Below are 111,534 nucleotides of genomic sequence, written 5' to 3'. Positions count from 1 at the left end.
GGTTCTGTGCACCTTTACTCTTTACGTTGCGATCAACCACTTCTTCGGCGGGTCCTTTTGAATCTGAGTGGGCGAAAGTGGCGGTACTTCCCGTCACCCTCCTCGCTGAGGTGAATTCATTGCGAAGGGCAGGCGGGAAGCGTGATAAGAAACTCAGCCCCCGGCCCACCACAGGCCTCGATTGATAGCTCACCGCCCATTCTTCGGATCGCCTGGCGGGAAATAGTGAGCCCGAGGCCGATACCCTGCTGCGCTCTTGTGTCAGATGTGTCTTGCTGCCAGAAAGGCTGAAATATCTTCTCCTGAAGATTACCGGGAATGCCGGGGCCTGAATCTTTTACACGGATGCTTAATTGGCTTGTATCCCTCGCGATTATAACCCGAACCTCAGTATCCTCAGGAGAAAATTTAGCAGCATTTGAGAGCAGGTGCCTAAGCGCTTTATCCAACAGAACCGGATCGCATTTCCAGGAGATCTCGCTTTCCTGTAGGATCATGCGGGCTGAACTTTTATGCTGATCCATGACGGGTTGGCTCTTCAGCAGCGCCTCTCCTAAAATTTCGATAATATTTGTTTCAGTCAGGTTGAGGGATAAAGCTCCGCCTGACACTTGTTCGAAGTCGAGTAGATCTTCCAACGCCGTGCGCAACCGGTCACCGCCGCGTTTGGCAATTTTTACAAGCTGCTGCACTTTTTCTATTGGACCATTGGGACAAACGACGTCGAGCATATCCAGCGCCCCTACGACTGCCGTCACGGGCGTGCGTAATTCATGAGCAATGATGGACATGAACTCGTTCCTGAGGAAATCCAACTTCCGAGCCTCAGTTATGTCTAAGACCTGAGTTATGTAGTGCAAAGGTTGGCCATAATCGCTCCGCACAAGAACCACGCAGAGATGCCCCCAAACGATCTCTCCATCGGGGCGCACATACCTTTTATCGAGTTCGAAAGCGTCAATTTCACCACTTAAAAGTTTTTGGACTTTCAAAAGGCAACTATCCAGATCGTCCTCATGCGTTATGGACTGGAAATCTGTGCTTCTCAGTTCTTCTTCTGAATAGCCAAGGAAGGCAGTCATTGCTGCATTTGTCGCCAGCCACTGACCCTCCAATGAAACCAAGGCTGTTCCGATGGGGGCATTGTTCATCAGAGACCTAAATTGTTCTTCGCTACCTTGCAGCGCTATCTCGGCGCGTTTTCGGTCTGTAATGTCTCGTTGCGTGCCGACCAAGTTGAGAGCATTCCCCTGAGCATCCCACTCAGTTGCTTCGGCATCTGTACGCATCCAGAGCCAGTCCAGCCCATCACGTGAACGTAGCCGATATTCTACTGCCACCCGGGGAGCTTGGCCATTTACGTAATCAGCCAATGCACGTTCGATAAGCACTTCGTCGTCAGGGTGGATTCTCTTTCGCCATTCTGTTTGAAAGTCGACGCCGTCGGACAGGTCGACATCCATAAGATCACGCCAAGTTGCTGAGACATTCGAGGTGTCTGCAACCAGATCGAGTTCAAACACGGCTATCCGAGCAGCTGCCAACGCCGTTTCCATAGTTTCGATCGCTATGGCATGCGGTACGCTATTTACCGGAGCATCTCGACCTTTAAGCTGGTCGGTCGGACAACTTGCAGGAGAGGCGCTGTGCGTATGTTTTTTCATAGGTACACCTTCCTCGGACAAGTGCATTTTTTAGCGATGCGAGCCATTGCTACTTAACCATCCTCCTAGCGTGGAGGAAAGAATCCGACGGATACTCAATGTTGTTAAATATTTGTCGGGAAAATGGCTTTAGTGAGGAAGGGGGGCAGGTCAATTGAAAATGACATAGAACGCTTATCTAGCAATGATATGTAAATCTCAGCGCATAGGAATATCTCTGTTATGATCGTTAGTGATGCATGCGGCGTTCTCGTCGTAGAAGCTGATCCATTTTTGCGCCTCGCGGCCATGGGCCTTGTGGAGGATGCGGGCCTCTCGGGATACGCTGCTGCACATTCGGCCAACGCGTTCACAGTTCTCACTTCGAATAATGACATAGGCATCATGTTCACAAATATTGAGATGCCTGGCTCACTAAACGGTTTAGAACTGTCAAAGATTGTGCGCCGCAGATGGCCGCACATTGCGATCATTGTCGCATCCGGAGCCTCAAATGTGGCGGCAAACAGTCTTCCTACCGGCACGACATTTATTGCTAAACCCTATCAGCCCGAGACTGTTATAGCTTTTTTGAAAGAGGCCGCTTCATCTGATCGTTGGGATGCTGCGCACCGCGTGATCTAGCTCGCACCCGGAGAGCAGGCATGCACTCCACTTTATATGACCATCTGGAACTTGGCTGGCTCCGCTCCAGCCGCTCAAACGCACAGCGATTCTGGCGAGAATAAATTTGAAGTGGTTGCAGTTTGCATCGCGGGTGCCCAATTAACTTAGGAATGAAGGAGGCTTAACCGATGCAATGTCCGATCGATGGAACCCAGCTGGTGATGACAGATCGCTCCGGTGTAGAAATTGACTACTGCCCTCAATGTCGTGGGGTTTGGTTAGACCGAGGCGAGCTAGACAAGATCATTGAACGCTCGGGCCCCGAACCTGCACCCCGTGAGGTCGCCTCCTTGCGCAACTCCGGACAAGATCACGGTCATGGCAGGCCCTATAAAAAGAAGCGGCGCGAAGGCTTCTTGAGCGAGCTTTTTGATTTTTAGAGGCCTTATAGGCTTAGGTGGTACTTCTTGAAAAATTCTGCGTTTCGGACGAGCCGCCTCGGCGTGCTTCTGGCTGTCGCTTCGCTCTTTGGCACGTCCGCGATCGGGCAGGAACCGGAGCAAGAGAAACAATTGCGTATGCTCGGAAGATGTCCCGGCTGTGCCTTCGAGCAGCTGGACCTTACGGGTCGGAAACTGACCGGAATAGACCTGACCGAAGCTGAGCTTCGAGACGTGGACTTCTCTGAAGCAGGCCTCAATCTTTCGCTGTTTGATTATGCAACCTTGGAGAATGTCTCCTTTGACTCTGCCGATCTGACGGGCGCCAGCTTCACCGGCGCCAAGCTCATCAACGTGTCGTTCGAAAACACGGTTCTGAAGGCCGCTGTTTTTGAAGATGCCGTTTTGGTCGACACTGATCTTGATGCTGGGATCTACTGCAACACGCAGGTGCCAGATGAGACGATGGTCAGCACAGAATGCGATTGAGCGGCCATCTAATCGGTCTGGCTTGAGCTACATCTTCATGCGACCCCGGCCGGGGATATTCAGGAAGGCTAGCTGATCGCGCCGCTTTGGAATAAGTATCCAATGTAGACAGCGTAGCCCGCTATGAACAGGAAGCCTGCTACTCGACCAATGCGCTTGGCTGCAAACAAAATCACCGCTAGGCCGCATGACAGAAGCAGCATGAACACCATGTCAAACCCTTGAAACCGGTCGCTGACTTCGATGGGGACAATCGCGGATGTGATCCCGAGGATCGCCAAAACGTTGAAAATATTACTCCCGATCACATTGCCTATGACTACGTCAGACTGTTTTTTAAGGGCCGCAGAGATAGATGTGGCAAGTTCAGGCAGGGAGGTGCCGATGGCTACGAGGGACAGGCCAATCACAGCATCGGAAACCCCAAAGGCTTTGGCGATTGATCCTGCACCTGTCACTAGAAGGTTTGCGCCCGCCACGAGTGCTATGATGCCACCTACAACAAAGACGGCGGCTACGCTCGTTCTGGAAACGCCAGAGCCTTCGAAGTTTTCGGCCTCATGCTCAAACATCTTGGAGTCACGGCTGCGTTTTTCCATCCAAAACGTCGCACCGAGGTAGACAGCTAAAACCGCCAGCAACAGAGCGCCCTCGAGCCGGTCCAAAAACGCTCCTTTGAGCAGACCAAACAGCGCGAAAGCGACCAAGGCCGCTACCAGAGCTTCCCGTACAGCAGACCTATCCCAACCGGCGATCGGCATGATTAGGGCACCTGCGCCGATAATAAGAAGAATATTGGCGATATTGCTCCCGACCACATTGCCCAGAGCAATCTCAGGGGCTCCGCTGAATGCGGCCTTCAAGGAGACCAGCAACTCCGGTGCTGAGGTGCCAAACCCCACGATGGTCAGTCCGATGACCATTTTGGAGAGCCCAGCCCGTTCGGCAATTGACACGCTACCGCGTACAAGCCCTTCACCACCCGCGAAGAGCAGAATGAGGCCAGCTGCGATGTAGATCAGATCAACGCCCATGCGGTCTCAGCTCGTAAGAATATTGCATTGGCTCTTGGTTCCCTCAGGTTCATACCCAAATAGAGTTCCATCCAGTTCTCTACAAGAGTGGAACAGGGCGGATTCCAAAGGGACCTGCCAACCAATGCGCCGGGCAGATTGGCCCCAAGTTAAAGGCAGGCCAATGACGACCATCCGAGAGACATTTTTCTTAACGCCTCCCCATCGGGGCTTAGGAGAATTGTGACAATCAACTCCAGTTTTCCACTGTCGAAAAGGCAAAGAACCGTTAAAAGTCGTTCTCTATCGTTCAATTTGCTTTGCGTGCTTCGGAGTGAGCGCCAGCGCAACGCGATACCCCTTGGTCATCTCTTAGAACGGTTGGGGGAGCGGTCATTCGGTTGGGCCATTCTGCTCTCATCCCTAATTAATCTGTTGCCGCTGCCTCCCGGCGCCACGCTTGTAACGGCCATCCCCCTGGTGTTCTTTAGTGTTCAACTGGTGCTAGGGCGTTCTTATATTTGGCTGCCGCCTTGGATTGCCAAACGGTCATTGTCCTGTTCCGCTCTGAGAAATACTGTGCTGCGTCTACGGCCGATTTCCCGACGCGTTGAGCGCCTGACTCGACCGCGCCTGCAAGGCGTATTCCAACCCAAAACTGAGCGACTAATCGGATTGCTTCTTTTGGGAATCGCCGTGGCACTGTTTGTGCCTTTACCGCTCAGCGGGTGGTTTCCTGCTATTTCGCTTTTCGTCGCAGGTATTGGCTTCGTTGAACGCGACGGACTGGTTGTCCTTGCAGGTATCGGCATGGGGCTGGCTTCGATAGTCCTGACGGTTCTCGTCGCGTTGTCAGTTGCAGCCGGAGCGGATGCCATAATGCATTGAGGGTGCCCTACGTAATTTAAACCAAATACCTATTACGTTGGATACAGCCCCTTGGAACGACAGGCCACCGGGCGGGGTAAAGGGGAACCTAATAGGGTTATTGTCCTTCTTGGGCCCCGTTAGGCCTAACCGAAGACGGTAGGATGCGCGGGATAACGGCTAGGATGATCAGCACGATCACCGTCGCTAGGACCGCAGTTGCCTCGAGACCGAGCCCCGCAACGATACCAATCCCAGCGGTAGCCCAAATGTTTGCAGCGGTCGTCAGACCTTGGACCTTTTGTTCTGCTGCGCGAATAATGATCGCTCCTGCGCCCAAAAAGCCAATGCCCTGAATAATACCTTGCAGAACCCGGGACATGTCTGGTGTGGGCATGCCACTTTGTAATGGTCCAATCACGAAGAGCGCCGCACCTACAGCCACCAGCATATGGGTGCGCACCCCGGCGCTTCGCGCCTTGAGTTCTCGTTCATAGCCAAGCAATCCTCCCAGAAACGCGGCCAACACCAAGCGAAGTGTTATACTGGTCATGGTCGACAAGTCCGGAATATCGGAAAATTCGTTGATGATGGTTGCCCAGACTTCTTGCCACACGGGTTTAATCCTTATTCAGCGCAACCTCGGCCGAGGTGCAACAACACCAGGGCGTCCCAGAACACCCTGCGCAGTAATCGCTAGGGTAACAGCCTTACAAGCGCCACTCAGTATTCAAAGAAAGTTTGGGAACATGAGCGGGCACTCCGATCCTGAAAAGCTCTATGATCACCTAAAAGCTCAGCGCAGACCGTTAACGAGATTGCTTTTTAGAGATACTTGTTGTGGCCCGTCTGTAGCTGTCCTGTAGGCCTAATGAGGTCATTCTGTAGGCGCCTTGTAGACGTGACGCTGAAGGAGGACTTCTCTCCCGAGGCCTTATGCCGATCGGTATAAAGGGGGTGGGCGAAATGCTGGTAGCTGCGCATCAGGGAAAAACCATTCTGAAATGCGCAGCTAACCATCAGTCTCGCTCCCCGGATGTCAGGTACTTTTCGGTCCCGAAATAGTTGAAATTCTAGGCTTCCACCGGTCAGATACGCATAGCATCGGGCGCGGTGCCGCTCTCGACCTGACTACGGAACCAATTCGGCTGTCGGCCCTTACCCGTCCAGGTCTGTTTCTTATCGTCTGGATTGGCATAAATTGGTTTTGAGGGCTTCGAAGTTTTCTTAATCTTGGCCCGCTTTTTCGCAGGAGCTGAGGGTTGCGTTTCAGAAATTTCCCTAAGGAAAATCCAAATTCTGCGGCCGCTTTAGTAGCAGCTTTTCTTGCCTCTCTCTGATCCCGGGTTCGAGCAGCGTCCAATGCCTTTTTCACATCAGACAAAAGCCTTTCGAGTTCTTTACGGGACATTGCTTTCAGGTCACTTTTGGTAAACATATCAACCTCTATTTCAGATATGCCCCCATATACGTATCACTACACACCAACGTCGACCCTCTAAGGACGTGGAGGCTCAGTATTTTCTTTTCCCCGCAAAGCAGATTAGAAAGGATGGGCACCAAGGGCCGCCCTATATTTACTACTGCCCTCATACTCCTTCATGCCGCTTGTTAGTTCCTGGAAGAGCGCTATAAACATCGTCGGCAATATGACCATTGTCAGCGTCGAACTTCAGTTTGAGCTCGGAATCAAACCCCACGGTCGACTAGGTTCAAAAGTCAAATTGCCCGGGTTGCAGAACCAAAGGCTATCCGAGGATGAAGTACCAGGCACTTAAAGCCAATCCAGTGGCAATGACGAACCAACGGATCAGGCGCTGCGACACCAGCCGTCCGACAACCACGCTCCCCCAGCCTCCCAGAATGCTTGCCGTTGCGACAATCGCAACCGCCCGATTGTGAGCGATACCTGAACCGCGACTCCTGTCGAGCTCAGGGTAGGGGTGTCATCGCATTTCCTCCAATATCTTTTCGCGAAAGACCTCGGCTGGCGTTTTCCATCCCAGGCACTTGCGCGGCGTGTTGTTGAGGCGATCACAGATCACCTTCATATCGTGATCTGTGCATTGCCGGATGTCGCGTTTGCGGGGCAGCCACCTTCGAAGGCGTCGGTTTGTGTTCTCGACTGTGCCTTTCTGCCAGGGGCTGGAGGGGTCGCAAAACATGGGGTAATCGCTCTGTCACTCCGCGTTTCGTCATGGCAGCGAAATGTTTTTTCTTCGGTATGATCCAGAGCGTGATCCGAAAGGGTCTTGTTCGAAGCAACAGATGGAGATTGAGCATGGGCCAGTACATAGGGCTTGACGTTTCGTTGAAGGATACCGCGATCTCAATCCGAGAAGACGGCAAAAGAGTATGGCGCGGGAAATGTCCCTCAGACCCGGGTATTATTGCGCAGACGGTTCGGAAGCATGCGGACGACCCCGTGAACGTCGTTTTCGAAGCTGGCCCACTCGCCACTTGGTTCTATCATGCTTTAACGGGGGAAGGACTTCGGGCGATCTGCATTGAGGCACGGCATGCCCAGAAAATTTTGGGTGAGACGTTGAACAAGACCGATGCAAACGATGCTGAGGGATTGGCCAAACTTGCCGAAACCGGCTTCTATAAGGCTGTTAGGGTCAAGTCGTTCGAAGCGATGCTGATCCGGTCATTGGTTGCAGCCCGCACGCAACTCCTGGCCATCACGACACAATTGACCAATCAGATCCGTGGTTTGATGAAGACTTTCGGTCTTGTCGTGCCCAAGAGCAAAGGCCGGGTGTTCGTAGAAAAGGTTAACGGTCTGCTGGACGGACATGTCGAGTTGAAAGGGATCATCTATCCGCTGCTCGAAGCCTGGCAAGCTGTCAGGGAGCAGGCGTCTACACTCAGCCGCCAGCTCTTGTTGGCGGCGCGACAGTGCCGAAGCACGCGTTTGCTTATGACGATACCAGGCATCGGGGCGATCACAGCAGTTTCCTATGTGGCCGCTATCGAAGACCCGAAGAACTTTCCGAAGTCCCGATCTGTCGGCGCATGGCTTGGCCTCACCACACGCCGATACCAATCGGGAGAGATGGATTTTAACGGTCACATCTCCCGAAGGGGGATCAACGATTGCGTGGGCTGCTCTACGAGGCTGCGACCTCGTTGCTTACGAGGACTCGAGCCGAAACGGTCAGTGATCTAAAAACCTGGGGGCTTCAATTGCGCGAACGCCTTGGCTTTAAGCGGGCGGCGGTCGCCGTTGCTCGCAAACTCGCCGTCATCATGCATTCCATGCTGAAGACCGGTCAAACCTTTATTCCAACGCGCGAGGAACTCGCCTAAGGTACTGTCCCTCGCACACCGAGCTCAGCGCATCATAACTTGATGCGAGGAGGCGTCCCTGTCGTGGACGGAGGTCAGGCCAATCCGAAAGACGTGGCAGCAGCTGTTACAGACTGCGTGCAAAACAAAGGAAGGCTTCACCTGCGGAACCCAGAATGCGGCAGCCAAGTGTTGACCGCGAAGACAACCATGCCCCGGACACACGCATGACCTCAATCACGTGAACGTGCTGAGAAGGAACTGAGCAAGAACCGGAGATCGAAATGCTCTGAAGGCATTTCGATAGGCCGTGCTTTTGCATCAAGACTTGACTGCGGCCTTGCGATTAGACAACCACGTCTGGGTTCCGATCTCGGCTTGGAGGTGCGGCCAACTGACAAACTCGGTTCCGCGGTCAAAAGTAATGGATCGACGGGCGACGAGGGGGAGGTCTTTGAGAGACTTCATGATCTTTCCCATGACCGGTTTGGTGCGCTTATTCGGGTTCTTCAGGATCACGGTGAAGCGGCTGACGCGCTCAACCAATGAGGTAACGTTGGACTGGCCAAGCTTTTGTTTGAACAGCATCAAATCAGCTTCCCAATGGCCAAACTGACGGCGATGAGCGACATCATCGGGTCGGAACAGAATACTGACATCGCGGTGGAATTTGGGTTCTCTGCGCCTTCTGGTGCGACGTGGTCTGCGGGCGACACGATGGGTCGGTAGATACCACCACAGGTCTTCGCGCTGACCTTCCTTGGAATAGATGTAGCGATAGATGGTTTCCTGACAGACCCTGAGGGGAGCGCGCTCGTGGATCATACGGTTACTGATCTGCTCTGGTGTCCAGCCGTTCTTTATACGCTCGATCACGCGCTTTCGAAGCTCAGGATGTTTGATCAGTTTGCGCTCTCGAGCACGACGTTCCGCTTGCATCAGGTTCGCAGCGGCACCGTAATAGCCATCGCATCCAGGCATGTTTTCATCCGAGAAATTGTTGCGCTTTAGCTCGCGGAATATCGTTGATCTGCAGCGCTTCAGAACGCGCGCCATCTCATCGACAGGGACCTTTGCGTGTTGATTGTCACCGAGAACTGACCCGGCAACTGCAGAAATTGTCATTGAGAATTGACCCATGTGTAACCTTGCCCCTGCTTGAATCAGCTGGGAGCTATTGGAGTGTTAGACATGGGATTTCTGAGGATTATTCGGAAATGGGCTCTGCGAGACAAGATGCCCATCCGCGAGATTGCGCGCCGGACAGGGGTGTCTCGCAACACGATCAAGAAGTATCTGCGGACAGGGATAGTTGAGCCCGAGTTCCAAATTTTGGACCGACCGAGCAAGTTAGACCCTTATGCTGAGAAGCTGACAGGCTGGTTGCTGTCTGAGCAGCGTAAATCACGCAAGGAACGGCGAACGGCCAAACAGATGCATGCAGATCTGGTTCAGCTCGGCTTTGATGGTTCATATGAGCGTGTCGCGGCCTTCGTGCGGAACTGGAAGGGCGAACGCCAGCGTGCTCAACATACGACTGACCGGGGTGTTTTCGTGCCCTTGGTCTTTCAGCCGGGCGAGGCGTTCCAATTCGATTGGAGCGAGGACTGGGCCTATGTCGGCGGCGAGCGCCTCAAGCTTCAGGTCGCTCATATCAAGCTGTCGCACAGCCGCGCATTTCTGGTGCGGGCCTATCTACTGCAAACGCATGAGATGCTGTTTGATGCCCACTGGCATGGCTTTCGGGTGTTTGAGGGTGTTCCGGGGCGTGGCGTCTATGACAACATGAAGACAGCCGTTGACCGGATTGGTGTCGGCAAGAAGCGCGATGTAAACGCACGGTTCCTTGCGATGACCAGCCATTATGTCTTTGACCCTGAGTTCTGCAATCCTGCGGCAGGGTGGGAGAAAGGTCAGGTTGAGAAGAATGTGCGCGACGCCCGCCATCGGCTTTGGCAACTCATGCCCGCCTTTCCGGACCTCAATGCGCTGAATGAATGGCTGGAGGAGCGCTGCAAGCTTCTCTGGGCCGAGACACCGCATGGCAGATTGCCTGGCAATATTGCGGATATCTGGGACGCCGAGAAGGCCGCGCTGATGCCACTGCCCACAATGTTTGACGGCTTTGTCGAGCAGAGCAAGCGGGTATCCCCCACTTGTCTGATAGCATTCGACCGTAATCGCTACTCAGTGCCTGCCAGCTTTGCGAACCGCCCTGTCAGTCTCCGCATCTATCCTGAACGGCTGGTCATCGTCGCCGAAGGCCATGTGGTCTGCACGCATGAGCGCATTATTGAACGCTCACACCGTCAGCCAGGGCGCGTTATTTATGACTGGCACCATTATCTGGCGGTGGTTCAACGCAAACCCGGCGCGCTGCGCAACGGGGCGCCCTTCGTTGAGATGCCAGAAGGGTTCCGGAAGCTGCAGGATCATATGTTGCGTAGGCCAGGTGGTGACCGCGAGATGATCGACGTCCTATCCTTGGTCCTCCACCATGACGAACAGGCCGTGCTTTGCGCAGTAGAAATGGCGCTGGAGGCGGGCGTACCAACAAAAACCCATGTCTTGAACCTACTTCACAGGCTGGTGGATGGCGCACCGATAGACCAGCCCGATGTGACCCCGCCTGCGGCCCTTTCTTTGAATAAGGAGCCCGAGGCCAATGTCGCACGATATGACGGGCTACGCACCACGGGAGGAACACGTCATGCGTCATGATCCCGCCGGTGCTGCCATCGTCATCATGATGCGTAGCCTGAAGATGCCAGGCATGGCTCAGGCCGTGCAGGACCTGCATGAGCAGGGATCGCCTGCTTTCGATGCAGCGATCCCCATGTTGTCGCAGCTGCTTAAAGCCGAGATTGCTGAACGTGAGGTGCGTTCCATTGCCTACCACATGAAGGCAGCACGCTTTCCGGCATACAAAGACATCTCTGGCTTCGACTTTGGCGCCAGCGAAGTCCGTGAAGCTTTGGTCCGCCAACTTCACCGATGCGAGTTCATGGACGCGGCTGAGAATGTAGTGCTGATCGGAGGCCCTGGAACGGGAAAATCGCATGTCGCTACCGCCCTCGGCATTCAAGCAATCGAGCATCATCGCAAGCGTGTGCGCTTCTTCTCCACGGTCGAGTTGGTCAATGCGTTGGAGCAGGAAAAGGCCCAAGGCAAGGCAGGAAAGATCGCCGAGGTGCTGGTGAAAGCCGATTTAGTGGTCTTGGATGAGCTGGGATACCTGCCGTTCAGCGCTACGGGTGGCGCGTTGCTGTTCCACCTTCTAAGCAAACTCTACGAGCGCACCAGCGTCGTCATCACAACCAACCTGAGCTTTAGCGAATGGGCCAGCGTGTTCGGTGATGCAAAGATGACCACCGCGCTCCTCGACCGCCTCACACATCGTTGCCACATTCTCGAGACCGGCAATGACAGCTACCGGTTCAAGGCCAGCTCCGCGACAGCCAAACAGAAACGAAAGGAAAAAGCGGCATTGACGCCATCATAACGCAAAGAACATAACAACTGGGTGGGTCAAGTCTCGGTGAAAATGCCGGGTCAGTTCTCGGTGACAATCAACACGCAGCTTTCACACAGTCATATCCTCGGCATAGTCGGCCCACAGGCTAAACGCGGCAGCCCGGGAGTGGCGGTAGGTGGGCCAACTAATCCAATAGTATGATCAATTGAGGCGCGTCGAGCCAACACGTCCATTAAGGAGTTCAGGCGCTTAGTCACTCCCTCTTGGCGTGACGTCACCCCAGCCTCCGAGTTAGGATGGAGGCGGACATCCCGTGGGCCACGGCCGATCCGAAGATCGCGAGGCTGACAGGTTCAACCCTGCCTGCCGTAGCCCCGTTCCACAGGCTTTCTATACTCGCTGATCATCTCCAACGACATGGATATGGGCTTCCAGTCCACAGGCGAGATAGCAGAGGTCCACTCGATGTGGCGGAGGAAGGGCACCACGGCGCAATAGCTGGGTGCCAAACCCCACATGCTCAGGCTTGGTCACCGGGGGACCGCCGTGCTCCTTCCAGTGCAGCTCCAGCGTCCCCTCAACGGTGCTCTGCCAGCTTACATCGATACCGCCAGCCGGGACCGAAAGCGCGCCATGCTTGACGGCATTGGTGGCGAGTTCATGGAGCGCCATGGCAAGGCCGGAAATCGCCTTGTTCGGAACGAGCACCTGTGAGCCCTCGACCCTGATTTTACAGGCCTCATCCTTGAACGGGGCCAGCACGTGGTCGACAAGCTCCGAAACCGCGAGCGCACGGGCTTCTTTTCCGAACATCAAATCGGTGGCGGCCGACATCGCGCGCAGACGCGCCATAAAGCTTTCGTAGTGCGCGTCCCGGGCCCAGGTTCGACCGGCGATCGCTCCCATCAATGCTGCCAGGTTCTTCAGCCGGTGGCGAAGTTCATCGGCGACAGTTGCGATGCGTTCTTCCTGTCGTGCCTGTTCGGTAATGTCGAACACCACCCCGATTGCACGTTCCCGCCCGGTATGATCGACCGGCGCCAGCGCGGCCCTGAGCAGAAACACTCGTTCCGATCCATCAGGAAACAGATGACGCACCTGTGTCTGAAGCTTGTTTTCACCACTTGCCCGCGCCTCTGCTCCAGCCTTTGCGAGGCGCTCGCCCTCGCCCGGAGCATAGCGCGCCCGGAAATCATCAGCAGCGGGCTTGGCATCGTCCGGGAAACCGTAGAGCCGGTTCAACTCTACCGAGGACGTGACGATATCGCTCTCGAGATCGATCTCCCAGACAGCCATCTGGGCGGCATCGAGTGCAATGCGCAGCCGTGCCTCGCTTTCAGTCAGGGCGCGCCGCATTTCCTCCCGCTCGGTGATATCCTCGATCGAGCCGCTGTAATGAACGGCCTGGATCTTGCCCTCGACCTCAGCAAACCGCGCTACCCCATGAGCTCTCACCCACCGAAGTTCACCGGTGTCAGGGCGCGTGATCCGATAGACATAGCTCTCCTGTAAGCGGTTCTCCGGATCGAGGGCGTGCTCCAGCGCGGCAAGCATATCGGCAGCATCATCGGGATGGGTTAGCGAGCGCACTGTGGCGAAAGTTGCTGGCTCATCTTGCGAAAGACCCTGAATCTCTCGCGCAAGAGAAGAAAAATAGATCTCGTCCGACCGAAGATCCCAGTCCCAGACACCAACTCCTGCGGCAAGGCAGGCAAGTTGATAGGGATCGCTGTCGCGGGGTTCCGACCTCTCTTCGTTTTGCATGTGTGGCATATCCTTATTTCCCGCCACCGGCCACTTTGAACAGGAAGCCAAGAATGGGCAAGCGAAACGCTTTGGTGACAACACTGACGTCTGCCTAAAAGCCGCAGCCTATTCATCTTATGCCAAAAGACGGCGTCATCCCGTCTAATTTGCTGGGCAGGCTTCAAGTTTTCGAATCGCGCACCTCTTGAGACTGAGGTTATGGCGGAGTTTCGGCAGCGGTCATTGCCATCGGAGCGTCAGGGGCTGAAGGGATCGATGATCTTCGATCCCTGCTTGCAGAATGGCAGGAGATCAATGCCATCGTAATGATCGTCCTGCACCGGCCTTGGGAGAAAGACACTCATCTGCGCCAAATCTTGCAACGTGCGGCGCGAGCGCCTTTCCTGTAGGGCTTTTCGCGTTTGCTGCGGTGCAGGAAAGATCTTGACCAATTTCCGGAGATTTTGGGCGGTTGCGGCGAGCAGGAATTCGTCATTTGCACCGCATGGGCCACGTAATCAGAGCCTTCCGAGGCCGAGGGTGCGCTTGAGATGCGTGAAGAGCATCTCGACCTTCTTCCGGAGCTACCTTCTAGGCAGCCACGGAATGTCCTATTGCGCAGCCAGACAAGTCGAGATGTTTGTTCCGCCCTCATAGCCCGGCCTCTCGGTGCGCTCAATGGCTGATGGTCTGCGTCGGGAAATGGTGCCGGACCTTCTGACCGATTTTATCGGAATTGGTTGCAGGGGCGTCTAAAATCTGTTTCTTACTGTTTCAGTCAAGTTACTCCAAACTGGAACAGGACCCTGATATGACCTTCTGCAAAACATCGACTGCCGCCGCCGCGCTGATGTCGCTGGCACTACCCGCGCTGGCCGATGGCGAGTTGAACCTCTACTCCGCCCGTCACTATGACACCGATGAGCGCCTTTACTCCGACTTTACCGAAGCAACTGGCATCACCATTAACCGCATCGAAGGCAAGGCCGACGAACTGCTGGCCCGTATGGAAGCCGAGGGTGCCAACTCCCCCGCCGACTTGCTGCTGACCGTCGACACCAGCCGCCTCAAGCGCGCCAAAGACATGGGCCTGCTGCAAGCGGTGGAGAGCGACACGCTTGAAGAGCGCATTCCCGGCAATCTGCAAGACGACGACAACCAGTGGTTCGGCCTGTCGCAGCGCGCGCGGATCATCTTCTTTAACAAAGAGACGCTGGACACCCCACCCGCGACTTACATGGACCTCGCCGATCCTGCCTACAAAGGTCAGGTCTGCATCCGGTCCTCGACCAACACCTACAACCAGACTCTGTTGGCTGCCATCGTGACGCACGAGGGTGAAGAAGCCGCGACCGAATGGGCACAGGGCGTGGTCGACAACATGGCGCGCGCACCGCAGGGCGGTGACACCGACCAGCTGCGCGGCATCGTCTCGGGTGAATGCGACATCGCGGTATCCAACAGCTACTATTTCGCCCGCGCGATCCGCACCGATGTGGACGGCGTGAGTGCCGATATCGACAAGATCGGCCTGATCTGGCCGGACCAAGAAGGCAACGGCGCGCATATGAACCTCTCCGGCGGCGGCGTGGCCAAGAACGCGCCGAACCGTGAGAATGCTGTGAAGTTCCTTGAGTATCTCGCCTCTGATCAGGCGCAGGTCTATTTCTCGGCCGGTAACGATGAGTTCCCGACGGTGGAAGGCGTTGAACTGGCTGATAGCGTAAAGCAGTTGGGTGAGTTCAAAGCCGACGAGGTGAACCTGTCGGACGTGGCCGAGAACATCGGCACCGCGCAGAAAATCTTTGACACGGTTGGCTGGGAATAAGACTTCACATCAAGTAACGCAGAAGGCGGGCTTTCGAGCCCGCCTTTTATTTTAGCTTCGATCATCGCCGATCCCGGTACCGTAAAGGGCGCGACCCGAGCCGCTCGGCCATCTAGCTGACCGTCGCTAGGATGAAAAACCTGCGCTACATAGTTCCGCTTGAACTCGTCCTAAACCGATTGTGCGGCTGAATCCGCGCTTCTACTCGGTTCCCAAATTGCCAAGTAAGTATCTACAAAATCTAAGGACACCTCATTCATCGTCAATTCGATCCACCAGATCCCGGAACTATTGTCACGTTAACTCGCCGACATTTCAAGGTGGCATGCCGAACGTTGATCAAGGGGCTGAATAACCGCGCAGAGAACAGCCATTTGCCTTTCCGAAAGCGAGAGCTTGCAAACTCGGCGAGTTAACGTGACAACACACTTCGGCCGCCCGTCAGAGGCGCCCCACGACGCCAACCATCCGTAAAAGTACCAAAGATCGGAGCGGATATCGGCCAATCAAATGCCTTCAGCAATGGCTTCGCCACTGACGGTACCTTATCGGCTGCCCTTGCTCTTCTGAAATCTATTAGATACGTACATCTTACGCAGGGGAGTCCCAACTGAGGGACTGAGAGGCGACTGACAGCAAGGCTGTAGTGTCGCGACCCTTTGAACCTGACCCAGTTGATACTGGCGTAGGAAGCATTGGTCGCCCCTCCCGAACTGGGTGCGTGGCCAGACAGGGGCATGCGCCCGTTTCCAAGCCAAAAATCGTCTGTGTCTTTTTGAGTTATCAACTTGAGGAGCACGCCATGAATATTCCGAATCCTAAAGTCACAACAGGTGAATTGCCTGCATCGCGCAAAATCTATGTGAAAGGCAGTCTATATCCCGAAATTCGTGTGCCCCTGCGCGAGATTTCGGTTCACCCGACCGCAGGTGAACCGCCGCTGCCAGTCTATGACAGTTCTGGTCCATATACCGATTCAAACCATCTGACCGACATCAGACATGGCTTGCCCGTTTTGCGCCGAAACTGGATCATCAGACGCGGCGACGTCGAATCCTATCAGGGGCGGAACACGCAGGACGCTGATAATGGCTTTGTGCAGGGTGATCGCTTGACACCTGAATTTCCGGTGCAACAGCAACCCTATCGTGCAAAAGAGGGCAAGGCGGTAACGCAACTGGCCTATGCCCGGGCAGGTATTGTCACGCCCGAAATGGAGTTTGTGGCCATTCGCGAAAACCAGTTGCGTGAAGCGGTATCTGCGCCGCGCGATGGCAATGACTTTGGCGCAAACATTCCAGACTATGTAACGCCCGAGTTTGTGCGAGGTGAAATCGCCGCCGGCCGGGCGATTATTCCCGCCAATATCAACCACCCAGAGATTGAACCGATGATTATCGGTCGCAATTTTCTAGTGAAGATCAATGCCAATATGGGCACGTCTGCCGTCACATCTTCGATGGAAGAAGAAGTGGACAAGCTTGTCTGGGCAATCCGCTGGGGGCCGATACGGTCATGGACCTTTCGACCGGTCGCAACATCCATAACACGCGCGAATGGATTATCCGGAACAGCCCTGTGCCCATTGGGACCGTGCCAATTTATCAAGCGCTGGAAAAGGTTAACGGAATTGCCGAGGATCTCACATGGGAGGTCTTCCGCGACACATTGATTGAACAGGCCGAACAGGGGGTGGATTACTTCACCATTCATGCGGGCGTGCGTTTGCATATGGTGCCAATGACGGTGAACCGAGTGACGGGGATTGTGTCGCGCGGGGGGCTATCATGGCAAAATGGTGCCTGCATCACCACAAGGAAAGCTTTCTGTACGAGAATTTCGACGAGATTTGCGATATCTGCCGCGCCTATGATGTATCGTTCAGTCTTGGCGATGGCCTGCGCCCGGGGTCGGTTGCAGACGCCAATGACGAAGCGCAATTTGCTGAGCTCGAAACATTGGGCGAGTTGACGAAGGTCGCTTGGGCCAAGGATTGTCAGGTGATGATTGAAGGGCCGGGCCACGTGGCCATGCACAAGATCAAGGAAAACATGGACAAGCAGCTTGAGTGCTGCCACGAGGCGCCGTTCTACACACTTGGACCACTAACGACCGATATTGCGCCGGGGTATGATCATATCACCTCTGGTATCGGCGCTGCGATGATTGGTTGGTTCGGATGTGCAATGCTGTGTTACGTGACCCCAAAAGAGCATCTTGGCCTGCCAGACCGTGACGATGTCAAAATTGGCGTTGTCACCTACAAAATCGCCGCTCACGCTGCCGATTTGGCCAAAGGGCTGCCCGGTGCACAACGGCGCGACGATGCCTTGTCCCGCGCCCGGTTTGAGTTCCGTTGGGAGGATCAATTCAACCTTTCGCTGGACCCGGAAACCGCGCGTGACTTTCATGATCAAACGCTGCCGAAAGAGGCGCATAAGGTGGCACATTTCTGTTCGATGTGCGGGCCGAAATTCTGCTCCATGCGGATCAGCCATGACATCCGGGCCGAAGCGCACAAAGATGGGATGGAGGCAATGGCTCAAAAGTTCCGCAACGGCGGCAACCTATACATGCCGGTTGATGTGTCTGACGAGTGATAATAACCGCGGGGCAGTCTTGCCGGGCTGGTCTCTGCCATTGAGCTGGCGCGACATGGAGCAGACGTGCGGTTTTTGAGCTCGGCGACAATCGGGGGTCGCGCAGCCTTGCGCGCTTTGCGGGCGGTATGTTGGCGCCTTGGTGCGAAAGCGCAGCGGTTGAACAGCAGGTTATCAAGCTTGGGACAAGGGCGGCGGATTCACGGTCACAGATTACGCTTGTCACGCGGCGCGGAACTCGTGTGCTCGCCCCGCCGCGCGATCGGGGAAAACTTACACGAATTGCCAGGGTGTTGTCACGTTAACGGGCCCGAGGTTACTGGTCCATTGATCTGGGCGTAGGCCGTTTCGATGCAGAGATTGGGGCTTTATGGCGATCGAGTAGCGCTTTCGTCATCTTGGCGTCTCCGAAGACCGATGGCCACTCAGCGAAGTCGAGGTTCGTCACGATGATGGACGTGCGCTCGTAAAGACGACTGACGAGGTAGTACAGCAGCTGGCCGCCGGTCTGTGCGAAGAGGATATAGCCGAATCAGTCGAGGACCAGGAAGCCGAGGCGGCACAAGCGAACCGCAGCTTCCCACGCTCACCGGGAGGCGCGAGGTAAGGCGAAGTGACGCCTTCAGATCATGCTTTTGCTTGGGTTTAGGAGTTTTCGGGTAGGAGATCGAACTCAATCCAAAAGGTTGAGCCCTTTCCTTCAACCGACTTGAACTCGATCTTTCCGCCCAGCAAATCAATCAACTGCTTTGTGATGCTCAAACCCAGGCCGCTGCTCTGAGTGGTGCCCGTGGTGCCCGGATTGACCTGGTGAAAGGGGGTAAAGATCGCATTTTGTCGGTCTATCGGTATTCCTATGCCATGGTCGGTGACCTCTATCCGCACCTTCTGGTCAATTTTTTTCAGGTTTATTTCCACGACATCGCCTGAAGACGTAAACTTTGTAGCGTTTGAAATCAGATTGGCCAGAATCTGACTGACGCGGGCGCTGTCCGTCAGAGCTTTCATCTCCTCGTCCGGTGTGTTCACGCGATAGCTGACGTTGTGTTTGTCACCGTAAGCTTGGCACCCTTCGACAGCTGAAGACACGACTGTATTGAGATCGACAGGTTTGCGTTCCACTTTCACTTTACCCTCTGTCAAAGCCTGCGCGTCCAAAATGTCATTGACCAGCGCCAAGAGCCGATCTCCATTGCGAGATGCGACATCAAGTAGCTTGAGCGCGGCTTCATCCTTCATCGTATCTGCAACTCGGCTTTTCAATAAAGCCAGGCCACCGATGATGGAGGTCAGAGGCGTCCTTAGCTCGTGACTGACGATGCTCATGAAATTCATTTTCATGCGGGCAGCGGATGAAGCTTCCTCAGCAAGATGGCGCATCTCTTGTTCAGCATGCTCGGCGGTTCTTAACTCCAGCATGAGTAAAAGAATGAAGATCCCCAGAAGCCCCAGAATGGTGGCGCTGAGATAGGCCACGGTATGAGACAGAGTGAGGAGAGCCGCCCTAAACTCCGCCATGGCTTCGGATTTTTCTTGCGCGACGGTTAGTAAAAATTCCCGGATAGAGAGATCAAAGCCTTCCAGTGCAAGGAGAATACTTTCCGCTCTTTCGCTGCGTTCTTCGCCAGTAAGACGATCGGTGTTGAGATCTTTGATCGCAGGCTCCAGACGCTTGAAGGTTGCCTCAAGCTCCGGCACCACGTCGGCATTGATTTGGAAGGTTGCGATAAGCTTCGGAAGCTCTCCCTTCTGAAGGATATTAATCCGGCTCCAGGCGATGTCAAATCGCATGGCCACATCGACCGCTGACTTATACCCGAGAGCATACTCGCCGAGGGCATTCTCGAGTCGTAGCAATTCAAACTGCAATTGCGAGGCAACCCACAGAGGGTCACTCTGCTCAGCAGTTTGAATATTCTGGACTCCGTCGTCCAGCTTGGAAAGCACGATAATCCCAAAAATCACTGCGCCGATAAACAATAGCAGGAGCAGGCCGCGGATAAATTTCCTGTAAGGAATTAGTCGACGGAGATGCTCTTGAGCTGCCATACCAACCTATCATTGTAGATCTCGTCATGAAGTTCCGGATTGCCGTCCATCGGGTAGATAACCCAAATCGGTCCCTTGTCACGAACTGACATTGTCTCACCGTTCAATAAGACCGCCAGAATGACGTCATACTCAAACGCGTCCGCAGCTGGCACTTTCGATGAGAAATCGTTGAGCGCGACCATTTTCAGGGTCGCACCTCGCGCAACATCCATCCCTTCAAGAACTGATCGCAGGGCCGGTCCTTGAAAGGTGGTCGCTTCGTCAACGTAGTCATTTTTCGTCACAACGGTCGTCTGCGGCATCGCGAGGATTTCTTCGAGCGTGAAGCTCTCCGTTCTATCCGGCGTCGTAACAGTTAGGATGTCCTGCGCGTAGCCCAAGGTTGGAGCTGCAAGTAGCAAGGCAAGCAGGCCGGTGAGGAAAGTTCTTTTAATTCGCATCATTCAAGCCCTGATTGTGTTGCGCGGTAGAGCCTTTCCTAATGTGATTTCATGTCAATATTTTGTCGACCCGATCAAAATATCTGAACCTCGATCATCAGTGAGGATGGTCAATTTGCGTTGGTCGATTTAGCGCCCCATTCTGGGCCATAAAATTCCATTATCCTCAGCGGATTAGCGCCCATGATATCGCGTCATTTTAGCAGATTTTCGCATCTTTTTCGGGGTTCCGTGGACCTTCTGCGCGACAAACGTAACTAAAGGATCATCGGACACAAATCGGAGAAAATATCATGGTTAAATCGCTTAAAACTTTCGTTCTAACGACCACATTGACTGCCCTAACTGCTGTTCCCCTTGCGACGGGCTTCGTCTTGTCGAGTAGCGATGTGGCTCATGCTCAGGGAAATGGTGGCGGCAACGGTGGCGGAAATGGTGGCGGCAACGGCGGCGGTGAAGGTTCTCCCGGGGCTGAGGGAACAACTGGCAATCCTGGCAATGATCAGGACGTTGGCCGCGCAGGCGAGGCACCTGACGGTGATGAAGATGGATGGGGCGAAGGGGGCCGCGGAAAATCTGACGCAGTCATCGACGATCAGACTGTAGAAGAACCTGAAGAAGACGAAATCGTCGAAGAGCCGGACGAAGAGGAGTCGCTGGACGAGCCCGAAGACCGCTGATCCCATCCTGAATTTTCGGTTGCCTTTTCGAAGCGATGTGGGTCCTATCGGTGGACCTACAGCCGTCATCGCCTCGAAAGAGGGCTGACGACTGTCCCTCCATTAGGCCCGGGCTTTGCCTGGGCCTTTATTGCACTTGAAGCGTGATTCATTCTTTGAGGTCGTCCCGGACCCGTTCACCCGCAGCGCCCCAAAAAAAACGCCCTCAAGGGCGGAGCCTAAGAGCGCAAAGTTTCTGAACTTGAGCAGCAAAAGTGTTGCACGGTATTGCGAATTGCGCAACCTGTACTCCCGCGATACGAGAACATCAGAGCAAAGTCTTTTTCATTCAATGGTTTGGCAACGGCGGACACCGCCGTCGGTTATGCCGTTTTGCTCCCCTTTCGGCATACGAGACCTCGACCCTCAGGAACAAAGTGCAAGACCAGCTTTGCCAATCTACGCAGGAGTCCGAAAAGGCACCGTGATTGCTGGCTTGCTGGAAAAATTGCTTGCAAAACAATATGCTACTCGACGACCCCATCAGCTAAATTGCTGGGCATCACGCTTCGTTAATCTGGTTCCGGCGCTGCCAAATTGAGCGCGGTCGCGGCTTTACGAACGGTGAAAACAAGGCGATCCCGGCTCCGGTCGAAGGACTGATCCCTTGAGAACATAAGGCTGATGCCCCGGTTTGCGTCGGGCATCTCCAGCGGTCGGACGGCGACTTCTTCACGATGCACTGCCTGGCGGCGCGCGAACAAATCGGGCAGGACTGCGACCCCGGCGCCGGTTGCAGCCATGAGCAGGATGGAATCGAGGCTCGTGCCCTCGTAGTCATCGGAAACAATACCGCCACTCGCCCCTGCCAGTCCATAGACGATGCGCGCCAGCCGGTGCCCGGTGTCCAGAGTCAAAAGACGCTGGCCAGTTAGGTCCGCAGATCCAACCCGGTCCTGCGCGGCGATCGGGTGATCCGGTGCCACGGCTACCCATAGCGCTTCGTCAAACAGCGGGTGCTGCCAGGTATTGGGATGATCTTCTGGTGTAGAAATGATGGCGTCAAAACGGCCATTTCGAATCCCTTCGTCAAGACTCAGGGTATTCTCCTCACGGACGATGACCCGGAGATCAGGTTGATCGCTGTGCAACGAGCGCATCACTTGCGGTAGAAGATAGGGGCCAATCGAGGGCAGGACGCCCAGCCGCAATCGTCCGCCGAAAGGCAGCGCCGACGTCATGACGCCGCGCAGGGCCTCTACCTCCGCCAGGATGCGCCGTGCGCGGTGGACGCACTCCAGCCCCTTGGCCGTGGCTTGCGCCCCGTCTCGGCCACGTTTGAAAAGGCGAACACCAAAGTCTGCTTCTACCGCCGCGATCTGGTTCAATAGACTCGGCTGACTGACGTTCAACATCTCGGCGGCCAAGCTGAAGTTGCCCAGCTGATGCACCGCAACGACATATTCTAACTGGCGTAGAGATGGTCGCATCTATAGCCTCAAGCTATTCGGGAACAGGTCAGAAAATATTTAATCTATGCTCTTCGACGCGGCAATGGCGGGGGACATAACTGGAGTTCTCCCGATGACCACCGTCTTCGACACCCTTGCAGGCAACCTAATGGTGCCTACCATTCTCTTTTTGTGCTTGGCCTACTGGCTGCCTTCGTGCGGAGCGATCTATCGATCCCAGAAGGCGCGGCGAAGTTCATGTCGCTTTACCTGCTGCTGGCGATCGGCTTCAAGGGTGGGCACAGCCTCGCCGAACACGGGGTGAGCAGCGAGCTGCTGCTCGCGATAGTAGCAGGGATGGCGCTTTCCTTCCTCATCCCGTTCTTAGCCTTTATGCTGCTGCGGGTGATGACCCGGCTCGACGCCACTAATGCCGCAGCGGTGGCGGGCCATTACGGATCAATCTCCATCGTCACTTTCGTGGCGGCGACGAGCCTGCTTGAGCTATCTGGTGTCGCCTTCGACGGCTACATGGTGGCCGTCGCCGCCAGTATGGAGTTTCCAGCGATCCTCTCGGCGCTGTGGATTGCAGCGCGCCATTCGGGGGCCCGAGATGCCGCCCCTGTCCCGGCGCGGGAATTGTTCGCCAATGGCTCAGTCTTACTGCTGACCGGAGCCTTCGTGATCGGCGCCGTCACGCAGGACAAGGGGATGGAAATGATCGCCCCCTTCGTCGTGACGCCCTTCCTCGGCATCCTGTGCCTCTTTTTGCTGGACATGGGGATCACGGCTGGGCGGAGCCTTACGACCAATCGGCACATGTTGAATGCGGGCCTCTTCTCCTTCGGGCTGGTGATGCCGCTGTCCGGCGCGATGCTCGGCTGGGCTCTTGGCGCTATGATCGGCTTGCAAACCGGGAGCCAGTTCCTGTTGATGGTGTTGGCCGCCTCTGCCTCCTATATCGCTGTGCCGGCAGCGATGCGCATCGCCCTGCCTAAGGCAGAGGCCGGGATTTATCTTACGCTGTCGCTGGGGGTCACCTTCCCATTTAATATCACGGTGGGCTTGCCGCTCTTTCTGTGGCTGGCAAATCTCGGCGCATAAAGTTTGCGAGACAATGGGAGTTGGTGTTGTCACCTTAACGGGCCTGAGGTTGCTGGTTCATTGATCTGGGCGTAGGCGGTGTCGGTGCAGACAGTGGAAATCAACTACAAGCGCCACCGGTTCCCGGCTCAGATCATCCCACATGTTTTCTGGCTCTACGTCCGGTTCAACTTGAGCCTGCGCTAGGTCGAGGAGCTGATGCTGGCACGTGGCGTAGGCGTTTCGTATGAAACGATCCGACGCTAGACCGTCAAGTTCGCCCCCTGATCGCCCACGTTCTACGGCGACGGCAGCCGCGCCCTGGCGACGTATGGCATCTGGACGAGGTCGTCGTGAAGATCGCGGGCCGGTCATACTGGCTGTGGCGCGCGGTTGATCAACACGGCGTCGTTCTTGAGGAAATCCTTCAATCGAGACGAGACAAGTGCGCCGCAAAGCGGCTTTTGGTCAAGCCGATAAAACGCTGGGACTTCGTGCCCAAAAAGATCATTACGGACAAATTGCGATCCTACGACACCGCCAAGCGCGAGGTCGCGCTTGGCCTTGAGCATTGGTCACACAAGGTGCTGAATAACCGCGCAGAAAAAAGCCATTTGCCTTTCCGAAAACGAGAGCGAGTAATGCAGGGCTTCCGGTTACCGGGCGGACTGCAGCGCTTCGTTTCTATGCAGTCCGCAACCCGCAGCTGCATATCTGTCCCAGCCCCCGTCGGACCGCTCTCACCATCAGTTCGAAGCATTCGAGGCGTGGAAATCCGCGGCAAATACCCCTTGATGAATATCCGGCATGCCAACTTGCAAATTCGGCGAGTTAACGTGACAACTCCGTGCAAGGGATTGGGGAACAGACCCTGCCCACGGCGCCGTAGTGTTGGTGATCTCTGAAAAATCACTTACCCGCTGTGGCGTTTGGGCAAGATGGGCCCGCCCCCAAAATAAGCGTTATGGGCGAGTGCAGTTCACTTATGCCTCCCGAGTAGTGTTGCCGACGCGTTCTTCTTGGACAAAAGCAAATATACGAATTATCTATAGTATATGAGTTCAGGTGTTGAAGAGACGCATTCGGCGAGGATCGCCCGGATACTAACGGAACGTATTGTGTTGGGTGAAATCCCTCCCGGCACTCGGCTTCGGCAGGACCACATAGCCGCAGAATTCGGCGCAAGCCATGTTCCAGTGCGCGAAGCTTTCCGGCAATTGCAGACGCAAGGCTTAGCTGAAGCCCTCCCTCGGAGGGGGTTCCGTGTCACGAAGTTCGACTTGGCAGAGCTGCGGGAAGTGGCTGAAATGCGCGCGAGCCTGGAATCCCTTGCCCTCCGTCACGCCGCCCCCAACATTACTAGCAAAACTCTGGAGGAAGCAGAGCATGCTATTCGCCATGGCGAGACCGCCGAAAACGTCCATGACTGGGAAAAAGCAAACCGGCAGTTCCACCGCGTGATCCTTTCGCCGTGCCAAATGCCACGCCTTTTGCGCACGATTGATGACCTTCACATGGCGAGCGCCCGCTTCCTCTTCGCCGCTTGGCGTCGGGAGTGGGAAACGCGCACGGATCACGATCACTTGCGTATCCTTGAGGCGCTGCGAAAGGGGCAGACTGACTTCGCATGCGCAACTCTCAGTCAGCACGTTGGCAGGATTGGGAAGCGGATAGTGTCGAGAAAAATACTTCTGACAAAGTAAGATACAGCTTTTTCGGATAATTATCTATAATCTCAATTGAACGTATGATCATTTCTGTTCTCTATCGTGGAATACCCACTTATCCACCTCGGAGGACACCTCATGTCGTTACTTGCGCTTCAACGTACACATCTTCACCCGGCCTGGCGCCTGCCTGCTCTCGCGCTTCTTGGCGCAACCGCCATCACCATCTCCGCGAAAGTCCAGATCCCCTTTTGGCCTGTGCCAATGACGTTGCATACATTCGCCATTTTTCTTTTGTCAGCCTTACTGGGTCCCCGACTTGGAGTCGCAGCGATGCTGACCTATCTCGGCGCGGGCGCGATGGGCCTACCCGTCTTCTCTGGATCACCGGAGCGAGGAATTGGTTTAGCCTATCTGGCAGGTCCCACAGGAGGTTATCTTTTGGGCTATCTTGTTGCCTCCGGTCTTGTGGGCTGGCTCGCGACGGGGAGCGGGTGGCTTGGCCGCGTGACCGTGATGTTGGCCGCACTTGGGGTGGTCTACGCGGCAGGGCTTGCATGGTTGGCATTTTATGTTCCCAGTTCAATGTTGCTGGCAGCAGGTCTGACACCCTTCCTGTTGGGTGATCTGTTGAAGGTTGCGCTTGCCGCTACCGCAGTCACCGGCGCGAACCACTTGAAAGGGGCTCTGAAATGATCAGAACTGATTGGACCCTGGACGAAGCGAAGGCCCTCTATGAACTTTCGTTCTCGGAATTGACCTACCGGGCGCAGGAAATCCATCGCGAATATTTTGATCCAACCGCGATCGAAACCGCGAGCCTTCTTAGCATTAAGACAGGTGGGTGCCCTGAAGACTGTGGCTATTGCTCACAGTCTGCTCATCACAATACGGGAGTTAAGGCGACCAAGCTTATGGCTCCTGAAGAGGTGCTCGCCGCTGCGGCCCGCGCCAAAGCTGCTGGTGCGCAACGTTTCTGCATGGGCGCTGCTTGGAGAAACCCAAGAGATCGCGACATGGACAAGCTGTGCGAAATGGTCCGGGGGTTTCCGCATTGGGATTGGAGACCTGCATGACACTCGGCATGCTGACATCTGAGCAAGTCGCGCGTTTCAGCGAGGTCGGCCTCAATTTCTACAACCACAACATAGACACATCGCCCGAATACTATCCCGAGATCGCTGCCACCCGCTCGATGGAGGACCGGCTCAACACCGTCGAACGCGTCCGCCAAGGCGGTATCAATGTTTGCAGCGGCGGAATTTTGGGGATGGGTGAAGCGGAAGATGATCGCATTTCCATGCTGGTCACCTTGGCAACGCTGCCGACGCACCCAGGAAGTGTTCCAATCAACCTCTGGAACGAGATCCAAGGAGTTCCGATCCAGAGCCGGGCAGAGAAGGTCGACCCCTTCGATCTGGTCCGAATGATTGCCCTGGCCCGCATCATGATGCCTAAATCTGTGGTTCGTCTATCTGCTGGCCGGACAACCATGAGCGACGAGTTACAGGCCTTGTGCTTTCTGGTGGGAGCGAACTCCATCTTCGTCGGCGATCAACTTTTAACTACCGGCAACCCGTCACCGGGCAGCGATGCTGAATTGCTCAAGAGGCTTGGGATGCATATTGCCAAAGCAGCACCGTCCGAAACCCCGGCTGACAAGAAGCCGCGTAGAGACCCCGAACTTATGATAACAGGGCAAGGCGGAATAGGCAGCTGACAGGTTTGCACTAAGACCGCCAAAGATCACCAATGGGGGTTTGCTTTGGGCGGCAGGGAGGGCAAAACTCAGACGTCTCTGTTACCGACGGAATCGACCGTTTGTTGAACGGTTCACTAGACCAGAAATTGGCGCATATGCAGCGAAAGTTCACTTTGTCGTGATTCTGTGAGAAACTAACGTTTGCGAGCACAGAAATGGCTGCCCAAAATGCGGCGCGAGCGCCTTTCCTGTCGGGCTTTTCGCGTTTGCTGTGGTGCGGGAAAGATCTTGACCAATTTCCGGAGATTTTGGGCGGTTGGGACAAGCAGGAATTCGTCATTTGCACCGCATAGGCCACGTAATCAGAGCCTTCCGGGGCCGAGGATGCGTTTGATGCGTGAAGAGCATCTCAAGCTTCTTCCGGAGCTTCATGGAGATATCGTATTGCTTGGTCTTAGCGATGCCTCGGGCGACCTGGCGGGCGTCTTTTGTTCTTCGCGGGTGATCGATCTGGCGTCTGCGTTCGGGCAGCATTTCGTCCTTGCGGGGCAGGCCTGGCAGGTCAGTTTTAGGGCACGGTATTTGGCTCTACCCTGTCCGGTCGGCCCTCAGTTCGGATCGGAATAGTTCCGCCGGAACTGCTTCAGTTCTTAGCCCTCGGGGCAGATGTATTGATCGTTCTCTGCGTCCCACTCGAAGTCAGCCCGGCTCCAGATGCCGTCGCTGCCGCCAGATTTGTCGAAGACGGGGATGTGCGGGTCAATCTTGCGTTCAACCAGCCAACCCAGCCGGCCCAATGCCATAGGCTGTGTCCACTGCCCGGCAGTGCATCGCGTAGCGATGTCACGAGAGGGGGCGATCAGGCGTTCGGGATGCAGGTCGAACTTTTCTTTGACCCGCTACAACATGGTCTTTGTCGACCCGACCTCGGCTTGCCGGGTGGAGCGGGAGGATTCCACATCCAAGATGACACCATCATCTGTGTCGATTGAATCAGCCCAATGCCTCTTAATCAACCACGAGTTCTTCAACAAAATAGGTCCAAACTAGGCCTTCATTAAGCACGATACGCTGCCCTGCGGATTTCGGGAAAAAGGCATCTGCGAATAAATTGTCGTTCTTTAACCTAAAAGGCGGACCAGATATTTGCCTCGGCTATCGTTTGCGAATTCAGGACGCTTCTACTTCAAACGATATACCGATCCCAACTACCATAGTGCTCCGCACTGCGTTTCCCACGTGGCAAGCTCAGCGCTACCAAAGCGATACCAGAGAGCACACCGATCATGCTGCCCGCAACAGTGCCGCCGCTCAAAACCCATGGCGCCACGATCAGCCATAAACCAAAACCAATGTTCAGGAATCGTAGCGGGCGCGCCACTTCGGCCCAGGCGATAACAGCAGTCGTCAGGACCAATGCGCCAACCAAGTGATCACTGCCCGCAAGCGGCATGGCGTTGCCGAAGATCGCACGCGACAGCATCAAAAACAGGCCGATGGCCGCACTCCCCCTAAGGTCCAAGGGACAGTGACCCCCGCGCACTTTGCCGGGCGATCTCGCGCGGGGGTGTATCGAAACCCATCGTGCCGCCTTTGCTCGATCCCGGCAACGCGTCACCTCGAAAAAACGCGCGCCAGAAAGGGCGCCCGCGTCGGGTGTTCCAGACCATGAACTGCATCATTGCGACGATCTCATCCAAAGAGAACGGGATCATGATCAGCATCGCGGCCGCGGCGAGTAGACAGATTGTGCAATAGGTTCCGATTGCGATGGGCTGGATGATAATGAAATAGATGCTGATCACCCCTAGCGGGCCTACCACAATGCCAAAAAGCGCGACCATCCATGGCATCGTGCGCCAGCGCATACGGCTACCCATAACCCCCATGAGGATCTCGAACATATAGCTCATCGCACCCAAGCCGCCGTCGGCGATGGGCCAGGCCTTGGAGACATCAGAGGTGACGATATATTCGCTGCCGTTGAGGTTAGATGGAGAGGAAAAGAACGGCTCCCGAATTCCATCGACATGCCCCAGTTGGTAGGCCGAGAGAATGCGCGACAGCAGGAAACCAACCACCCCGAGCGCAATAATTGGCAGGCGCTGGACGTAAGTTGAAGGGCAATATGTCCACCCCGGCGGGATGTCTCCATCGTCCATCATGCCCTCGCGCGCCATGCCGGGCATCATCGGGATCAGGATCGTCAGGGCGATCACCAGCGCGCCGATCAGAGTGTCATTGGCATAGACCGCAGGGTCAGGCGTCCAGAACACCAAGGGCGCGGCAAGCAGCCAGACTCCAAGCGCCGCGTTTGCCCATTGCGCCCAACCGTTGCCGGGCTTCATCGAGAAAAAGGCCAGCGCGGTGATGGCCAGACCGGTAAAGACATTGTTCCACGCCGTCAGCCAACTGCGCATTGAAGCCGCCCAGAGACCGCGATCTTCCGTAACGCGCTGCACGGCGGCACTGAACTCGGTCTGGTCAAATGTGCCGAACACCGAGGGCGCGGTGGCGAGCCAGAGGCCAAGTGTCGCAACCAGCCAATGCACCCAGAGCATCTGAAAATGCATCGTGCGCATGTGGTTGTCATGCTCGCGCGCAGCGCTTTGCTGTTCGGCGACACTCTCGTCTTTCTCTTCGGCGGCGGCCTTTTCTGTCGCCTGTTCCACCTTGGCCGCAGAAACCCGTGCGGCGTTCAAGCCGTTGTCCTTATACCAGTGATACGGATCGTCTTTCAGCTTTTGCAGCATGAGGGGCATGTCGTGACGCAGGCTGTGCTTCGGGGTCCAACCCAAATGCTCCTTAGCCTGTGACAGATCAAGCTCGTAGTGATCGCTTGAAATATCCACCATCCACGCGCGGATAAAGGCGTCCTCGCCAAAAATGCGGTTCTCGGCCCATGCCCCCAGTTTCGCGGCGGCAGGCGGGACATTCCATGTCACCCAATCTTCGCCATGCAACTCGCGCCCGATCAACCGCTGCAACTCGCCAAAGGGGATCGGGTCAGCTTCGCCTAATAGCACTGGGAAAACATCCGGCAGGGTCTGGCGGCGGTCGACGATGCGTTCAAGGGCATCGAGCAGATCGTCGAGATGTAAAAACGCCTGACCCCGGGACAGATCACCGGGGTAGACCTTTCCACTCAGCCGTTTTTCGTAAATGCGGGATATTTGATGGGCCAGGAAGGTCGAATGTCCGTCATCATCGTAGATACCGGCGGGTCGTATAAGGACAAGTTTCTCGTCGCCATTCTCCTCCCGCAACATCGACTCTGTGCGAATTTTCGAGGCGCGGTAGGGCAGCTTAGGGTCAAAGGGCGCGTCTTCGTCTATAGGGTCGCCGGGCGCGGTGGGTGCGTGTGCCAGCATCGTCGAGGTGAAAATGAATTGCTCCAACTCGAAGTCTTGGAGGCCTTTCAGCAGCCGTTTGCTTCCTTCCAACGTCACCGCGTCATAGGCGGGGTCATCCTCTCCACTCAGATCGAAGAACGCCGCAAGATGGACGCAGGCCGCGATACGGTCTCCGTAGGCCAACCGCAGTCGCGCCAAGGCTTTATCAACGCTGCCCGGGTCAGTTATGTCGAAACAAATGCATTCAGCCTGATGGGGCGGATGCGGGGGCGAACTGCGGTCTAACCCGACAACGCGGTAATTTTCGTGCAATCTCTTAACGACCGCCGCGCCGAGATAGCCGCTTGATCCGGTCACGACGACGACTGGCTTATCCGACGTTTCCATAGCTCGCCTCTCGCCTTACCTGCGCAGATATTTAACCAATGCCGCGATCACCAAAACCAAAAGCACGATAACCAGAAGCCAGCCGACCCCCATGCCAAACATCATGCCACCGCCCATCATATCACCGTCCATCATCGCTTTTCTCCTTACTGCACACCTCAGAAACGAGGCTATACAGTCTCAACCAACCTCCTCCGCTGGAAGGTTCCGACTTAGCTTCACCCGATTGCGCCCAGGATTGGGAAGGTTTCCAATAGCCACCAAGAAAAAGCGCTAAGCTGACCCGTCATCATCCCGATTCCCATGAGGACCATGACCGCGCCCGCCACTTGATGCAGACGCCGTCCGACCGCACCAAGCGTCCGCAAGCGCGCTGCAACCTGATCGGTAAAAGCGGCCACGATCAGAAACGGCACGCCAAGACCTGCCGAATAGACCCCCAACAGCCAGACGCCTTCTGATATTGTGGCGCTTGCTGCACTGGCCGTCAGGATCGCGCCAAGGATCGGTCCGATACAGGGGGTCCAACCAAAGCCGAAGGCAAGGCCCAGTACGTAGGCCGCCACCGGCTGCCCGCCGGGAAGGTCGAGGTTGAACCGCAGGTCACGCTCCATTGTTTGAATGCGCGCGGCCCCCAGCATGAACAACCCAAAGAGGATCACAACCCCGCCCCCGATCAGGTTCAACTCCAACCGCCAGCGCAAGAGCGCCTGCCCCAATGCTGTGGCCGACGCACCGAGCGCCATAAAGATCGTTGAGAAGCCCAGCACGAAGCAGAAGCTTAGCCAGACCGCTTGGCTCTGACCGCGCTCCGCGCCCGTGGCACCAGTGCGCCCGGCGATATAGGAGACGTAGCCCGGCACCAGTGGCAAGACACAGGGTGAGACAAAGGAGATCGTCCCGGCCAGGAAGGCGGCAATCACCCCGAGAGAGGAGACATCAAGCACCCGGCGCCCCCTTCCCCTTTGATAAGCGCCTGAGCGCACCGAAGTAAGCTGCGAAAGGCACGATGAGCCATTGCAGCATCGGCGTTAGGCCCGCGTCGATGAACGGGATGACTGGCATGATCTCGCGGTAGGCCCAAGCCTCGCGGACCTCAATATTTAGCCATTCGCTAAAGACCGTGTAGCCAAATCCGATCGCAAGCATCGCGCCAAAAACGGGATAGACCCGCGCCTGCGGCCATGTGCCTGTGCCAAAGAGAAACAGTGCGAGCAGAAGGCTGCTCATGGCGATCAGTAGATCGCCTCCGGTGCAATGGACCACGGCAAAGACGATCTCGCCCCATGTGCCCTCAACCCAAATCGTGTAGAGCGGAATATGGGCAACCTCCCAAAGAAGGTGCCCCAACAGCGTGAACAACGCAAAGCGGCGCAGGGCGGGGAGCCAATGCGGCGTGTCCAAACTTTGGCTTGTCATTGAAACCATCCCGTTATGCGTTGCCAAAAACCGGGTTCGGCATGGGGCCGCAGATGCGTCAGCCCGTTGATGTAAAGCACGAGGTTCGTCGGCTTAAAGTCTGCGCCGTGAAATATGCCAACCTGCGCGCCCTCACGGTTGAGCAAATGCACCATCGGGGCTTCTTCGTTCCGGACACTTACAGAGGCGAAGGCATTCACCGTGCCCCCAAGGCGGTCGGCGTCGAACAACTGGGCAGACGTCCAGTTCTGCTCTGCCGGGGGAGCAGAGGCCGTATCGCGCAGGGTAACAAAGACGACCATCTCGCGCATCGCGCTGGCATTAAGCGCGGAGAGCGTCTTAGCAAGTTGTTCCTGCTGCGCATCACAGGGGCTGCCGCAAGTATCAGGGGCAAAACTAAGCACCGTGATCTTGCCCCTCATCGCGCCCAGAGACCCCGTGGCCCCATCTGGCTCCGCCCATTCCACCTCCGGCACCTCTCGCGCCGCAATGGGTTCAAACGCGGCTTCCTTACCCACCATCGCTTGGTTCAGATTCTCCCCGGGGTGGTTCGCAAAAGCGGGCGTAACAGTCAGCAGGATCACGGCACATATGCGCGCGGCCTGCGACACGAGGCGGGGTCGCGATGGGAATTTCAGTGTCATTGGTTTCTCTTCTCTTTCGCGATCCGCATAGAAATTTGTTCAGCCATTTCTTCGGCCGGCTGCGCGCTTTCGAGAAAGACAGCATCGAACCGACCGTCAGGGGCCATCAGGTAAATGTGACCCGCGTGAGCCATGGCGTAGCCGTCAGCCGCGTCCTCGTCCGAGAGTTTCTCATGGTAGACCTTGAAGGCATCCGCAGTCGCAGCCACCTGCGCTTTGTTCCCCGTCAGCCCGATCAACTGGGGATGGAAGTTCGCAACATAGTCTTTGAGAACCTCGGGTGTGTCGCGTTCTGGGTCCAAAGTCACAAACAGCGGGGCGACCTGATCTGCGTCAGGTCCAAGCAAGTCGAGCACGCTGCCCATATAGGCCAACGTGGTTGGGCAGATGTCGGGGCAATGGGTGAAGCCGAAGAATACAAGCTGCCAGCGACCTTTGTAATCGTCCTGCGTGACAGTCTGGCCGTCGTGGTTAATTAACGTGAACTCGGAACGAATATCCGCATCGCCGCGATAGACGGCCTGATGCGAGGGGATATGGCCGGGGCGCATAACCGCGAAACCTGCAACGACAACGGCAGCGGCAATTGCTGTGGCCCATAGGATTATGCGAAGCCGACGATGGGTCGTGGTGATCTTGGTCATAGTATGTCTTTCACTGGTGGTTCGCCCGCCCCCTGGACGAGCGAACCAAGGGCGTCAGCCTTTTTGATCTTCGGTATGGGGCGTTTCCATGTGCTCTTTCATGGACTGCATCATCTCGTTGCAGGTCTCCATCATCGGCCCCATCTCGGCCATCATCTTCATCATGGGCATCATCCCTTCCATGCCTTCCATGCCCTTCATGTCAGCCATGTCGCCTTGCATGTGCTGGCCATCGGCCATCGGCATATCCCCGGCCTCGGGTTTAGCCTCCTGCGCCCGAGCGATAGTGGCGACAAGCAGCAAACCGGTCAGAGCTGCGGTGGTAAGTTTCACTGTATAGGTCATGTTAGTTCCTTTCGATTGAGGTTTAGTCTGTCGAGGTGTCCGATCTTGCCACCGGATCGTTTTTGGCGCAGCTTGAGCTGCCGCGCATGCACAGCCCCAAAGCGCACATGGCGGCACAAGGGGCGAGGCTGAGGAGCAAGGGCGCAGCCCCTACGGCGGTCAGCCATTCCCAATTCAGCGCGGCGCCCCCGCCAATGGCGGCAAAGCCCGTCAGCATGAGGGTTTGGCGCCGCGCGGGCATAGGGATCGCGAATGAGGGCCGGTTTGCTTTTGAGAGTTGGGTCACTGTCGGGTTCATCCTTCTGTGATGACGCGTTGGATTTGGGAAATGGCCGCCGGGCTGTCCCACGCGGCGGGGCCGACCTTGCGGGCAACCTCGCGGCCTTGGGGGTTAACCAGCAGCGTCGTGGGCAGGCCGACAACGCCAAAGGCCATCATCCCCCGCAACTGGTCTGCCAGATAAAGGTCGAGATGCGTGATGCCGATCTCTGCATAGAAGGCGCGCACAGCGTCGAACCCGCCCTTGTCGATTGAGAGCGCGAGAACGTGAAACTCCGCCCCGCCCAACCGCGCTTGCAACCTGTCGAGGGTCGGCATCTCATGGCGGCAGGGCGCGCACCATGTCGCCCAGATGTTGAGCAAAAGCGTCCGGCCACGAAAGTCCGCCAAAGTCAGGCTCCGTCCTGCTCCATCCGTGATGGACGGCGACAGCATTGGCAGAGGCTTTGGATGCTCCGCCATCAGGGTCCGCGCCGCGGCAGGCGTGGCTCCAAGCGCCAGTGCCCCGCCCAGGAAACCGCGCCGCTTCACGCCCCCTGCTCCTGTTGCAGACGACGCACCAGTGGAAGAATGTCGTTCTCCAGAGACTGACGGTCAAATGGACCGACATGTTTGTAAGCGATGCGCCCTTCGGCATCGATAACAAAGGTTTCCGGCACGCCATAGACGCCCCAGTCGATCGAGGTCCGGCCAGAGTTGTCGGCGCCGATCCGGTCATAGGGGTCGCCAAGCTCAGCGAGGAATCTTCGGGCGGCAGCGGGCTTGTCCTTGAGGTTGATACCGTGGATCGGCACGCTTTTAGTTTGGGCCAGTTCCACCAGCAGCGGCATCTCAACCCGGCATGGCACGCACCAAGAAGCCCAGACGTTTACCAGTGAAACTTCGCCACGCAGATCAGCCGCAGACAAGCCGTTCTCGCGTCCGTCGATGGGGGGCAGATCGAACTCCGGGATGTCCCGGTCGATCATTGTGCTGGGAAGGCTGTCTTCATTGTTGAAAAGCCCCCACAGGAAGGCCGCTGCGATTGCCGCGAAGACCGTCACAGGAAGTGCGGCGATCAACACTGACCATCGCGGCTTGCGGACATTTCGCTCTATACGGCTCATGATCCCTCCTCGCTCCTGGAGGTAATCTCGGCTTGATAGTCCCGTTCCCGCTCGGGCCAAGTGTTCTTGATATAGCCGAGGATCGCCGCGATCTCGGCATCACTTAAAATGCCGTCAAACACCGGCATGTCGCTTTCATAACCGGGCACGACCGAGGCCAGCCCGTTCTTGGTAGTGTCGAAAAGCTGCTGATCGGCATGGTGCCACGTATGGCCCGTTTCATCATGCGGCGGCGCGGGCATGCGGCCATTGTCAAGCCGCCTGCGCCAGTCCGGTTGGCCCTCGAGGTCTGCACCGTGGCAGGAGGCGCAGTTCTCCGCATAGAGTTGAGCACCCTTATCTATCATCTCCGCATCCACAGGCATGCCAAGCACGGCGAGCACCGGGGGCTGTCCTCCTTTCCCCCGGCCCAGACAGCGACTGCCGCCGCCCCTGCAATGCCGATAGTGGCGCTCATAACCATCCGGTTCATGCGGGCCGCCGCAGGTATTTGATCAATGCCAGCACACCCAGCACCAGCACCGCCAGCATCAAGAGGAACAACAAACCACAGCCAATCATCATTGCGACGGACATCGGCCCGTTCATCATTTCCATCATTTCAACCTCATTCATTCGAATAGACGGCCACGCCGTCCTTGCCGAAAGCATAGGTCTTGAGCGTGCCGCTCTTACCTGCCATGCCGGGCGCGTTCTGGGGCATACCGGGCAGCGTGATGCCGGTGATCTCGGGGCGCTCGGATGTCAGGCGCTGGATAATCTCAACAGGCACCAGACCGCTGACGTAGTAGCCATCGACCTCTGCAAGGTGGCACCCCAGCCCCTGCTCCGGCACGCCGACCTCAACCGAGCGTTTGTCAAAATCCCGGTCGTCAATGCGGATGACGTGATAGCCGTTCTCTTCGGCATAATCGGCATAGGCATCGCAGCAGCCACAGGACGGGTCGCGCCAGATGGTCATTTGGCGATCTGCCGGGACGGTGCTGGCTACGGTGTCGGCGGGTGCCGTTTTGTCGCTTTCAGCCATACCAAAGGTGGCGAAACCGATGATTCCGGCGGCGGTCAGGGCAGCGGCCGCGCCGAGGGTGTATCTACTGTTCATGTCTGGTCTCCTTGAGGGATGTTGAGGGGATCAAAGGTCAGGCCACCATCGCGGCTGACCGAAAGGGTGCCGTCGCGAAGGGTGGCAAGATGCTGAGGGTCGGCAGGATCGACAGCCAGTGCGTCGATCTTTCCCGCCGCTGCGCGCGTCCAATTCACACCCGCGTCGGGCGAGGCCCAAAGGCCAGTCGCCAAGCCAGCGTAGAGCCGTTCAGGCGCTTTGGGGGAGAGTGCCAGATGAGTGATCGGCTGGCCCTCGGGCAGAGGTTTGGCAGGCGGCGGCGTTTTGCCCGCAGCCAGCGCATCCATCGCGTCGCCCGCGGTCACATCCTGCCAGCGGCAAAAGCAATCCGGCACGCGGGTCAGCCCGGCGTCGGTCCCGGCATAGAGCCAGATGCCGCCCATGCCAGTCGGATTGCCCACCGAGACGAGCGTTAACACCTCACGTTCGGCCCCATCGAGATAGGGCCGGTCCATGACGAATTCCCAGCTTTCGCCCGCGTCTTGGCTGCGCCAAAGCCCGTCGCCCGCAAGGGCGGCATAGAGCATATCTGGCTCAAGCGCGGCCTGGGTGAGCGCGGTGACGCGGGTTGCAGGCAAGCCCGTGCTGGCGTCTGCCCATGTGCGCCCCCCATCCCGGCTGCGCATAAGGCCGACAGGATCAACTGCCGCGAACAAAGTGCCCGGAGTCTCTGGATGGCTGGTGATCGCGGTGATTAATCGCTCCAACGACACATGCTGGATGTCGCTTGGGGCGGACACGCGCCAAAGCTTGCGCTTTGAAGCCACAACAAGTGCATCGCCGTCATAATGAAGGGCGCGGACCGCCGCCCCCGTTGTCGTTGCGAGGGAGACATGAGGTAGGATCAGCGCAGAACCAACTGCCGCAAGCCCGCCGGACAGCACACGCCTGCGCGATATATCGCGCGGTGGATAAATAGACATAAAGGTTGTTCCCGAAAGTGACGGATAAGGTCGAACGCGCCGTTGCCAAAAGGCATCAAGCGTCGCGAGACTGGGCCGTCACCCTTCGGTGCGGCCGGTCAACTTAGGGAGGTGGTTCGCGGCGGGTTCGGGTCGGACCCGAGGTTGACCCCAGCGAGGCCAAGATCACCCGGCACAGGCGCGAAGAAACGCTGCACGCTCTCGGGTTGCGACTGAAGCATCTGCGAGTTCAGCAAGAGGGGTGCCGTGCAATCAATGTCACACACCACCTCACCCTGATCTTCTTGCAAACAAGCTGTACAGGTATCGTCCTCTTCCATCGTCGCGGATGAAATGACACCTGACATATGCAAGGACATGTTCGCCGCCGCCAAATCATGCGCCAATACGCCCGTCAAAAGAACGAGCGAGAGGCAGAATGTGGCAAGGCGAAGCAGGATGCGCATAGCTGAGATATAGGAACCCGATGCGGTGCTGTCGATCCCCTCACCAGAAAGTGAGGTGAGCGATCCGTCGCAGGCCCGCAGATCGGCAAGACACAGCGCATCGCGTTGAGCCTCAGCAGTCGTGCGACGCCCCATCGCTGTGCTCAGCGTCGTTGCCAGCGCGCGCCGGGCCGCCCTCATGCCCAAACAACGCGGCATCCTGATGGGCATTCGCAGAGGTTTCAAACTCAAGGCTTGAATGGGTGATGCCAAAGTCATCTGCGAGCATTTTCTTGACAGCCTGCTTCACAGCATCAAGGTCCGTCCAATCTTGCCCCTCCAACACGACATGGCAATCAAGCGCCACCTCATGCTCTTGCATCTGCCAAAGATGAACATGGTGCACGTCCCTGACGCCGTCGACCTTGGCCATTGCCTCCACCACAGCGCCCGCATCCATGTCAGGCGGGCTGCCCAACATCAGCATACGGATCGGGCCGCCGATTTCAGTAAGTGCCAGATAGAGGATATAAAGCGCGATACCGATGGTGATCGCCGGATCAACCCAACGCAGATCGTAAAGGATGATGAGCGTGCCGCCGATAATCACCGCGACCGAGGCCAGCGCGTCTGACAGGTTATGCAAGAACAATGCTCTGATATTCACGCTGCCCTTCTGCATCGAATAGGTCAGCAGCGCCGTCAGCGTATCGACCACAAGAGCGACGGCGCCCAGAATGACTACAGTCCAACCCGCCACCTGAGGCGGATCAATCATGCGCATTCCGCCCTCGTAGATCAGATAAACCCCGACAAGAATAAGCGTGGTGTAGTTGATCAAGGCGGCAACGATTTCAATCCGGCCATAGCCAAAGGTCATCCGCGCATCTGCCGGGCGCCGTGCGACCTTGCGGGCGACAAAGGCAATGACCAATGAGGCCATGTCCGAAAAGTTGTGCAGCGCGTCGGCGATAAGGGCGAGCGACCCTGCAAAGACACCGCCCACGATCTGCGCCACCGTGAGAAGCGCATTCGCCCAGATGGCCAGTGATACTCTGCGGTCCCCGCTTTCGGGGTCAATATGGGCGTGATCATGTGCCATGTGTGCTTCCTACCGGTTTGAGGCCCAATCCGCTGCGTTTTAGGCTGCCTCGTAGCTTGTGAAGACCTCGCTGCTGCCATCATGGGCAATCAGATAGACGTCATATGCATCGCGTTCGTTCTCCGGTCCCATCCCCGGCGAGCCATAGGGCATCCCCGGCACGGCGAGACCGATGGCATCTGGGCGCTCGGCCAGCAGTTTACGGATGTCGGCGGGTGGGACGTGACCTTCGATCATATAGCCCTCGATCTTTCCAGTGTGGCAGGAGGCCATACTTTGCGGGATGCCGTTGTCCTGCTTGTATTTGATCAAGAGCGTTCCCAAGCTGCGTTCCGTCCTCACGGCAAAACCCTCGTTCTCCAGAATCTCGATCCACGCCGAACAGCAGCCGCAGTTGGGATCTTTCATCACGTGGATGGCGGGTTTTTCTTCGGCCCATGCCGCGAATGGTGCGGCGGCGGCAAAGCTGGCGGAACAGGCCAGCAGGCTGCGTCGTGTGAGGGTCATAGAAAGTCCTTCCAAAGGTTCAACCTGTCGTTTCATTTGTTCCATGGGTTGTAGGGCGGCGGCGGGGTTCGGCCAACCGCTCAGCGGTGGTTGGCCGGAAAAACAGCAGCCGCAGGGCGTTGAGCGTCACCAAAACAGTCGCGCCAGTATCCGCCAAGATCGCGATCCAGAGGCCGGTGATCCCAAATATTGTGGTGACAAGGAACACGGCCTTCAGCCCAAGGGCGATAGCGATGTTCTGCCGGATATTGCCCATCGCTGCGCGGGCAAGGCGGATCTGGCCGGGCACGTCTGTCACCCGATCACGCAGGATGGCGGCATCGGCGGTCTCGAGCGCTACATCGGTGCCGGACCCCATTGCAACGCCCACATGGGCCGCAGCCAATGCCGGGGCGTCGTTGATGCCGTCGCCGATCATCATGACCCTCGCCTCTGCCGTGAGGTTTTGAATGGCCGCGACCTTATCCTCTGGCATCAGCTCGGCCCGGTGGTCGATGCCAAGCCCTCTGCGATGGCCGAAGCTGTGCGCCGATTGTCCCCGGTGAGCATTACCGATGAAATGCCCAAGGCGCTCAACTGCGCCACAGCCTCTGCCGCATCGGCGCGGGGTTCATCGCGCAGGGCGATTAGTCCTTGGGCCACGTCGTCGCGCAGCACGATCACCACGGTTTTACCCTGCGTTTCGAGTGTTTCGACTTGGGCGCGCAAAGTCTCTGAGAGCGCCCCGCGCTCAGCGGCCAAACGGGGGAGCCGACGCAGATGGTTGCTCCTGCGATCACCGCCTGAGCGCCTTTGCCAGCCAAGGCGCGGGACTGTGTCGCGGCGGCAGGATCGATCCCGCCTGTTTTAGCCGCGCCGCAAATGGCTTGCCCAAGCGGGTGGCTCGAGCCGTTCTCAACCCCTGCGGCAAGGGCCAGAAGGTCAGCTTCATTTCCCATTAGCACCTGCACATCGGTCACCCGCGGCTTGCCGTGGGTCAGCGTTCCGGTTTTGTCAAAGGCCACATGGGTAACCCGCGCCGCCGCTTCGATCACCGCGCCGCCCTTCATCAGCAACCCATTGCGCGCCCCGGCGGACAGTGCTGAGGTGATTGACGCAGGCACCGAAATCACCAGCGCGCAGGGGCAGCCGATCAGCAGCAAAGCCAGCGCCCGATAGATCCATTCGTCCCAACCGCCGCCGAAGGCGAGCGGCGGCACCACGGCAACCAGAGCGGCCATGCCGACCACGGCAGGCATGTAGACGCGGCTGAACCGATCAATGAAACGCTCGGTCGGCGCACGGACGCTTTCGGCCTCTTCCACCAGCCGCACAATGCGGGCGATGGTGTTGTCCGCGGCGGCCTTGGTGACGCGCACGCGCAGCAGCGCTTCTGTGTTGATCGACCCGGCAAAGACATCCGCGCCCGGTTCTTTAAGGCGCGGCACGCTCTCCCCGGTAACGGGGCTTTCGTCGACGCCCGAAGTGCCGCTGACCACCTCGCCGTCACAGGGCACCCGGTCCCCAGGGCGCACCTGCACAATCTGGCCGACGCTGAGTGCCTCTGCCGCCACCTCCCGCGTCTTGTTGCTCACCTCAAGCCGCGCCGTTTTCGGCACCAGCTTGGTCAGCGCACGGATGCTGTTGCGTGCCTTCCCAGCAGAGACACCCTCCAGCAATTCGCCGACGGCAAAAAGAAAGACCACCAACGCGGCTTCTTCCGGCTCTCCGATCACGAGCGCACCGCTGGCGGCGATGGTCATCAGCATTTCGATGGTAAAGGGCATGCCCACCTGCGCCATGGCAAAGGCCCGGCGGGCGACGGGGATTAACCCGATCAACGTGGCGATGACAAAGGCCCAGTGCGAAACCTCAGCCGGCAGGACAAGCCGCGATGCCCATGCCGCTGCGAGCAAGGCACCGCTGCCGAGGACCAAGCGGCCTTTCATAGTTTGATACCAAGCGGGGTCTGGTGTCTCTTCGGGCGCAGAGTCCTGAGGCACGGCCCCTGCCCCACCGATCACCGCATCGTCCGGCAGGATGAAACCGCCCTTGGGCCTCTCTGCCTTTGACCCCTTCGGAGAGATGCCAAAACCGATGCCCCGCACGGCTTTCTCGATACGCTCGGGCGAAGTCTCTCCCTCATCCAGCGTTAGGCGCAGCCGTTCGGACATCAGCGCGACATCAACATCCGCGACCCCCGGCAAGCGCTCCACCGCGCCACGCACCTTGGCCGCGCAGGCGCCGCAGTCCATCCCCGTGACGCGCCATTCCCGTTGTGCGGTGTTTCCGTCCGCCATCTCTGTTTCCAATCCAATTCACAGTCAGGAGCAGAGATACAACCTACAGCAACTGTAGCTTCAAGCGCTTTTCGAAGATTTTTTTAGCCCAGCCAAACGTCAAGAAATAGCATAAGCACCAGCCCAATCGCCAAACCGAGCGTCGCCTTGTTCTGATGCCCGCTGCGATGGGTTTCGGGAATGATCTCATGGCTGATGACGTAAAGCATCGCCCCAGCGGCAAAGGCCAGCCCCCAAGGCAACAACGGCTCAGACAGTGCGATGATCCCGGCGCCGAGCAGACCGCCGATTGGTTCAACCATCCCGGTGAGGGCCGCAATGCCCCATGCGCGGCCTTTGGAGTAACCTTCGCCTAAGAGCGCCACCGCAACTGCGAGCCCTTCGGGTGCATTTTGCAACCCGATACCGAGCGCCAGTGCCATGCCGCCCGACAGCCCATCCGCGCCGAAGCCCACACCAACGGCCAGACCTTCGGGGAAATTGTGGATCGTGATCGCAATGATGAAAAGCCACACCCGTCGAAGCGATGCCGCCGCTGGCCCCTCTCGGCCCGTCTTGAAGTGTTCATGCGGCAGAAGCTCGTTCATGAGGGCCACGGCCCCCATGCCAAGCAAGATCGCCACACAAACGATCGCGGCAGGCGTGGCCTCGTTGTCATACCGCAGACCTGCTGCATCCAGTGCCGGGATGATGAGCGAATAGAAAGACGCCGCCAGCATCACCCCCGCGGCAAACCCCAACGACAGGTCGCGCGTTGCCCGCGACGGGGTGCGCCCAAAGAGCACCGGCACGGCCCCCACGGCGGTCATAGCCCCCGCAGCCAGACTGCCGAGAAATCCGAGCATCAATGGTGACATCGTCTCCAAGGGGGAATCCTTCCTCAACATCTGCTATGTGCAGCCGTCGACGACATAGTCCGCCGGGCCATTCGGCCAAGCCTATGGGAAGGATCGTGCTCCGTCCACTTGCGCCAAACCACCGAGCAACCTACAGAGACTATAGGTTATAGGAGGCTCAGACATGCTCGCCATCGGCACACTCGCAAAACGCACCGGCACCAAGGTGCAGACGATCCGGTATTACGAGCAGATCGGCCTTATGCATGAACCCGGCCGAACCGAAGGCGGCCAACGGCGGTATGGCGATGCCGAATTGGACCGCCTCTCCTTCATCCGCCATTCCCGCCAGCTCGGCTTCTCGCTGGAGGCGATCCGAGAGTTGCTGGACCTTTCTGATACGCCCGACCGGTCCTGTGCGCAGGTCGATGCCATCGCCCAAAAACAACTTCGCCAAGTCGAGGCACGCCTTGTGCGGCTCGAAGCCCTCCGCGTTGAGTTGCAACGCATGATCGGTGCCTGCAATGCGGATCGGGTGGCCGACTGTCGCATCCTTGAGGTGCTGCGCGACCATGAGGAATGCCTTGCCGATCACGGGGCCACCGCCTGATGCCCGCCGCCTTGCTCTATCCGCTTGCGGCATTGGCTGAGATCGTCGGGTGTTTTGCGGTCTGGGCGTGGTGGCGCGGCGCATCGCCGCTGTGGCTGGTGCCGGGGCTGCTGAGCTTGGCGTTGTTTGCGGGGTTACTGGCTTTGGTCGAAGCCGGGTTCGCCGGGCGCGCTTTTGCGGCCTATGGTGGCATCTATATCGCGGCATCGCTGGTGTGGATGTGGGCTGTAGAAGGGCAGCGGCCTGATCTTTGGGATGCTGCCGGGGCGGGCCTCTGCATTCTTGGCGCAGCGTTGATTATTCTTGCGCCCCGCGCCGGATAGGCTGCCGACCCTTCTGAAAGGACCGGCAGCCACGCGGTTTAGCTGGCGTCTTTGAATTCGTCGTATTCGCCGCGCACCTGAACGGTCACCGTCACTTCGGTCTTGTCACGGTTGCGCCAGAACCAGCCGTGTTCACCTGCGAAACCGGCGGTGATTTCGCCCTCTTCACCGGTCGAGCCGCGGCCTTTGTAATAGGTTTCGGATTGGCCCGACCCATGACCGTGCAGATCAAAGTTCACACGCCCTCCGTCGACCAACATAGCGTATTGCGCGGTTTGGCCTTCTTCCATCAGCAACTTCCACTCGGCAGACTCGCCCGGTGCCAGCGTGAACGTGATTTCATCGCGCCATTCTTGCACGGGTTTAGACGGCACCTCTTCGGCATGGGCGGCCCCGACGAAGACGCTGAAGATGTCGTTCATCAGGCTGGATTGCTCTTGGGTCACAAGCGCGCCCTGCTCTTCCAGCGCTTTGATGCGGTCCGCTTCGGCCTCTGCGGCAAGCTGGCTTTTGATCTCGCCCATTTCAGCGAGCCCAAGCACGCCGCCGATCCCGGTGGGGTCGATGTCGTATTCGGCGGGCAGCACCACGGTCACGAGGATCGCGACAGCGCTGGCCGCTGCAATGGCGGTGGAGCGGATGAGCTGCGCGGAGGTGGGCAATTGGTTGAGGCTTGGTTTTTCTGCGTTGAACATGTGGTTCTCCTATTTGCTTACGCGGCTACGAAATAGCCGGTGATTTGAAGGCCCATGAGGATGAACCCCATAGCCATCATGATGACGTTTGCGGTGTAGGCTTGGCGGAAGAAGTTGGGTGATTTCCGCCAAAAGCCCATGACGATAAGGATGACGGCAAGCGCCATCAGCTGGCCCATCTCAACGCCCACATTGAACGCCAGAAGGTTGGCCAAAAGGCCGTCCGAGGCGATCTCGTAGTCGAGAAGCTTGGTGGCCAGACCGGTGCCGTGGAAGAAGCCAAAGATCAGCGTTGCAACCTTGGTATTGGGCTGCACGCCGAACCAGCGTTGATAAGCGCCAAGGTTGTCGAGCGCCTTATAGACAACCGACAGGCCAATAATGGCATCAACGATATAGGCGTTGATGCCCCAGCCGAACCAAACACCCGCCAGCATCGTGGTCGAATGCCCCACAGCAAAAATGCTGACATAGATGCCGACGTCTTTCATCTTGTAGAGGAAGAAGACGACGCCGAACAAAAACAGAATGTGGTCGTAGCCCGTCACCATGTGTTTGGCACCGAGATACATGAAGGGAATAATGTTCACCCCCAGATTTCCTGAATATAGCCCGCATCCCCGGGCGTGACATTATGCGCCAAGGCATAGCTTGCGCTCTGAATGAGCAAGGTGGTTGTGACAAGGGACAGGATCGCGATCCGGCGTGTGCCAAAATCGGTCCAGCCCCGTGGGACTGTGTTCATGGATTGAACTCCGCGTATGTGATTTGTGAGGAATGGGAGCGCCAGTGGCGCGGCCAGTCACACGCGCGGCGGTCGTTCGATCAGGTAGACCCTTGAGGTATTTGCAGAAGCGGCACTGAGCCGCCAAGCGGCCCTGTAGACATCGACGGGTTGCGCGGCCAAGGCGCGGCCAAACACGACGGCTTGGCTATGATCATGGTCCGCACTGTCGTGACTGTGCCCATGCATGGCCCAAACAAGGTCTTCTTCTAACCCGTGAGAGTGCCCGTGATCCGCGATCATCTGTTCATGTTCCTGAAGAACATCCAACACCGCAGGAACATGGGAAGAGGTCGGCACTACGGACCAGACAAGCACGGCCACACAGAGAAGCATCGCAAAAGCGGCTTGCCCAGTTGTCCGTAGAAAAGTCATCTGTCCTGTCTGCCCTCTCGTCAATTACGCGGCGCTCTTCGCCGTCTTGCTCTATCCCCCGAGGGGGATACGGTCTTAGTATGTCAGATACCTATATTCATGCAAGTCATCCCGCCCTCATCGCCCGGCTGAAACGTGCCGATGGGCATCTACGTGCGGTGATTGCGATGTTGGAGGCAGGCAAGCCTTGCGTCGACGTGGCGCAGCAGCTTCAGGCCGTTGAGAAGGCTGTGACCAACGCCAAACGCGTGTTGATCCATGACCACATTGATCATTGCCTTGAGGTCGATGGCTCTGAGAGTGATCGCGCCGAACTCAAAGCGATCACCCGTTACCTCTGAGGGCGCTATGCTGGCTGTTCTATCGGATCGCACCTACCGACATCTTTTCCTTGCTCAAGTTGTCGCGCTTCTCGGCACTGGCTTGGCAACGATGGCGCTTGGCCTATTGGCCTATGATCTGGCCGGGGAGCGGGCGGCTATGGTGTTGGGCACCGTCTTCACGATCAAGATGGTGGCCTATGTCGCCATCGCGCCCATTGCCGGCGCCTTTGCCGAGCGGCTGCCGCGCCGCGCTCTTTTGGTCACGTTGGACTTGGTGCGGGCTGCGGTGGCCTTTGCCCTCCCTTTCGTAACCGAGATCTGGCAGATCTATGTCCTGATCTTCTTCCTGCAATCAGCCTCAGCCGCCTTTACGCCGACCTTTCAGGCAACCATACCTGACGTGCTGCCGGATGAGGCGCGCTATACCAGAGCACTGTCCCTGTCCCGCTTAGCCTATGATCTGGAGAATATTATCTCGCCCGCGCTGGCCGCTGTGTTGCTGACGGTGATGAGCTATAACACCCTGTTTCTTGGGACGGTCGTAGGGTTTGGGGCCTCGGCACTACTGGTGCTGACAGTCGTCTTGCCCAGCCCCAAAGCGACAGTCCCGCGCGGAATTTATGATCGCACCACGCGGGGGTTGCGGATCTACCTCGCAACACCGCGGTTGCGCGGGCTGCTGGGGCTGAACCTCGCGGTGTCGTCGGCGGGCGCAATGGTTCTTGTGAACTCGGTCGTGCTGGTGCGGGGGCAACTGGGGCTTGATGATGCGGCACTGGCTTGGTCGATGTTTTCCTTCGGGGCTGGCAGCATGAGCGCGGCGCTGGTTCTGCCCATAGTGCTGGACAGATTTCCCGACAGACCCGTCATGCTGACAGGGGCTTGGCTGATGGTCGCGGCTCTGTTTGGGATCGCAGCAGGCATTATAGGTTTCGGCTTATCTTGGCCCCTCCTGCTGACGATTTGGCTGCTCATCGGCCTGGGCAATTCCGCGGTTCTGACCCCATCGGGCCGTCTCTTGCGCCGATCGGCCCAGCCAGAAGACCGGCCTGCTGTATTTGCAGCGCAATTTGCGCTATCCCACGCCTGCTGGCTGCTCACTTATCCTTTGGCAGGTTGGACCATGACCGCATTCGGTACGGTTCCAGCGCTGATACTGCTGGGTAGTTTGGCCGCACTCGGGATTGTAGCGGCTCTGCGCTTTTGGCCCGCTGACGTGTCGGATAACGCGGGTGTCTCTCGCACGCAGTTCTGAATATGACGGGCCGCAGTGGGGGGCGTCGCCGCATGGTCCTCACACATCAGGGGTCTTTGCGGCGGCAGGATGTAGGCGCGGCTGCGTTTCCGCGCCCAGTTGATTACGGATGAACTCTGATCATTCGACAGGCTCTTTCGTCGTGGCCTTCGGGTCGAGTGCGCCGCCCGATGCTGGGCCGCGAACCGGCTGGATCAGCATGCGATCAAGCCAGAGGTCCCGGCGCGTGCGAAACTGCTCGATCCCGATCTCCATCCCCTCATGCCCCTTGGCGGGCTGGGCGACATAGGTCCCCAAAAGATGGTCCCACCACGGCAGGTTAAAGCCGTAATTCGAGTTGGTCTCACGTGGGTCAACGGAGTGGTGAACACGGTGCATGTCAGGGGTCACCACGAAGAGGCGCAGTATCCGATCCACCGGGCGCGGCAGTTTGATATCGGCGTGGTTGAACATTGCGGTCGCGTTCAAAACCACCTCAAACAGCAGCACTGCCACGGCGGGCGGGCCGAGGGCGGCGACCACCGCGAGCTTGATGCCCATCGAGATGAGGATTTCAACCGGGTGGAACCGCAACCCCGTTGTCGCGTCGAAGTCGAGATCGGCGTGATGCATGCGGTGCAGCCGCCAGAGGCCGGGGACCGCGTGGAACATCACGTGTTGTAGGTAGATCGCCAGATCAAGCAGCAGCATTGAGGCGGTAATTGCCACCCAGACGGGCGAGTCAAAGTTATTAAAGAACCCCCAGCCCCGTTCCTCGGCCATGACGGCAAGGCCAACCGCTATGATCGGAAATGAAAGCCGCAAGATGATTGTATCGAGCGCCACCAGAGCGAGGTTGTTCGTCCAACGGATTACCCGCGGCACTTCCCGCCGACGACGCGGCGCCGCGACTTCCCAAAGGGCCATAACCGTAAGCACGCCCAGAAAAGCAGCAAGGCGGATTGTGGGTTCGGCAGAGAGAACGGTTTCAAACATGAAAAGAAGCTTTCCGGATTGTCTGGCGCACCAAATCTGCTATCATTCAACAGACTGATTGAATAAAGGTATCTTCAGGAGGTCTGCAATGTCAATGAGTCCGAAGGCCGCGCTGCTTGAAGAATACACACTGATCGCACGCGCTCTCGCTGCACCGGCGCGCCTATCGATCCTTGAGCAACTCGCACAGGGCGAGCGCGGCGTGGAGGCACTTGCAGCGAAAACCGGCCTGGCCTTTGCCAATTGTTCTCAGCACCTCCAGCATCTGCGCAGGGCTGGGCTCGCCACGAGTCGCCGTGAAGGAAAGGCCGTGATCTACCAGTTATCCGACAATAAGACGCTGGAATTGATGGACCTTCTTCGCATCATCGCAGAGCGGAATCTAGCTCAGGTTGAGCGCATCCTTCGCGGCCTCACTGGCGAAGATGACGCCCCCGAACCGATCAACCGCGCAGAACTGGCAGTCCGCCTCGCGCAGGGGGCGGTCACAGTGCTCGATGTAAGACCTTCGGACGAATACGCCGCCGGCCACATTCCGGGGGCGCGCAATGTGACTTTGGCGGAGTTAGATGGAATTCTTCCTTCACTGGCGCCAGATGCCGAGATCGTCGCCTATTGCCGCGGGCCTTACTGCGTCTACGCCCACCAAGCCGTTGCGACCCTACGCGGGTATGGTTTCAAAGCGCGGCGGCTCGAAGGCGGCCTGCCAGAATGGCGCGAAGATGGGCGCCCGGTTGTTGTAGCTGAGAGCTGAGCTTACGTTGGAAACTGGTCAAGTTGCGTTGGTCTGTCAGCCCACGATTAAGCCATTGTGATAAGGGGCCAGCCTCAAGGCCCAAGGCGACAATACCGCCGTCTAAGGTTTGAAGCCACACAAGCAGTGGCTCCGGTTCGCTGGCAACCTCAGCTTTTAGGACGATATTTCCATGCTCGCTGACTACGCAGATCGCGGTCTTCGCAAGCGAAATATCCAACCCGATAAACTTGTTAATTTACCATTCTGAAGTATGGAGCTCGATACGCATTCTCCATGCCAGAGTTCCGGCAAAACCCCATATCCATGTTGCTTGTTCCGTCAATTTGGCCGTAGGAAATGAACGATGCCCCCTTAACTCCATCTGCATTAGCAGAAAATGTAATGTCCCCCATCGCCAAGACTTGTCCATTGTAGACGCTCAGGGAGGAGGCGACCTTGAAACCTCCGAGGGTCATCAGCGGGTAATCCCCCTAAAATTAGCGGTGTTCAAAAGTAGAATTTTCTCGGCAAGATATCTGAGGAGATTTACGATGAAGAACGGACGATACAGCGACGCGCAGATCATGGCAGTGTTGAGGCGGCATTGCCAACTTGTTTGCGGAGCGGTGCTTGGTTAGGCATTGGGTATGAACTTATCATCGTCCATGCCGCGCCTGAAAGGCTATCGTTTTCCTCGCGAGATCGTCGCATATTCTGTCTGGGTCTACTATCGCTTCGCGCTCAGCACGGCAGATGTCGAGGACCTTTTGGCTGAACGGGGGTTACGGTCAGCCGTGAAACGATACGAAAATGGGTGAGCCGCTTTGGCTGCCACTTCGCCGACTGCATCAAGCGCGATAGACCAAGCGCGGCCGACAAATGGCATCTGGATGAGGTCGTCATCCCTATCAATGGAAGAAAGTACTGGCTTTGGCGGGCGGTTGATGCGAACGGTGACGTGCTTGATATTCTTGTTCAGCCTCAGCGAAACGCCAAGGCTGCGAGGCGTTTCCTGGCAAGGCTGATCGACCGGTTCGGTGAACCTCGCGTCGTGATCACGGACAAACTGCGCAGCTATTTCAAGCCAATCCGTGACCTTGCGCCGGGCGCGGATCATCGTGCGCACAAGGGCTTGAACAACCGGATCGAAGGATCGCATCGGCCGACCCGAAAGCAAGAGAAACTCATGGGACGGTTCAAAACACCCAGACAGGCCCAGAGATTTCTGGCGGCTCATGACCAGATCAACACAATCTTTCGTCCCCGCCGCTATCGTCTCACCGCTACTTCGTACCGTCACGCCCGATCTGATGCTTTAAACCTCTGGAATACCTATGCAGCGGAAATGAACGCTTGAAAACCAAGCGGCTCGCTCTTCTCAATCATCCGAAAACAAGTTGGCAATGCCGTTCATACCCAATGCCTAACCAAGCACCGCTCCGCAAACAAGTTGGCAATGCCGCTGGAGCCCCTGTCCCGACCCAATCCCCGGGGACGCGAAGAGCGTCGATGCGGTGGAGACGTTGATCGTCCCGCGCGCCGTCGATATTGGCGAAATGGAGGTGCGCCGCGCGCTGCCTTCGGACAAGCGTCAGATGGTCGGCCCGTTCATCTTCTTCGACCAAATGGGGCCGGCGGAATTCCTAACCGATCAGGGCATCGACGTGCGACCGCATCCGCATATCAGTCTCGCTACGCTAACCTATCTCTTCGAGGGGCAGATCCATCACCGCGACAGCCTCGGGACAGATCTGGCGATCGAGCCCGGTGCGGTGAACTGGATGAAGGCGGGCAGTTCTCATACCAAATTCGGCTATGGCCGGGTTTCCGGCGCCATCTCGCCAGCCGTTTCAAGTTCCCGGAACCAAGTCTTTCGCTCGCAGTTTCAGCTTTACCCTGCCCGTAACCCCATGGGCAGAATGAAGGAGGAACCACTATGTCAATGAATATGAAAACTCTGATGTCTGCACTGATGGCGACGACACTTTCCACAGCCACTTTCGCTCAATCCGCCAGCACCGATGGAAACGCTGGTGTTGGGGCTGACGTTAGTGCAGGAGCCAGTGTAGGTGCAGATGCGTCGACCAATGCGTCTGATAACAGCAACGCCGCCGCCGCTGACAAAGGCAATTCCAAAGCTGCGAAGGGGAACTATGGACAGCTGATCTCCGGCCTCCAGACTTCCGAAGTATCTGCGGATGTTGTGTCCGGCCTTGACGCGGAAGCTGACGCGACAATTACACTGCTATCTGAGCTGAAAGGTGAAGCTGCCGAGAACGCAAGCGCTTTGGACAATGCCCTGAGCAAGCAGGAAGAAGGCATTGCTGACCTGCGCACGGAAATCGAAGCGAATGCAGAGTTGATGTCCGCGCTGGAAGCCGAAGGGTATTCGGTTGATCAAGTAGTCGCCGTGAACTCTGCCAACTCCGGTGAGATCACCTTGGTTGTAGACGACAGCCAGTGATATAGGCTTGTCACGAGTGACACAGGCTGCTTGCGCCACGCTGTATAATGCAGCGTGGCGTTTTAGTTTATTCTTCAGTCACCGCAGCCCCGGCACCGATCAAATAAGGCGCAAGGCTGCTTTTCTTCGGCCCTGACAGCCGAATGCTCGCTGGCGTCCGCAGCAACTCCTTGAACGGCATTGCCAACTTGTTTGGTGTCTCGTGGCTGTCTAAATGTTTTCGATGAGCACGCCATCCACCATGCCCCGCCTGAAAGGTTACCGCTTCCCACGCGAGATCGTCGCCTATGCGGTCTGGGTCTACCATCGCTTCGCCCTCAGCACGGCTGACGTAGAGGACTTGCTCGCCGAACGAGGTGTGACGGTCAGCCGGGAGACCGTCCGGAAAGGGTGAACCGCTTTGGTTGCCATTTCGCAAACTGTATCAAACGCGACAGGCCTCCGGCGGCTGACAAATGGCATCTGGACGAAGTCGTCCATCCCTATAAACGGCCGCAAATACTGGCTCTGGCGGGTAGTGGACGCGAACGGGATGTGCTGGATATTCTCGTGCAACCTCAGCGCAACGCCAAGGCAGCGCGACGTTTCCTAAAGCGACTCATCGCCCGGTTCGGCGAGCCCCGGGTGGTCGTGACGGACAAGTTGCGCAGCTATTTCAAGCCTATCCGCGAGCTTGCACCAAACGCGGATCATCGCGCACACAAGGGTTTGAACAACCGGATTGAAGGCTCGCCGGGCCGATGCTTTCGACCTCTGGAATACCTATGCAGCGGAAATGGCCCCTTGAGAACCCGGCGGCCAACTTTGCAACGCGACCGTTACGACAACCATGCACATCAAAAAATAAAGTGCGTAGAAAAAGATAACTCGAAAGAAGTTAAAAATTGATGCCACTAACGAAACCCTCTTACGGATTACATTAGTTTGCGAGGTTTTCGATGCAATCACTATCGCTAAAGTAAAAGTGCAAATCTCTATAATTTTTCAATGACTACGCTCTTGGCCCACGTCGCGACGAGAGCAGACCAAGGCAGGGCTTATGAGACATCATATGGCAACCTAGGCATTGATGTCGCTCCAAAGGGCGCTCACCGGGAGAGCAAAGTTCCTATCGCCAAAGGTGAGTTTTTCTTTACCCAAGTAAAGCACGATCCCAGTACATATCCTGCTGCCTCCAGGCCCGTCTTTTGAGAACCATTTGAGATGTTTGAAGTCATCACCGCTGACCGATGCAGAGGCCTTGACCTCGACACAGACCAGGTGGCTGCCGCCGTCGATCAGGATGTCAATCTCCCGCTGGTCCGCACTGCGCCAGTGATAGAGCCGATAGTCAGCATCCTGCATTGGGACGGCTCTCAGCAGTTCGTTCAAAACAAAGCTCTCCAGCAGACCCCCGAGAGCTTGCGGATTGTTGTCGATGGTAAAGGTATCTTCAGTGAAGCGACGCAAGGCGCAAGCGATGCCTAAATCTGCGAAGTGATATTTTGGGTTCTTGATTTCCCGCTTGCCCTCACCCGATGTCCAGGCACCCAGTTTGGTGAGCATCGATAATCGTATCAGGATGTCCAGATATTGCTCGACCGTAACGCGTTGGAGCTTGGTCAGTTTGGCAAGTTCGGACGCGTTGATTTCTTGAGCCGACCGTGTCGCCATTTGGTCTATCAGGATACGCAGCGCATCTGGTTTTCGGACCGGCGTGATATCTGCCACATCGCGCTCAACGACCGCGTCGATATAGTCCCTATACTGCCGCTGACGGGATCTGATTGGCAACGTTCTGGTTTCGGGAAACCCACCTTCCAGAATGAAATCAATGTAATCACTTCGGGTGATTGGCTCTGGATCGGCCACTTGTCCCAGCTTCGGGTCTTTTTGCATCGCCCAATCCATTAGGCGGCTGACAGGTGCTCTTTTGATTTCCGCAACTGACAAGGGCCAGAGCTTGAGTGTGCGCATCCTGCCTGCGAGAGAGTCCGCGACATCAGTGGTCGTAAATACATTGGAGGATCCGGTAAGTACAAATTGCCCTTTGCGCCGATTGGTATCGACCACCCTCTTAATTGCCAGAGCCAGCTTTTTAGACCGCTGAGCCTCATCGATGATAAGCGGTGCGTGGTCCAGGTCTTCCATTAGACTGGTGAGCTGCCCTTCTGGGTCAGCTTCAATGGCGGCTAAGACTGCAGCGTCATCCAAAGTGATAAAACGGCCATTGCCAAACAGGTCTCTTACAAGTGTCGTCTTACCAACCTGCCTCGGGCCGATGAGGTTAACTACACGCGCTGATGCGATCGCGTCTTCAAGCTCTGGAATGAGGTGTCTTGGCAGATAGTCTTCTGTATCACTCATGGACCGGCGCTTCCCTTTCGAGCTTTGCAGAACGCCCCTCGTATGAGGGGTCTGGTTCCTTACCACTGGTTGCTTATTAGAGAACCCACCATTTGTCTATTAGAACATCCACCATTTGCTCATTAGAAGCCCCACCATTTGCACACTCATAGGCTTCTGTGTGTCAACTTGCCAAGCCAGCATCCTCTAGCTCGCCGCGGTCGGGCAAATCACGGAGGCTTTCCATCCCAAACGCCATCAAGAACTTCTGCGTCGTCACATAGCTATAGGGTGCCCCCGCCTTCGGACTACGCGGACCCGTGGCGATCAACTCCTGCGCCCTTAATCTTCCAATCAGATCCCGGCTGATGTCTTTGCCAAAAATATCCTTCAACCCATCCCGCGTCAGCGGCTGGTGATAGGCAATCGATGCGAGCACAGCGACTTCAAATTCGTCCAAATCCAGGTGCTGGTCGCCCACATCGGCCGCCGCGCGAATGGCATCAGCAAATCGCGTCCGCGTTCGCATCAACCAGCCGTCTGCTACGGCGACCAACTCATAGGGGCGATCGTTTAAATCGGTCTGAATATCCTCAATCAACAGGTCAACCGAGGCCCCCTGCCCCACAACGCGCGCCAAATCCCCGCGCGGCACGGGCGAAGCGCTCGCAAAAATCACCGCTTCAATCCGGCCCATCCATTCACGCCAGCGCAATTCCGGGGGCAGGTTGTCTAATTCAGTGTCTAACACTGAGGTTTCCTTGGCCATGCTTATACCCCGTACAATCGGAACGTGGAGCGCCCGGTCAACTCCCGCACGACGCCCAGTTCCACCAAACGGTCACACAGACGGCGCGCTGCGCGATCCGTCATCGGCATCAATGTGCCCTGGATCATCGGGCTTAACATGCCTGACGGTGACACCGCATCGTGGCTCAGGAACAAAGCCAACGCAGCGTCTGATCCTTTGGCCCGCAGTTTTGGCGCAACGGACCGCAACTTGGCAACGCGCAGGTCTAGGTCCGCCGCCAAACGGATGGCAGTGTCGCAAGCAGCAACCATCGCACGATGTACAAAAAGCCTAGGTTCACCCGCCCCAGTCGCAACTGCGCGGATATCCCTGCGCACCATATGCGCCCCCAATAATGGCACAGGCCGATCCCAACCGACCGCACGGGCCAAAGCAACATCCGCCAACATCAATGCTCCCGCTTCTTCTCGTGGGAACCGGGGCAACAGCTCTGCTAAGATGTCGCTTGCTTGTCCCACCGGTGTTCCTGATGAAGTTCCAAGAATGGACACAGCCTCATGGGCCAGCGCTGTTGGTAGCGCATTCTCCACCCGCCCCTTCCATCCACTGACACCCAAGTTGATCCGCGCCAGCTTACGCCACCCCATAAACATCTCGCCCGCAGGTCCCAGCCGATCTCCAGCCCGCGCTAAACACACCGCGTCACGGATATCGGACCCGGATTCATTGCGACCCTCGAGCTTTAGGCAAGCCACAGCAGAATCCAGAGCCATTCGATCCCGCAACAAGGCACAGGGCAATGTGCCGTTTGGGTCGCGTAACACCGCATCTAGCGTAGCCAGCGCCGCACCAGATAAAAAAGCAACAGTTTCAGGGTCTTCATCTCTTTGCAGAGTGATCCAACGGGGCAGAAGCTGTAGGCTCATGGTATCGCTCATAATAAGTTTAGCGGCCGGGTTCATCCTGACAGACTAAACCTACGCGGCGCTTACTTCCAGTTAATAGCGCGTTAACCGCCGCATCTTATCGGTCAAAGTTATGTCCAATAAGTTTACATTATCGGACATTCTGGAATACCCTCCCAGCCATGGTAGTGTCGTTTTAGTTTCATGGGTGGATTCAACCGAAATCGCCTCTCTCGTCGAGGAAATTTCCATTTAACCGGCGGACGGGTCTCTTGCTTAATCTGTGGACGCGTTCCGCTCCTGCGTCAATCGTGCGCTTTCCTTTACCATTCGGTAGGTCCCGCCCATCCGTGAGCCACGGCAATTGGGCCGCACGCCGGAACAGGACGAGGGCGGCCTCCGGCAGGACCGCGCCGGGGCACCAAATCTGTTCCAAAGAGATCATGCAAGATCACCAGCGTCAAAGCCCGCCAGCTCACTGGTAGGTGCTGAAGAGGCGCAGACCGACCGAAGGCCGCGCGGGCCTCGTAGGGACAATTCCACCCCGGTTCATCGTACCAGAGCGCGAGGACGGGCCGGGCCGCACCGTCGCGATCAAGTGGCGCCCAGAGAGTGCGAATTGCATACTCGAGACGATCAAAACGGCCTGGGTTAACTCTGACGATCCGGCTGATCTGGCTTTGGAGATCGAGGACGCCTCCGGCGAAATCCGCCTTCGAAGGGTCCTCTGCTGTCTTCCCTCCCCCGCCAGTCAAAACGGCATCGCACTTGCGACAGAAGGGGCGCAGCGGTCCAGGAGCATGGTCCGGTGCGTCGGGCAAATCACCAGCTCTGCCAATCGCCAATGCGTCCGGCTTTAAACATCGCCCTCACAAAGGACTGAACAATCGGGCCGAGAACAGCCATCTGCCGTTTCGAAAACGAGAGCGGTGCATGCAAGGGTTTCGCTCTCCGGGCGGGTTGCAACGATTTGTGACTTGCCAGTCTGCCGCCAGAAACCGCTTCTCAATACTCGCCCGTCGCCGTTCCGCAAACGCAACACGCTATCACAGAATGGAGGCCTTCGACGCTTGGAAGGAGGCCGCGAACATCTGACGCTCCAAGACCGGCCATCTCTTCGCGGCTGGCGAGTTAAGTTGACAACACCCCAACTGCCGATGTCGCGTTTCACCTGGCTGGCCAATTACCTTGACCTAACAGCGGCGAGCCTGCCGTTGTGGCAGGTCAACGACCTGCCCGCCGGGGCGCAGTTTGTGATGCAGCGCGATCAAGATGCGCGGCTCTTGGCGTTTCTTACCGCGGCTGAAGGGATCAAACCGCGACTGTCGGAAAGAGCGATGGCATAAACGGCGCCGCCCTCAAGTTAGCGCCGTCTTAAGGACCAAATGACCGGGGGCGACCTCATCGTATTCCGACGGACCGGGCTCGTGCCCTACCGGGAACACGGGCGAAGGAATTGGCTTGAACGTCAACTCTTCGCCCAGGCTTCGGCGGGTCGGATCTGCGATAGGCACGGCGCTGAGCAGCGTGCGGGTGTAGTCATGCTGGGGCGCTTCAAACACCTGTGCGCGGCTGCCAATCTCGACCAGCCTGCCGCGGTACATCACCCCAACCCGGTGCGAGACCCGCTCGACCACCGCCATGTCGTGGCTGATGAACAGAAACGAAATGCCCATCTCGGCCTGAAGCTCCATCATCAGGTTCAGCACCTGCGCCTGCACAGACACGTCCAGCGCACTCACCGCCTCATCCGCGACGATCAGTTTGGGCCGCACCGCCAAGGCGCGAGCGATGGCCACGCGTTGGCGCTGCCCGCCTGAAAGCTCGTGTGGAAAGCGCGACATGTAGCTGCGCGGAAGATGCACCCGGTCGAACAATCCCGCGACGCGGTCCTCGATTTCGCTACCCTTGGCCAGATCGAAGTTCCGCAGCGGTTCGGACACCTGATCGCGCAGACGCATATAGGGGTTGAGCGAGGCGAAGGGGTCCTGAAACACCATCTGCATGTCGCGCCAAGCACGGCGCAGGTTGCGGTCGCTCAACACGCCCACGTCTTCGCCATCAAGCAGCACCTTGCCCGATGTCGGCTCAGACAGCCGTAGAATGGACCGACCGCAGCTTGATTTGCCGCAGCCGGATTCGCCGACCAGCGCGAGTGTCTCGCCCTTGCCGATGGTAAAGCTCACATCCTCGACCGCATGCACATTCGCCACCACCCGTCGCAGGATACTGCTTTTGATCGGGTAGCGCGTGGTCAGGTTCGAGACCTCCAGCAAAGGCGCGCGGGTTTCCGGAACGACCGGCGCAATGGTCCGCCCCTCGTCCCCGATCAGCCGCATAGGTTCGGGCGCTGTCTTGCCGCGCATTTCGCCAAGCCGGGGCACCGCGGCGAGCAGCGCCTTGGTGTAGTCCTGCTTGGGATTGGCAAAAATTTCCTCAACCGGCCCTTCTTCGACCAGCTGACCACGACACATGACCACCACCCGGTCCGCCACCTGTGCGACCACGGCCATGTCATGGGTGATGAACAGCACCGCCATGCCAGTCTCGGCCTTCAGCCGATTGATGAGCGAAAGGATTTCGGCCTGAATGGTCACATCAAGAGCTGTGGTCGGCTCATCCGCGACCAACAGGCGCGGTTTGCAAGCCATCGCCATGGCAATCACCACCCGTTGCCGCATGCCGCCTGACAGCTCGTGCGGATATTGCTTTAGTCGACGCTCGGCCTCCGGAATGCGGACCTGTTGCAACAGCTCCAGCGCACGGGCGCGGGCGTCTTCTGCTGACATCCCCATGTGCATACGCAAGCCGTCGGTCATTTGACGCTCGATGGTAAAGACCGGGTTGAGCGAGGTCATCGGTTCTTGAAAGATCATGCCGATTTCATTGCCCCGGATACGGCGCATGGTGGCGTTGTCGGCCTCGGCCACATCCAGGAGCCCGGCGTTGCTGGCAAACTCCAGCTTACCGCCCGTAATCTTGCCGCCGCCAAACTCAACCAGCCGCATCAGCGAAAGCGAGGTGACCGATTTGCCCGAGCCGCTTTCGCCGACCACGCAGACAGTTTCGCCCGACGCGATGGAAAAGCTGACATCTTCGACCCCGACGATGGGGCCGTCTTCGCCCTGAAACTCGACCCTCAGATTGTCGATCGATACCAATGGTCTGTCATGCAGGGTCATCCCGCGCCTCCCTTTGATCTGGGGTCCAGCGCATCGCGCAAGGCGTCACCGAACATGTTAAGCCCCAGCACGGTCAGCGCCACGGCGGCACCGGGCACCAGCGCCGTCCAAGGCGCGCGGTCGAGGTAGTCGCGTGATGCTTGGATCATCAGCCCCCAGGAGGCATCGGGCGGCTGGGTGCCAAGCCCCAGAAAGCTCAGCCCCGCTTCGGCAAGGATCGCAAAGGCGAGGCTGATGGTCGATTGCACGATCACGGCCGGCATGATGTTGGGCAGGATATGCCGCACGATCAGCCGCAGGTCCGAATTGCCCGCCGTTCGGGCGGCTTCGACATAGGGCATCTGCGCCACGCGCAGCGCCTCCCCGGATAATCCGCGCCAGAAAGGGAGCAAAGGCGATGCCGATGGCGATGATGGTGTTTTGCAAGTTTGGCCCCAACACCGCGCTGATGGTCAGCGCCAGCAGCAATGCCGGGAAAGCCAGCAACGTATCGACCAGTCGCATTAGCACATTGTCGGTGGTCCCGCCCGCATAGCCCGAGATTAGGCCAAGCGGCATGCCGATCAGAATCGACATCAGCACGGCGGCACTCGCAATCAGGATCGAGGTCTGCGCCCCCAGCAATACCCGATAAAGCAAGTCGCGCCCTAATTGATCGGTGCCGAGCGGATGCGCCCATGTCGGCGGCGAAAGCCGGGCGCGCATGTCCATCTTTGTGGCGAGCGTGTCGGGAATGAGCATCGGCGCGATGATCGCAATCAAAAGCACGGTCACGACCAGCGCGATACCCAAGATTCCCTTGGAGGTTCGGAAAGAAGCAGGCAATTTCATGACAGGCGAACCCTCGGGTCAACGACGACGTAGAGGATGTCGACAAGCAGATTGGCGAGCATGACCACGGCGGCGATCACAAAGACGCTCGCTTGGATCAACGGCATGTCCCGGTTCAAAAGCGCCTGATAGGTCAGCCATCCCATGCCGGTATAGTTGAACAGGCTTTCGACCACGATGATCGAGCCAAACAGATAGCCCACCTGCAACCCGGCCACCGTCATCACCGGGCCGACCGCGTTGGTCAGACCATAGCGCCAGACCACGGTGTTTTCGCTCAGACCCTTGGCGCGGGCCACGCGGATGAACTCTTGGTTCAGGATGCCGGTCATGGTGGCGCGGGTCATCCGGGTCAAATGCGCCATCAGCCCCAAGCCGAGCGCCAGCGAGGGCAGCAACGCATGTTTCAGCGCCATCGCGAAATCCGTACCTGGGTCGACAAAGCCCGAAGACGGCAACCACTGCAGCCCCCGTGCGAAAAGCAAGATCATCATAATGCCCCAAAAGAAGTCCGGCAGACTGACCCCCAAAAGCGCGGCAGAACTGGCCGTGGTGTCCTGCCACCGATTGGGATGCACCGCCGCCCAAACCCCGAGCGGGATCGCACAGCTCAGCGCGATCGACATCGACATCACCACGATCAACCCGCTGGCCTTCATCTTTTGTAACAACAAAGGCGCGATCGGCTCCTTGAACACCAGCGAGGCGCCCCAGTCGCCGGTGACCATACCGCCGATCCAACGCCCGTATTGCACCACCAAAGGCTCGTTCAGCCCGAGCGACTCGCGCAGCCCGGCGAGAGCTTCGGGGTTGGACTGCGTCCCCATGATCATCATCGCGACATCACCCGGTAGGATGTTCGTCACGGTAAAAGTGATCGCTGAGATCAGAAACAGCGTCAGAAGCATCGATAGGATGCGGTTGAGGATATAGCCCACGGCCTGCCTGCCCTTTTAGATTGCGCAGGCCCGGAGGCGCTGCGTGTTTTTGCCGTTTGTGCCGGGGCGGTCGCGCGGTCGCGCCGCCCCGGCACTTCGGATCAGTTTTGCAGCCAGACCTTGTGGAAGTTCAGGTTCGACCCGTTGGGATGCACAATGGTATCCAGCCCCTGCACGGCGGGCTGCGCACCGATGGTGCCATTGCGGAACCACAAGAGCACGTCCAGCGTCTCGTCATGGACGATCTTCTGCACCTCTTTATAGACCTCTGCCCGCGCTTGGGGATCGGTGGTGACCCGAGCTTTGGCCGTCAGTTCGTCCACCTTGGGGTGCGAAATCTTCCGGTAGTTGAAGGCCCCTTCGGTGTTCCACATCGAGTAATACAGGAAATCCGGCTCCCACAGGGTGAAGAAGTTCATCATGGAAATCTGGAAATCCTTGTCGACCCAAACCTGGCTCAACCAATCCGACCATGTGAGCTGCTCGATGGTGGCGTCAACGCCGGCCATGCGGAACCATTCTAGCATGATCTGCGCCGCCTCGATGTGGTAGGGGTAGTTTGTCGTCGCCTTGAACACGACCGACAATTCGCCCGGCCCATAGCCCGCTTCCGCCAGCAAGGCCTTTGCCTTTTCGATGTCTTGCGGACGCTGCTTCAGATCGTGGTTGTAGGAGGCCGAAGTGGGATAACTTGGCGAAGCGGTCACCTTGCCCTGACCCCATAGCGCGCCTTCCAGCAGCGCTTCCTTGTCGATCATGTAGTCAAAGGCTTCGCGCACTTTCGGGTCTTTGAAAGGCTCGAAGTCGTGGTTGAAGTTCACGAAGTCCCAGTTCAGCGGGAACCACGACACGACCTGAAGCCCCTCCTCGGCCTCGATCTCGGTGATGCGGTCGGCGGGGATGTCGTTGATCATATGCAACTCGCCGGTGCGCAACCCGGTGAGGCGCACGGTAGGCTCGGTGATCTCGCGCGCGATGACCTTGTCGAGGTAGGCTGGCCCGTCCCAGTAGTCGTCAAACCGCTCCAGTTCCACTTCGTTGCCGAACTCGCGGCGCACGAACTTGAAGGGACCACAGCCAATAGGCGTGTTGCCCTGCTCATCGCCGCTGCCGGCTGGCATGACAACGCCCGCGCCGTTTTCGGCGAGGCGGAAGATGAAGGGCGCGTTGACCTTGTCGAGCGTGACGACCACGGTCGTGTCATCCGGTGTCTCGATGCCAGTGACATTGTTGAACACTTCAAAGTTGACCGCCCCTGTGGCCGGATCCTTGCAGCGCTCAAAGGAATACTTCACGTCTTCCGAGGTCATCTTCTTGCCGTTGTGGAACATCACGTCATCACGCAGCTTGAACGTATAGACGGTGCCGTCGTCGCTGATCTCGTAACTCTCCGCGAGGTTCGGGATCACGTTTAGGTCCTTGTCCACGGTCACGATGGAGTCGTGCACATTTTGCAGAACACGCCCGGTCGACGCGGTGCCGGTCTGGTGCATATCGAGGTTCTGTGTGGTTTCGGAATGGCCCCAAATTAGGGTGCCGCCCTTGACCGGCTCAGCCTGCGCCAGCGCCGGCAGCGCGACAGAGGACAGCAGCGTGCCGCCAAGCAGGGCGGAGGTGGATTTCAAAAATTGCCTTCTTTTCATGGTGGTCTCCTTGTTGGTCGCGGGCACATGGGCCCGCTGTTTATCCGCCCCGTTCGGGGTCGTTGTATTTGGGTTATTTCGGTAGGTTTGGTCGTTCCGCAGCGACGCCCAGTTTTGCCTCAAGCGCTTGCCCGAGGTTCAGGATCGTGCCCTCTTCATACAGCCGACCCCAAAGCGAAATGCCTTGCGGCACGCGGTGGGTTTCACCTCTGTCGTCGGCGTCGCCGGTGGTTAGCTTGCCTGCGCCAAGCGACGCAGGGCTGCGCGTGCCCAACTGTTCGAAGCCCGCGCGCAGGTGCAGGCAGGGATGCCCGGTGAAGTTTGACGCCACCAGCATCGGCCCAGTCATGAAGGGGCCGATCAGGGCATCAACCTCGTCAAACAGCCCATCCAGAGCCTGCATCACGAGATAGCGCAGCCGATCAAGCTGAACGTGATCCACAGCCGAAAGGAAACGCGCCTTGCGGAAAGTGTTGGGCCATGCGCCCTCGTCCTGCCATGTCAGCGTGTCGTCGGCGTCGGTCAGGGTGAGCGGCTCAAAGGCGGCAGCGGCTTCGGCATAGAGAATGTTCATCAGCGCGCCGTAAGGCAGGTCGGGCAGCGAGACTTCGACAACGTCGATCCCAAGCTCACGTGCCGCCGCCAGCGCGGCGTGATCAACCTCGGTGGCGCCCTCAGCGAAGGCCTCGGGCAGATAGCCTAGCTTCAGCCCCTCGATCCCCTTTCCGGCGTCGAAGGCCAGCGGCGCCTGCACGGTGCAACGGTCCCCCGCATCGGCTCCGTTCAAAGCGTCCAACACCAGTGCTGTATCCTCCACGCCGCGGCAGATCGGGCCGACCTTGTCGAGCGACCAACACAGCGCCATCCCACCTGCCCGGCTGACCCGGCCAAAGGTGGGCCGCAGCCCGGTGGTGCCGCAGCGCTGACTGGGCGAGGTGATCGAGCCGAGAGTCTCGGTCCCGATGGAGAAGGCGCAGAGCCCTGCCCCCGTAGCCGAAGCCGACCCGGCGCTGGAGCCGGACGACCCTTCTTCGAGGTTGAACGGATTGCGGGTGCGCCCGCCATACCAGATGTCGTTGTAGGCCAATGCGCCTAGCGTCGTCTTGCCCAGAATCACCGCCCCGGCATCGCGCAGCAGCGTGACGATGCGGGCATCGGCCTCGGGCACCCGATGTTGGTAAGGTTCGGCCCCCAACCGGTCACGATGTCCTTGGTGTCGAAGAGGTCTTTCAGCCCGTATGGAATGCCATGCAGCGGGCCAAGGTTCTTGCCCTCTGCCGTCAGGGCGTCCATCTTGTCTGCCTCGGCCAATGCCAAATCGCGGGTCACCGTGGCGTAGCAGTAAAGATGCGGGTTCAGACGCTCGATCCGGTCAAGATAGATTTCCGTCAGCCGCCGACTGCTCAGCACGCCCGAACGTATCCAGACCCCCAATTCAGGCAAACAGGCAAAGGCGATGTCTTCGTCGTTGTCCGGCAAAGGCCGCTGGGGCTCGCTGGCTTGCACACCGTCGGCGGTGGGCATTTCGAAGCCCGGCAGGCGCGGGTCGAAACGCGAGGCCATGGGCACCGAATTGGGCAGCTCCACTGTACGCCGCGCCTCGGCCGAAGCAATCTGCCCCTCAAGGTTCCCAATCATCTGCGTGCGTTCCTTGGCCGTATAGGCGATCCCCATCAGGCGTTCTGCGGCTTCGATGTCTTTTTCGGTGATCGGTCGGGAGTTCATGGGTTTGCCTCGGATAATTCAAATGGAATTCGGAATGCTGCGTCCGCAAGATCGGTGCAGCGGATTGACAGGTGACGCGGTGACGTAGGTTGCTATACCCCCAAGCTGGACAGCGGATTAACCATTCATTAACAATATCGATATTAAGAGGCGGTCGAAATTTATGTCAACAGCCCCGGACATTTCACTTCATAGTCTGACCGCAGACCTGCCGCGCGTGGGTGGCCGGAAATCCGAACTGGTTTATACCGCTTTGAAACGGGCGATTTTGTTCCGGCAGCTGGTCCCCGACCAGCAACTGTTGGAACAAGAACTGGCCGCTGTCTTCGGATGTAGCCAAGGCACGATCCGCGAAGCCCTCTTGCGCCTCGCCGATGACGGGCTGGTCCGACGATTGGGCTATCGCGGCACCCGGGTGACTGAGACCAGCCTCGAAGAAGCCGTTGAAATGGTGCGCGTTCGGCTCACCATCGAACGTGGCGTGGCCCGCAAGATCGCGGTCGCCGAGATGGGCCCCCATCGGGAACGGATGGACGCGCTTTTGGCCCGGATGGCGCAGGCCCATGCCCAAGACGACCTGTTTCTTGGTGCGGAACTTGACCGTGAATTCCACTGCGCGCTGGCATCGGCCGCTGAAATGGACCTGCTCCGCCCAGTCTTGCTGCGCTGCACGCTTCATATCCATCGTTTCACCCTCAGCAGCATCGAAGTACCCCGCCAATATTATCAAGAAGCCGGTGTCGATGCGGAACATCAAGCCCTGTTCGAGGCACTGACCTGCGGCGATCCCGACCGGGCTGAACGCGTGATTTCCGAGCATATCGCCCACGTCCTCGAACGCTGGGCGCCTTCGGTCTATGATGCGATCGGTCCATCTCTCTTTGCCTCCCTGCGCTAAGACTACCGGCTCTCAGCCGCCGCCGATGAAGTCCCGCCGCGTGCCTTAAGCACGAGCAGCAACATCACCAGCAATGTCACGAGGATCAACAGCGTCATCAGCGCATAAAGTGTCGGGCTCAGCCCCACCTGTTTATACTGCGCCCATAGATAGGTCTGCAGCGTATTGTGACGCCCCTGCACAATGGATGTACGGATCGTCTCATTGAACGAAAGGATCAGAGCAAAGGCCGCGGCGCCCCCAATCCGGGTCGGATGTGCGGCAATTCGATGTTCCAGAACGCCTGAAAACGGTTCGATCCCAACAGGTAAGCGGCCTCAAGATAGGCGCCCTCAAAACTCGACATCACGGTCATGATGATCAACGTGGCAAAGGGCAGCGCCCAAAGCACCTGAACGGCAATCATGGTCAGCAGCGAAGGATCAATGTCTAATGTCTTGAAAAAGATCGCCGTGGCCACCCCCATGCTGACCCCCGGCACGAAGAGCGGCAGCAGCACCAGCGACAAGAGCAGCCGCGGCTTGCCCCATTCGCGGATCGCCTGCGCCACCGCCAGCGCCAGAAGCGGCGTGATCACCGCCACCGCCACCCCGATGATCAGGGTGTTGACCACCCCGCCCATCAACCTTGGGTCGTCCAGAATGGCGGTGTAGTTGGCGAACAGCCCGTTCGCCTCGGTATCTCGGAACGAATGAATCAGTGGCGGCAACAGCGGCGCGTAAAGAAACAGCAGCACTGCCCCTAAAAACAGCCACATTAAGACAAGCGCGCCACGCGACCGTTGTGTATTGCTTCTGTCCATCAGCCGCGCCCCATGATTTTACCCAAGAACAGCCTCAGGTCGAAGAAGTAGAACCACGCGGCCAAAAGCAGCAGCATCACGAGGATCGAAAATGTCGACATGGCGGCGGCCAGTGGATAGTTCACCACGTCCAGCGAGCTCATGATCGAATTGCCCAAAAGCTGGTATCCGGTCCCGCCCAGAATGGTAGAGACGGCAAATTCGCCAAAGGCACCGACGAACCCAAAGATCGCGGCGGCAAAGACACCGGGCAGCGACAGCGGCAAGGTGACCCGCAGAAAGGTGCGGAACCGGCCCTCGCCCAGCATCCAACTGGCCTCTTCGTGGCGCTTTTCACCCCCGCTGAGCGAAAGCCAGATCGGAAAGATCATGAAAGGCATATAGGCGGTGACGAGCCCGAGATAGACCGCGAAGGTGCTGAACAGCAGCCAGTCCATCGGCGCGTCGATCACCCCGGCCTGCATCAGCAAAGAGTTCACCACCCCGCTGCGGCTAAGGATATCTGACCACGAAAAGGTGCGGATGACGAAGTTCACCAGAAACGGCACCGAGAACAAAAACAATACCGTTCCGGTCAGCGATGCCCGCACTTTGCGGGTGATGATATAGGCCAGCGGATAGGCCAGCAGCAGCATCACCGCCGTCGCCGTCGTCGCCACCCAAAGACTGCGCAGGAACACATCGAAACGGACCCCGCCCAGAAAGGTTACATAGGACTTCAACGTCAGGTCCGGCACCATCGTCAGCCCGGTCTTGGACCAGAAGCTGACGATGATCATGATCACGATGGGGCCAAGGATCATCAGCGCCACGAGGGCGAGCGGAATGCCAAGGGCGAGTTTCCACAGCGTCTGGCTGTGTCGCGCAATATTCATGGTCGCGTCCTTTCGCAAAGCTCTGACATATCCCTGCCCCACCGACGCATTACGACGCCTTGAACCGCTGCCATTCTTCCTCATAGAGGTCGACATTGGTCGGCCAGCGGTTCTGCCAGGTGCCGCCAGTGGCGAAACGGTCCTGCACCCCACTGTCGATCGCGGCGATCTTCTCGGCCTCTTCGGTGGTGAAGGCATCGCTGTTGTCGCGGGCAAACTGCGGTGCGGTCGGGTTGGTCATATAGCCGCGCAGCCCGGTGATCTTGGCGCCGTACCATGGCCCCAGCATGAAGTTCAGCAAGGCATAGGCCGCCTCGGTCTGCTCGGCGCTGCGCTCGGGGTTGTTGACGATATAAGCCGCCATCGCCCACATCAGATAGCCTTCGCGTGGGGCAGCATAGCGGACATTGGCACCCTGCGAATTGGCCACGAAAACCATCGGCTCCCAGCAATCCATGACGTGCACCTCTTTGCTGACCAACAAGTTCACCGCCTGCTCAAAGCTCGACCAGATAACTCGGAACTGCCCCTCTTTCTTCTTCTCGATGAGGAAATCGATCACCGTCTTCAACTCGCCCTCGGACATGTCCGACGGGTCTTCGATCTCCGCAAGCCCATTGGCCTTGAGGTAGAGCGCGGTTTTCTGACCGGCTGTCGTATAGTTGTCCTCGATCGACACATAGCCGCGGAACTTGGGATCAAACAGCGCGCCGTAGCTGTCCAACTCCCCGGTTTCGTCGGGCAGATAGGCAAATGAATCCGCCTGAAGGACCGTTGGCACGCCGTAAAGCTCACCTTCGTAGCCAACGAAGTCAAAGCCGGGTGTGCCCTTAGCAAGATACTTGTCGATATAGGTATTGGTCTCGAGGTTAGGCAGCTTTGAGCGGTCGATCTTCTGGATCAGGTCCGCTTCCGCCAAGGGCTTTTGCATGCCGCCCACGATGTTGATGATGTCGAAGGTCTGCATGCCGCCCCCGGCAAGCAGCTGGTTAATGATCGCCGCTGGTGCGTTGCCAATCGAGACCATGTTGACGCTATGGCCCGTGGCATCGCTGAACCGGCTCCAGTCGCCCCCGGATCGCCCACACCGATATCCGCAATGGTGATCTCATGCCCCGCTTGGGCGAAGGCCGGCAGGCCCGTTACAGAAAGTGCACCGAGCGCAGCACCGCTGCGCAAGAAAGCGCGACGGTCAAATCCGCCGAAAGTCGTGGTCTTATGTGTCATGTCATTCTCCCAGAAAATGTTGTGCTTCAGGTCTCGCTCGATCCCTAGTCGCTGTCTGCCTCAAGAACGATCAGGTCATCCGCCGCAATATGAATAGCGCGCTCATCGCCTACCCGATGATCACTCTGCGCGGCATGGATCGCCGTGAGGGACTGCCCGTTAGGCAGTTGCAGTTCGATATTGCTGTAAGACCCCGGAACGAAACGCCGGTAACTTCTGCGCGTAGCGTCAACCCGTCACCTGCCGGTGCCCCCGCCGTCTCAGCAACGGGCCGGACCTGAATGGCCTCGCCCCGCACCGCCACCATGCCGCTGTCCGTGCGCCTCCCCGGCGATCAATCATCAGGCTTTCCCCGGCGAGGGTCATGCGCACCTCTTCACCCTGCGCGTCCAGATCGGCCGAAAGCAGATTACAGCCCCTGAAAAAGCGGGCGACGAAAGGCGTGCGCGGGCGGTGGAAGATCTGTTCCGGCCGGTCGCATTGGACATAGCGCCCCTCGTTTAGCACTGCGACACGGTCGCTCATGGTCAGCGCTTCTTCTTGGTCGTGGGTGACATAAATGAATGTCGTGCCCGTGCGCTGCTGGATGCTGCGCAACTCGTCCTGCATCTCGCGGCGGATCTTTTCATCGAGGGCGGAGAGAGGTTCGTCCAGCAACAGAATTGCCGGGCGCGGCGCCAAAGCCCGCGCGATGGCTACGCGCTGCTGCTCGCCGCCCGAAAGCTGGTTCACGTTACGGCTCTCGTAGCCCTCCAGCCCCACCAGCGTCAAAAGTTCAGAAATTCGGCTGGCCGTCTCTTCACGACTTAGGTTTTCGCGGCGCAGCCCGTAGCCCACGTTTCCGGCGACGTCGAGATGCGGAAAGATCGCATACTGCTGGAACACCATGCCCAGATGCCGATCCCAAGGCGGCACCGACGTCATGTCGCGCCCGTCGATCACAATGCTGCCGCTGTCGGGGTATTCCAGCCCCGCGATCATCCGCAGCACAGTCGACTTACCCGAACCGCTGGGCCCCAGCATGGTAAAGAATTCGCCGCGTTCGACCGTCATCGAGAAGTCCCGCGCCGGCGTCGCTCTGCCAAAGCGTTTGTGAAGATGCTCGAGCTTTAGGATCGGGTCAGTCACCGTTCGGCTCCTCCAGCAAGGTTTTCACGGCGACCCCCCTGCCCGCGCCATCATCTCAAGCGCCATCGAAGGCCGCATCTCCTTCTCCGCATCTTCAGCCGCCACCATTTCGGGCGTCATCGGCAGATGCATAAAGCCACAGTTCATTTGCGCGACACCCGTCTCAACAAGATGGAGGGTCGTATAAAGCATCTGGTTGCACAGGTGATTGCCGGCAGAATAGGAAATTGCCGCCGGAATCCCTTGGTCGCGACAAGCCGTGACAATGCGCCCGTTTGGCACCGTTGCATCATAGGCTGCAGGGCCGCCAGACACAGTCGCCTCATGTGCCAGCGTCAACCCGTCATTGTCGGGCACATCGAAGGACCGCCAATTGGTCCCCAAAGCCTCCAGCCGAATCCCGCAGGCCCCTGGCGCAATGCCAAAGCCCAGCCAGTGATCCGGCGCGTATTTCCCGATTGCATCCGTCAGAAAAGACATAAGTCCCTGCGTGCGTACCGGCACTTCAAGATGAACAACGCGGTGATGACCCCAATCCAGTCCCGCCACGCGTTTGGCCGTTTCAGAGGCAGGATTGTTGTCTGCCTTCGCCCAGGCGCCATAGCCGGCGACAATCACAGTCTTCTGTTCGTTCACACCGCGCTCCCCCTGTTGGTTGGTTAAGGAATGCTATGCGAACAAAAGCCATACCAACAAATCGTATTTACACATGAAGCTATGTGTGAATGTTATGGAGCCATGATTTACCGGGCAGTTTTGAGGCCTTAGGGGGACCGACATCATGCAATTTCGTCAGATCGAGGCGTTTCGTTTCGTCATGATCACCGGTACCATCACCGGCGCCGCCGAGATCATGGCTGTCTCGCAGCCCGCCGTCAGCCGCCTGATCGGAGACTTGGAAGCGGCCTTGGGCTTCCGCCTGTTCGATCGCGTCCGGGGCCGCTTGCTCCCGACCGAGGCCGCAGGCCGCTTCTTTCAGGGGGTCGAAAAGTTTCATGTCGGTCTCGATCAGCTTGACCGGATCGCCGAACAGATCAGGACCGACAAACCCGCCGACCTCAAGGTCTGCGCCACCCCTGCCCTATCCACCCATTTCTTTCCGCCCGCCGTTCGCCAGTTTCAAACGCTCTACCCGTCAGTCGATCTGGTCATCGACAGTTTTTCCTCTTCCGAAATCGTAAACCGATTGCGCAGCCATCTGACCCATCTCGCGGTGACACTGGCCTTCCCCGAAACGCCGGGCGTCGTACAAGAGCCACTGGTCACTACCTCTCATGTCTGCGCTGTCCATGAGAGCCACCCATTGGCGAAAAAGGAGGTCGTCACGCCTCAGGATTTCCGTGGGGAACGGGTGCTGAGGATTCTGCCCAGTGGGCTAACCAACTGGAACCTTGTCGCTAAAGCGCTGACGGATGCGGGGGTGGATTACGCCCAAAGCATCGGCATCCAGACGTCGCACACGGGCTACAGTCTGATTGCTGAAAACCTAGCGATTGGTCTGATCGAACCTTTCGCGGCAAGTGCGTGGCGGAACAATGGGGTGGTGGTGCGGCCCTTCCACCCGGAAGTCACTTTCGACTACGTGATTGCCTATTCAGTGATCCAACAGCGCACCGAGCCGTTAAAGGCTTTCGCCAAGATTATCCGCGACATCGCATCGGCCTGAACCTATGGCTGGCCTAAAAGCGGCCGCTGCCCGACGGTGGTTCCCCGCGGTGGCGGGGAACCGCCTCTTCAATCTTTCGCGTCGAGGGCGGCTAAGAAAGCCTCAATGCCTTGCTGAAGCCGCGCCTTTGGTATGGCCGAGAAGTCGCGCTCCAACCGCAACTCGACCTTCTTCCCATCCAAAGCGGTCACCCGGGCCTCACCCTCCGGCCGGCCCATTCTGAGCGAGGTTTTCGAAACCGATTTCCCTCCCTTTGATCCTGTCTTTTTTTCCACGGACAGCGCATTTCGGAGCACCCCCAACTCGGCATCCTTGTCTCGGTCAGGAAGCCCGTCCAGTTGTTCTACAATACGTCGGGCAGCGTCGGGCCGTCCCTCAACCAGCTTATAGAGGTCCAGCCCCAAAGCACGGGGGATTGCTTCGGGATAGCGCACAGCCCCTTCAAGTGCCGCCAATACCCATGCGGGTGTTGTCACGTTAACTCGCCGACTTTTCAAGTTGGCATGCCGATCGTTGATCAAGGGGCAATTGCCGCGGATTTCCACGCCTCGAAAGCTTCGAGCCGATGGTAGCGGATGGTGTGAGCGGACCGACGGCGGGCTGGGACAGAGAAATGATTGCGGGTTGCGGACTGCATAGAGACGAACCGCTGCAGTCCGCCCGGTGATCGGAAGCCCTGCATTACTCGCTCTCGTTTTCGGAAAGGCAAATGGCTGTTCTCAGCACGGTTATTGAGCCCCTTATGTGACCAATGATCAAGGCCGGGAGTCACCTCACGTTTGGCGGCACCATAGGAGCGCAGTTTGTCCGTAATGATCCTTTTGGGCACGAAGCCCCACCGTTTTATCAGCTTGAGCAAAAGCCGCTTTGCGACGCGCTTGTCTCGTCTCGATTGAAGGATTTCCTCAAGAACGACGCCGTGTTGATCAACCGCGCGCCACAGCTAGTATGACCGGCCCGCGATCTTCACAACGACTTCGTCCAGATGCCAGACATCGCCAGGGCGCGGCTGCCGTCGCCGTAGAACGTGGGCGATCAGGGGGCCGAACTTGACGGTCCAGCGTCGGATCGTTTCATACGAAACGTCCACGCCACGTTCCAGCATCAGCTCCTCGACCTCGCGCAGGCTCAAGTTGAATCGGACGTAGAGCCAGACAACATGAGCAATGATCTGGGGCGGAAACCGGTGGCGCTTGTAGTTGATTTTCAATGTCTGCATCGATGCCGCCTACGCCCAGATCCAATGAACCAGCAACCTCACGCCCGTTAACGTGACAACACCCAACACCGGTCACGTGATCGATAAAGCCGTTCAGACGGATACCCGTAAAATCTTCACGCCAACAGCGGCAAACTTCTTGATCGTGTCGGCGGGCCATACCACGTCAATCTCTGACGCGATCTGCTGGACCTGCCCGAGGATCACCCAACCGCTACTACCTTCACCAAGCTGAAAAATAGTGAAAAGACGGAAAAGATGGAGGCGCTGTTTAGCGATTCCGAAATGCGCAAGGCGCACAGCATCACCGAAGCTCAAGCCAAGCGCATCGACACGTGGTTTCCCGAAGGCATGGTGTAAACAAGAGGCGGGGCGCTGACAGGCGTCCTGCCCTACCCAATCCTTGTGGTGAGGATCAACTGGCTTCGCTGCAGCGGAGCCATTTTTGCTATTGAAGGACATCCGATCCAAGATTCCGCAGGATCCAATCTTGCGAGATTGACCTGAAAAGACGGGGACCAGCCCCCTGCCCGTTCAAGCCCGGCGCTATTCGCGCGGAATCGCTATCGCGAAATACCATTCCGATGTGGAACAATTGCGGCATTGGTCTTTTGACCGATTCAGGTGGGCCACCAAACCCGATCGCCAGACAAGCCAATGATGCCCTTCCGATGAGTTTACAGTTGTAAACTTTGACCGTATTAGCAGATAGTTCCTAGTGTCTCATCTTGCGCATTACGACGTGTTAGACACTAAATATAAGAAAATCGTTGACTTAGAGAGGTGAATCACACCTTTTATCCCCAAGTGGCGCGAAAAGAGCCACATTGAGCAAATTGGGGCAACCAGATGATTCCCGCGACACTGAGTATAACAGACCGACCATCAGAGTTAGCAACGGATATTTCCGAGCGGCTAAACCGTGCCATCCGCGAACATTTACTCTCTGCATTCGCGCCCGACAACACAAAATCACTGCGCCCCTTCTCGGCCCCAGAGGCCGCAGAATTGCTCGGCGTGTCCGGCCAGTTCATGCGTAAAGTCCACGGCGAAGGCACGGTCCCGGAGCCAAAAGACGTTCGCGCTGGCCGCCGCTACTACAGTGCCCATGAACTGTGGGAAGCCCGCCAAATCCTTGAGATTGCGTCTCGAACAAAGGGCAGATACGTCCCTGGACGCAAAGAAGGCGAGCGATTGCAAGTCTGGCAGTTGATGAACTTCAAAGGCGGCAGCAGCAAAAGTACATCGACAATTCACCTGGCCCACTATTTCGCACTTCATGGCTACAGGGTGCTTGTTGTTGACCTGGACCCACAAGGGTCGCTAACCTCAATGTGCGGCATCAACCCAGAGATTGAGTTTGATGGCCTCACCGTTTATGACGCCATCCGATACGATGATCCGGTGCCGTTTTCTGAAGTCATCATGCCCACATATTTTCCGGGACTGTCGCTTGCTCCGGCACGCCTGCTACTGTCCGAATTCGAGACTGAATCAGCGGTAAACTCAAATCCTGACCAGCCCTTCTTCCTGCGCATTCGCAATGCATTGGCCCAGGTTGAAGACCAGTATGACATTGTCTTGATGGACAGCCCCCACAGCTGGGCTTCCTGACGATCTCCGGCATGGCCGCAGCGACATCCCTTATCGTTCCTCTCACGCCCTCAATGCTCGATGTGTCATCCACTGCGCAATTTCTCGAGCTTGCCGGTGCCTATATGGGCGTCATTGAGGATGCAGGAGCCGCGCTCCAATATGATCACTTCAAATTCCTCATCACACGCGACGAGCCAACAGACATGCCGTCACAACAATTGACCTCGTTCATGCGCGCTCTCTTTATGGATCGCGTCATGGCGGCCACGGCGCTCAAGAGCACCGCAATCAGTGATGCCACGATGCTCAAACAATCAATCTACGAAGTTGTCCGCTCTGAGATGACACGGGCGACCTATGACCGGGCCAAACAATCGATGGATGCTGTTGGCAGCGAAGTTGAAGCAATGATTCACCAAGCATGGGGGCGTAGCTGATGGCACGTAAATCACTTCAGGATTTAAGCGGAATTGCCAAAACAATTGCCAATTCCAGCCCGCAACCCAAAGATCGAACCACAAAGACCACAGCACCCGCCTTGGGCGCATTGCAAGGGTCGCTGTCAGCCATTCGCGAATTGGATCCGTCACTCATCGTCGATTGGGGCCCCAAGGACCGCCTAGACGGGTTTACAGCTGTAAACTCCGAAGATGATGGCGACGGCTATGAAACCCTCAAATCCAGCATCAAGGACGGCGGCCAACAAGTTCCAATCTTGGTGCGAAGGGCAGGGACCGAGGGCCTATTTGAAATCATCTACGGGCGCCGAAGATTGCGCGCCTGCCGAGACCTTGGGCTGAAAGTCCGCGCCAACGTTCAAGATCTCGATGACGCCACAGCCCTTCTCGCCAAAGGCCTTGAGAATGCCGCACGTCGCAACCTGTCGTTTTATGAAAAGGCTCGGTTTGCAGCCGTCATTCAAGCGGCAGGTCACAACACCAAAACTGTTCGGCAGGTTCTGAGCCTGTCCGCGTCAGGGCTTTCTCACCTGACCAAGGTTACGGACAATATCCCGGACCATGTCGGCGATCAAATTGGAGCCGCTCCAAAGTCGGGCCGCCCAAAGTGGACCGCCTTGGCCGAAGCCTTCGCATCCAAGAAGGTCAATGCATCATCATCCTTCGCAATCCTGTCAAAGTTGAGTGATGAGCTGTCGTCAGATGACCGCCTTGAGCAGCTTATGAGAGAGATTACGCGTCGTGGAGCGCGTCCAAGCGAGGGCAGGGAGGCAACACCGGTCCCAGGCGTCACCATCAAATCGGGACGCGCAACAATCGGGATGTCTATCAAAAGGGCAGGGGAGAACGCAGCTTTTGCTGAGTGGCTCGACCGTGAGCTCGAGGACATCATCAAGAAATCCTACCAGGAGTTTACAGCTGTAAACCCTGCGGATGACACCAGAGGTTAGAGCAACAAAGGAGGACGTAAGCAAAGAGAAACCCCCGAAACCGAAGCTTCGAGGGCTGTAACGCATTTCTACGCTTCTCAGATTAGACACCTGAAACGTAGCAGTCACCGAATCGCTAAGCAATAAAAAACGCCCTTGGGTGAACGGGAAATCTTTGCCTGCAGGCCAATTATGAGAACAATTCAAGGAATGGCTCCTGCTGGAGCACGCTCGTCGCGCAAAGCGACGGGGCAGGGAGGTATTGCCAAAAACAAATGGCAACTCCTCAAAACAATCGAAGACATCCGGGAACCCCTCGGCTTGAAAGGCACGTCCATCTCTCTTCTGAGAGCGATGATCTCGTTCCTACGTGTAGATCAGGTTGATGCCACGCGCGACGAGGGGCATATTTGCTTTGCGTCAAATGCCTCCCTCGCAAAACGCGCTCATGTCAGCATCCAGACCGTTGAGCGCCACATTGCGAAACTGGTGTCCTTGGGCCTGCTGACGCGGCGATCGAGCGGTAATGGCAAACGGTGGGCACGCCGAGATCGCCAAGGCAGCATTGTCCTTGCAACAGGCCTGTCACTCTTGCCACTCGCAGAGCGTTATCCTGAGTTCATGCGCATGGCGCAAGACCACCAGGATCAGCAAAACGAGCTGGGACGGCTCAGAGACATGTGCTCGGCAGCCCTGAGCAACCTCAAAGCACATCTCATGCCCGCCAATTGGGGCGAGAGCCTCCTATCAAAGGCACGCAACCTTTTGAGACGCCAACCAGATAAGCAAGCTTTGAGCGATCTTCTTTCTGAAATCACTGCGGAAATCTCGAAAATAACCTGTGCAGAAACAGATAAATTGAAGACCACTGACCCCGAAATTGAGGGGCATAAAGAGACTTCCAAGACTCAGTATGTTAAAGAAGAAACTTCTTTTCAGATTGAAGTAGGCCAAGAAGAGATGGAGCGGGCCTATCCAAGGCTCTGCGCAGAACTCAGATTTGCTAAGAACCAGGAGCAGTGCCATCGCTTATTGGACGATATAGCCGGATATCTCAACCTCGGGAACATTTGGTTTTCAATCAAGGACTTTGGTCCAGCGCTTAGTTTTATGATCTTAGGGTACCTCTTGGAGCGCACTGAGACGATCAGTAATCACCGCGGCTATGCCTTCAAGATAGCGCAGGATATTTCGAACAAGAGCCTCGATTGGCGTACACTGCTGAAGAAACCAAGGTTAAGTTAGGGCCTCTCTGAAAACACACGAATGTCGGCGTTGTAAGCACTGAAAATAGCGAACAGTTAAAGCGCGCACTCAATACCATTCTGAAGCCCATATGCATGACATCGTCAGAAAGACTGGAATTACTCGTTTATTTTCTGAGCAGTAAAGATTGACCTTTTGGTGAATATAAGGAAATTGGAGTTAACCTTACTGGACAGTAAATATGAGCGAACTAGTGCAGATGTTCAAGCAGACGTTGCGCGGATCGGTGATCCGGCGCGGTCGGGGCTCGATCAGACTTGACCGCATCTCGCTACGGGGTGGGCTGACGAGTCGATCTGCGGAGTGCATTTGGGCCAGCGGCCATCGCCGCGCGAACAGGCCGGATACACGGCAGCCCTGCAGGAACATTTCGGGTCAGTGACGCGTTTCGGTATCGGGCCACCTTGTTAGATCAACGAAACAGGAAGAGCATTCCGATGCAGGGAACACGCCAGACCACACTTGCCGCGCTGCTTGTAACCATGGCTGCGCCCGTCGCGGCGGCGCCAGGCCATGGCGAGACAGAGGTGACCTTCACGCGTGGCAATCGCAACACCGATTTCGCGCCGGCCTACGACGCCCAGTTCCGCGCCAAATTGGTCGAAGGCAGCGCCGAGACCTCGACCGAACTTCTGGCCGGCGGGCTGGTCCACCCCTGGGGCATCGACCAGCTGCCCGACGGCTCCTTCCTGGTGACAGAGCGGCCCGGCCGCCTGCGCCACGTCACCGCCAACGGCACCGTGCACGCTCCCATCGAAGGCGTGCCCGAGGTCTACAATGAGGCGCCCGAAACCGGCTGGGCCACGCAGGCCGGGCTGCTGGACGTGAAGGCCGGGCCGGAATTTGCCACTGATCGCATGGTCTACTTCACCTATTCCAAGCCCATGGGCGACGGCATGTCCGCCACAGCGGCAGCGCGCGGCCGGCTGTCCGATGACATGACCCAATTGACAGAAGTCGAAGACATCTGGGTCCAATCGCCGCCCTCAGACGCAGCGATGCATTACGGCTCGCGTCTGGTCTTCCGTGGCGACGGCACTGTGTTCATCACCACGGGGGAGCGCTTCACCGAGAAGTATCGCGAATACGCACAGGATCTCGCTCGGACCTACGGCAAGGTAATCCGCGTGAACCTCGACGGCTCGATCCCCGAGGATAATCCTTTCGTTGGCCGCGAGGGCGACGACGCGATCTGGTCGCTGGGCCACCGCAACATGCAGGGCGCCGATCTGGCCCCCGATGGCAGCCTTTTCGTGCTCGAGCACGGGCCTGCCGGGGGCGACGTGCTGGATGACGGCTCAATCGTGTTCCTGACGGATTTCGAGAACGGCTCGGTCATGCACGTCACGGCGAAGGACTGAGCTTTTTGAGAGGAAACTAAAGGTGGCGCAGTTTCTGCGGCGCTGCCACTCCTCTGCCACGCGAGGCTCGGGCTCCTATAGCGTCGACTGGTGTGCGTCTATCGCGTCCTCCAGGTGGTTAGGCGCAGGACATTGAATGTTACCCTCAGTTTCGCCCCTGTATCCCGGCGCCGCGGAGAACGGCAGAAAGGCCCGGCGCGCGCACCGCAGGCGTTGATCATGCTGGGCGCGCATCAATGTCTGCTTCGGGAAACTTGCGGAGCAGCACGTGGGTGTAGCGCGAACAGCAGGTTCGGGCCGTCCTTGACTGCGGCGAGACGACCGCACAGGGGTCAGGAATCGATATCTGCTGCGCGGGGGCATCGGCGGCGGCGATGCGCAGGAGGACCGGAATATGCGCGTCCGCTGCACGTCGCCGTCGGCACGACGACCCGTCGGCTACCAGCACAACCGGCGGAACCAGTTTCGCTGCCGAGCGTTCCTTGAGCATGGAATTGAATTGCGAACGTCACGGTGCCGGACCACCATTGCTCCTGGTTCACGGGCTGGGTGGAAGCGTCCGGTCCTGGGACGGCATCCTGCCGATGCTTGCTCGCGGACGCGAGGTCATATTGGTCGATCTGCCTGGGCACGGGGGTCTCCGGCGCTTCTGGGGCGCCAGACGATCGCCGCCCATGCGGACGCGCTCGAATACTTCATCGACCGGAACGGGCTCGCCGACGTCGATACCGTCGGCAGTTCTGTCGGCGCGCGGCTGGTGCTGGAACTGGCACGGCGCGGCATCGGTGGCCACACGGTCGCTTATGATCCGGGCGGTTTCTGGCGCGGCTGGGAGACGGCGTGGTTCCGCTCCACGCTTGCCGCCTCGGTCCGGCTGGTGCGCCTCCTGCGGCGGCGCATTCCGGCGCTCTCGCACAGCCGCGTCGCGCGGGCCGTTCTGCTCGCGCAACTGTCGGCGAGGCCCGGTGCCCTCGATCCCCTGCTGGTCCGGAACGAGCTGACGGCCATAGCCGAGACGGACGTGTTCGACGCGATGCTGCGCGAACTGGCACGTGGTCCGTTGCAGGAGGGGACCGCCACACCTCCGGGCCGCGTGACGATTGGCTGGGGCCGTCAGGACCGTCTTCTGCTGCCACGTCAGGCGGAGCGCGCACAAGCGGCCTTCCCCACCGCGCGGTTGCACTGGTTCGAGCGGTGTGGCCACTTCCCGCAATGGGACCGCCCGAAGGAGGCCGCAGAGGTCATTTTGAAGACGATCGCGAGATGAGGCGCGGATAACGGACGTGACCTCTCACACGCGGTCCAGCTCCTCGAGAAACTGCATGATGAGACGGAGATAACTCGAGCGGATGCTTCCTTTGTCCGCTCTGCCGACCTTCACCTTCGAAAATGATGCGCGAGGGATGAATGGCCGATATCGTGAAGCTGCATCGCAGCGTTCGACCATCAAGCCAATGGCAGGGTCTGGGCCGGCTGCGTCACGTGTAATAACTTTATAGATAGGAATTTAACACTTTCCGTATGCGGCCACAGTAGCGTCGCGCTAAACCATATGACCAATAGGGTTAACTTGACCTCGGCGTTCCGCATTTCGGCAAGGAGCTGAGCGGACAGACGGGCTTTCGCTGCAAGTGCGCCAATGACTGGTCTCCGCTTTTGACATGCCACACCCAGCATGACCGACACGGGAGTCTGAAAGACCGGGAGAGAAGACGCCAAAGGCTGTCTTTTGTGCGGCGTTGAGAGAAGCGGGGGAGAACGACCGGAACGTTTTTTCACGACCGTAACCGGTGCGCCGCTTATAGCGATCTCTCGATGATCATCGTCCTCCAATGAAAAAGGGCAAGGCTAACGCCCCGCCCTTTTTTCGGCTCAAACGAAAGACTGGCGGCTGACGTCAGCCGCTTAGCTCACTTCTCAATAATGCTCTCATCTGGGTTTGAAAGATTCTCGCTTGTAGGCTCGAAGATGAACCCTTGTGTGTATTCTGGCGTCTCGCCGTTCATGACCTGCTGGATCGTCTCGCCATAGTATTGGCGCGCCTCCTCGACGGTCTTGTTGCCTTGGATGATGTCGTGGGCCAGATTGATGGCGAGGAAGTTCGCGCCTTCCTTGTCGCATCGAGCCGAAATCATCGCCTCTGTCTTGTTGACGACAACGCTGCCATCATAGCGGGCAAGGTCGTCGAACATGTCGTCCGGGACATCCATTTCAATCCACTGCTGCATTACGTCGGGATGCTCGACAGGAAAGTTGTGCGTCGTCGCCTCATCGTAAATTACTGTCTTCTTCCAAGGACCGGTATCATACCAGACCAGCTCGTGGTCGGTAACATGCGCGGGCTCCCCATAGGTTTCCATCATATACTGCGCAGCTTCCTGCGAAGCTTCCGGCCAAGAGCTCAAATCCATATGGGCTTCTGCAAGGGCCGGGCCAGCCAATCCGGTGCAGATTGCAGCCATAGTAACGAGTTTTGTGGTGCGTTTCATGTCATCCTCCTCCAATGCGAAAGCGCTTGTTTAAAGCGTCCGACGCAAAACCTGAATCGGAATAGATTCCCTTGAGGGCTGATCTGTGATTCATCCTGTTTGGGAGGATGGATCATGTCAGCACCTTTGCCGGATGCGCTTCGAGCGCGATTTCAGAGATTGATTGAAGAAGGGTTGAGCGGGCGGGCGGCGGCGTTGCGCCTGAAGCTTTCACCTGCCACTGGGGCGCGTTGGAGCCTTGCGATCCGACGAAGGGGACACGCATGCGCTTCCCCGCAAGGTCGGCCTCGGGGCAAGGGCAAGCTTGATCCTCATCGCTCGTTTCTCATCGAACTGATCAATCAGGACGGCGACATGACCATGCCCGAACTGGCCGGTGCGCTGGCGGATGCGACCGGTGTTCAGGCGCACCCGGATGCGATTGGACGGTTCCTGCGCAAGCTCGGCTTCACGTACAAAAAAGTCGTTGGTCGCAACCGAGCGGCGGCGCGCACGGGTAAGGAAACAACGCGAGGACTGGATCAAGCATCGCCTGCCAGCCGTCGCGGCCCGACCGGATCGCGTTGTCTTTATTGACGAAACCTCCGTCAAAACCAACCTGACCCGCCAGCGAGGCTGGTCTCGGCGGGGCGAGCGGCTGGTGATGGACGCGCCCTTTGGATCATGGGGCACGCAGACCTTCATCGCGGGTCTGGGCGCAGGGACGCTGATCGCCCCGTGGGTCATCAAAGGTGCGATGGATGGCGAAGCCTTTGCCGCTTACGTCGAGCAGGTACTGATCCCGGAACTGGAGCCAGGCACCGTCGTCATCCTGGACAACCTCGCTACGCACAAGAACGCCACCGCCGCCAAAGCCATGCGCGAAGCCGGATGCTGGTTCCTGTTCCTGCCGCCTTACAGCCCCGACCTGAACCCGATCGAGATGGCCTTCTCGAAACTCAAGGCACATCTGCGCAGGATCGGCGCGCGAACCTTCACCGACATGTTCAAGGCTCTCTCGGAAATCTGCGATCTCTATTCCCAGGACGAATGCTGGAACTACTTCAAGGCTGCCGGATATGTTTCAGGTTAAAGGTCGGGCGCTTTAAAAAAATGGAGGCCGCGTTCCGGCCTCTCACCACCACAACAAAGCGCGAGAGCCAATGTTCCCGGACAGACGTCCTTGTATGGTTGAGATAATGTTATCCGCCCATCCAGAGGCTGTGCCCGGGGTGATGCAGTTTCGCTCGAGACTTGTGGGCTTTGACCCGGGGGCGGTTACAGCATCAGTCCCGCTTTCGATGACCTGAGGAGGCGGCACTCATCAGATAGCGGCAACGGCTGTCCACAGAGTGCAAGTATCGTCATTCCGGAATGACGTCGCGCAGCGAGGCCGGTATGTCGCGCGCGCCGTGCAGCACGCGCCAGAGATCCACGAAGTCGTCTTCCTCGCTGTAGAATGCCAAGTAGCCGAAGCCCTTCACTGGCCACACCCTCAGACCGGGCCGACCGAGATCCCAGCCGAACCGAGGTGATCCGGATGCTGGGTGCGTCGAGATGTGCAGGCAGGCCGCCTCGAAGGCATCGATGAAGCGCATGGCCGTTTCGTAACCCGCCTCGCGGGCGAGGTAGTCGACTGCTGCTTCGATATCGTGACTGGCGGCCAGTCGTGGGACGACGGGCTTAGCATGATCCGTCAAGCTGTCTCGCCGGCCGCCAGAGATGCCCTGGCCCTGAGAGCCTTGAAAGTCTTCTCAGTGATGGGCTCGCCTTGCGCGCTTACGCGCCCCTCATCGAGCAGAGCTCGCAGCGCCTGCCGGTCCAGATCCCGGCGGATTAGATCACGCACATACTCACTGGATGTGCCGTAGCCGCGCGCTACCGTCTGAGCGTCCACTGCGGAGCGCATGTCATCGGGCAATGAGATGTTCATAGTAGCCATCCCCATAAGATGAGCACTATTGCAATTTTTGTCAATGCGAGTCAGGCTTTGATCGCCAATGTCCCAAGCGAGGGGTCGCGCTGATTTCTGATGACCACCAACACGATTTGCTGACATTCGCCTCATAAGCATTGTTCAGGTCAGCATTGAGGCCAGCATAGGTGATTGACCATGTAGGCACTGTATTCACGTCGTCCTGACTGGGATTGATCCCCAGAGCGACGAGCTCGCAGTAAATGTAGGAGGCGGCAATTTCAGCGGTCTCGTCAGCGATGCAAGGGTCGTCAATCGGGCTATTGGCCAAAAGGTCCCACGCATGATCAAATAGAGCCCACCAGCGGCGCAGTGTCCCGACCTCCACCAGTGAACGACCAGCGACGAACTGAGCTGTGGCGCGCCGGATCACTGCCGCATGTTCGGTGAACCCGTGCCGGTGCGGGGCGGAGATCGTCTCTTGGGTGGCCTTTACCAGGCCTCCGGCGTCCGCTGCGTGGAAGATGGTGGTGTCGGTGTCGGAAATCTTCGTCAAAATGCTTGGCTCCTATGGTGATAGGAACAAGGTGGTCATGTTCGACAGATTCAAAAATAGAATCTCTCCGAGCCGACTGCCGGTGGCGAAGATGACACGGCTCCGAGCCCCGATCATGATCGGGAAGAATAGCCAACGCACATGGATGGATTCCTCTGGATCTTCCCAGTTTAACACCCCCGAAGGCGTCGAAAAGATCCGGATAATTCTGTATTAAGCTTAACGCACAACATATAGATTTGGACCCTATAGATAGTCTATATATGGACATATACGCCCAAGTTTAACAGCTCGGGAGAACCAGAAGCTCAGCGGCATGCTGAATCCGAGCTTCCAGAACAGGATTTGTGTGGGCATCCCCTATTGCCCGCGTGCTGTGATGCACAATCCGTTAGATGAAGAAGATGGATGATCTGCCTCTAAGCGGCCCTTTGGCGACCGCATAGTGAGCTAATTAAATCCGGTTCCTATAGGAACCAAATGAAATCAATAACTTAAGTTTTTCGCCAAGGCTCGGTTTGGGCTTTGTGTCTTGAACACGGGGCAGGCGTCGCCAGCTACGACGGCGGATGAGAAATCCGGTTCCTGTAGGAACCAAATGAAAACAGATACTTAGAAAATGGAAGATTGGAAAATTAGATGATCAGGTCCTCCAGAAGCTGTCCTCACTTCTCATGCTACGGCTTTGGAGGTCATTGTGAACGAGATACGCCGGAGGCGGCCTTTAAGAGTGCCATCAGCCTCGCGCCTAAAATGAGAGCCAACCCGCCTCCGACGATATCGAGCATGTGCGGCAGTGTCCGGCGGAAGCTGGCCGGTCGGTTAGGAACGTTTCTTGACGCCGGGGGTTTGCCAATATGGTTGTTGAGCATCGAACTATCGCAATCGGCGGTTCCACTGGTGCGGTGAAGGACCTCAAGCGCATGTTGATTGTCACTGAGAACTGACCCGGTATTTTCACCGAGATTTGACCCACCCTCAGTTATGCGTCGTGGTTTATGACGCGGTCAATGCTTTGGCCTCCTTTCGTGTTCTCTTTGCAGCCTCAGCGCTGGCCTTGAAGCGGTAGCTGTCGTTTCCGGTTTCGAGAATGTGGCAGCGGTGGGTCAGCCTATCGAGGAGCGCGGTTGTCATCTTTGCATCCCCGAAGACCTGCGCCCATTCTGAGAAGCTGAGGTTTGTGGTGATGATGACGCTGGTGCGCTCGTAGAGCTTGCTGAGTAGATGGAAGAGCAGCGCCCCGCCAGATGAACTGAACGGCAGGTAGCCGAGTTCGTCCAAGATGACCAAGTCGACCTTCGTCAGCATCTCAGCCAGTTTCCCTGCCTTTCCAAGCGCCTTCTCCTGCTCCAGCGCGTTGACCAATTCGACGGTCGAGAAGAAGCGCACCTTACGCCGGTGATGTTCGATGGCTTGGACGCCGATTGCTGTGGCTGTGTGGCTCTTGCCCGTTCCGGGACCGCCGATCAAAACGACATTCTCGGCCGCTTCGATAAACTCGCATCGGTGTAGCTGCCGCACTGTCGCTTCGTTGATCTCACTCGATGCAAAGTCGAAGCCCGTCAGATCCTTGTATGCGGGGAAGCGGGCGACCTTCGTGTGGTAGGCGATGGACCGTACCTCGCGTTCGGCGATCTCGGCCTTGAGCAGCTGTGACAGCATTGGTGTGGCAGCTTCGAACGCTGGCGCGCCCTGGGCGACCAAGTCTTCAATCGCATTTGCCATGCCATAGAGCTTAAGACTGCGCAGCATGATGACGATAGAGGCTCCTGCTGGGTCATGACGCATGGCGCTTCTCCTCAGTCTGTCGCAACCCGTCATAGCGACCGACGTTGGCCTCTGGCGTTGTCTGCAATGCCAGTGCGTCCGGCGCATCGACCTCGGGGTGATCTGTCGGTCTGCGATCAATCAATCGGTGCAGCAAGTTCAGGATATGCGTTTTAGTTGGCACACCCGCTTCCAGCGCCAGCTCCACTGCGCACAGAATGTCTTCCTCATTGTGCTGAAGAACCAATGACAGGACATCAACCATCTCTCGGTCTCCACCCTCCTTGCGCAGCATGTGATCCTGTAGCTGGCGGAAGGCATCCGGCATCTCTGTAAACGGCGCGCCATTGCGAAGGGCCCCGGGTTTACGTTGTATAACAGCGAGATAGTGGTGCCAGTCATAGATGACCTGGCCCGGCTTGCGGTGAGACCGCTCGATGATCCGCGCATGCTCGCAAACCGTTTGCCCTTCAGCGACCACGACCAGCCGTTCGGGATAGACATGCAAACTAACACGTCGGTTCGCAAAGCTGGCGGGAACGCTGTAGCGATTGCGTTCGAACGTGATCAGGCATGTGGGTGACACACGCTTACTGTGTTCGATAAAGCCATCGAATGCCGGCGGCAGTGCCATCAGCGTGGGCTTCTCGGCCTCCCACACGTCTGCGATGGACCCCGGCAAAGCCTTGTGCAGTGTCTCTGTCCAAAGGGCCATACAGCGCTCTTCAAACCATTGGTTCAACTCGTCCAGATCGGCAAAGACCGGCATGACCTGCCACATGCGGTTGCGCGCATCCTGCACGTTCTTCTCAACCTGGCCTTTCTCCCAACCGGCTGCCGGATTACAGAACTCGGGCTCAAACACGTAGTGGCTGGCCATGGCTTTGAAGCGTGCATTGACATCCCGCTGCTTGCCTTTGCCCACACGATCAACGGCGGTCTTCATATTGTCATAGATCCCGCGACCAGGCACACCGCCGAACACGCGGAATGCATGCCAGTGGGCGTCAAACAGCATCTCATGCGTTTGCAGCGGGTAGGCCCGCACCAAGAAAGCCCGGCTGTGTGACAGTTTGATATGCGCGACCTGAAGTTTGACGCGCTCACCGCCAATGTTGGCCCAGTCCTCGCTCCAGTCGAATTGGAAGGCTTCGCCGGGCGCGAACACCAAAGGCACGTAGGTGCCGCGCCCCGTCGTCTGTTCCGCTCGATGCCGATCTTCACGCCATGCCCGGGCGAAAGCTGCTACGCGTTCATAGGAGCCATCATATCCCAGCTTCACCAGATCAGCATGCATTTGCTTCACTGTCCGCCGCTCTTTGCGTGACTTCCGCGTCTGGATTAAAAGCCAGGCTGACAGCCGATCCGCATAGGGATCCAGCTTGCTTGGACGCTTGGGCGTCTTGAACTGCGGTTCCACCGCACCTTCACGCAGATACTTCTTTACCGTGTTCCGAGACAAACCCGTCCGCCGGGCAATCTCCCTGATTGGCATTTTGTCACGCAATGCCCAGCGTCGAATGACACTCAAAAATCCCATGTCGATCACTCCAAATCCCCCCAACCAAAACCGTCGGGGAAGTGTGTTCACATGGGTCAATTCTCAGTGACAATTTATGGGGCTACCGGGTCAGTTCTCAGTGACAATCAACAGATAGCATCCCCGGTGCCAGCCAGAGCGCGCTCTTGTCCAGCCGGAACCAAGCCCAGAAAGCAAAGCATCCAGCAATTTCGGCTAACGCTGCGGCGAAGTAGATGAGAACTGGCTTCATTCGGCCTGACATAAGCTCCGGGCATGATCGGGTCTATCAACATTCTGCAGAGCTTTCGCCGATGGTTCGATGCAATTGTCTTCATCGTAAAGTGGCCATTGGATTAATGGATGCCAACGGCAGCAAAGTTCCGGAAAGCAGACATTCGCGAACAGGCTGCCAGCGCCGAGCACTCTGCAATTGTGCCATATCAATTCAGCGTTTCTTGAATGGCCTATACTATCAGCGGGTCCTCAACCGATGGTGAACACAGTGATGCGAAACCTTACTTCGACGCCGAAGATTACTCAGCGAAAAAACACCACTCAACAGCTGACCGATAAATCGCTCCAAAGCGGGCAGCCACTTAGCTAAGGTTGGACCAAGTTGAGATCACACCTTGACTTGCTCATCAACCAACCAATTTCTTCTGCACAGCGAATGGGCTCAGACCGAGCCAAGCTTGCATATTGTCGATTAGAACCGAAGGGCCTACCAAGACTAATGCATTTCGTTCGACCGCGTTCTGAACAGTGCGCAGACCCATCCAAATCTCAGTCATCGTGCGCAGATCAACCGTTGCATAAAGATCGACATCCAGACCTGGATCGACATGGCATAAATCTACGGCTCGGTTTCTCTCAACGATAAGCCACCACTTGCGCTGCGATTGAGGCAAATCGGAATAGACGAACTCGATGACCGTCCGTTCCGGGGGAACCGGATCGGTATTCAAGTTGCGTCGCATATCCCACATCAGCAATTCTACATCGAGATTGTCCAAGGATGGCTCGGTCTCAACCCACCTCTGACCCCACATGCCGATGGCCTCCACGACAGGCTGGATGTCCCGTCCAGCGTCTGTCAGCCGATAGGCGAATGTATCGGGCGAGGCTGAGATACGCTCACGCGCCACAACGCCCGCCTCTTCCAGCTCACGCAGGCGCTTGGATAAGAGAGCCGGAGACATCCGCGGTAGGCCCCGGCGCAATTCGTTGAACCTGGTCGAACCGGCGATCAATTCCCGCAGCAGCACCATTGTCCATCGAGTGCAGAGAACCTCTGCTGCCATCGCAACCGGACAAAATTGCTTGTAACTTGCATTTGTCATCGTGACCTCCTTTCCTTCGCGTGCTTTCAAGCTCCGACGGCTCAGCGCCCACGACTGGTTCAAATACTATACCACAAAGGTTCAGTTCCTGAACTGGATTAAGTTCGGGCTTCGGCGCAGGCTCTTCCCACCCCCGGATCAGCCGAATGGATTGAGCAGGCCGGTGGAGCCAAGGAGATCAGTCATGCCACTCGTCGACATCCAGCTTATAGAGGGCGTGTTTAGCCCCATCCAGAAACAAAGAATGATCAAAGACGTTACCGAAGCGATTGTCGCCATCGAAGGCGAGACCATGCGTGGCGTCACATGGGTGAGAGTAAATGAATTCGCCAGCGGCGAATGGGCGATCGGAGGAAAGCCACTGACAACCGCTGACGTGAAAGCAGTGCAATCGGAACCTGCCTAATCAGCGACTTTGCAGTCACTCCGCGAAAGGAGACGAACATGTCCATGTCACTGGCCCAAGAACTCAATACAGTCACGCTCTTCGAGAGGCTTGGAGGGGCCGCGGGAGTTCGGCGGATCGTCGATGGTGCCATCGCAGCGCATATGTGCAACCCGATCATTAGGGAACGCTTCATACCCTACGAGGACCGCCCCGAATATGTCGAAGAAGTTAAGAAGCACACCTGTGATTTCTTCGCGGCAGGAAGCGGAGGTCCTGACAACTACCGGGGGCGCAGTATGGCCGAAGCACATCGTGGGATGAACATTAGTGCTGCTGAATATGAGGCAGCATCAAACGATATCATGAACACGATGACTGCTCTGAAATACGATGGGACATCCCGCTCAATGGTGCATGACGTCCTCCGCACTTTGGAGAGTGTCATCCTGCACAAATGAACGACAAAGAAAGGACCGACCATGGATAATGCAATCGAGATCAGACGTTTTGAGAACCCCGATGAGGCTTTGGATATGAAGGAAGCTGGCGGGATCAACATTGTTAAAATGAGCCACGGGACGACAGGCATGCGCGCTGTGTTTGAGCCTGGATGGACCTGGGAGAAAAATGAAAAACCGCTTCTTGGGTCCCCGGATACCTGCCCGATGCACCACGTTGGCTATTGCCTGTCTGGCAAACTGATTGTGCGCATGGTCCAGACAGAAAAGGTAACTGCGATCACGCCAGGTGACTTCTTCGAAATCCCTCCAGGCCACGATGCTTACGTTGAGGGTTCGGAAAAGGTCGAACTGATCCTTTTCGGGGCACCATCGTGATGCACATGGCTGACTGAAGGCAGCACTCATAGGTCTCTTGATTGACCCGTTTTACCTCTGCTTTTTTCGAGCGCACTTAGACTTTAATCTTTTCAATATCCTTCAGCACCGCATGCACGGCAAGGCCTGTCTCAGTCAGCCCATAGGTCACCTTGGGCGGAATGGTATTCTCTTGTTCGCGCCAAACCAGCCCATCGGCTTCCAACTCCCGCAGGCGGGTGGTCAGCACCTTGGGAGAGATGCCGGTGATCTGGCGTCGCAACACACCGAAGCGGCAGGCCCGCTGATCGCCTAACACGTAGATTACATGGGTTTTCCATTGTCCCCAGAGCTTGCGCAGCAGCGTGTCCGCCGCGCAGGGGATATCAACTGCGTCCCGGTCCCCGGGGCCGGGTGCCTTTTTCTGGGTGGTTTCCATTTGGTAACGACTTTCACTTGGTAACTATCGCCTTACATAAGCTCCCAACCGACCGACACAATACGCCGGAAGCGCTTCGCGCCGCTGGCATCGAAAGGAGAGCACCATGTCCCAAGGCACTTCCCGAGCCATCCCCGGCCTGCACCACGTCACCGCTATCTCCGGCCCGCCGCAGGACAACCTCGACTTCTGGGTGCGCACGCTCGGGCAGCGGCTGGTCAAACGCACCGTGAACTTCGACGATCCCGGCACCTATCACCTCTACTACGGGGATAAGGACGCGGCGCCCGGGTCGATCATGACCTTCTTTCCATTCGTAGATGCAGCCCCGGGCCGCGCGGGGCCCGGCATGACGTCGGCGGTGGCCTATGCGATCCCCGACTTGGACCGGCGCATGGGGGAACTGGCGGAGGCCACCATCGACTTCGAAGGACCTTTCGAGCGCTTCGGCGAACGCGCCATCGCGCTGCGTGACCCCGACGGGCTGCGGGTCGAGGTGATCGAAGGCGGCGCGCGGGACGAGGGGTTTCACAGCGTGACCCTCTGGCTTGAGGAGGTCGCGGCCACCGCCGCGGTGCTTGAGGCAATGGGCTACGTGCGCGAGGCCGAGGAGGCCACCGCCACGGGCGGCACCGGCGAGACGGAAACCCGCATCCGCTATCGCTCGACCGACCCCGAGCGCGGCTCGGTCGTTGACCTGATGACCTCGGATGCCCGCGCCATCGGGCGCTCCGGCGCCGGCACCATCCACCACGTTGCGTTTCGGGCGCGGAACCAAGAGGAGCAGCTGGCATGGCGCGCGCGGCTCTCGGCCGCGGGCCAGCAGATCACCCCGGTCATCGACCGGCAGTATTTCGACGCGATCTACTTCCGCACGCCCGGCGGTGTGCTCTTCGAGATCGCCACCGATCCACCGGGATTTGCGGTGGACGAAGATCCGGCCCATCTGGGCGAGGCGCTGAAACTTCCCGAGAAATACGAGGCCCACCGCGCCCGTATCGAGCAGCTGCTGCCGCAGATCCGGGTGCCGTCGTGAGTGGTCTCGGGGCCGCGACCCCCGGCACCGGTCCTCATGCGGGGCAAAGGCTGGTCACGGCGGGTGCCCCGCTGGAGCGCGCGCGGCTGGCTCTGGTGATGATCCACGGCCGCGGCGGCGCGCCGGAGGATATGGCCGGTCTGGCCGACCACCTCGTGCTGCCCGATCTCGCCGTGATCGCCCCGCAGGCGGCCGAGCAGTCCTGGTGGCCGGAGAGTTTTCTGGCGCCACTGGAGACCAATGAACCGGGCCTCGGCAGCGGGCTGAGCGTCATCTCCTCGCTGCTCGATGACCTGTCTGAGCAGGGTTTCGATCCAACACGCGTGGCGCTGATTGGCTTTTCGCAGGGGGCATGCCTGGCGCTGGAAGCGGCAGCGCGGCTGGCGCGTCCGTTCCGTGCGGTGGCCGCGCTCTCCGGCGGGCTGGTCGGCACGGGCGAGGCGGGCGGCGCCCCGCGGGCCGACCTCTACGACCGTCCGGCCAAGACCTTCGACTATGTGGGCCGGCTGGCCGATGTGCCGGTGCTGCTCGGTTGTCACGAGCGCGATCCGCATATTCCGCTGGCGCGGGTGCAGAAGAGCGCCGATGTGATGCAGAACATGGGGGCCAAGGTCGAAACGCTGATCCTGCCCGGCGCCGGACATGGTATCGTCGCCGAAGAGGCCGCCTGGCTGCGCAGGCAGCTGAACACCGAAGGGTAAGGAGTGCGTCCATGGACACCAAGATCGAGATCACCCGCGAAGAGGGCGACAGCAAGGGCCGCTACCTGGCGGTAGTCGAGGGCCACGAGGCCGAGATGACCTACTCCCGCCTCGGCGCCAGCGCGATCATCATCGACCATACCGGCGTGCCGGAAGCCTTGCGGGGCCGCGGTGTCGGCGAGGCGCTGGTGCGCCGCGGGGTGGAGGACGCCCGCGCCGAGGGCCGCAAGATCGTGCCGCTTTGCCCCTTCGCCAAGGCACAGATCGACTGTCACCCCGAATGGCAGGACGTCCTGCAACGAAAAAGCTGAAAGGAGACACGTCATGAGCTGGAGCCCCTGTCCCGACCCAATCCCCGGGGACGCGAAGAGCGTCGATGCGGTGGAGACGTTGATCGTCCCGCGCGCCGTCGATATTGGCGAAATGGAAGTCCGCCGCGCGCTGCCTTCGGACAAGCGCCAGATGGTCGGCCCGTTCATCTTCTTCGACCAGATGGGGCCGGCGGAATTCCTGACCGATCAGGGCATCGACGTGCGCCCGCATCCGCATATCAACCTCGCCACGCTGACCTATCTCTTCGAGGGACAGATCCAACACCGCGACAGCCTCGGCACCGATCTGGCGATCGAACCCGGCGCGGTAAACTGGATGAAGGCGGGCAGGGGAATCGTCCATTCCGAGCGCACCGCGCCCGAGCGCCGCAAGACCGGCCAGCGCTTGTTCGGCCTGCAAACATGGATGGCGCTGCCCGAGGCGGAGGAGGAAAGCGACCCCGCCTTCCTGCACTACGGCAAGACCGACCTGCCCACGGTTGAGGCCGAGGGGCTGACCGCCCGGCTGATCGCCGGATCAGCCTTCGGCGTCGCCTCACCGCTCAAGACGGCCTCGGACACGCTTTACGTCGACGTGACCCTTGCGCCGGGGGCGAAGGCACCGATCGTGGCGAATACCGAGGAACGCGCCCTCTATACCATCCACGGCGGGATCGACGTGGATGGGGATACCTTCGCGCCGGGACAGCTACTGGTCCTCCGCCCCGGGGACGAGGTCACCGTAACGGGCGTCGATGACGGCACCGGCGCCCATGCGCGCTTCATGCTCTTCGGCGGCGCGCCGATGGAGGGGCCGCGCTACATCTGGTGGAATTTCGTCTCTTCGCGCCGCGAGCGCATTGAGGAAGCGCGCGAGGAATGGCGGCAGGGTAAGTTCTCGACGGTGCCAGGGGACGAGGCAGATTTCATCCCGGCGCCGGAGGGCAGGCCCAAGATCAAACGGGCGCAGGGCGGCGTCTTCTACCCCTGAAATCGCCTTTTGAACCGGCAACAGGCGTTCACGAGTAAGGACTTCAATACCTATCATGACCGATCTTTCCAACCAGCCGCTGGAGCAGCTCAGCCTCAACGAGGCTGTCCGACCGAAAGCGCCGTCGGTGCCGGAGGCGACGGATAGGCACCGTGCTCAGGGGCGGCAACTGGCGGCCATCCATCGGCACTATCTGATGGAGATGGCCCAAATCGGAGCGGTTCTGGCGCGGATCGAAGCGCGGGACAGCCCGCCCAACGACCTCAAGCGGATCGTGCTTTCGCTCGATATGGCAGAGAATTTCCGCGCCTTCGGTTCGCTTTGCGGGCGCGAATGCCAAATTCTGAAGTTCCACCACGACATTGAGAGCGTGGACATGTTCCCTCGGATCGAAGCGGCGGCTGGAGGCAAGTTCCGTGAGGTCGTCGCCAAATTGAAGGCGGAGCACGCCGTCGTGCATGAGCTGATCCTCCGCCTCGACCGCGCGGCGGACGTTTTGACGGAAGATCCGAGCGATGCGAATTTCCTTCATGCCGCCACCGCCTTCAGAAAGTTGGAGGAGGTCGTGCGATCTCATTTCAGATACGAGGAAACTGAACTGGCAGAGGCCATCGGTTATTATCTCGGATCGGTCTAACTATTCCTATTGGCCATCACTGCATTATTGAGATCGAAAAGCCTTTCGACAACTTGGAAAGGGCAAGCAGTATTCAAATCAAAACCCTATTATCCACCAAACAAAGCTTATGGAGGTGATGCCTCCGCATTGAACGCTCAGGCTGCTTCGGAGCCCTGATCGGGCGAGCTGGCAACAACGGTAGCTTTTGCCAGAATCAGAAAGGGCGGGACGGCCGGGTTCTCCGACGATGCCTCGCTACGTCTGAGCCCAAAGAACCGGTGCAAACCTTCTTTCAGTGGCAGGATACGTAGCCCCCGGCGGTCGGTCGGGAGTGTCGGTTCCGGAACGACGGACACCCCCAACCCCTCGCGGACAAGCGCAAAGGCGCTGACCCAGTCCCGCACCTCGATCTGGACCTGTTCCAAGGGCGCCCCCAGTCGCTCTGCCAGCGAGCCGGCATGGATGGTGCAGCCCCCTGTCGCCAGAACGAACGGCTCCTGTGCCAGGCGGGTGAGGGCGACAGCCCGCGCCGGCGAGAGGGCGATGGGATGGCTCGAGGGCAGCACTGCGACCCAGTCGTCCTGACCGAGCGGCCAGTCCGTGGCCTCATAGCTTTCGGCAGTGGTGACCCCCAGATCGACGGTTCCGTCCGCAAGCCAGGTCTCGATTTCCACATCGCTGGCTTCCAGGGCCACGATCTCGAGGCCGGGATGAAGTTCCTTGAACCGCCGAAGGAGCGGCGGCAGGAGAGTGGAGAATACGGACGGAAAGGCCGCGAGGCGGAGCTTACCCTGCTCGACACCGGCCGCCGCATCCGCCGTCCGGCGGATTGCGTCGAGTCCGGCGAGAATCGACCGCGCCTCGCGAACGATCTCCTCCCCTACGGCGGTGGCGACAGCGCCCCGTCGCCCCCGCGTGACGAGCTCAACACCAAGATCCTCCTCCAGCGCGGCCGTGGCTTGGCTGACGCCAGACTGGGACAGGTTCAGCCGATCGGCGGCACCGGTGAGACTCCCGGTGTCGGCGATAGCGACCAGCACCCTGATTTGGGAAAGGTTCATATCATCAGTCCAGCTTATACCATCATTCTACCTCTCTAAGTAGCACTTCACACCAGATCATGAAAGGAGATGCCGCGACCGCAGGAGCGAAAGATGACAGACCTCAGCATGACCACTAAGCGCAGCTTGCCGCCCGCCGTCGCCGTAGCAGCGCTCGGCGCGAGTTCCTTCATGATCACGCTCGATGCGACCGCCCTGCATGTCGCACTGCCGACGATAGAAGAGGATCTCGGGGCGAGCCTGACGGCCCTCCAGTGGATCGCCAACGCCTACACACTGGTCTTCGCCGGCCTCCTGCTTTCCTCTGGAGCCCTTTCGGACCGGCTGGGCGCGAGGACGGTGTTTCTCTGGGCCCTGCTGTTTTTCGTCGGAGCCTCCGCGCTCTGCGGCCTTGCCCCGAGCACCGAGATCCTGATCGCAGCACGCGCCATCCAAGGTATCGGGGCGGCGGCGATCCTGCCGAGCTCGATGGCGCTTCTGGTCGATGCGTTTCCAGACCCGAAGGAGCGCGCCCGCGCTCTCGGCTGCTGGAGCGCAATCTCAGCCGTCGCCTTGGTGGCTGGACCGCTGCTCGGCGGGTTCCTGGCCGGCACGCTTGGCTGGCGTGCCATCTTTCTGCTGAAGCTGCCGGTGGGGATGCTGGCCCTCGCGGCCGCAGCGCGGTCGGTCGGGCGGCCGGAGCGCCAGACGCGCGCGCTCGATCCGGTCGGTCAGGCCTTTGGCATCGTCGCGCTGGCGACGCTGGTTTTCGCGGCGACGGAAGGCCGCGAGTTCGGATGGACCTCCGACATCGTGATCGGAGCCCTGGCCATCGGCGTCATCGCGGCTTTCGGGTTCGTTGTCGCCGAGCGAAGCCATGGCGACCCGATGCTGCCGCCTGCGCTCTTCCGTTCGCGCGCCTTCACCGGCGCGATCCTCGGCGCCTTCCTCTACAACTTCCCCTACTACGGTGCGCTCTTCGCCCTCTCCATAGCTTTGCAGACGGACGGTGCGGTGCCGCTCGAGGTCGGCCTCAAGTTCGCGCCGATGACGGCAACCACAGCCATCGTTGCCTTCGCGCTCGGTCGGATCGTTGCCCGGTTCGGCGCAGAACGGCCGGCTGTGGTCACGCTGACCACCGGCGCCCTTGGCACCGTGATCCTCATGTTCGGTGGACTGGAGGCGTTACCGTTCTTCGCGGGATCTCTGCTCATCGGCATCGGCGGAGCCACCTTGCCGGCGATCGTATCGGCGGCGGTCGAGAACGTTCCCTCGGGACGCACCGGTGTCGGTTCAGCCGTGCTGAACACGTCCCGCCAAGCCGGCGGCGCTTTCGGCGTGGCCATCCTCGGCTCTCTCATCGGCGCGGCTTCGCTCACGGCGGCACTCCTCATGATCGCGGCGAGCTTCGTGCTCGGAGCCGCTTCTCTCTGGTGGTGTCGGAGGCAATAGGAATCTCGACGCGGTGGTGTCGCCGAGGCGTTCCTACGGCCAACGAAGACCCCAAGATGGCGTGCGGCGCATCTCGCGGCCGACGGCAGCACAGAGCAATCCTCGCATCTGTTCTACCACCGAAATCGGCTTCCATACGGTTGTGGTCTCGGTCGATGGAAGGCCAGGTGCAGACTTCCGCTTCCGCATCTTGGTCTCTGGGTCACGGTGGTTCCATCGCCAGATGATCTTTTTCTCGTGGATAATAGGGAAATAATTTGGTTGGATAGCCGGAATAATGCGGGGTAATCGACCACAGCTGGCCGTGCTACATGTCGGATGTCACGCGTTTGAAGGAGACTCTTCATGACCTTGTTTACCGGCCTGTCGGCCTTCCCCCTCACGCCTACCGACGACGAGGGGCAGCTAAATTTCGAGCTTCTGCACCGCTTTCTCGAGCGGATCGTGGCTGCGGGAGCGGATTCCATTGGACTGCTCGGCAGCACCGGGGGATACGCCTACCTGACACCGGAGGCGCGCAAGCGGGTCCTCCGGGCCGCCGTGGATTGCGTAGCTGGACGGACACCGCTCATTGTCGGTGTTGGCGCTCTCACTACCGATGTCGCCGAAGAACTCGCGCGAGATGCCCGGAAAGCCGGCGCAGACGGCCTGCTTCTCGCACCCATGTCCTACCAATCGTTGACCGACGAAGAGGTTTTCCGCCATTTCGAGGCCGTCGCCACGGTTGGTGAACTACCCCTGTGTTGTTGATTGTCACTGAGAACTGACCCGGTAGCCCCATAAATTGTCACTGAGAATTGACCCATGTGAACACACTTCCCCGACGGTTTTGGTTGGGGGGATTTGGAGTGATCGACATGGGATTTTTGAGTGTCATTCGACGCTGGGCATTGCGTGACAAAATGCCAATCAGGGAGATTGCCCGGCGGACGGGTTTGTCTCGGAACACGGTAAAGAAGTATCTGCGTGAAGGTGCGGTGGAACCGCAGTTCAAGACGCCCAAGCGTCCAAGCAAGCTGGATCCCTATGCGGATCGGCTGTCAGCCTGGCTTTTAATCCAGACGCGGAAGTCACGCAAAGAGCGGCGGACAGTGAAGCAAATGCATGCTGATCTGGTGAAGCTGGGATATGATGGCTCCTATGAACGCGTAGCAGCTTTCGCCCGGGCATGGCGTGAAGATCGGCATCGAGCGGAACAGACGACGGGGCGCGGCACCTACGTGCCTTTGGTGTTCGCGCCCGGCGAAGCCTTCCAATTCGACTGGAGCGAGGACTGGGCCAACATTGGCGGTGAGCGCGTCAAACTTCAGGTCGCGCATATCAAACTGTCACACAGCCGGGCTTTCTTGGTGCGGGCCTACCCGCTGCAAACGCATGAGATGCTGTTTGACGCCCACTGGCATGCATTCCGCGTGTTCGGCGGTGTGCCTGGTCGCGGGATCTATGACAATATGAAGACCGCCGTTGATCGTGTGGGCAAAGGCAAGCAGCGGGATGTCAATGCACGCTTCAAAGCCATGGCCAGCCACTACGTGTTTGAGCCCGAGTTCTGTAATCCGGCAGCCGGTTGGGAGAAAGGCCAGGTTGAGAAGAACGTGCAGGATGCGCGCAACCGCATGTGGCAGGTCATGCCGGTCTTTGCCGATCTGGACGAGTTGAACCAATGGTTTGAAGAGCGCTGTATGGCCCTTTGGACAGAGACACTGCACAAGGCTTTGCCGGGGTCCATCGCAGACGTGTGGGAGGCCGAGAAGCCCACGCTGATGGCACTGCCGCCGGCATTCGATGGCTTTATCGAACACAGTAAGCGTGTGTCACCCACATGCCTGATCACGTTCGAACGCAATCGCTACAGCGTTCCCGCCAGCTTTGCGAACCGACGTGTTAGTTTGCATGTCTATCCCGAACGGCTGGTCGTGGTCGCTGAAGGGCAAACGGTTTGCGAGCATGCGCGGATCATCGAGCGGTCTCACCGCAAGCCGGGCCAGGTCATCTATGACTGGCACCACTATCTCGCTGTTATACAACGTAAACCCGGGGCCCTTCGCAATGGCGCGCCGTTTACAGAGATGCCGGATGCCTTCCGCCAGCTACAGGATCACATGCTGCGCAAGGAGGGTGGAGACCGAGAGATGGTTGATGTCCTGTCATTGGTTCTTCAGCACAATGAGGAAGACATTCTGTGCGCAGTGGAGCTGGCGCTGGAAGCGGGTGTGCCAACTAAAACGCATATCCTGAACTTGCTGCACCGATTGATTGATCGCAGACCGACAGATCACCCCGAGGTCGATGCGCCGGACGCACTGGCATTGCAGACAACGCCAGAGGCCAACGTCGGTCGCTATGACGGGTTGCGACAGACTGAGGAGAAGCGCCATGCGTCATGACCCAGCAGGAGCCTCTATCGTCATCATGCTGCGCAGTCTTAAGCTCTATGGCATGGCAAATGCGATTGAAGACTTGGTCGCCCAGGGCGCGCCAGCGTTCGAAGCTGCCACACCAATGCTGTCACAGCTGCTCAAGGCCGAGATCGCCGAACGCGAGGTACGGTCCATCGCCTACCACACGAAGGTCGCCCGCTTCCCCGCATACAAGGATCTGACGGGCTTCGACTTTGCATCGAGTGAGATCAACGAAGCGACAGTGCGGCAGCTACACCGATGCGAGTTTATCGAAGCGGCCGAGAATGTCGTTTTGATCGGCGGTCCCGGAACGGGCAAGAGCCACACAGCCACAGCAATCGGCGTCCAAGCCATCGAACATCACCGGCGTAAGGTGCGCTTCTTCTCGACCGTCGAATTGGTCAACGCGCTGGAGCAGGAGAAGGCGCTTGGAAAGGCAGGGAAACTGGCTGAGATGCTGACGAAGGTCGACTTGGTCATCTTGGACGAACTCGGCTACCTGCCGTTCAGTTCATCTGGCGGGGCGCTGCTCTTCCATCTACTCAGCAAGCTCTACGAGCGCACCAGCGTCATCATCACCACAAACCTCAGCTTCTCAGAATGGGCGCAGGTCTTCGGGGATGCAAAGATGACAACCGCGCTCCTCGATAGGCTGACCCACCGCTGCCACATTCTCGAAACCGGAAACGACAGCTACCGCTTCAAGGCCAGCGCTGAGGCTGCAAAGAGAACACGAAAGGAGGCCAAAGCATTGACCGCGTCATAAACCACGACGCATAACTGAGGGTGGGTCAAATCTCGGTGAAAATACCGGGTCAGTTCTCAGTGACAATCAACAATGCTATCCCTTGCCGCTTTTGCCTGGCTACTTGCGCTCAGCCCGGCTGAACAGGCGGGACGCGAATATGCAGTCTACGGTGGCATCTACATCGTATCGTCCCTGCTGTGGCTATGGGGTGTGGAAGGCCATCGCCCTGATCTGTCAATGAGCGTTCAAAACTGCCCCAAACAGTCCAAGTTTTTGTCCGCACCCCCTCGCCCTTCCACCTTTTCTGGCGCGGATAATCCGCAGCGAAGCGCTGTTGCCCCCTCTGGGGGGGGCAGGGGCGCTCTCCAGCAAGACGTTCTGGCTCCGGCGCGCCGTCGATCAACATGACGCCGTTCTGGGTGAGGTTCTCTTTCCCCGGGTAAACATACAAGCTGCCAAACGTCTGCCGCGCAAGCTGATCAAGCGCGCTCCCAGGCCCGGGCGGGACTTGATTGCGATTGCGCACCTCGGGTGTCGCGCAGCCGCAATCAAGGTCTCGACCGGGCGGTGGAAGACGCGATGACGAACACGAGTAATACCGATGACCAAACCAACTAACGCTCCAGTCTGGACCCGCACCCTAAGGGCGGGAGATATTGTAGCTTTTAAGTTTCCCCACGAACGAAAGGGAGCTGAAGCCCCCAAGAGCCGTCCCGCCCTGGTGCTCGCCCTGCAGGATTTTGCTGGCACGCTATTCGCTGAGTTGGCCTATGGAACCACTCAGCCCATACGGTCGCGTGCCGACTATGGTGTGACAGTGGTAAGCCGTGAGGAACTCGACACAGCTTCGTTACATCAGCCCACGACCTTTAATACCGCACGGCGTGTCACAGTCCCGGTGACACATCCAGGCTTCGACGTTCACCCTCAATCCGCAACCCCGGTCCTGGGTCGTCTGACCAAAGCTAAGGAAGTGCGCTTGCGCGAGATGTACAGCAAACTCCGTGCCGAGCGAGATTCGCAGCGTTCTCGGCTTTTCGGCCGCCGCAGACCGCGCATCATAACCGTCGAACGCCGCGTCCGCGGCAAACGCACCGTTCAGGAGCTGCGCCATGTCTGAACCGAACCTTGACTACGATCCGCTCGTATCCGCGATCTATCAAGTGCAGATGCAGCTGGGTCCCGCCCTGGATGCGATAGAGACTGTTGCTCAATCACTTAGCGGCGCCGACGCGCGCAGGGCCAACGAGGTCGCTTCGAAGCTCGCGAGCGAACAAGTCTTTTCACGGCGAGACATGTCGGCGTTGGCTCCCGTCCTGCAAGCAGCCAGCTCCAAGATCGAAGAGGGGCGTATTCGCAAGGTTGAATACCGCGAGTTCGGAGAGCCAGAGGTCTACTGGAGCCATACGGACGAGGCGCTTGAACTGATGCGGAGCGTCCAGAAGCTCGCAAAACTACGGGACGCTATCGAGACGGTATACGCTATACGTCGCGCCGACCAACTGGCTACTAAGTTTCGTAGCCAAGATGGGTGAACTGTTTCCCGGGGGCTCGCTCCCCCGGGAAACCACGTTGGTCAAAAATCTGCTAGGTTCTTCTGACTTAGCGAGCCCGTTTCCGGTGCCCGCTTGCTCCAAAGACGCAAGCGATCGGAAAAGGCCTCTGCCGAGACTGCCAAAACCTTATTCCCGTTCACGCTCCCGTCAAAGACAATCCCCAAGTCAGTCTGCGACCGAAACCTCGGTAGAGCAGGGTGGCTGTGGTATTGAATACCGATGGTCTTTGTTCACCTCGTTGTCCGGCGGGCACCGATCCGAATGATCTTGGTATTCGGAGGAAACCTTTCGAACGCATCAGGTTTCCATTCGGAAGCCGACGTTTGAAAGCGGATCCGCGCCTGATGATAGGCGGGCATGCGCGGAGGCTGCTCGTAGCCGAGGATGAATTTGTAGCCAGTGTGTCCCGCCCATTTCTCCAGCGCGGGTTCAAGTAGACGGCGGGTTTTGCGTAAGTCGAGAGGCGCAGGAGAGGCCTGCTCGCTTTCGGTTTCGAAGTTGGGATTGTCTTGAAACATAATAAATTCAGGTAGCTTCTTCTTCTTATGGAGCGTGATTTGGGTCAGAAGCGGCAGGTCCAATGTGCTACTGATCCGGTCTGCGTCAGTGATCGACAACAATGCATAAATTTGCATGTCGGCCATCATACCGTGCAAACGAAGCCCGAATACCCATGTCAGGGTGCTCTTTTTGGTGTCGAGCGCGATATGCTCGAATAGTTCAGGCACCTGTTCGAGTTCTTCGACGGCGCGCTGAAAAAAGCGCGCATTGTCTGCTTTTGGAGCGCAGCCGAGGGACCGGAACTTAGCCAGAGGGCGATGAAAGCCGCGGCAAGCAGTCTCCATCCACGTGCCCCCGGTTGCCCACCCCTCGCGTTCCTGGTCCTGTTCATAGACCATCGCCAAGAACAGCTTCTGGGCGCGCGGACCCAGTTTAAAATGTTTGGTCCATTCTACCGCGCTCTGCGATAGTCGGAATTTGCCGTTGCTCATCGTTATCCATCCTTTCCTTTGTGTAGCAAGGAGGTGGTATCGATCGACGGATGCAAAAAAATCCGACCCTGCCAAGTTGGGACCGGTCCCGGTCACTTCTACTCCAAGCCCTGCTAAACTTTTGCATAAGCCTGCAAAACTTGGGCCTTTTGTTCGATAAGGCCTTGATAGAACTTACCTATTTACCTTTGAAGTTTAAGGAACTTGAGGAAATCAAGGAAATGGCTTCGCCTTATTTTATGGGTGACGGTTCCCGCCTGAGGCATATCTTGCGATTTGTCGGGCCCCGCGGGACAAAAATTTACCAAGGCTTTTTTCCTTGGCAGACACGACCCAACCTATTTTTGTGAGGGATGGTTCTGTCTCTGAGGCCACTGCCTGTGCAGTCTTGCCGGACCTTGCACAAAAACAGCTTCAAAAGGATTGCAAACGGGCCTGATACCAACTTCGTGACGCTCCAAGAGGCAGTCGCAGGCCGGATGCAGGGGAGAGTTGGTGCCTTTTTTCCGAAGAGAGAAGAATGCCGGCATAAACCGTAGGCCCGCAAGATATCGCCCTGCACCTCACAGCAACCTGCACGTCCATGCTAAACCTGCGACAAGCCGGCCGACTGAGTAAAGACAAGTCAGCGGGCGCTTCCAAAGGATTAGTTGCGAAAGTCTCGGAATTCTTCGGAGAGATAAAATCGTAAGAAGGGAAGAAAAGTTTTTCCGTCTTTCAGCGACGATCCCATGTCCTGTTTGCCGGGCGATGTCCGCTCGGTCGGGAGATACCACACCCTTACGAGGGGCTCTCCTGCACAGCACTTAAGAGGATAGATCAATGGGAATGGATATGGGCTTTGTCAAGGTTGATTCACAAGAAGAGGTTGCCTCTTTGCGCAACCATTGGGCTCTCGCGGAAAGTATCTTCGAGTTGGCCCCCCAACTTATAAGGAAGGCTATACTGACCTCGTGATCGAAGACTGGGTGATCGAGGAGGTGTCTGAGCAATGGGATGTTCATGATGCGGAGGTGGTACGTGCGGAAGCCGCACTTTCAGAGGCAGAGTTTGAGCGGGTTTGTGACAGCTCCGAAGATGAGCATGACCTTTCGGTGTTGCGGCCAGTTTACCGACGGCTACTCGAGCGGCTGTATGATGCAGCCAGCGGGCCGGACGTTTTGGTTTGCTATTGGTCCGCGTGACGCAGGGCGCCCCTTCGCACCACTGTCTTCCTTGGGCCGTGTCAGCGAACAGCCACATCTCAGTTAGGCGTTCCTCCCTGACTGGTCCTTCCAAGGGCGAGTGCAAGGCGCCCCGGAGGCTCACATTGTCCGAGGTCCGTAAAAAACTTCCATATTTTTCCCGGCCCTAAATTCGATCTCACCTTCTTTTTGGCCACCCCCGGCCCCCTCGCGATGAGGGACCGGGTGCCGGCCGCAATGAAGGAAAGACGAATGAACCACACATTTAGAGATGTCGACGCGTGGACGATTGAGACGGGCGAACCGAAGGATACGGTCCGCAGCCTGCGGCGGATTCCTGCCCGGTTGGGTTTGCTGGATGCAGACATGGGAACATTGTCAGCTGATCCGGTGCGCTTCGAGAAGGAGATCGCGGGGCAAGGCTATGCCCGGGTCAGCTGCGCTCGTGACAAGAAAGCGGCAGGTCGCCGCGAAGATTCCCGAGTCCGGGCCTTGTTAAAGCGCTACCACGCGGCGCAAGTCGGAACGGGATTGCGCGATGAAGCGGTGCGCGCACGCTATAGTGCCTTGATGTCGGTGATTGCAGAGCACGAGGGCCAGCCGGGCAGTGGCGCTCTGTGGAACATCGGCCGCCATCGCAGCCTATGTGGATTACGTGCCCGGGCGAGAAAAGCACCCGAAGATCTGACCCAGACGGAGGTCGACCGCATTGGCCGCGAGATGACATCCAACAAGCGCAAAGGTCTTCGTAAGACAGTTGGTTTTCTCAATTCGCTGGCCGGTCTCACTGATGAGATCCCTCAACTGCCCGAATTCCTTCCATCTGAACCACTTGCTCCCCCGCAGGATCCTCTTGCTCCCCCGCAGGATCCTCTTGGGCGCGGCGCATGGATTGGCAGGCGCTGCCCGCCGCCTTTCGTAGTTCTTTTGAAACAGCCGCGGACGCCTGCCTCGCGGGCAACGACGATCTCGCCGAACAGATGTTGGCACGGATTGAGGCGGGGGAGGATCCTGAAATGGTAATGGCCGAGGCAGATGCTCTCGGGGTCGCGAAGGCATCCTCTGTCGGAAAGCCCACTGCCGCGCGCAAGCAATATCAGAGTGCGGTAGCTTGGCTGGTTCGGTCCTGGGAGAACGAAGGCGGCGATACGGCTGGTTTGACGGATTTGCGCTCCCTTTTCGGACGGGCCACTTTGGAGGCGGCGATCAAGGATCAGATCTCGCGTTCGCGCGCTGCGTCGGACCTGCGCGATCCCCTGTCCTCGGGAACGCTCGCGACTCGGCTTGCGTCGCTGACCACCTTGGCCGGGCGCGGACTGGAGGATGCTAAGGCCCTGGCAATCCTAAAGCTGTTGAAAGCTCAGCATTATGACGTGCCTCGCAAAAAGCTTCTGCAATCAGGGAACGAGGAGGGCCTGCAGATGGAGGTTGACCGGATCGCTGCCAAGCTACGTCAGAGCCCGGTTTTGGCGACACTTTGGTCAAACGCACCGCAGCGGCTCGCCAAGGTCGCACGCGAGCGCATTGAAAGTGCCCGGGACGAGAAGACTATATCCAGGGAGATAACAGCGCTGCGTATCTTTGCCGGGGCGGTGACCTATGCACTGCAAATGTCGCGCCCCATGCGGACAAGATGCTTGCGCCACGCACGTATCGCGTCTGAGGGCGAGGCTCATGCCAACTTGCTGCGCATGGCCCCCGGTGAAGATCACTACACATTCCGCTTCGCCCCGTGGGAGATCAAGAACCGGAGCTGGGTCACAGTCGATGTGGTGGACGGCGACGCAGATCTCCTGCGGGAGTGGCTGGAGAAATGGCGGCCGCGGATGATCGAGCTACAAAAGCTCGACCCCAAAAGTGTCTATCTCTTTCCAGGCAAGACCCTACCAAAGCAAGACAAAGGCGACCCGATCACTCTTCCGCGCGGGTGCTATTCCAGTAGCGCGTTCCTGGAATTGTGGTGGGACGCTTCAGAGGTCCTTGGGGACCACGAGACTCCGCACCGAATGAGGCATGTGGTGGCCTTGCTCATCCTCGCCCTACGGCCGGGGGACTACGCCTTTGTCTCAACTGTGCTCGGTAATCAGGAGGATACGGCGCGGACCCACTATGGCCGGGATGATAGCCAGGCAGCCGCAAGAGAGGCCCGCGCGGCGTTGATCGCGCAGCATCCCGATCTGTTTAAAAACCTCAAAAGGAGACATCGCATATGAACGCTGAAATAGCCTGTGCCAGATTGGCAAGTGTGCCGAAAGAAATCCGTGATCAAATGATGCGGCATCGCAGGGAACTGCCGGCCGGAGCCGTCACGGTGGTGGCGCGGTTTTTTAAGGCGATGACCGAGCGCGGGGAGCATATCTCTGCCCCCTCCCAACAAAGTTTTCTCGGGTCTTGCGGCAGCGAGTCGACGTTAGGACTTCTTCTGCGGGTTCTGGGGCAGCATGCGACGTCGGTTGGTCTCGCTGAGGGACGGGCGCTGCGCCAAGCCTATTACGCGAAGCGTTCATGTAGCGGCACTGAACCTTCGCCGGGTAGGAGAGGGCAGGGGGCGTCGGTAACCGAGGCACGCAATTGGCCTCCGGAATGGGAGGCATTCCTGCCGGGGCTCCGTGGAGCGGCGATCCGGGACAGCTCAATCAACCGCCATGTCGCATCGATCAACCGCTGCGCGGCCTTGGTGCCGGATCTTCCCTGTCCGCCGGGATTGGGTTGGCTCTTCGCTTGGGAGTTGGCCAAATGGCTTCAAACCCAGGATACGCTCGAGGACAGGAAAGCGGTAAGCGCTCGCACGGCAGCCAGCTACATCGGTGCGTTGGTGAGCCTTGGCCTGCACGGTAATTTGGAGGCTGATGCGCTGGACGGTATGCGTTCAGTGTAGGCACATCTGCAGCGTCAAAGCCGCAGGGTGCCCAAGCAGAAGCAGGGCCGCATTGAGACGCTCTACGAGAACGGTGGCTATGCCGAGGTTCTGCGGGGGTAGTCGAGCAACTCGAAGTGGCCGACAGCCTGCCGGACTGGAGTGCTGCTGCTGCAACGGCGCGGGCCACAGCCGCGATCCTTGCGGTCTGCACCAATGAACCGGCACGCAGCGGAGATGTGGCAAGCTGGGTGTTGGGTTCTCACCTCCTGCGGCGACCAGCGGGGCAGTGGCAGCTGCGCTGGCGGCAAGGCAAGACGGGGCACTGGAAGGAGGCCGGCACACTTTGGCCAGAAATCAGTGCTGTCGTCGATGAACATATCCTTGGCGGTCGGTCGCCGCGTCATGTGCAACGCTGCTATGAGAACCTCAAGGGATGCAATTGGCTGTCACTTCAGCCCGCTCCCTATGCAAGCCGCTGGCCGAGCGAAAAGGTGAAACAGGTGATTGGGGTGCCTTTGCCTGACCTCCGTACTTTGGCGGCCGATTACCTGCGTTCGTATGATCCAGTCGCGGCTCCGACCGAATATCGTCGCTGTGCTGCTGGGACACAGGACGCAGGCAGCGGGGGCTGCCTACACCGCACTGTGCACTGAGACCGTGGCACAGCGAAAGTGGCAGGCACTTCGCACAATATATGCAGACGCGGGCAAATCGCTTTGAGATTGCCAAATGCCGCTAGCCGAAGAAGAGTGCGTGATACATTTGCGACGCTCAGAATAAGGTTGCTGCTGCAATGACACCGTGGCCGGTGAAGCTAATAGGCGCGGCGCTGATATATGTGGTGATTTTATAGCGCAGCCATTCCAACCTATCTTAGTTGGTCATCGGCTTTGGTTATGCTCTTCCTCGGCAAGGAGATGGTATGGGGCATTCGCAATAAACCGGCGCAGGCGCTCCGGATCGTGGGGTCGATCTCGGCCGCTCACCCGAGCCAAGTAGGCCATATAGGCGATTGTCACGCCAGCCAAAACGACCGACGCGATCGACACGATGATGTCAAAAGTAGCCATTTCCCCTCCTTTGAGCCGTCGCCCAGGTTCACACTGAACAAGACAGCACATAGCACGGTTCTGTCACAGAGCATAACGAACCACGCGTTTTTTACAGAGGGCCTTTCGCTTGTGACGAAGACTCGATGCTACGTAGCGAGTGCCAACGGGAACGGGCAAAGTGTCTGAAAGTGCTTCGCGACCTGCCGCACCTTGTCATGGGGCAGTCCCATCTCTGACACGAAGGATACCTGAAGATCCGGGGAGACTTCAGAGAAGAAGGAAAAGGCCGGCCCCATGGCAGACTGAGCGGCCTCAATGTCCGAGATTGCGGCGGCAAGCTGACAAGCGGATAGATTCGCACCATATGGTGCGTTCACAGTTCGGAGAATCTTCGATGCGACGTGCACCATCCTTTATCTCCTTACCCAGATCGCATGGTCGGCGTTCTTTCGCGTTATGATCTCTTGGGTCCCGCGGCTCAGCCGAATCGAATGACACGTCAACATACCCTCTCCTGTGCGTTACAGCCAATGTCGCACTCATGTCGCAGTAGGGGGCGGCATCCGTTAATCTCGATTTTGCGAACCCTTGATCCACAATCAAGCGCTTTAACCGACTGAACTAAGACGGCACTCGGGCGGATTTAGCGCCGGCCGGTTTTAGCGTCAATTTTGTGATAAACTCGGTTCAGCAGAGTAGGAGCACCGGGATGACAGACCCAAGACCGGATGAATCAGACCCCGTGTGGGAGGAATGGTTTATAGAGAAGATGGGCCAGCCTGGGCCCGATGAGGAAGCGTTTTTCGAACGACTGCGGCGCCTTGGGCTTGGAGTTGGCCTCGATGAGGACGGGAACCTTGTCTATGATAAAGACCTTCCCGAAGCCAAGAACGGGCTGGGAGATTAGACCCTGTCCACGGCGCCGTAGTTTTAGTGATCTCTGAAAAACCCCCACCCGCAGTGGCGGTGCGGATGCCGACAGCGGCAAGAACTCGTCCATATCTTGCACCGATACGCCGAGCCCATCGGCCCGCTCCAACCTTGCTAGTTGAAGTTCATCGGTTAATTGGTCATATATGACCAGTAATTATATTTTAAAAGCCACATAAGACCAGCAATGTCGAATCTTCGTGCCCAGAGGGCTTTGGTAAACCTTGGCCGTAACATCAAACAGGCGCGCCTCGCGCGGCGTCTTGCCATGCTCGATCTCGCCGAACGCGCAAGCGTGTCAGAAAAGACGATCCAGCGTCTGGAGCGGGGCGATTCTGGTGTGGGTATCGGGAAACTGGCCGGGGTGCTTGCGGCGCTCGGGCAGCCCGATGCACTCGCGGAGATCCTGCGAATAGAAGAGGATGCTGTGGGCCTGTCCCTCGCAGTCGACGCGATTCCCAAGCGGGGGATATCATATGTAAAGCGCGGCGACGCGCGAGCTCCGGATAGCCGCCATGAGGCCGACGACGATGATGAAGGAGTAGGCTTCTGATGGCCTTGGGCACTTCGGAGCAGAAGGTCACCCATGTCTGCCTTGGAAGCGCACTCTTGCCAGTTGGTAAGCTGCGGTTCACCCAAGGGTCGCGCCGTCATCATTCCGAATTTCAATATTTCGAAAGCTGGCTTAACGATGCGCGTGCCTTTGCGATCGAACCTCACCTACCGCTCGGATTAACGCCATCCTATGTGTTTAAGGCATCCACAGGCGATCAGCGCGATAGCCTGCCTTCCGTCCTTCAGGATGCGACACCTGATGCATGGGGGCGTCTGTTGATGGCGCGCGTTCACGGTGCCGATCTCAGCGAATTCGACACGCTTACTCTGTTGGATGATGCCACGCGTCAGGGTGCACTCCGGTTCACTGAAGGAGACGGCGGGATCATTAGTGGACATCGCACACCGGTGTCGAACCTCAACCAGCTTGACGCACTGCGGGACATTGCGGTCAGGGTCGAGCAGCGATGCGAGATGTCGAGCGAGGATCTGCGCCTGATCGCAGGCGCCGGCGGCTCGATTGGCGGCGCACGACCGAAGGCAACTGTGCAGGATGGTGACGCGCTCTGGATTGCTAAGTTCTCGTCTCTGGGAGACCAGAGCCCTGTAGAGCGCATTGAGGTCGCGACGCTCCAGTTGGCGCGGGAATGCGGTCTGCGTGCGCCAGACGCGCGACTGGTGCTGGAAAACTCTGACCATCCAGTGGCCCTGATCAAGCGCTTCGATCGGCGGGCGGGCAGGCGTGTCCCTTACTTTTCAGCGCGCACAGCTCTTAATCGATCCGGAGCGGAGCAAGGCTCCTATACAGAGATCGCAGAGGCGATCCGGATGATCAGTAAGGCTACGCGGGCAAATCTGCATGAGCTTTGGGCGCGAATGGCCTTCAACGTCCTTGTCACCAATACGGATGATCACCTGAAGAACCACGGCTTCATCTATGCCGACAACGGCCTTTGGCGGCTCTCTCCGCTCTTCGATGTGAACCCACAAGCGGGCGGCCATCGCTATCTCGAGACGGCGATCATAGAAGGAGGGCCATTTAAGGCGTCACTCGAACTCGCGGTGGCCGCTGCGGAGTTCTTCGATCTGACGGAGAACCAGGCGCGCAAGCGGGCGCGAGAAATGGCCTCACTCATCGCCAACCGGTGGAGACCACTCATGCGGCAATTTGGTATTGGTGGAGAAGATCTGAAATCTCTCTCAGACGCCTTTGAACACAGCGAGGCGGAGAAGGCTCTTAGCCTTTGATCAACAGCCGTCGACCTCTCGGCGGTTACGCCACGGTTGAGCGTTTCTGAGCCTCGAAGCGCTACGTCCGCTTTGAGCCGATTCTGTGGAAAAACAGCGTGTTGCTTTCGCAGAAAGCTGCGCTTTGAAGAGCGCGCGAGCGTCTTTCCTATCAGGCTTTGCGCGTTTGCTGCGGTGCAGGAAAAATCTTAGCAAGTTTGCGGAGGTTTTGGGCGGTGGCGGCGAGGAGGAATTCGTCATTTGCACCGCATGGGCCGCGTAATCGCAGTCGTCCCAGCCCGAGAATGCGTTTGAGGTGGGCAAAGAGCATTTCGACCTTTTTTCTGAGCTTCATCGCAATCTGATATTCTTCAGTTTTGGCCAAATCTCTGGCAACCTGACGCGCGTCTTCGTGCTCCTCGCGGGTGATCTTGCGCGCCTCAGCGTTGGGGCAGCATTTTTGCTTGGACGGGCAGACCTGGCAGACTTCTTTCAAGGCGCGATAGCGCGCGGTGCCCTTGCCCGTCGGCCCCCGGCTTGGATCAGAGTAATTCCGGCGGAACTGTTTGAGCGCGTGGCCCTCGGGGCAGATGTATTGGTCGTTCAGCGCATCCCAGTCAAAATCTGTGCGTGTCCAGGTCCCATCGGGGCGTCCGGCCTTGTCGATCACAGGGATGTAAGGATCGATCTTGCGTTCCACGAGCCAGCCGAGCATGGGGCCTGAACCATACGCTGTGTCGGCGATCATCCAGTCGGGGACCAGGCCGAACTTGGCTTTCACCCGTGTAAGCATGGTCTGGGTCGATCCAACCTCGGCTTGTCGGATCGAACGGGTGCCTTCAACGTCCAATATGACACCGTGATCCGTGTCTATCAGGTAGTTATCGGAATAGCTGAAGAATGCCGGACCCTTACGCGCCGCCGTCCATTGGCTGGCGGGATCAGAATGCGAGGTGAACTTGGGCTGCACCTCGCTGGCCGCGCCAAATGCAGCCTTATCCAGCGTGTCGAGATACTCGCGCACGGCGCGGGGCGCATCAGCCGGATCAATGTGCGTTGCGTCCCAGTCTTCCTTCGGCGTGGAGTTCTGCTTGTTCGCATCGGCTTCGATCAGGCTGGCGTCAATCGCCATTCGCTGGCCGCTGACCAGACCTTCGGCGATGCAGCGCGCGACAGTCGTCTCAAACAGGTGGCGCAGCAGTTCGCTGTCGCGAAAACGCCCATGCCGGTTCTTGGAAAACGTCGAGTGATCCGGGACCCGGTCGCTCAGATCGAGGCGGCAGAACCAGCGATACGCGAGGTTCAGATGCACCTCTTCGCAAAGCCGTCGCTCAGAGCGAATGCCGAAGCAATAGCCGACCAGCAATATCCGACCAGCAACATCCGGATCAGCAGCTCGGGATCGACCGACGGGCGGCCGGTATGGCTGTAGAAATCCGCTAGGTGGGCGCGGATGCTGCTCAGGTCAACGAACCGATCAATGGATCGAAGCAGGTGACCTTGGGGAACATGATCCTCCAGCGAGAACTCGTAGAACAGCGCCGGTTGCGCCTCCTGTCGTGGTCCCATCATCGCCAATACTCCCCCGAATAAAGGAATTGAATCAGCAGTTCAGGCCGCGATCAAGGAAGAGTTTTTCAACACGGCGTAATCATCATCCCATCTCTTGAAACCGCGGTAAGGTTAGGATCTTACGTCATTTTGAGGAGCTGAAAGATGGAATATTTTGCAGGATTGGATGTCTCGATGGAAGAGACACACATATGCGTTTTGGATCGCGAAGGCGTTTTGATCCGGGAAGGAAAGACTGCCACGTCCCCAAAGGCAATCAGCGATTTCCTCGCCGTTGGGCCGGAGTGCAAAGGGGTTGTATTTGAGACTGGCAGGATGGCCCCGATGCTCTATCACGGCCTTGTTGAACTCGGCATTTCTGTTCAGTGCATTGAGAGCAGGCAGGCATATCAGGCTTTAAAGTCCTTGGCAGGGCACAAGACAGATCGCAATGACGCACGTGGCTTGGCACATCTGGCGCGGACCGGGTTCTATAAACCGACCCATGTCAAATCGCTGTCTGCGCATGCCGTCCGCTCGCTCATTCCCGCACGCAAAAAGCTGGTTGGGCAGCGTGTCACTATCGACAATCAAATCCGCGGGTTGGTTGTCGTATTTGGGGTGCGCCTACCACGTGCTTTGTCGCCAGCATTCAAAGACGCAGCCTTGGCCGTGAGTGACGGTGTGCCCGGCCTCCATGCCGCACTTTGTGGGTTGTTTGCAGCACGCGAAGCCATTCTGGCGGCCGTTGCTGCGATTGATGGTGATATCAAGAAGATGACCCGTAAATCCAAAGTCTGTCAGCGCCTGATGACAGTACCTGGCGTCGGTCCGATCACGGCATTGGCCTTTGCCGCAGCAATTGATGCTCCGCATCGATTTAAGAAATCACGCGATGTGGGGGCCTATCTCGGGTTGGTGCCACAACGACATCAATCTGGCGAGATCGACTACACTGGGAGCATCTCGAAACGAGGTGATGTCAAAATTCGGACGCTCCTTTACGAGGCAGCAAATGTCATGCTGACCAGATATGCCGCGCCGCTCAAGCTGAAATCATGGGCGCTGGCAATCGCTGCCCGGTCTACGATGCGAAAGGCGCGCGTTGCTTTGGCCAGACGTCTCGCAGTCATTCTTCATGCCATCATGCGAGACCAAACCAACTTCAAAGCGGCCTGAAATTGCTAAGTTCAAAGCGAGGATTCCAAACACCGGTTCCCAGCGGGAACGATGCCCGAGGGAGGGCGTAGGACACGGCGTGTATTCTGTAGCAGCGGCCTCGGCCAAATTGCGGTTTCAACCTTGCCGACCTACCTCCAGCCAACCCCATCCTGAGCCCTGGAGCTCGAAGAGAACAAAGGCAACCTCAGACATCGACAGCAATTGGAAAAGCGCATTGACAGATTAGAGAACAAAATACGCCCCTTCGAGCGGGTGACCTTCGTGATCGCAGCGCAAATGGAGCGCCAGCAGCGAACGGCAGGAAGGTCCAGCCAAGCCGACCTTCAAGCTTGTTTGGACATAGCGTCATGTCCACAAGAAAGCTGGCCACGAGCTGCACCACGAAATGCGAAGGGCTGGCGCAAGTTGGCGCAGTGATGAATTGACAATCCTTGTGCCGGTGATCCTTCAGATATTGTCAATAACGACCTCGCTTGGCATTTCGCCCTGCCACGCATCGCAGAGCGCATTGAACTCGGCACCTTCCTCTTCATCGTCACAACACCTCAGGGCAAGCACTTCGGGCAGCGCCATGCCAGTGCGATGTGCAGTTTCTTCGGGATTATGACCAGCATCGCGCAAGTCCAGCTCGTCACGCTCGGTCGTGGTCATCTGCTATGACGTGTACTTCTCCTTACATACGCGCCATTGGCAAGTTAGGCGCTGTCGTCATCTGACGACAGGGACGCAGCGAGTGCCTGAATACGCTTTGCTGGGCCTTTGTAACGCGCCCCTCGGACGAAACCGCCGTTAGCGCGTGCCATATCAGCGTGTGAAACCTGACCAGAGCGAAGTAGTTCTTCATCGCGCGCACGCGCAGCGGCTTTCTCAGCTGCGCGTTCTTGGAATGAAAATCTGGGCACCTTGGGTTTCATGTTGTCTCCCTTACGTAAGCTTATCACATCGATGTCGATTTCATTCGAGGAAACCGCGACACCTGCGGCCAGCCTGCGCCGCACTTGCAGACAGACCGGCGCTCGAATTCGTGCTGGGTAATGCCCTCAGGCACCTCGCCGGGCCTGCGGCTCACTGTATGGCCGCACTCCCAGTATCGGACCTCGATGTGGGTGATGCCGGGTGAGAACAGTTCATCGGTAATAGAGGCCATCTTGAGTTTGCTATCAAATTCTGCGGCGGACCTAAGACCGAGTACACCGTCGTCGTCAAGCCGCCAATATGCGTACTG

103 protein-coding genes, 27 pseudogenes and 1 riboswitch (1 of these 131 only partly in view) are annotated in these 111,534 nt (G+C 58.0%); of the genes and pseudogenes, 57 read left to right on the top strand and 73 right to left on the bottom strand.

Going from position 1 to position 111,534, the window contains the following annotated elements:
* Nucleotides 1–116: 116 nt before the first annotated feature.
* Complete coding sequence (locus ACFQAU_RS22085) at nt 117–1,664, bottom strand: PAS domain-containing sensor histidine kinase (protein ID WP_165935626.1); 1,548 nt, start codon at nt 1,662–1,664, stop codon at nt 117–119.
* A gap of 222 nt (nt 1,665–1,886) precedes the next feature.
* Here ACFQAU_RS22085 and ACFQAU_RS22080 point away from each other — a divergent pair, with 222 nt between their 5' ends.
* The 3 genes from ACFQAU_RS22080 to ACFQAU_RS22070 all read left to right on the top strand — a co-directional run bounded on the left by ACFQAU_RS22080 (nt 1,887) and on the right by ACFQAU_RS22070 (nt 3,199).
* Nucleotides 1,887–2,288 carry a response regulator gene (locus ACFQAU_RS22080; protein ID WP_132446872.1) on the top strand — a complete coding sequence of 134 codons (402 nt, stop codon included), beginning with the start codon at nt 1,887–1,889 and terminating at the stop codon, nt 2,286–2,288.
* 170 nt (nt 2,289–2,458) lie between these two features.
* Entirely contained in the window at nt 2,459–2,710 is a 252-nt protein-coding gene (locus ACFQAU_RS22075) for a TFIIB-type zinc ribbon-containing protein (protein ID WP_132446870.1), read from the top strand.
* A 27-nt stretch (nt 2,711–2,737) separates the two neighbouring features.
* Entirely contained in the window at nt 2,738–3,199 is a 462-nt protein-coding gene (locus ACFQAU_RS22070) for a pentapeptide repeat-containing protein (protein WP_240791683.1), read from the top strand.
* Nucleotides 3,200–3,267: 68 nt separating this feature from the next.
* Here ACFQAU_RS22070 and ACFQAU_RS22065 read toward each other — a convergent pair whose 3' ends face one another.
* The gene (locus tag ACFQAU_RS22065; RefSeq protein ID WP_132446868.1) at nt 3,268–4,233 is read right to left on the bottom strand and encodes a calcium/sodium antiporter; all 966 of its coding nucleotides are present in this window, start codon (nt 4,231–4,233) and stop codon (nt 3,268–3,270) included.
* Between the two features lie 222 nt (nt 4,234–4,455).
* Between ACFQAU_RS22065 and ACFQAU_RS22060 the strand changes: the two genes are divergently transcribed.
* Nucleotides 4,456–5,100: an exopolysaccharide biosynthesis protein gene (locus ACFQAU_RS22060; protein ID WP_240791682.1), complete on the top strand. Its 645-nt coding sequence runs from the start codon at nt 4,456–4,458 to the stop codon at nt 5,098–5,100.
* Between the two features lie 97 nt (nt 5,101–5,197).
* Here ACFQAU_RS22060 and ACFQAU_RS22055 read toward each other — a convergent pair whose 3' ends face one another.
* From ACFQAU_RS22055 to ACFQAU_RS22045, 3 genes and pseudogenes are all read right to left on the bottom strand, one after another.
* Nucleotides 5,198–5,695 carry an MgtC/SapB family protein gene (locus tag ACFQAU_RS22055; protein WP_206054345.1) on the bottom strand — a complete coding sequence of 166 codons (498 nt, stop codon included), beginning with the start codon at nt 5,693–5,695 and terminating at the stop codon, nt 5,198–5,200.
* 472 nt (nt 5,696–6,167) lie between these two features.
* A complete protein-coding gene (locus tag ACFQAU_RS22050; RefSeq protein ID WP_386285363.1) occupies nt 6,168–6,281 on the bottom strand; it encodes an H-NS family nucleoid-associated regulatory protein in 114 nt (37 codons plus the stop codon).
* A 744-nt stretch (nt 6,282–7,025) separates the two neighbouring features.
* Nucleotides 7,026–7,247: pseudogene (locus tag ACFQAU_RS22045) on the bottom strand (transposase); the annotation flags it as partial.
* A 113-nt stretch (nt 7,248–7,360) separates the two neighbouring features.
* Between ACFQAU_RS22045 and ACFQAU_RS22040 the strand changes: the two are divergent.
* Nucleotides 7,361–8,391: pseudogene (locus ACFQAU_RS22040) on the top strand (IS110 family RNA-guided transposase).
* A gap of 333 nt (nt 8,392–8,724) precedes the next feature.
* On the opposite strand, the pseudogene ACFQAU_RS22035 reads toward ACFQAU_RS22040, so the two are convergent.
* A pseudogene (locus tag ACFQAU_RS22035) lies at nt 8,725–9,495 on the bottom strand (IS30 family transposase); the annotation flags it as partial.
* A 66-nt stretch (nt 9,496–9,561) separates the two neighbouring features.
* On the opposite strand from ACFQAU_RS22035, the gene istA (ACFQAU_RS22030) reads away from it, so the two are divergent.
* Both istA (ACFQAU_RS22030) and istB (ACFQAU_RS22025) read left to right on the top strand, forming a co-directional pair.
* Nucleotides 9,562–11,091, top strand: a complete 1,530-nt coding sequence (gene istA, locus ACFQAU_RS22030; protein ID WP_132447149.1) for an IS21 family transposase — start codon at nt 9,562–9,564, stop codon at nt 11,089–11,091.
* Nucleotides 11,081–11,872, top strand: a complete 792-nt coding sequence (gene istB, locus ACFQAU_RS22025; RefSeq protein ID WP_386279912.1) for an IS21-like element helper ATPase IstB — start codon at nt 11,081–11,083, stop codon at nt 11,870–11,872. Before istA (ACFQAU_RS22030) ends, istB (ACFQAU_RS22025) begins: the two co-directional genes overlap by 11 nt.
* Nucleotides 11,873–12,235: 363 nt before the next feature.
* On the opposite strand, the gene ACFQAU_RS22020 is transcribed toward istB (ACFQAU_RS22025), so the two are convergent.
* Nucleotides 12,236–13,609, bottom strand: coding sequence for a sensor histidine kinase (locus ACFQAU_RS22020; RefSeq protein WP_165935607.1), 1,374 nt, complete (start codon nt 13,607–13,609; stop codon nt 12,236–12,238).
* A 407-nt stretch (nt 13,610–14,016) separates the two neighbouring features.
* Nucleotides 14,017–14,172 (bottom strand): annotated as a pseudogene (locus ACFQAU_RS22015) (transposase); the annotation flags it as partial.
* Nucleotides 14,173–14,402: 230 nt separating this feature from the next.
* On the opposite strand from ACFQAU_RS22015, the gene ACFQAU_RS22010 reads away from it, so the two are divergent.
* The gene (locus ACFQAU_RS22010; protein ID WP_132446264.1) at nt 14,403–15,419 is read left to right on the top strand and encodes a Fe(3+) ABC transporter substrate-binding protein; all 1,017 of its coding nucleotides are present in this window, start codon (nt 14,403–14,405) and stop codon (nt 15,417–15,419) included.
* 587 nt (nt 15,420–16,006) lie between these two features.
* Nucleotides 16,007–16,128, top strand: a riboswitch (TPP riboswitch).
* Between the two features lie 93 nt (nt 16,129–16,221).
* A pseudogene (gene thiC, locus ACFQAU_RS22005) lies at nt 16,222–18,019 on the top strand (phosphomethylpyrimidine synthase ThiC).
* A 373-nt stretch (nt 18,020–18,392) separates the two neighbouring features.
* Here the strand turns inward: thiC and ACFQAU_RS22000 are convergent.
* The 3 genes and pseudogenes from ACFQAU_RS22000 to ACFQAU_RS21990 all read right to left on the bottom strand — a co-directional run.
* A pseudogene (locus ACFQAU_RS22000) lies at nt 18,393–18,548 on the bottom strand (ATP-binding protein); the annotation flags it as partial.
* 116 nt (nt 18,549–18,664) lie between these two features.
* Entirely contained in the window at nt 18,665–20,068 is a 1,404-nt protein-coding gene (locus tag ACFQAU_RS21995) for a sensor histidine kinase (protein WP_132446268.1), read from the bottom strand.
* Nucleotides 20,038–20,514 carry a putative pterin-binding protein gene (locus tag ACFQAU_RS21990; protein WP_240791662.1) on the bottom strand — a complete coding sequence of 159 codons (477 nt, stop codon included), beginning with the start codon at nt 20,512–20,514 and terminating at the stop codon, nt 20,038–20,040. The genes ACFQAU_RS21995 and ACFQAU_RS21990 overlap by 31 nt, the downstream gene beginning before the upstream one ends.
* 290 nt (nt 20,515–20,804) lie before the next feature.
* Between ACFQAU_RS21990 and ACFQAU_RS21985 the strand changes: the two genes are divergently transcribed.
* Nucleotides 20,805–21,191, top strand: a complete 387-nt coding sequence (locus tag ACFQAU_RS21985; RefSeq protein ID WP_165935605.1) for a hypothetical protein — start codon at nt 20,805–20,807, stop codon at nt 21,189–21,191.
* A gap of 551 nt (nt 21,192–21,742) precedes the next feature.
* Here the strand turns inward: ACFQAU_RS21985 and ACFQAU_RS21980 are convergent.
* Nucleotides 21,743–22,660 carry a hydrogen peroxide-inducible genes activator gene (locus tag ACFQAU_RS21980; protein ID WP_132446270.1) on the bottom strand — a complete coding sequence of 306 codons (918 nt, stop codon included), beginning with the start codon at nt 22,658–22,660 and terminating at the stop codon, nt 21,743–21,745.
* Nucleotides 22,661–22,754: 94 nt separating this feature from the next.
* Here ACFQAU_RS21980 and ACFQAU_RS21975 point away from each other — a divergent pair.
* The 5 genes and pseudogenes from ACFQAU_RS21975 (at nt 22,755) to bioB (ending at nt 27,091) form a co-directional block, all read left to right on the top strand.
* A pseudogene (locus ACFQAU_RS21975) lies at nt 22,755–23,725 on the top strand (sodium-dependent bicarbonate transport family permease).
* Between the two features lie 84 nt (nt 23,726–23,809).
* Nucleotides 23,810–24,499: pseudogene (locus ACFQAU_RS22160) on the top strand (IS6 family transposase).
* A gap of 260 nt (nt 24,500–24,759) precedes the next feature.
* Entirely contained in the window at nt 24,760–25,407 is a 648-nt protein-coding gene (locus tag ACFQAU_RS21965) for a GntR family transcriptional regulator (protein ID WP_386285181.1), read from the top strand.
* Between the two features lie 102 nt (nt 25,408–25,509).
* Entirely contained in the window at nt 25,510–26,067 is a 558-nt protein-coding gene (locus ACFQAU_RS21960; protein WP_132446276.1) for a biotin transporter BioY, read from the top strand.
* A pseudogene (gene bioB / locus ACFQAU_RS21955) lies at nt 26,064–27,091 on the top strand (biotin synthase BioB). Before ACFQAU_RS21960 ends, bioB begins: the two are co-directional and overlap by 4 nt.
* Nucleotides 27,092–27,267: 176 nt before the next feature.
* Here the strand turns inward: bioB and ACFQAU_RS21950 are convergent.
* From ACFQAU_RS21950 to ACFQAU_RS21855, 20 genes and pseudogenes are all read right to left on the bottom strand, one after another.
* Nucleotides 27,268–28,062: pseudogene (locus tag ACFQAU_RS21950) on the bottom strand (transposase); the annotation flags it as partial.
* Between the two features lie 197 nt (nt 28,063–28,259).
* Nucleotides 28,260–28,556, bottom strand: coding sequence for an SPW repeat domain-containing protein (locus ACFQAU_RS21945; RefSeq protein WP_386285171.1), 297 nt, complete (start codon nt 28,554–28,556; stop codon nt 28,260–28,262).
* A 28-nt stretch (nt 28,557–28,584) separates the two neighbouring features.
* Complete coding sequence (locus ACFQAU_RS21940; protein WP_386285347.1) at nt 28,585–30,813, bottom strand: NAD-dependent epimerase/dehydratase family protein; 2,229 nt, start codon at nt 30,811–30,813, stop codon at nt 28,585–28,587.
* A gap of 218 nt (nt 30,814–31,031) precedes the next feature.
* Nucleotides 31,032–31,760 carry a cytochrome c biogenesis CcdA family protein gene (locus ACFQAU_RS21935; RefSeq protein ID WP_132446282.1) on the bottom strand — a complete coding sequence of 243 codons (729 nt, stop codon included), beginning with the start codon at nt 31,758–31,760 and terminating at the stop codon, nt 31,032–31,034.
* On the bottom strand, nt 31,753–32,232 hold the full coding sequence (locus tag ACFQAU_RS21930; RefSeq protein WP_132446284.1) for a hypothetical protein: 480 nt from the start codon (nt 32,230–32,232) through the stop codon (nt 31,753–31,755). The genes ACFQAU_RS21935 and ACFQAU_RS21930 overlap by 8 nt, the downstream gene beginning before the upstream one ends.
* Nucleotides 32,229–32,876 carry a thioredoxin domain-containing protein gene (locus ACFQAU_RS21925; RefSeq protein ID WP_132446286.1) on the bottom strand — a complete coding sequence of 216 codons (648 nt, stop codon included), beginning with the start codon at nt 32,874–32,876 and terminating at the stop codon, nt 32,229–32,231. Before ACFQAU_RS21925 ends, ACFQAU_RS21930 begins: the two co-directional genes overlap by 4 nt.
* Entirely contained in the window at nt 32,873–33,520 is a 648-nt protein-coding gene (locus tag ACFQAU_RS21920; RefSeq protein WP_132446288.1) for an SCO family protein, read from the bottom strand. The genes ACFQAU_RS21925 and ACFQAU_RS21920 overlap by 4 nt, the downstream gene beginning before the upstream one ends.
* Before the next feature lie 54 nt (nt 33,521–33,574).
* The gene (locus ACFQAU_RS21915) at nt 33,575–33,865 is read right to left on the bottom strand and encodes a hypothetical protein (protein WP_132446290.1); all 291 of its coding nucleotides are present in this window, start codon (nt 33,863–33,865) and stop codon (nt 33,575–33,577) included.
* 22 nt (nt 33,866–33,887) lie between these two features.
* On the bottom strand, nt 33,888–34,151 hold the full coding sequence (locus tag ACFQAU_RS21910; protein WP_132446292.1) for a hypothetical protein: 264 nt from the start codon (nt 34,149–34,151) through the stop codon (nt 33,888–33,890).
* A gap of 8 nt (nt 34,152–34,159) precedes the next feature.
* A complete protein-coding gene (locus tag ACFQAU_RS21905; protein ID WP_132446294.1) occupies nt 34,160–34,675 on the bottom strand; it encodes a TlpA family protein disulfide reductase in 516 nt (171 codons plus the stop codon).
* A complete protein-coding gene (locus ACFQAU_RS21900) occupies nt 34,672–35,250 on the bottom strand; it encodes a DsbE family thiol:disulfide interchange protein (RefSeq protein WP_132446296.1) in 579 nt (192 codons plus the stop codon). Before ACFQAU_RS21900 ends, ACFQAU_RS21905 begins: the two co-directional genes overlap by 4 nt.
* A complete protein-coding gene (locus tag ACFQAU_RS21895) occupies nt 35,247–35,633 on the bottom strand; it encodes a c-type cytochrome (RefSeq protein ID WP_386285144.1) in 387 nt (128 codons plus the stop codon). Before ACFQAU_RS21895 ends, ACFQAU_RS21900 begins: the two co-directional genes overlap by 4 nt.
* Before the next feature lie 85 nt (nt 35,634–35,718).
* On the bottom strand, nt 35,719–35,850 hold the full coding sequence (locus ACFQAU_RS21890) for a hypothetical protein (protein WP_276321499.1): 132 nt from the start codon (nt 35,848–35,850) through the stop codon (nt 35,719–35,721).
* 7 nt (nt 35,851–35,857) lie between these two features.
* Nucleotides 35,858–36,352, bottom strand: a complete 495-nt coding sequence (locus ACFQAU_RS21885) for a DUF411 domain-containing protein (RefSeq protein ID WP_132446300.1) — start codon at nt 36,350–36,352, stop codon at nt 35,858–35,860.
* Entirely contained in the window at nt 36,349–37,296 is a 948-nt protein-coding gene (locus tag ACFQAU_RS21880) for a beta propeller repeat protein (RefSeq protein WP_240791663.1), read from the bottom strand. Before ACFQAU_RS21880 ends, ACFQAU_RS21885 begins: the two co-directional genes overlap by 4 nt.
* 98 nt (nt 37,297–37,394) lie before the next feature.
* Complete coding sequence (locus ACFQAU_RS21875) at nt 37,395–37,877, bottom strand: hypothetical protein (RefSeq protein ID WP_240791664.1); 483 nt, start codon at nt 37,875–37,877, stop codon at nt 37,395–37,397.
* Complete coding sequence (locus ACFQAU_RS21870) at nt 37,855–38,823, bottom strand: cation diffusion facilitator family transporter (RefSeq protein ID WP_132446302.1); 969 nt, start codon at nt 38,821–38,823, stop codon at nt 37,855–37,857. The genes ACFQAU_RS21875 and ACFQAU_RS21870 overlap by 23 nt, the downstream gene beginning before the upstream one ends.
* A gap of 39 nt (nt 38,824–38,862) precedes the next feature.
* On the bottom strand, nt 38,863–39,330 hold the full coding sequence (locus ACFQAU_RS21865) for a DUF411 domain-containing protein (protein ID WP_132446304.1): 468 nt from the start codon (nt 39,328–39,330) through the stop codon (nt 38,863–38,865).
* A gap of 19 nt (nt 39,331–39,349) precedes the next feature.
* A pseudogene (locus tag ACFQAU_RS21860) lies at nt 39,350–41,609 on the bottom strand (heavy metal translocating P-type ATPase).
* Nucleotides 41,610–41,692: 83 nt separating this feature from the next.
* Nucleotides 41,693–42,475, bottom strand: a complete 783-nt coding sequence (locus ACFQAU_RS21855; RefSeq protein ID WP_132446306.1) for a ZIP family metal transporter — start codon at nt 42,473–42,475, stop codon at nt 41,693–41,695.
* 154 nt (nt 42,476–42,629) lie between these two features.
* Between ACFQAU_RS21855 and ACFQAU_RS21850 the strand changes: the two genes are divergently transcribed.
* On the top strand, nt 42,630–43,055 hold the full coding sequence (locus ACFQAU_RS21850) for a MerR family transcriptional regulator (RefSeq protein WP_132446308.1): 426 nt from the start codon (nt 42,630–42,632) through the stop codon (nt 43,053–43,055).
* Nucleotides 43,055–43,378: a YnfA family protein gene (locus ACFQAU_RS21845; protein WP_132446310.1), complete on the top strand. Its 324-nt coding sequence runs from the start codon at nt 43,055–43,057 to the stop codon at nt 43,376–43,378. Before ACFQAU_RS21850 ends, ACFQAU_RS21845 begins: the two co-directional genes overlap by 1 nt.
* A gap of 38 nt (nt 43,379–43,416) precedes the next feature.
* Here the strand turns inward: ACFQAU_RS21845 and ACFQAU_RS21840 are convergent, their stop codons facing one another.
* From ACFQAU_RS21840 to ACFQAU_RS21830, 3 genes and pseudogenes are all read right to left on the bottom strand, one after another.
* Complete coding sequence (locus ACFQAU_RS21840; RefSeq protein ID WP_132446312.1) at nt 43,417–44,073, bottom strand: transmembrane anchor protein; 657 nt, start codon at nt 44,071–44,073, stop codon at nt 43,417–43,419.
* A gap of 17 nt (nt 44,074–44,090) precedes the next feature.
* Nucleotides 44,091–44,818, bottom strand: a pseudogene (locus tag ACFQAU_RS21835) (HupE/UreJ family protein).
* A gap of 57 nt (nt 44,819–44,875) precedes the next feature.
* Nucleotides 44,876–45,232 (bottom strand): hypothetical protein, encoded by a 357-nt coding sequence (locus ACFQAU_RS21830; RefSeq protein ID WP_132446316.1) that lies wholly within the window; start codon nt 45,230–45,232, stop codon nt 44,876–44,878.
* 80 nt (nt 45,233–45,312) lie between these two features.
* Here ACFQAU_RS21830 and ACFQAU_RS21825 point away from each other — a divergent pair, with 80 nt between their 5' ends.
* Together ACFQAU_RS21825 and ACFQAU_RS21820 are read left to right on the top strand one after the other, a co-directional pair.
* On the top strand, nt 45,313–45,573 hold the full coding sequence (locus ACFQAU_RS21825; RefSeq protein WP_132446318.1) for a metal-sensing transcriptional repressor: 261 nt from the start codon (nt 45,313–45,315) through the stop codon (nt 45,571–45,573).
* 7 nt (nt 45,574–45,580) lie between these two features.
* Nucleotides 45,581–46,810: an MFS transporter gene (locus tag ACFQAU_RS21820; RefSeq protein ID WP_132446320.1), complete on the top strand. Its 1,230-nt coding sequence runs from the start codon at nt 45,581–45,583 to the stop codon at nt 46,808–46,810.
* Between the two features lie 120 nt (nt 46,811–46,930).
* Here ACFQAU_RS21820 and ACFQAU_RS21815 read toward each other — a convergent pair whose 3' ends face one another.
* On the bottom strand, nt 46,931–47,785 hold the full coding sequence (locus ACFQAU_RS21815; RefSeq protein ID WP_132446322.1) for a sterol desaturase family protein: 855 nt from the start codon (nt 47,783–47,785) through the stop codon (nt 46,931–46,933).
* Nucleotides 47,786–47,843: 58 nt separating this feature from the next.
* Between ACFQAU_RS21815 and ACFQAU_RS21810 the strand changes: the two genes are divergently transcribed.
* Nucleotides 47,844–48,539, top strand: coding sequence for an ArsR/SmtB family transcription factor (locus tag ACFQAU_RS21810; protein WP_386285327.1), 696 nt, complete (start codon nt 47,844–47,846; stop codon nt 48,537–48,539).
* A 31-nt stretch (nt 48,540–48,570) separates the two neighbouring features.
* On the opposite strand, the pseudogene ACFQAU_RS22155 reads toward ACFQAU_RS21810, so the two are convergent.
* Nucleotides 48,571–48,777, bottom strand: a pseudogene (locus ACFQAU_RS22155) (IS110 family transposase); the annotation flags it as partial.
* A complete protein-coding gene (locus tag ACFQAU_RS22150; protein ID WP_465320864.1) occupies nt 48,773–49,000 on the bottom strand; it encodes a hypothetical protein in 228 nt (75 codons plus the stop codon). The gene ACFQAU_RS22150 and the pseudogene ACFQAU_RS22155, both read right to left, overlap by 5 nt.
* Nucleotides 49,001–49,168: 168 nt before the next feature.
* Here ACFQAU_RS22150 and ACFQAU_RS21805 point away from each other — a divergent pair.
* From ACFQAU_RS21805 to ACFQAU_RS21795, 3 genes and pseudogenes are all read left to right on the top strand, one after another.
* Nucleotides 49,169–49,878: pseudogene (locus ACFQAU_RS21805) on the top strand (IS6 family transposase).
* Nucleotides 49,879–50,005: 127 nt separating this feature from the next.
* Nucleotides 50,006–50,326 (top strand): annotated as a pseudogene (locus tag ACFQAU_RS21800) (pirin family protein); the annotation flags it as partial.
* Between the two features lie 131 nt (nt 50,327–50,457).
* A complete protein-coding gene (locus ACFQAU_RS21795; RefSeq protein ID WP_132446328.1) occupies nt 50,458–50,985 on the top strand; it encodes a nicotinate phosphoribosyltransferase in 528 nt (175 codons plus the stop codon).
* Between the two features lie 67 nt (nt 50,986–51,052).
* Here ACFQAU_RS21795 and ACFQAU_RS21790 read toward each other — a convergent pair whose 3' ends face one another.
* The gene (locus tag ACFQAU_RS21790) at nt 51,053–51,292 is read right to left on the bottom strand and encodes a hypothetical protein (protein WP_165935606.1); all 240 of its coding nucleotides are present in this window, start codon (nt 51,290–51,292) and stop codon (nt 51,053–51,055) included.
* Between the two features lie 83 nt (nt 51,293–51,375).
* On the opposite strand from ACFQAU_RS21790, the gene ACFQAU_RS21785 reads away from it, so the two are divergent.
* Nucleotides 51,376–51,873 (top strand): DDE-type integrase/transposase/recombinase, encoded by a 498-nt coding sequence (locus tag ACFQAU_RS21785; protein WP_386285321.1) that lies wholly within the window; start codon nt 51,376–51,378, stop codon nt 51,871–51,873.
* Between the two features lie 171 nt (nt 51,874–52,044).
* On the opposite strand, the gene ACFQAU_RS21780 is transcribed toward ACFQAU_RS21785, so the two are convergent.
* From ACFQAU_RS21780 to ACFQAU_RS21770, 3 genes are all read right to left on the bottom strand, one after another.
* Nucleotides 52,045–53,331, bottom strand: a complete 1,287-nt coding sequence (locus tag ACFQAU_RS21780) for an ATP-binding protein (RefSeq protein ID WP_132446330.1) — start codon at nt 53,329–53,331, stop codon at nt 52,045–52,047.
* Between the two features lie 163 nt (nt 53,332–53,494).
* Nucleotides 53,495–54,079, bottom strand: a complete 585-nt coding sequence (scpB, locus tag ACFQAU_RS21775; RefSeq protein WP_132446332.1) for an SMC-Scp complex subunit ScpB — start codon at nt 54,077–54,079, stop codon at nt 53,495–53,497.
* A gap of 2 nt (nt 54,080–54,081) precedes the next feature.
* On the bottom strand, nt 54,082–54,987 hold the full coding sequence (locus tag ACFQAU_RS21770; protein WP_240791666.1) for a DUF1403 family protein: 906 nt from the start codon (nt 54,985–54,987) through the stop codon (nt 54,082–54,084).
* 840 nt (nt 54,988–55,827) lie between these two features.
* On the opposite strand from ACFQAU_RS21770, the pseudogene ACFQAU_RS22145 reads away from it, so the two are divergent.
* Nucleotides 55,828–56,061: pseudogene (locus tag ACFQAU_RS22145) on the top strand (IS6 family transposase); the annotation flags it as partial.
* A gap of 41 nt (nt 56,062–56,102) precedes the next feature.
* Nucleotides 56,103–56,312 carry a hypothetical protein gene (locus tag ACFQAU_RS21760; RefSeq protein ID WP_132446336.1) on the top strand — a complete coding sequence of 70 codons (210 nt, stop codon included), beginning with the start codon at nt 56,103–56,105 and terminating at the stop codon, nt 56,310–56,312.
* A 12-nt stretch (nt 56,313–56,324) separates the two neighbouring features.
* Here the strand turns inward: ACFQAU_RS21760 and ACFQAU_RS21755 are convergent, their stop codons facing one another.
* From ACFQAU_RS21755 to ACFQAU_RS21735, 5 genes and pseudogenes are all read right to left on the bottom strand, one after another.
* A complete protein-coding gene (locus ACFQAU_RS21755; protein WP_132446338.1) occupies nt 56,325–58,148 on the bottom strand; it encodes an ABC transporter ATP-binding protein in 1,824 nt (607 codons plus the stop codon).
* A pseudogene (locus tag ACFQAU_RS21750) lies at nt 58,145–58,652 on the bottom strand (ABC transporter permease). The gene ACFQAU_RS21755 and the pseudogene ACFQAU_RS21750 overlap by 4 nt, the downstream one beginning before the upstream one ends.
* Before the next feature lie 323 nt (nt 58,653–58,975).
* On the bottom strand, nt 58,976–59,917 hold the full coding sequence (locus ACFQAU_RS21745; protein ID WP_206054335.1) for an ABC transporter permease: 942 nt from the start codon (nt 59,915–59,917) through the stop codon (nt 58,976–58,978).
* 101 nt (nt 59,918–60,018) lie between these two features.
* Nucleotides 60,019–61,560 carry an ABC transporter substrate-binding protein gene (locus ACFQAU_RS21740; protein WP_132446342.1) on the bottom strand — a complete coding sequence of 514 codons (1,542 nt, stop codon included), beginning with the start codon at nt 61,558–61,560 and terminating at the stop codon, nt 60,019–60,021.
* Nucleotides 61,561–61,633: 73 nt separating this feature from the next.
* Nucleotides 61,634–63,084, bottom strand: a pseudogene (locus tag ACFQAU_RS21735) (amidase).
* A 364-nt stretch (nt 63,085–63,448) separates the two neighbouring features.
* On the opposite strand from ACFQAU_RS21735, the gene ACFQAU_RS21730 reads away from it, so the two are divergent.
* Nucleotides 63,449–64,183: a GntR family transcriptional regulator gene (locus ACFQAU_RS21730; protein WP_132446346.1), complete on the top strand. Its 735-nt coding sequence runs from the start codon at nt 63,449–63,451 to the stop codon at nt 64,181–64,183.
* A gap of 2 nt (nt 64,184–64,185) precedes the next feature.
* On the opposite strand, the gene ACFQAU_RS21725 is transcribed toward ACFQAU_RS21730, so the two are convergent.
* The 7 genes and pseudogenes from ACFQAU_RS21725 to ACFQAU_RS21695 form a co-directional block, all read right to left on the bottom strand.
* On the bottom strand, nt 64,186–64,365 hold the full coding sequence (locus tag ACFQAU_RS21725; RefSeq protein WP_386285309.1) for a hypothetical protein: 180 nt from the start codon (nt 64,363–64,365) through the stop codon (nt 64,186–64,188).
* Between the two features lie 35 nt (nt 64,366–64,400).
* Nucleotides 64,401–64,985, bottom strand: a complete 585-nt coding sequence (locus ACFQAU_RS21720; protein ID WP_386285306.1) for an ABC transporter permease — start codon at nt 64,983–64,985, stop codon at nt 64,401–64,403.
* Complete coding sequence (locus ACFQAU_RS21715) at nt 64,985–65,860, bottom strand: ABC transporter permease (protein WP_165935609.1); 876 nt, start codon at nt 65,858–65,860, stop codon at nt 64,985–64,987. Before ACFQAU_RS21715 ends, ACFQAU_RS21720 begins: the two co-directional genes overlap by 1 nt.
* A 49-nt stretch (nt 65,861–65,909) precedes the next feature.
* A pseudogene (locus ACFQAU_RS21710) lies at nt 65,910–66,905 on the bottom strand (ABC transporter substrate-binding protein); the annotation flags it as partial.
* Between the two features lie 226 nt (nt 66,906–67,131).
* Nucleotides 67,132–67,269: pseudogene (locus tag ACFQAU_RS21705) on the bottom strand (hypothetical protein); the annotation flags it as partial.
* A gap of 46 nt (nt 67,270–67,315) precedes the next feature.
* Nucleotides 67,316–68,215 (bottom strand): ABC transporter ATP-binding protein, encoded by a 900-nt coding sequence (locus ACFQAU_RS21700; protein WP_386285301.1) that lies wholly within the window; start codon nt 68,213–68,215, stop codon nt 67,316–67,318.
* A gap of 24 nt (nt 68,216–68,239) precedes the next feature.
* On the bottom strand, nt 68,240–68,851 hold the full coding sequence (locus ACFQAU_RS21695) for a pyroglutamyl-peptidase I (RefSeq protein WP_386285298.1): 612 nt from the start codon (nt 68,849–68,851) through the stop codon (nt 68,240–68,242).
* A gap of 145 nt (nt 68,852–68,996) precedes the next feature.
* On the opposite strand from ACFQAU_RS21695, the gene ACFQAU_RS21690 reads away from it, so the two are divergent.
* The gene (locus ACFQAU_RS21690) at nt 68,997–69,881 is read left to right on the top strand and encodes a LysR family transcriptional regulator (protein ID WP_132446358.1); all 885 of its coding nucleotides are present in this window, start codon (nt 68,997–68,999) and stop codon (nt 69,879–69,881) included.
* A 68-nt stretch (nt 69,882–69,949) separates the two neighbouring features.
* Here the strand turns inward: ACFQAU_RS21690 and ACFQAU_RS21685 are convergent, their stop codons facing one another.
* From ACFQAU_RS21685 to ACFQAU_RS21675, 3 genes and pseudogenes are all read right to left on the bottom strand, one after another.
* Complete coding sequence (locus ACFQAU_RS21685) at nt 69,950–70,426, bottom strand: hypothetical protein (RefSeq protein WP_386285367.1); 477 nt, start codon at nt 70,424–70,426, stop codon at nt 69,950–69,952.
* A pseudogene (locus ACFQAU_RS21680) lies at nt 70,399–71,100 on the bottom strand (IS6 family transposase). The gene ACFQAU_RS21685 and the pseudogene ACFQAU_RS21680 overlap by 28 nt, the downstream one beginning before the upstream one ends.
* A gap of 93 nt (nt 71,101–71,193) precedes the next feature.
* The gene (locus tag ACFQAU_RS21675; protein WP_132446362.1) at nt 71,194–71,562 is read right to left on the bottom strand and encodes a hypothetical protein; all 369 of its coding nucleotides are present in this window, start codon (nt 71,560–71,562) and stop codon (nt 71,194–71,196) included.
* Nucleotides 71,563–71,949: 387 nt separating this feature from the next.
* Between ACFQAU_RS21675 and repA the strand changes: the two are divergent.
* The 6 genes and pseudogenes from repA to ACFQAU_RS21645 all read left to right on the top strand — a co-directional run bounded on the left by repA (nt 71,950) and on the right by ACFQAU_RS21645 (nt 77,977).
* Nucleotides 71,950–73,133: pseudogene (gene repA / locus ACFQAU_RS21670) on the top strand (plasmid partitioning protein RepA).
* Nucleotides 73,133–74,104 carry a plasmid partitioning protein RepB gene (gene repB, locus ACFQAU_RS21665; RefSeq protein ID WP_132446366.1) on the top strand — a complete coding sequence of 324 codons (972 nt, stop codon included), beginning with the start codon at nt 73,133–73,135 and terminating at the stop codon, nt 74,102–74,104. Before repA ends, repB begins: the two are co-directional and overlap by 1 nt.
* Before the next feature lie 135 nt (nt 74,105–74,239).
* Entirely contained in the window at nt 74,240–75,328 is a 1,089-nt protein-coding gene (locus ACFQAU_RS21660) for a helix-turn-helix domain-containing protein (protein ID WP_240791667.1), read from the top strand.
* Between the two features lie 458 nt (nt 75,329–75,786).
* Nucleotides 75,787–76,710, top strand: coding sequence for a PQQ-dependent sugar dehydrogenase (locus ACFQAU_RS21655; RefSeq protein ID WP_132446368.1), 924 nt, complete (start codon nt 75,787–75,789; stop codon nt 76,708–76,710).
* A 374-nt stretch (nt 76,711–77,084) separates the two neighbouring features.
* Nucleotides 77,085–77,333, top strand: a pseudogene (locus tag ACFQAU_RS21650) (alpha/beta fold hydrolase); the annotation flags it as partial.
* Nucleotides 77,237–77,977 carry an alpha/beta fold hydrolase gene (locus ACFQAU_RS21645; protein WP_386285360.1) on the top strand — a complete coding sequence of 247 codons (741 nt, stop codon included), beginning with the start codon at nt 77,237–77,239 and terminating at the stop codon, nt 77,975–77,977. The pseudogene ACFQAU_RS21650 and the gene ACFQAU_RS21645, both read left to right, overlap by 97 nt.
* 643 nt (nt 77,978–78,620) lie before the next feature.
* Here ACFQAU_RS21645 and ACFQAU_RS21640 read toward each other — a convergent pair.
* Nucleotides 78,621–79,199, bottom strand: coding sequence for a hypothetical protein (locus ACFQAU_RS21640; RefSeq protein ID WP_132446370.1), 579 nt, complete (start codon nt 79,197–79,199; stop codon nt 78,621–78,623).
* Nucleotides 79,200–79,313: 114 nt separating this feature from the next.
* Here ACFQAU_RS21640 and ACFQAU_RS21635 point away from each other — a divergent pair.
* Nucleotides 79,314–80,271, top strand: a protein-coding gene (locus ACFQAU_RS21635) for an IS630 family transposase (RefSeq protein ID WP_132446372.1) whose coding sequence is annotated in 2 segments (ribosomal slippage) — nt 79,314–79,655 and nt 79,657–80,271 — 957 coding nt in all. Because the reading frame shifts where the segments join, the coding sequence is not laid out codon by codon here.
* Between the two features lie 271 nt (nt 80,272–80,542).
* Here the strand turns inward: ACFQAU_RS21635 and ACFQAU_RS21630 are convergent.
* The 6 genes and pseudogenes from ACFQAU_RS21630 to ACFQAU_RS21605 form a co-directional block, all read right to left on the bottom strand.
* Entirely contained in the window at nt 80,543–80,878 is a 336-nt protein-coding gene (locus ACFQAU_RS21630) for a type II toxin-antitoxin system RelE/ParE family toxin (protein ID WP_132446374.1), read from the bottom strand.
* Nucleotides 80,879–81,151: 273 nt separating this feature from the next.
* Entirely contained in the window at nt 81,152–81,649 is a 498-nt protein-coding gene (locus ACFQAU_RS21625) for a hypothetical protein (RefSeq protein WP_132446378.1), read from the bottom strand.
* Nucleotides 81,650–82,645: 996 nt separating this feature from the next.
* Entirely contained in the window at nt 82,646–83,437 is a 792-nt protein-coding gene (gene istB / locus ACFQAU_RS21620) for an IS21-like element helper ATPase IstB (RefSeq protein WP_132447145.1), read from the bottom strand.
* Nucleotides 83,427–84,956: an IS21 family transposase gene (istA, locus tag ACFQAU_RS21615; protein WP_132447147.1), complete on the bottom strand. Its 1,530-nt coding sequence runs from the start codon at nt 84,954–84,956 to the stop codon at nt 83,427–83,429. The genes istB (ACFQAU_RS21620) and istA (ACFQAU_RS21615) overlap by 11 nt, the downstream gene beginning before the upstream one ends.
* 109 nt (nt 84,957–85,065) lie before the next feature.
* A pseudogene (locus ACFQAU_RS21610) lies at nt 85,066–85,200 on the bottom strand (YnfA family protein); the annotation flags it as partial.
* 379 nt (nt 85,201–85,579) lie between these two features.
* Nucleotides 85,580–86,278, bottom strand: coding sequence for a winged helix-turn-helix transcriptional regulator (locus ACFQAU_RS21605; protein WP_132447052.1), 699 nt, complete (start codon nt 86,276–86,278; stop codon nt 85,580–85,582).
* 184 nt (nt 86,279–86,462) lie between these two features.
* Here ACFQAU_RS21605 and ACFQAU_RS21600 point away from each other — a divergent pair, with 184 nt between their 5' ends.
* From ACFQAU_RS21600 to ACFQAU_RS21590, 3 genes are read left to right on the top strand one after another with little or no spacing between them, the layout of a single operon-like run.
* On the top strand, nt 86,463–86,684 hold the full coding sequence (locus tag ACFQAU_RS21600; protein WP_132447054.1) for a tautomerase family protein: 222 nt from the start codon (nt 86,463–86,465) through the stop codon (nt 86,682–86,684).
* Nucleotides 86,685–86,722: 38 nt separating this feature from the next.
* A complete protein-coding gene (locus ACFQAU_RS21595) occupies nt 86,723–87,124 on the top strand; it encodes a group I truncated hemoglobin (RefSeq protein WP_132447056.1) in 402 nt (133 codons plus the stop codon).
* 21 nt (nt 87,125–87,145) lie between these two features.
* Nucleotides 87,146–87,502, top strand: coding sequence for a cupin domain-containing protein (locus ACFQAU_RS21590; protein WP_132447058.1), 357 nt, complete (start codon nt 87,146–87,148; stop codon nt 87,500–87,502).
* 76 nt (nt 87,503–87,578) lie between these two features.
* On the opposite strand, the gene ACFQAU_RS21585 is transcribed toward ACFQAU_RS21590, so the two are convergent.
* Nucleotides 87,579–87,920: a winged helix-turn-helix transcriptional regulator gene (locus tag ACFQAU_RS21585; protein WP_132447060.1), complete on the bottom strand. Its 342-nt coding sequence runs from the start codon at nt 87,918–87,920 to the stop codon at nt 87,579–87,581.
* 106 nt (nt 87,921–88,026) lie between these two features.
* Here ACFQAU_RS21585 and ACFQAU_RS21580 point away from each other — a divergent pair, with 106 nt between their 5' ends.
* From ACFQAU_RS21580 to ACFQAU_RS21560, 5 genes are read left to right on the top strand one after another with little or no spacing between them, the layout of a single operon-like run.
* Entirely contained in the window at nt 88,027–88,956 is a 930-nt protein-coding gene (locus ACFQAU_RS21580; protein WP_132447062.1) for a ring-cleaving dioxygenase, read from the top strand.
* Nucleotides 88,953–89,657: an alpha/beta hydrolase gene (locus ACFQAU_RS21575; protein WP_276321507.1), complete on the top strand. Its 705-nt coding sequence runs from the start codon at nt 88,953–88,955 to the stop codon at nt 89,655–89,657. The genes ACFQAU_RS21580 and ACFQAU_RS21575 overlap by 4 nt, the downstream gene beginning before the upstream one ends.
* An 11-nt stretch (nt 89,658–89,668) precedes the next feature.
* Nucleotides 89,669–89,968 (top strand): GNAT family N-acetyltransferase, encoded by a 300-nt coding sequence (locus ACFQAU_RS21570; protein WP_132447067.1) that lies wholly within the window; start codon nt 89,669–89,671, stop codon nt 89,966–89,968.
* A gap of 13 nt (nt 89,969–89,981) precedes the next feature.
* The gene (locus tag ACFQAU_RS21565) at nt 89,982–90,959 is read left to right on the top strand and encodes a pirin family protein (protein WP_132447069.1); all 978 of its coding nucleotides are present in this window, start codon (nt 89,982–89,984) and stop codon (nt 90,957–90,959) included.
* A 55-nt stretch (nt 90,960–91,014) separates the two neighbouring features.
* Complete coding sequence (locus ACFQAU_RS21560; protein ID WP_132447071.1) at nt 91,015–91,596, top strand: hemerythrin domain-containing protein; 582 nt, start codon at nt 91,015–91,017, stop codon at nt 91,594–91,596.
* A 137-nt stretch (nt 91,597–91,733) separates the two neighbouring features.
* Here ACFQAU_RS21560 and ACFQAU_RS21555 read toward each other — a convergent pair whose 3' ends face one another.
* A complete protein-coding gene (locus ACFQAU_RS21555; protein WP_132447073.1) occupies nt 91,734–92,639 on the bottom strand; it encodes a LysR family transcriptional regulator in 906 nt (301 codons plus the stop codon).
* 93 nt (nt 92,640–92,732) lie between these two features.
* Between ACFQAU_RS21555 and ACFQAU_RS21550 the strand changes: the two genes are divergently transcribed.
* Entirely contained in the window at nt 92,733–94,070 is a 1,338-nt protein-coding gene (locus ACFQAU_RS21550) for a DHA2 family efflux MFS transporter permease subunit (protein WP_165935632.1), read from the top strand.
* Between the two features lie 33 nt (nt 94,071–94,103).
* On the opposite strand, the pseudogene ACFQAU_RS21545 reads toward ACFQAU_RS21550, so the two are convergent.
* Nucleotides 94,104–94,301 (bottom strand): annotated as a pseudogene (locus ACFQAU_RS21545) (IS1595 family transposase); the annotation flags it as partial.
* 114 nt (nt 94,302–94,415) lie between these two features.
* Between ACFQAU_RS21545 and ACFQAU_RS21540 the strand changes: the two are divergent.
* The 4 genes and pseudogenes from ACFQAU_RS21540 to ACFQAU_RS21525 all read left to right on the top strand — a co-directional run.
* The gene (locus tag ACFQAU_RS21540; RefSeq protein WP_386285274.1) at nt 94,416–94,820 is read left to right on the top strand and encodes a dihydrodipicolinate synthase family protein; all 405 of its coding nucleotides are present in this window, start codon (nt 94,416–94,418) and stop codon (nt 94,818–94,820) included.
* 107 nt (nt 94,821–94,927) lie between these two features.
* Nucleotides 94,928–96,457 carry an IS21 family transposase gene (gene istA, locus ACFQAU_RS21535; RefSeq protein ID WP_132447147.1) on the top strand — a complete coding sequence of 510 codons (1,530 nt, stop codon included), beginning with the start codon at nt 94,928–94,930 and terminating at the stop codon, nt 96,455–96,457.
* Nucleotides 96,447–97,238, top strand: a complete 792-nt coding sequence (gene istB, locus ACFQAU_RS21530; protein WP_132447145.1) for an IS21-like element helper ATPase IstB — start codon at nt 96,447–96,449, stop codon at nt 97,236–97,238. The genes istA (ACFQAU_RS21535) and istB (ACFQAU_RS21530) overlap by 11 nt, the downstream gene beginning before the upstream one ends.
* 72 nt (nt 97,239–97,310) lie before the next feature.
* A pseudogene (locus ACFQAU_RS21525) lies at nt 97,311–97,451 on the top strand (YnfA family protein); the annotation flags it as partial.
* Between the two features lie 619 nt (nt 97,452–98,070).
* Here ACFQAU_RS21525 and ACFQAU_RS21520 read toward each other — a convergent pair.
* Nucleotides 98,071–98,334, bottom strand: a complete 264-nt coding sequence (locus ACFQAU_RS21520) for a hypothetical protein (protein ID WP_132447129.1) — start codon at nt 98,332–98,334, stop codon at nt 98,071–98,073.
* Between ACFQAU_RS21520 and ACFQAU_RS21515 the strand changes: the two genes are divergently transcribed.
* Nucleotides 98,333–98,755 (top strand): hypothetical protein, encoded by a 423-nt coding sequence (locus ACFQAU_RS21515; protein WP_132447127.1) that lies wholly within the window; start codon nt 98,333–98,335, stop codon nt 98,753–98,755. The two genes, ACFQAU_RS21520 and ACFQAU_RS21515, sit on opposite strands and share 2 nt — an antisense overlap.
* A 251-nt stretch (nt 98,756–99,006) precedes the next feature.
* Here the strand turns inward: ACFQAU_RS21515 and ACFQAU_RS21510 are convergent, their stop codons facing one another.
* A complete protein-coding gene (locus ACFQAU_RS21510) occupies nt 99,007–99,768 on the bottom strand; it encodes a hypothetical protein (RefSeq protein WP_132447125.1) in 762 nt (253 codons plus the stop codon).
* A gap of 953 nt (nt 99,769–100,721) precedes the next feature.
* Here ACFQAU_RS21510 and ACFQAU_RS21505 point away from each other — a divergent pair.
* From ACFQAU_RS21505 to ACFQAU_RS21490, 4 genes are all read left to right on the top strand, one after another.
* The gene (locus ACFQAU_RS21505) at nt 100,722–100,952 is read left to right on the top strand and encodes a hypothetical protein (protein WP_386285267.1); all 231 of its coding nucleotides are present in this window, start codon (nt 100,722–100,724) and stop codon (nt 100,950–100,952) included.
* Between the two features lie 887 nt (nt 100,953–101,839).
* Nucleotides 101,840–103,165, top strand: a complete 1,326-nt coding sequence (locus ACFQAU_RS21500; RefSeq protein WP_132447118.1) for a hypothetical protein — start codon at nt 101,840–101,842, stop codon at nt 103,163–103,165.
* Nucleotides 103,162–103,830: a hypothetical protein gene (locus ACFQAU_RS21495; protein ID WP_132447116.1), complete on the top strand. Its 669-nt coding sequence runs from the start codon at nt 103,162–103,164 to the stop codon at nt 103,828–103,830. The genes ACFQAU_RS21500 and ACFQAU_RS21495 overlap by 4 nt, the downstream gene beginning before the upstream one ends.
* 116 nt (nt 103,831–103,946) lie before the next feature.
* Nucleotides 103,947–104,465, top strand: coding sequence for a hypothetical protein (locus ACFQAU_RS21490; protein ID WP_386285262.1), 519 nt, complete (start codon nt 103,947–103,949; stop codon nt 104,463–104,465).
* A gap of 228 nt (nt 104,466–104,693) precedes the next feature.
* Here ACFQAU_RS21490 and ACFQAU_RS21485 read toward each other — a convergent pair whose 3' ends face one another.
* Nucleotides 104,694–104,882 (bottom strand): hypothetical protein, encoded by a 189-nt coding sequence (locus tag ACFQAU_RS21485; protein ID WP_132447112.1) that lies wholly within the window; start codon nt 104,880–104,882, stop codon nt 104,694–104,696.
* Nucleotides 104,883–105,573: 691 nt separating this feature from the next.
* On the opposite strand from ACFQAU_RS21485, the gene ACFQAU_RS21480 reads away from it, so the two are divergent.
* From ACFQAU_RS21480 to ACFQAU_RS21470, 3 genes are all read left to right on the top strand, one after another.
* The gene (locus ACFQAU_RS21480; RefSeq protein WP_132447107.1) at nt 105,574–105,771 is read left to right on the top strand and encodes a hypothetical protein; all 198 of its coding nucleotides are present in this window, start codon (nt 105,574–105,576) and stop codon (nt 105,769–105,771) included.
* A gap of 210 nt (nt 105,772–105,981) precedes the next feature.
* Nucleotides 105,982–106,347: a helix-turn-helix domain-containing protein gene (locus ACFQAU_RS21475; protein WP_386285254.1), complete on the top strand. Its 366-nt coding sequence runs from the start codon at nt 105,982–105,984 to the stop codon at nt 106,345–106,347.
* A complete protein-coding gene (locus ACFQAU_RS21470; protein WP_386285250.1) occupies nt 106,347–107,597 on the top strand; it encodes a type II toxin-antitoxin system HipA family toxin in 1,251 nt (416 codons plus the stop codon). The genes ACFQAU_RS21475 and ACFQAU_RS21470 overlap by 1 nt, the downstream gene beginning before the upstream one ends.
* A 151-nt stretch (nt 107,598–107,748) precedes the next feature.
* On the opposite strand, the pseudogene ACFQAU_RS21465 reads toward ACFQAU_RS21470, so the two are convergent.
* Nucleotides 107,749–109,148, bottom strand: a pseudogene (locus ACFQAU_RS21465) (IS1182 family transposase).
* A gap of 144 nt (nt 109,149–109,292) precedes the next feature.
* Here ACFQAU_RS21465 and ACFQAU_RS21460 point away from each other — a divergent pair.
* Nucleotides 109,293–110,306 (top strand): IS110 family RNA-guided transposase, encoded by a 1,014-nt coding sequence (locus ACFQAU_RS21460; protein ID WP_132446909.1) that lies wholly within the window; start codon nt 109,293–109,295, stop codon nt 110,304–110,306.
* A 450-nt stretch (nt 110,307–110,756) separates the two neighbouring features.
* On the opposite strand, the gene ACFQAU_RS21455 is transcribed toward ACFQAU_RS21460, so the two are convergent.
* Nucleotides 110,757–110,960: a hypothetical protein gene (locus ACFQAU_RS21455; RefSeq protein WP_132446907.1), complete on the bottom strand. Its 204-nt coding sequence runs from the start codon at nt 110,958–110,960 to the stop codon at nt 110,757–110,759.
* 414 nt (nt 110,961–111,374) lie between these two features.
* Nucleotides 111,375–111,534, bottom strand: partial view of a hypothetical protein gene (locus ACFQAU_RS21450; protein WP_132446905.1) — the 3' portion only. 1,079 nt of this gene lie beyond the right edge of the window; the window shows 160 of its 1,239 coding nt (coding positions 1,080–1,239); its start codon lies beyond the right edge, outside the window; the stop codon is at nt 111,375–111,377.

This window comes from Sulfitobacter profundi, assembly GCF_042661425.1.
Classification (GTDB): Bacteria; Pseudomonadota; Alphaproteobacteria; order Rhodobacterales; family Rhodobacteraceae; genus Sulfitobacter; species Sulfitobacter profundi.
The sequence above is the reverse complement of the archived record's forward strand: the minus strand, read 5'-3'. Positions and strand labels throughout refer to the sequence as shown.

Excerpts from the sequence above, each read along its gene's own strand:
- ACFQAU_RS22085 (WP_165935626.1), bottom strand. The coding sequence starts at position 1,664 with ATGAAAAAACATACGCACAGCGCCTCTCCTGCAAGTTGTCCGACCGAC.
- ACFQAU_RS21880 (WP_240791663.1), bottom strand. The coding sequence starts at position 37,296 with ATGTCTATTTATCCACCGCGCGATATATCGCGCAGGCGTGTGCTGTCC.
- ACFQAU_RS21980 (WP_132446270.1), bottom strand. The coding sequence starts at position 22,660 with ATGCGACCATCTCTACGCCAGTTAGAATATGTCGTTGCGGTGCATCAG.
- ACFQAU_RS21940 (WP_386285347.1), bottom strand. The coding sequence starts at position 30,813 with ATGGAAACGTCGGATAAGCCAGTCGTCGTCGTGACCGGATCAAGCGGC.
- ACFQAU_RS21790 (WP_165935606.1), bottom strand. The coding sequence starts at position 51,292 with ATGGTAGACCCAGACCGCATAGGCGACGATCTCGCGTGGGAAGCGGTA.
- ACFQAU_RS21840 (WP_132446312.1), bottom strand. The coding sequence starts at position 44,073 with ATGTTCAACGCAGAAAAACCAAGCCTCAACCAATTGCCCACCTCCGCG.
- istB (WP_132447145.1), top strand. The coding sequence starts at position 96,447 with ATGCGTCATGACCCAGCAGGAGCCTCTATCGTCATCATGCTGCGCAGT.
- ACFQAU_RS22010 (WP_132446264.1), top strand. The coding sequence starts at position 14,403 with ATGACCTTCTGCAAAACATCGACTGCCGCCGCCGCGCTGATGTCGCTG.
- istA (WP_132447147.1), bottom strand. The coding sequence starts at position 84,956 with ATGGGATTTTTGAGTGTCATTCGACGCTGGGCATTGCGTGACAAAATG.
- ACFQAU_RS21870 (WP_132446302.1), bottom strand. The coding sequence starts at position 38,823 with ATGGCACATGATCACGCCCATATTGACCCCGAAAGCGGGGACCGCAGA.
- ACFQAU_RS21500 (WP_132447118.1), top strand. The coding sequence starts at position 101,840 with ATGGATTGGCAGGCGCTGCCCGCCGCCTTTCGTAGTTCTTTTGAAACA.
- ACFQAU_RS22075 (WP_132446870.1), top strand. The coding sequence starts at position 2,459 with ATGCAATGTCCGATCGATGGAACCCAGCTGGTGATGACAGATCGCTCC.
- ACFQAU_RS21820 (WP_132446320.1), top strand. The coding sequence starts at position 45,581 with ATGCTGGCTGTTCTATCGGATCGCACCTACCGACATCTTTTCCTTGCT.
- ACFQAU_RS21570 (WP_132447067.1), top strand. The coding sequence starts at position 89,669 with ATGGACACCAAGATCGAGATCACCCGCGAAGAGGGCGACAGCAAGGGC.
- ACFQAU_RS21815 (WP_132446322.1), bottom strand. The coding sequence starts at position 47,785 with ATGTTTGAAACCGTTCTCTCTGCCGAACCCACAATCCGCCTTGCTGCT.
- ACFQAU_RS21930 (WP_132446284.1), bottom strand. The coding sequence starts at position 32,232 with ATGACAAGCCAAAGTTTGGACACGCCGCATTGGCTCCCCGCCCTGCGC.
- ACFQAU_RS21965 (WP_386285181.1), top strand. The coding sequence starts at position 24,760 with ATGAGTTCAGGTGTTGAAGAGACGCATTCGGCGAGGATCGCCCGGATA.
- ACFQAU_RS21600 (WP_132447054.1), top strand. The coding sequence starts at position 86,463 with ATGCCACTCGTCGACATCCAGCTTATAGAGGGCGTGTTTAGCCCCATC.
- ACFQAU_RS21510 (WP_132447125.1), bottom strand. The coding sequence starts at position 99,768 with ATGAGCAACGGCAAATTCCGACTATCGCAGAGCGCGGTAGAATGGACC.
- ACFQAU_RS21825 (WP_132446318.1), top strand. The coding sequence starts at position 45,313 with ATGTCAGATACCTATATTCATGCAAGTCATCCCGCCCTCATCGCCCGG.
- ACFQAU_RS21605 (WP_132447052.1), bottom strand. The coding sequence starts at position 86,278 with ATGACAAATGCAAGTTACAAGCAATTTTGTCCGGTTGCGATGGCAGCA.
- istB (WP_132447145.1), bottom strand. The coding sequence starts at position 83,437 with ATGCGTCATGACCCAGCAGGAGCCTCTATCGTCATCATGCTGCGCAGT.
- ACFQAU_RS21590 (WP_132447058.1), top strand. The coding sequence starts at position 87,146 with ATGGATAATGCAATCGAGATCAGACGTTTTGAGAACCCCGATGAGGCT.
- ACFQAU_RS21540 (WP_386285274.1), top strand. The coding sequence starts at position 94,416 with ATGACCTTGTTTACCGGCCTGTCGGCCTTCCCCCTCACGCCTACCGAC.
- ACFQAU_RS21485 (WP_132447112.1), bottom strand. The coding sequence starts at position 104,882 with ATGGCTACTTTTGACATCATCGTGTCGATCGCGTCGGTCGTTTTGGCT.
- ACFQAU_RS21960 (WP_132446276.1), top strand. The coding sequence starts at position 25,510 with ATGTCGTTACTTGCGCTTCAACGTACACATCTTCACCCGGCCTGGCGC.
- ACFQAU_RS21495 (WP_132447116.1), top strand. The coding sequence starts at position 103,162 with ATGAACGCTGAAATAGCCTGTGCCAGATTGGCAAGTGTGCCGAAAGAA.
- ACFQAU_RS21830 (WP_132446316.1), bottom strand. The coding sequence starts at position 45,232 with ATGACTTTTCTACGGACAACTGGGCAAGCCGCTTTTGCGATGCTTCTC.
- ACFQAU_RS21990 (WP_240791662.1), bottom strand. The coding sequence starts at position 20,514 with ATGATGCGAATTAAAAGAACTTTCCTCACCGGCCTGCTTGCCTTGCTA.
- ACFQAU_RS21580 (WP_132447062.1), top strand. The coding sequence starts at position 88,027 with ATGTCCCAAGGCACTTCCCGAGCCATCCCCGGCCTGCACCACGTCACC.
- ACFQAU_RS21585 (WP_132447060.1), bottom strand. The coding sequence starts at position 87,920 with ATGGAAACCACCCAGAAAAAGGCACCCGGCCCCGGGGACCGGGACGCA.
- istA (WP_132447147.1), top strand. The coding sequence starts at position 94,928 with ATGGGATTTTTGAGTGTCATTCGACGCTGGGCATTGCGTGACAAAATG.
- istA (WP_132447149.1), top strand. The coding sequence starts at position 9,562 with ATGGGATTTCTGAGGATTATTCGGAAATGGGCTCTGCGAGACAAGATG.
- istB (WP_386279912.1), top strand. The coding sequence starts at position 11,081 with ATGCGTCATGATCCCGCCGGTGCTGCCATCGTCATCATGATGCGTAGC.
- ACFQAU_RS21885 (WP_132446300.1), bottom strand. The coding sequence starts at position 36,352 with ATGAACAGTAGATACACCCTCGGCGCGGCCGCTGCCCTGACCGCCGCC.
- ACFQAU_RS21925 (WP_132446286.1), bottom strand. The coding sequence starts at position 32,876 with ATGACACTGAAATTCCCATCGCGACCCCGCCTCGTGTCGCAGGCCGCG.
- ACFQAU_RS21780 (WP_132446330.1), bottom strand. The coding sequence starts at position 53,331 with ATGAGTGATACAGAAGACTATCTGCCAAGACACCTCATTCCAGAGCTT.
- ACFQAU_RS21475 (WP_386285254.1), top strand. The coding sequence starts at position 105,982 with ATGTCGAATCTTCGTGCCCAGAGGGCTTTGGTAAACCTTGGCCGTAAC.
- ACFQAU_RS21755 (WP_132446338.1), bottom strand. The coding sequence starts at position 58,148 with ATGACCCTGCATGACAGACCATTGGTATCGATCGACAATCTGAGGGTC.
- ACFQAU_RS21715 (WP_165935609.1), bottom strand. The coding sequence starts at position 65,860 with ATGAATATTGCGCGACACAGCCAGACGCTGTGGAAACTCGCCCTTGGC.
- ACFQAU_RS21850 (WP_132446308.1), top strand. The coding sequence starts at position 42,630 with ATGCTCGCCATCGGCACACTCGCAAAACGCACCGGCACCAAGGTGCAG.
- ACFQAU_RS21915 (WP_132446290.1), bottom strand. The coding sequence starts at position 33,865 with ATGACCTATACAGTGAAACTTACCACCGCAGCTCTGACCGGTTTGCTG.
- ACFQAU_RS21595 (WP_132447056.1), top strand. The coding sequence starts at position 86,723 with ATGTCCATGTCACTGGCCCAAGAACTCAATACAGTCACGCTCTTCGAG.
- ACFQAU_RS22020 (WP_165935607.1), bottom strand. The coding sequence starts at position 13,609 with ATGCAAAACGAAGAGAGGTCGGAACCCCGCGACAGCGATCCCTATCAA.
- ACFQAU_RS21890 (WP_276321499.1), bottom strand. The coding sequence starts at position 35,850 with ATGATGGAAATGATGAACGGGCCGATGTCCGTCGCAATGATGATTGGC.
- ACFQAU_RS21795 (WP_132446328.1), top strand. The coding sequence starts at position 50,458 with ATGTCAATGAATATGAAAACTCTGATGTCTGCACTGATGGCGACGACA.
- ACFQAU_RS21550 (WP_165935632.1), top strand. The coding sequence starts at position 92,733 with ATGACAGACCTCAGCATGACCACTAAGCGCAGCTTGCCGCCCGCCGTC.
- ACFQAU_RS21845 (WP_132446310.1), top strand. The coding sequence starts at position 43,055 with ATGCCCGCCGCCTTGCTCTATCCGCTTGCGGCATTGGCTGAGATCGTC.
- ACFQAU_RS21995 (WP_132446268.1), bottom strand. The coding sequence starts at position 20,068 with ATGGCAGCTCAAGAGCATCTCCGTCGACTAATTCCTTACAGGAAATTT.
- ACFQAU_RS21455 (WP_132446907.1), bottom strand. The coding sequence starts at position 110,960 with ATGACCACGACCGAGCGTGACGAGCTGGACTTGCGCGATGCTGGTCAT.
- ACFQAU_RS21770 (WP_240791666.1), bottom strand. The coding sequence starts at position 54,987 with ATGAGCCTACAGCTTCTGCCCCGTTGGATCACTCTGCAAAGAGATGAA.
- ACFQAU_RS22080 (WP_132446872.1), top strand. The coding sequence starts at position 1,887 with ATGATCGTTAGTGATGCATGCGGCGTTCTCGTCGTAGAAGCTGATCCA.
- ACFQAU_RS21740 (WP_132446342.1), bottom strand. The coding sequence starts at position 61,560 with ATGAAAAGAAGGCAATTTTTGAAATCCACCTCCGCCCTGCTTGGCGGC.
- ACFQAU_RS21945 (WP_386285171.1), bottom strand. The coding sequence starts at position 28,556 with ATGCTGTCGCGTGCGATCTTCGGCAACGCCATGCCGCTTGCGGGCAGT.
- ACFQAU_RS21730 (WP_132446346.1), top strand. The coding sequence starts at position 63,449 with ATGTCAACAGCCCCGGACATTTCACTTCATAGTCTGACCGCAGACCTG.
- ACFQAU_RS21480 (WP_132447107.1), top strand. The coding sequence starts at position 105,574 with ATGACAGACCCAAGACCGGATGAATCAGACCCCGTGTGGGAGGAATGG.
- ACFQAU_RS21515 (WP_132447127.1), top strand. The coding sequence starts at position 98,333 with ATGTCTGAACCGAACCTTGACTACGATCCGCTCGTATCCGCGATCTAT.
- repB (WP_132446366.1), top strand. The coding sequence starts at position 73,133 with ATGGCACGTAAATCACTTCAGGATTTAAGCGGAATTGCCAAAACAATT.
- ACFQAU_RS21865 (WP_132446304.1), bottom strand. The coding sequence starts at position 39,330 with ATGACCCTCACACGACGCAGCCTGCTGGCCTGTTCCGCCAGCTTTGCC.
- ACFQAU_RS21520 (WP_132447129.1), bottom strand. The coding sequence starts at position 98,334 with ATGGCGCAGCTCCTGAACGGTGCGTTTGCCGCGGACGCGGCGTTCGAC.
- ACFQAU_RS21655 (WP_132446368.1), top strand. The coding sequence starts at position 75,787 with ATGCAGGGAACACGCCAGACCACACTTGCCGCGCTGCTTGTAACCATG.
- scpB (WP_132446332.1), bottom strand. The coding sequence starts at position 54,079 with ATGGCCAAGGAAACCTCAGTGTTAGACACTGAATTAGACAACCTGCCC.
- ACFQAU_RS22065 (WP_132446868.1), bottom strand. The coding sequence starts at position 4,233 with ATGGGCGTTGATCTGATCTACATCGCAGCTGGCCTCATTCTGCTCTTC.
- ACFQAU_RS21560 (WP_132447071.1), top strand. The coding sequence starts at position 91,015 with ATGACCGATCTTTCCAACCAGCCGCTGGAGCAGCTCAGCCTCAACGAG.
- ACFQAU_RS21875 (WP_240791664.1), bottom strand. The coding sequence starts at position 37,877 with ATGGGGCGTCGCACGACTGCTGAGGCTCAACGCGATGCGCTGTGTCTT.
- ACFQAU_RS21470 (WP_386285250.1), top strand. The coding sequence starts at position 106,347 with ATGGCCTTGGGCACTTCGGAGCAGAAGGTCACCCATGTCTGCCTTGGA.
- ACFQAU_RS21675 (WP_132446362.1), bottom strand. The coding sequence starts at position 71,562 with ATGTCCTTCAATAGCAAAAATGGCTCCGCTGCAGCGAAGCCAGTTGAT.
- ACFQAU_RS21720 (WP_386285306.1), bottom strand. The coding sequence starts at position 64,985 with ATGGACAGAAGCAATACACAACGGTCGCGTGGCGCGCTTGTCTTAATG.
- ACFQAU_RS21460 (WP_132446909.1), top strand. The coding sequence starts at position 109,293 with ATGGAATATTTTGCAGGATTGGATGTCTCGATGGAAGAGACACACATA.
- ACFQAU_RS21640 (WP_132446370.1), bottom strand. The coding sequence starts at position 79,199 with ATGAAACGCACCACAAAACTCGTTACTATGGCTGCAATCTGCACCGGA.
- ACFQAU_RS21920 (WP_132446288.1), bottom strand. The coding sequence starts at position 33,520 with ATGACCAAGATCACCACGACCCATCGTCGGCTTCGCATAATCCTATGG.
- ACFQAU_RS21900 (WP_132446296.1), bottom strand. The coding sequence starts at position 35,250 with ATGAGCCGTATAGAGCGAAATGTCCGCAAGCCGCGATGGTCAGTGTTG.
- ACFQAU_RS21985 (WP_165935605.1), top strand. The coding sequence starts at position 20,805 with ATGGTTAAATCGCTTAAAACTTTCGTTCTAACGACCACATTGACTGCC.
- ACFQAU_RS21565 (WP_132447069.1), top strand. The coding sequence starts at position 89,982 with ATGAGCTGGAGCCCCTGTCCCGACCCAATCCCCGGGGACGCGAAGAGC.
- ACFQAU_RS21690 (WP_132446358.1), top strand. The coding sequence starts at position 68,997 with ATGCAATTTCGTCAGATCGAGGCGTTTCGTTTCGTCATGATCACCGGT.
- ACFQAU_RS21555 (WP_132447073.1), bottom strand. The coding sequence starts at position 92,639 with ATGAACCTTTCCCAAATCAGGGTGCTGGTCGCTATCGCCGACACCGGG.